Source organism: Sphingomonas sp. PL20 (genome assembly GCF_017875905.1).
Lineage (GTDB): Bacteria > Pseudomonadota > Alphaproteobacteria > Sphingomonadales > Sphingomonadaceae > Sphingomonas > Sphingomonas echinoides.
In genome coordinates, this window is record NZ_JAGINH010000002.1 from 1,625,858 (window position 1) to 1,741,200 (window position 115,343).

General features: G+C 64.0%; 76 protein-coding genes (2 of these 76 running past the window's edge). 45 read left to right on the plus strand and 31 right to left on the minus strand.

What is annotated here, in order from left to right:
• On the plus strand, positions 1 to 2,202 hold the 3' portion of the coding sequence (locus tag H4W01_RS07490; RefSeq protein WP_209610519.1) for a glycoside hydrolase family 3 N-terminal domain-containing protein. The gene continues 93 nt to the left of window position 1, outside the view; the window shows 2,202 of its 2,295 coding nt (coding positions 94-2,295); its start codon lies off the left edge, out of view; the stop codon is at positions 2,200 to 2,202.
• Here H4W01_RS07490 and H4W01_RS07495 read toward each other — a convergent pair.
• From H4W01_RS07495 to H4W01_RS07510, 4 genes are all read right to left on the minus strand, one after another.
• A complete protein-coding gene (locus tag H4W01_RS07495) occupies positions 2,199 to 3,590 on the minus strand; it encodes an MFS transporter (protein ID WP_334685195.1) in 1,392 nt (463 codons plus the stop codon). The two genes, H4W01_RS07490 and H4W01_RS07495, sit on opposite strands and share 4 nt — an antisense overlap.
• A gap of 152 nt (positions 3,591 to 3,742) precedes the next feature.
• Entirely contained in the window at positions 3,743 to 5,176 is a 1,434-nt protein-coding gene (locus tag H4W01_RS07500; protein WP_209610520.1) for an efflux transporter outer membrane subunit, read from the minus strand.
• A 2-nt stretch (positions 5,177 to 5,178) separates the two neighbouring features.
• Positions 5,179 to 8,382: an efflux RND transporter permease subunit gene (locus H4W01_RS07505; RefSeq protein ID WP_209610521.1), complete on the minus strand. Its 3,204-nt coding sequence runs from the start codon at positions 8,380 to 8,382 to the stop codon at positions 5,179 to 5,181.
• A 5-nt stretch (positions 8,383 to 8,387) separates the two neighbouring features.
• Entirely contained in the window at positions 8,388 to 9,542 is a 1,155-nt protein-coding gene (locus H4W01_RS07510) for an efflux RND transporter periplasmic adaptor subunit (protein WP_209610522.1), read from the minus strand.
• Positions 9,543 to 9,643: 101 nt separating this feature from the next.
• On the opposite strand from H4W01_RS07510, the gene H4W01_RS07515 reads away from it, so the two are divergent.
• Positions 9,644 to 10,285, plus strand: coding sequence for a TetR/AcrR family transcriptional regulator (locus H4W01_RS07515; protein WP_010402321.1), 642 nt, complete (start codon positions 9,644 to 9,646; stop codon positions 10,283 to 10,285).
• Positions 10,286 to 10,374: 89 nt separating this feature from the next.
• Here the strand turns inward: H4W01_RS07515 and H4W01_RS07520 are convergent, their stop codons facing one another.
• The 3 genes from H4W01_RS07520 to H4W01_RS07530 all read right to left on the minus strand — a co-directional run bounded on the left by H4W01_RS07520 (position 10,375) and on the right by H4W01_RS07530 (position 19,616).
• Positions 10,375 to 13,419, minus strand: a complete 3,045-nt coding sequence (locus tag H4W01_RS07520) for a glycosyl hydrolase family 28-related protein (RefSeq protein ID WP_209610523.1) — start codon at positions 13,417 to 13,419, stop codon at positions 10,375 to 10,377.
• A gap of 82 nt (positions 13,420 to 13,501) precedes the next feature.
• Entirely contained in the window at positions 13,502 to 16,528 is a 3,027-nt protein-coding gene (locus H4W01_RS07525) for a TonB-dependent receptor plug domain-containing protein (protein ID WP_334685417.1), read from the minus strand.
• A gap of 49 nt (positions 16,529 to 16,577) precedes the next feature.
• Entirely contained in the window at positions 16,578 to 19,616 is a 3,039-nt protein-coding gene (locus H4W01_RS07530) for a glycosyl hydrolase family 28-related protein (protein WP_209610525.1), read from the minus strand.
• A 245-nt stretch (positions 19,617 to 19,861) separates the two neighbouring features.
• Between H4W01_RS07530 and H4W01_RS07535 the strand changes: the two genes are divergently transcribed.
• A complete protein-coding gene (locus tag H4W01_RS07535; RefSeq protein ID WP_334685418.1) occupies positions 19,862 to 20,389 on the plus strand; it encodes a gluconokinase in 528 nt (175 codons plus the stop codon).
• Positions 20,386 to 21,306: an alpha/beta hydrolase gene (locus tag H4W01_RS07540; RefSeq protein WP_209610527.1), complete on the plus strand. Its 921-nt coding sequence runs from the start codon at positions 20,386 to 20,388 to the stop codon at positions 21,304 to 21,306. The genes H4W01_RS07535 and H4W01_RS07540 overlap by 4 nt, the downstream gene beginning before the upstream one ends.
• Here the strand turns inward: H4W01_RS07540 and H4W01_RS07545 are convergent.
• The gene (locus H4W01_RS07545; protein ID WP_010402330.1) at positions 21,303 to 21,980 is read right to left on the minus strand and encodes a FadR/GntR family transcriptional regulator; all 678 of its coding nucleotides are present in this window, start codon (positions 21,978 to 21,980) and stop codon (positions 21,303 to 21,305) included. The two genes, H4W01_RS07540 and H4W01_RS07545, sit on opposite strands and share 4 nt — an antisense overlap.
• 36 nt (positions 21,981 to 22,016) lie before the next feature.
• Positions 22,017 to 23,363, minus strand: a complete 1,347-nt coding sequence (locus H4W01_RS07550; protein ID WP_209610528.1) for a GntP family permease — start codon at positions 23,361 to 23,363, stop codon at positions 22,017 to 22,019.
• A gap of 323 nt (positions 23,364 to 23,686) precedes the next feature.
• Between H4W01_RS07550 and H4W01_RS07555 the strand changes: the two genes are divergently transcribed.
• Positions 23,687 to 23,959, plus strand: a complete 273-nt coding sequence (locus H4W01_RS07555; protein ID WP_209610529.1) for a helix-turn-helix domain-containing protein — start codon at positions 23,687 to 23,689, stop codon at positions 23,957 to 23,959.
• A gap of 128 nt (positions 23,960 to 24,087) precedes the next feature.
• Here the strand turns inward: H4W01_RS07555 and H4W01_RS07560 are convergent, their stop codons facing one another.
• Positions 24,088 to 26,988, minus strand: coding sequence for a TonB-dependent receptor domain-containing protein (locus H4W01_RS07560; RefSeq protein WP_209610530.1), 2,901 nt, complete (start codon positions 26,986 to 26,988; stop codon positions 24,088 to 24,090).
• A gap of 226 nt (positions 26,989 to 27,214) precedes the next feature.
• On the opposite strand from H4W01_RS07560, the gene H4W01_RS07565 reads away from it, so the two are divergent.
• From H4W01_RS07565 to H4W01_RS07575, 3 genes are all read left to right on the plus strand, one after another.
• Positions 27,215 to 28,726, plus strand: coding sequence for a permease (locus H4W01_RS07565; protein WP_209610531.1), 1,512 nt, complete (start codon positions 27,215 to 27,217; stop codon positions 28,724 to 28,726).
• On the plus strand, positions 28,723 to 29,727 hold the full coding sequence (locus tag H4W01_RS07570; RefSeq protein WP_209610532.1) for a serine hydrolase domain-containing protein: 1,005 nt from the start codon (positions 28,723 to 28,725) through the stop codon (positions 29,725 to 29,727). Before H4W01_RS07565 ends, H4W01_RS07570 begins: the two co-directional genes overlap by 4 nt.
• A gap of 132 nt (positions 29,728 to 29,859) precedes the next feature.
• Positions 29,860 to 30,330, plus strand: coding sequence for a hypothetical protein (locus H4W01_RS07575; RefSeq protein ID WP_209610533.1), 471 nt, complete (start codon positions 29,860 to 29,862; stop codon positions 30,328 to 30,330).
• Positions 30,331 to 30,398: 68 nt separating this feature from the next.
• On the opposite strand, the gene H4W01_RS07580 is transcribed toward H4W01_RS07575, so the two are convergent.
• Both H4W01_RS07580 and dacB read right to left on the minus strand, forming a co-directional pair.
• Positions 30,399 to 31,223: a phytanoyl-CoA dioxygenase family protein gene (locus H4W01_RS07580; RefSeq protein WP_209610534.1), complete on the minus strand. Its 825-nt coding sequence runs from the start codon at positions 31,221 to 31,223 to the stop codon at positions 30,399 to 30,401.
• A gap of 10 nt (positions 31,224 to 31,233) precedes the next feature.
• Entirely contained in the window at positions 31,234 to 32,688 is a 1,455-nt protein-coding gene (gene dacB, locus H4W01_RS07585) for a D-alanyl-D-alanine carboxypeptidase/D-alanyl-D-alanine endopeptidase (RefSeq protein ID WP_209610535.1), read from the minus strand.
• Positions 32,689 to 32,884: 196 nt separating this feature from the next.
• Here dacB and H4W01_RS07590 point away from each other — a divergent pair, with 196 nt between their 5' ends.
• Entirely contained in the window at positions 32,885 to 34,861 is a 1,977-nt protein-coding gene (locus H4W01_RS07590; RefSeq protein WP_209610536.1) for a S9 family peptidase, read from the plus strand.
• Positions 34,858 to 36,795 carry an amidohydrolase family protein gene (locus H4W01_RS07595; RefSeq protein WP_209610537.1) on the plus strand — a complete coding sequence of 646 codons (1,938 nt, stop codon included), beginning with the start codon at positions 34,858 to 34,860 and terminating at the stop codon, positions 36,793 to 36,795. The genes H4W01_RS07590 and H4W01_RS07595 overlap by 4 nt, the downstream gene beginning before the upstream one ends.
• 3 nt (positions 36,796 to 36,798) lie before the next feature.
• Here H4W01_RS07595 and H4W01_RS07600 read toward each other — a convergent pair whose 3' ends face one another.
• The 9 genes from H4W01_RS07600 to H4W01_RS07640 form a co-directional block, all read right to left on the minus strand.
• Positions 36,799 to 38,361 carry an N-acyl-D-amino-acid deacylase family protein gene (locus H4W01_RS07600; RefSeq protein WP_209610538.1) on the minus strand — a complete coding sequence of 521 codons (1,563 nt, stop codon included), beginning with the start codon at positions 38,359 to 38,361 and terminating at the stop codon, positions 36,799 to 36,801.
• The gene (gene dgcA / locus H4W01_RS07605; RefSeq protein WP_209610539.1) at positions 38,358 to 39,347 is read right to left on the minus strand and encodes an N-acetyl-D-Glu racemase DgcA; all 990 of its coding nucleotides are present in this window, start codon (positions 39,345 to 39,347) and stop codon (positions 38,358 to 38,360) included. The genes H4W01_RS07600 and dgcA overlap by 4 nt, the downstream gene beginning before the upstream one ends.
• A complete protein-coding gene (dgcN, locus tag H4W01_RS07610) occupies positions 39,331 to 40,338 on the minus strand; it encodes an N-acetyltransferase DgcN (RefSeq protein WP_209610540.1) in 1,008 nt (335 codons plus the stop codon). The genes dgcA and dgcN overlap by 17 nt, the downstream gene beginning before the upstream one ends.
• A gap of 82 nt (positions 40,339 to 40,420) precedes the next feature.
• Positions 40,421 to 41,305 carry a LysR family transcriptional regulator gene (locus H4W01_RS07615; protein ID WP_010402354.1) on the minus strand — a complete coding sequence of 295 codons (885 nt, stop codon included), beginning with the start codon at positions 41,303 to 41,305 and terminating at the stop codon, positions 40,421 to 40,423.
• Positions 41,302 to 42,468: a serine hydrolase domain-containing protein gene (locus H4W01_RS07620; protein WP_209610541.1), complete on the minus strand. Its 1,167-nt coding sequence runs from the start codon at positions 42,466 to 42,468 to the stop codon at positions 41,302 to 41,304. The genes H4W01_RS07615 and H4W01_RS07620 overlap by 4 nt, the downstream gene beginning before the upstream one ends.
• Before the next feature lie 55 nt (positions 42,469 to 42,523).
• Positions 42,524 to 44,563: an amidohydrolase family protein gene (locus tag H4W01_RS07625; RefSeq protein WP_209610542.1), complete on the minus strand. Its 2,040-nt coding sequence runs from the start codon at positions 44,561 to 44,563 to the stop codon at positions 42,524 to 42,526.
• Positions 44,564 to 44,734: 171 nt separating this feature from the next.
• Complete coding sequence (locus tag H4W01_RS07630) at positions 44,735 to 47,692, minus strand: TonB-dependent receptor (protein ID WP_334685196.1); 2,958 nt, start codon at positions 47,690 to 47,692, stop codon at positions 44,735 to 44,737.
• A 117-nt stretch (positions 47,693 to 47,809) separates the two neighbouring features.
• Positions 47,810 to 48,760, minus strand: coding sequence for a FecR family protein (locus tag H4W01_RS07635; RefSeq protein WP_209610544.1), 951 nt, complete (start codon positions 48,758 to 48,760; stop codon positions 47,810 to 47,812).
• Entirely contained in the window at positions 48,757 to 49,293 is a 537-nt protein-coding gene (locus H4W01_RS07640) for an RNA polymerase sigma factor (protein WP_185867720.1), read from the minus strand. The genes H4W01_RS07635 and H4W01_RS07640 overlap by 4 nt, the downstream gene beginning before the upstream one ends.
• A 117-nt stretch (positions 49,294 to 49,410) precedes the next feature.
• Between H4W01_RS07640 and H4W01_RS07645 the strand changes: the two genes are divergently transcribed.
• On the plus strand, positions 49,411 to 50,358 hold the full coding sequence (locus tag H4W01_RS07645; RefSeq protein ID WP_209610545.1) for a metallophosphoesterase: 948 nt from the start codon (positions 49,411 to 49,413) through the stop codon (positions 50,356 to 50,358).
• 46 nt (positions 50,359 to 50,404) lie between these two features.
• On the opposite strand, the gene H4W01_RS07650 is transcribed toward H4W01_RS07645, so the two are convergent.
• The 3 genes from H4W01_RS07650 to H4W01_RS07660 all read right to left on the minus strand — a co-directional run bounded on the left by H4W01_RS07650 (position 50,405) and on the right by H4W01_RS07660 (position 56,120).
• Positions 50,405 to 52,738, minus strand: coding sequence for a TIM-barrel domain-containing protein (locus H4W01_RS07650; protein ID WP_209610546.1), 2,334 nt, complete (start codon positions 52,736 to 52,738; stop codon positions 50,405 to 50,407).
• A 72-nt stretch (positions 52,739 to 52,810) separates the two neighbouring features.
• Positions 52,811 to 54,919 (minus strand): alpha-glucuronidase family glycosyl hydrolase, encoded by a 2,109-nt coding sequence (locus tag H4W01_RS07655; RefSeq protein WP_334685420.1) that lies wholly within the window; start codon positions 54,917 to 54,919, stop codon positions 52,811 to 52,813.
• Between the two features lie 184 nt (positions 54,920 to 55,103).
• Positions 55,104 to 56,120, minus strand: a complete 1,017-nt coding sequence (locus H4W01_RS07660; RefSeq protein ID WP_209610548.1) for a serine hydrolase domain-containing protein — start codon at positions 56,118 to 56,120, stop codon at positions 55,104 to 55,106.
• Here H4W01_RS07660 and H4W01_RS07665 point away from each other — a divergent pair.
• The 5 genes from H4W01_RS07665 to H4W01_RS07685 all read left to right on the plus strand — a co-directional run bounded on the left by H4W01_RS07665 (position 56,119) and on the right by H4W01_RS07685 (position 59,956).
• A complete protein-coding gene (locus H4W01_RS07665; protein WP_209610549.1) occupies positions 56,119 to 56,466 on the plus strand; it encodes a hypothetical protein in 348 nt (115 codons plus the stop codon). The genes H4W01_RS07660 and H4W01_RS07665 overlap by 2 nt on opposite strands.
• Positions 56,467 to 56,674: 208 nt before the next feature.
• Positions 56,675 to 57,355: an energy transducer TonB gene (locus H4W01_RS07670; RefSeq protein WP_209610550.1), complete on the plus strand. Its 681-nt coding sequence runs from the start codon at positions 56,675 to 56,677 to the stop codon at positions 57,353 to 57,355.
• A gap of 78 nt (positions 57,356 to 57,433) precedes the next feature.
• A complete protein-coding gene (locus H4W01_RS07675; protein ID WP_334685197.1) occupies positions 57,434 to 57,961 on the plus strand; it encodes an RNA polymerase sigma factor in 528 nt (175 codons plus the stop codon).
• 63 nt (positions 57,962 to 58,024) lie between these two features.
• Positions 58,025 to 59,017 carry a FecR family protein gene (locus H4W01_RS07680; RefSeq protein ID WP_209610552.1) on the plus strand — a complete coding sequence of 331 codons (993 nt, stop codon included), beginning with the start codon at positions 58,025 to 58,027 and terminating at the stop codon, positions 59,015 to 59,017.
• A gap of 117 nt (positions 59,018 to 59,134) precedes the next feature.
• Complete coding sequence (locus H4W01_RS07685; RefSeq protein ID WP_209610553.1) at positions 59,135 to 59,956, plus strand: helix-turn-helix transcriptional regulator; 822 nt, start codon at positions 59,135 to 59,137, stop codon at positions 59,954 to 59,956.
• Between the two features lie 58 nt (positions 59,957 to 60,014).
• Here H4W01_RS07685 and kdsA read toward each other — a convergent pair whose 3' ends face one another.
• The 4 genes from kdsA to H4W01_RS07705 form a co-directional block, all read right to left on the minus strand.
• On the minus strand, positions 60,015 to 60,869 hold the full coding sequence (gene kdsA / locus H4W01_RS07690; protein WP_209610554.1) for a 3-deoxy-8-phosphooctulonate synthase: 855 nt from the start codon (positions 60,867 to 60,869) through the stop codon (positions 60,015 to 60,017).
• Between the two features lie 15 nt (positions 60,870 to 60,884).
• Positions 60,885 to 61,718, minus strand: a complete 834-nt coding sequence (locus H4W01_RS07695; RefSeq protein WP_209610555.1) for a 3-deoxy-manno-octulosonate cytidylyltransferase — start codon at positions 61,716 to 61,718, stop codon at positions 60,885 to 60,887.
• Positions 61,718 to 62,707 (minus strand): KpsF/GutQ family sugar-phosphate isomerase, encoded by a 990-nt coding sequence (locus tag H4W01_RS07700; protein WP_334685198.1) that lies wholly within the window; start codon positions 62,705 to 62,707, stop codon positions 61,718 to 61,720. The genes H4W01_RS07695 and H4W01_RS07700 overlap by 1 nt, the downstream gene beginning before the upstream one ends.
• A gap of 125 nt (positions 62,708 to 62,832) precedes the next feature.
• On the minus strand, positions 62,833 to 63,534 hold the full coding sequence (locus tag H4W01_RS07705; RefSeq protein ID WP_209610556.1) for a secretin and TonB N-terminal domain-containing protein: 702 nt from the start codon (positions 63,532 to 63,534) through the stop codon (positions 62,833 to 62,835).
• Between the two features lie 437 nt (positions 63,535 to 63,971).
• Between H4W01_RS07705 and H4W01_RS07710 the strand changes: the two genes are divergently transcribed.
• The 10 genes from H4W01_RS07710 (at position 63,972) to H4W01_RS07755 (ending at position 88,471) form a co-directional block, all read left to right on the plus strand.
• A complete protein-coding gene (locus H4W01_RS07710) occupies positions 63,972 to 64,769 on the plus strand; it encodes a helix-turn-helix transcriptional regulator (protein ID WP_209610557.1) in 798 nt (265 codons plus the stop codon).
• A 124-nt stretch (positions 64,770 to 64,893) separates the two neighbouring features.
• A complete protein-coding gene (locus H4W01_RS07715) occupies positions 64,894 to 66,591 on the plus strand; it encodes a ShlB/FhaC/HecB family hemolysin secretion/activation protein (protein ID WP_334685199.1) in 1,698 nt (565 codons plus the stop codon).
• A 26-nt stretch (positions 66,592 to 66,617) separates the two neighbouring features.
• A complete protein-coding gene (locus H4W01_RS07720; RefSeq protein WP_209610558.1) occupies positions 66,618 to 68,426 on the plus strand; it encodes a DUF2341 domain-containing protein in 1,809 nt (602 codons plus the stop codon).
• A gap of 25 nt (positions 68,427 to 68,451) precedes the next feature.
• Positions 68,452 to 68,862 carry an ExbD/TolR family protein gene (locus H4W01_RS07725; RefSeq protein WP_209610559.1) on the plus strand — a complete coding sequence of 137 codons (411 nt, stop codon included), beginning with the start codon at positions 68,452 to 68,454 and terminating at the stop codon, positions 68,860 to 68,862.
• 18 nt (positions 68,863 to 68,880) lie between these two features.
• On the plus strand, positions 68,881 to 69,624 hold the full coding sequence (locus H4W01_RS07730; protein ID WP_209610560.1) for a TonB-dependent receptor: 744 nt from the start codon (positions 68,881 to 68,883) through the stop codon (positions 69,622 to 69,624).
• A 2-nt stretch (positions 69,625 to 69,626) separates the two neighbouring features.
• Positions 69,627 to 69,869: a hypothetical protein gene (locus H4W01_RS07735; RefSeq protein ID WP_209610561.1), complete on the plus strand. Its 243-nt coding sequence runs from the start codon at positions 69,627 to 69,629 to the stop codon at positions 69,867 to 69,869.
• Positions 69,869 to 71,761: a putative porin gene (locus tag H4W01_RS07740; protein ID WP_209610562.1), complete on the plus strand. Its 1,893-nt coding sequence runs from the start codon at positions 69,869 to 69,871 to the stop codon at positions 71,759 to 71,761. Before H4W01_RS07735 ends, H4W01_RS07740 begins: the two co-directional genes overlap by 1 nt.
• Before the next feature lie 181 nt (positions 71,762 to 71,942).
• The gene (locus H4W01_RS07745; protein WP_209610563.1) at positions 71,943 to 85,073 is read left to right on the plus strand and encodes a filamentous haemagglutinin family protein; all 13,131 of its coding nucleotides are present in this window, start codon (positions 71,943 to 71,945) and stop codon (positions 85,071 to 85,073) included.
• Between the two features lie 490 nt (positions 85,074 to 85,563).
• Complete coding sequence (locus tag H4W01_RS07750) at positions 85,564 to 86,571, plus strand: Hint domain-containing protein (protein WP_209610564.1); 1,008 nt, start codon at positions 85,564 to 85,566, stop codon at positions 86,569 to 86,571.
• 76 nt (positions 86,572 to 86,647) lie between these two features.
• Positions 86,648 to 88,471 (plus strand): tetratricopeptide repeat-containing sulfotransferase family protein, encoded by a 1,824-nt coding sequence (locus H4W01_RS07755; protein WP_209610565.1) that lies wholly within the window; start codon positions 86,648 to 86,650, stop codon positions 88,469 to 88,471.
• 252 nt (positions 88,472 to 88,723) lie between these two features.
• On the opposite strand, the gene H4W01_RS07760 is transcribed toward H4W01_RS07755, so the two are convergent.
• Complete coding sequence (locus tag H4W01_RS07760) at positions 88,724 to 90,667, minus strand: substrate-binding domain-containing protein (RefSeq protein WP_209610566.1); 1,944 nt, start codon at positions 90,665 to 90,667, stop codon at positions 88,724 to 88,726.
• 588 nt (positions 90,668 to 91,255) lie between these two features.
• On the opposite strand from H4W01_RS07760, the gene H4W01_RS07765 reads away from it, so the two are divergent.
• From H4W01_RS07765 to H4W01_RS07825, 13 genes are all read left to right on the plus strand, one after another.
• Positions 91,256 to 92,935: a GspE/PulE family protein gene (locus H4W01_RS07765; protein WP_334685200.1), complete on the plus strand. Its 1,680-nt coding sequence runs from the start codon at positions 91,256 to 91,258 to the stop codon at positions 92,933 to 92,935.
• Positions 92,935 to 94,146 (plus strand): type II secretion system F family protein, encoded by a 1,212-nt coding sequence (locus H4W01_RS07770; RefSeq protein ID WP_209610568.1) that lies wholly within the window; start codon positions 92,935 to 92,937, stop codon positions 94,144 to 94,146. Before H4W01_RS07765 ends, H4W01_RS07770 begins: the two co-directional genes overlap by 1 nt.
• Before the next feature lie 8 nt (positions 94,147 to 94,154).
• Positions 94,155 to 94,589, plus strand: a complete 435-nt coding sequence (gene gspG / locus H4W01_RS07775; protein WP_209610569.1) for a type II secretion system major pseudopilin GspG — start codon at positions 94,155 to 94,157, stop codon at positions 94,587 to 94,589.
• Positions 94,573 to 95,010 carry a pilus assembly FimT family protein gene (locus H4W01_RS07780; RefSeq protein ID WP_334685421.1) on the plus strand — a complete coding sequence of 146 codons (438 nt, stop codon included), beginning with the start codon at positions 94,573 to 94,575 and terminating at the stop codon, positions 95,008 to 95,010. Before gspG ends, H4W01_RS07780 begins: the two co-directional genes overlap by 17 nt.
• Positions 95,007 to 95,381 (plus strand): prepilin-type N-terminal cleavage/methylation domain-containing protein, encoded by a 375-nt coding sequence (locus H4W01_RS07785; protein ID WP_209610571.1) that lies wholly within the window; start codon positions 95,007 to 95,009, stop codon positions 95,379 to 95,381. The genes H4W01_RS07780 and H4W01_RS07785 overlap by 4 nt, the downstream gene beginning before the upstream one ends.
• 4 nt (positions 95,382 to 95,385) lie before the next feature.
• Positions 95,386 to 96,075 (plus strand): prepilin-type N-terminal cleavage/methylation domain-containing protein, encoded by a 690-nt coding sequence (locus H4W01_RS07790; RefSeq protein ID WP_209610572.1) that lies wholly within the window; start codon positions 95,386 to 95,388, stop codon positions 96,073 to 96,075.
• Positions 96,072 to 97,100, plus strand: coding sequence for a hypothetical protein (locus H4W01_RS07795; RefSeq protein WP_209610573.1), 1,029 nt, complete (start codon positions 96,072 to 96,074; stop codon positions 97,098 to 97,100). Before H4W01_RS07790 ends, H4W01_RS07795 begins: the two co-directional genes overlap by 4 nt.
• Positions 97,097 to 97,651: a type II secretion system protein GspM gene (gspM, locus tag H4W01_RS07800; protein WP_209610574.1), complete on the plus strand. Its 555-nt coding sequence runs from the start codon at positions 97,097 to 97,099 to the stop codon at positions 97,649 to 97,651. Before H4W01_RS07795 ends, gspM begins: the two co-directional genes overlap by 4 nt.
• 10 nt (positions 97,652 to 97,661) lie before the next feature.
• The gene (locus tag H4W01_RS07805) at positions 97,662 to 98,120 is read left to right on the plus strand and encodes a hypothetical protein (RefSeq protein WP_209610575.1); all 459 of its coding nucleotides are present in this window, start codon (positions 97,662 to 97,664) and stop codon (positions 98,118 to 98,120) included.
• Positions 98,121 to 98,167: 47 nt separating this feature from the next.
• Entirely contained in the window at positions 98,168 to 100,177 is a 2,010-nt protein-coding gene (gene gspD / locus H4W01_RS07810; RefSeq protein WP_209610576.1) for a type II secretion system secretin GspD, read from the plus strand.
• Positions 100,174 to 101,016: a general secretion pathway protein GspK gene (locus H4W01_RS07815; RefSeq protein WP_209610577.1), complete on the plus strand. Its 843-nt coding sequence runs from the start codon at positions 100,174 to 100,176 to the stop codon at positions 101,014 to 101,016. The genes gspD and H4W01_RS07815 overlap by 4 nt, the downstream gene beginning before the upstream one ends.
• A 101-nt stretch (positions 101,017 to 101,117) precedes the next feature.
• Positions 101,118 to 103,529 carry a tetratricopeptide repeat protein gene (locus H4W01_RS07820; RefSeq protein ID WP_209610578.1) on the plus strand — a complete coding sequence of 804 codons (2,412 nt, stop codon included), beginning with the start codon at positions 101,118 to 101,120 and terminating at the stop codon, positions 103,527 to 103,529.
• Between the two features lie 170 nt (positions 103,530 to 103,699).
• Positions 103,700 to 106,117: a tetratricopeptide repeat protein gene (locus H4W01_RS07825; RefSeq protein WP_209610579.1), complete on the plus strand. Its 2,418-nt coding sequence runs from the start codon at positions 103,700 to 103,702 to the stop codon at positions 106,115 to 106,117.
• Between the two features lie 46 nt (positions 106,118 to 106,163).
• Here H4W01_RS07825 and H4W01_RS07830 read toward each other — a convergent pair whose 3' ends face one another.
• A complete protein-coding gene (locus H4W01_RS07830) occupies positions 106,164 to 106,955 on the minus strand; it encodes a cell wall hydrolase (RefSeq protein ID WP_334685201.1) in 792 nt (263 codons plus the stop codon).
• Positions 106,956 to 107,235: 280 nt separating this feature from the next.
• Between H4W01_RS07830 and H4W01_RS07835 the strand changes: the two genes are divergently transcribed.
• The 3 genes from H4W01_RS07835 to H4W01_RS07845 all read left to right on the plus strand — a co-directional run bounded on the left by H4W01_RS07835 (position 107,236) and on the right by H4W01_RS07845 (position 110,682).
• Positions 107,236 to 107,865, plus strand: a complete 630-nt coding sequence (locus H4W01_RS07835; RefSeq protein WP_209610580.1) for a hypothetical protein — start codon at positions 107,236 to 107,238, stop codon at positions 107,863 to 107,865.
• A 414-nt stretch (positions 107,866 to 108,279) separates the two neighbouring features.
• Positions 108,280 to 108,759 (plus strand): helix-turn-helix transcriptional regulator, encoded by a 480-nt coding sequence (locus tag H4W01_RS07840; RefSeq protein WP_209610581.1) that lies wholly within the window; start codon positions 108,280 to 108,282, stop codon positions 108,757 to 108,759.
• A 999-nt stretch (positions 108,760 to 109,758) separates the two neighbouring features.
• Positions 109,759 to 110,682: a glycosyltransferase family 4 protein gene (locus tag H4W01_RS07845; protein WP_209610582.1), complete on the plus strand. Its 924-nt coding sequence runs from the start codon at positions 109,759 to 109,761 to the stop codon at positions 110,680 to 110,682.
• A 17-nt stretch (positions 110,683 to 110,699) separates the two neighbouring features.
• On the opposite strand, the gene H4W01_RS07850 is transcribed toward H4W01_RS07845, so the two are convergent.
• A complete protein-coding gene (locus tag H4W01_RS07850; RefSeq protein ID WP_209610583.1) occupies positions 110,700 to 111,362 on the minus strand; it encodes an ABC transporter ATP-binding protein in 663 nt (220 codons plus the stop codon).
• A gap of 353 nt (positions 111,363 to 111,715) precedes the next feature.
• On the opposite strand from H4W01_RS07850, the gene H4W01_RS07855 reads away from it, so the two are divergent.
• The 3 genes in view from H4W01_RS07855 to H4W01_RS07865 are tightly spaced (at most 41 nt apart) and all read left to right on the plus strand, a layout consistent with a single transcriptional unit that may run on beyond the window.
• Positions 111,716 to 113,074 (plus strand): glycosyltransferase family 4 protein, encoded by a 1,359-nt coding sequence (locus tag H4W01_RS07855; RefSeq protein ID WP_209610584.1) that lies wholly within the window; start codon positions 111,716 to 111,718, stop codon positions 113,072 to 113,074.
• 41 nt (positions 113,075 to 113,115) lie between these two features.
• Entirely contained in the window at positions 113,116 to 114,219 is a 1,104-nt protein-coding gene (locus H4W01_RS07860) for a polysaccharide biosynthesis/export family protein (protein WP_209610585.1), read from the plus strand.
• On the plus strand, positions 114,216 to 115,343 hold the 5' portion of the coding sequence (locus tag H4W01_RS07865) for a class I SAM-dependent methyltransferase (protein WP_209610586.1). The gene runs 1,653 nt beyond the window's last position; 1,128 of the gene's 2,781 nt are visible here — the first part of the coding sequence; the start codon lies at positions 114,216 to 114,218; its stop codon lies beyond the right edge, outside the window. Before H4W01_RS07860 ends, H4W01_RS07865 begins: the two co-directional genes overlap by 4 nt.

The following is a 115,343-nucleotide window of genomic DNA, read 5'->3' on the forward strand; positions in this document are numbered from 1 at the left end:
GCCGCCGATGGCGTTGCCAGCTCACCAATGCTCGAGTCGCTGCTTGCGAAAATGACGGTGGCGGAGAAAGCCGGGCAGCTCACGTTGATGGCGGCCGCCTGGGCGGGGGGCGCGGCCAACGCGCTCAATCCCATCAAGGCCGGCGCGACCTTCGAGTCGCAACTCGCCGACGTGCGGAATGGACGGTTGACCGGCGTGTTTAACGGGAATGGGGCCGAAATGGCGCGCCGGATGCAGACGGTGGCGATGAAGGAGGCGCGGTTGAAAATTCCGCTTCTGTTCGCCGCCGACGTCATCCACGGTTTCCGCACGGTGTTCCCCGTGCCGTTGGCGGAAGCGGGCAGTTTCGAACCCGATTTGGCCGAGCGGACCGCGCGTGTGGCAGCGATCGAAGCGGCGGCTGCGGGGATCGACTGGACCTTCGCGCCGATGGTCGACATTTCCCGCGACCAGCGCTGGGGGCGCGGCGTGGAGGGGGCGGGCGAAGACGTCTTGCTCGGCCGGATGATGGCGGCGGCGCGGGTGCGCGGCTTTCAGGGCACGCGCGGGCTTGCCGCCGATGATGCCGTGCTCGCCTGCGCCAAGCACTTCGTCGCTTATGGCGCGGCGGAAGGCGGGCTCGACTATAATTCGGTCGATATTTCCGAACGTACGCTGCGCAGTGTCTATTTCCCGCCCTTCCAAGCGGCGTTCGATGCGGGCGCGCTGACGACGATGGCGGCGTTCAACGACTTGTCCGGCATTCCCGCCACCGCCAACCCCTGGCTGCTCGACCAGGTGCTGCGCAAGGAATGGGGTTTTGGCGGGCTGGTTGTCTCGGATTATACCGGGGACGAGGAATTGATCGCGCACGGCTATGCTGCGGACGCGCGCGAGGCGACGCGGCTGGCCTTTCTGGCGGGCGTCGACATGAGCATGCAGAGCGGTTTCTATCGCGATCATCTGCCCGATCTGGTGGCCAGTGGCGCGGTGCCGATGGCCCGGCTGGATCAAGCGGTACGGCGCGTGCTGCGCGTCAAACTGGCGCTCGGCCTGTTCGACGATCCGTTCCGCCGGATCGATCCCAAACGCGAGAAGATGCGCGTGCGCACCAAGGCCAATCTGGCGGTGGCGCGCGAATCGGCGCGGCGCTCGATCGTATTGCTCAAGAATGACGGCGAGCTGTTGCCGCTGCCGCGCAGTGGCAAGCGGATCGCGCTGATCGGCCCGTTCGTCCAGGGGCAGCAGGATTTGATCGGCCCTTGGAATGTCTATGGCTCGGATGCCGAATCGGTCGATCTGGTGACCGGCGTGCGCGCGGCCGTAGCCGATCCGTCGCTGGTTACAGCGACGGCGGGATCGGGGATTGAAGAAGCGCTGCCGGGCGGGATTGCGGCGGCGGTGGCTGCCGCAACGGCGGCCGATATCGTCGTTCTCGCAATCGGGGAGGGGCAGCGCATGTCGGGCGAAGCGCAGTCGCGCGACGATATCGTCATTCCTGCCCCGCAATTGGCCCTGGCCGCAGCCGTCGCGGCGACGGGCAAGCCGGTGGTGGTCGCCTTGCGCAATGGGCGCGCGTTGGCGCTGTCGGGCGCGGTGCTCGATGCGCCGGCGATCCTGGTGACGTGGTTCCTGGGATCGCAGTCGGGACCGGCCATCGCCGACATTCTGTTCGGGGTGGAAGGGCCGTCGGCGCGGCTGCCAGTCAGCTTTCCCTTCGCGACCGGGCAGGAGCCCTATTATTATGCGCATAAGAGCACCGGCCGCCCCAATCCACCGGGCGCACCGCTCGAGTATAAGGCCCATTATCGGGAGGCTCCCAATGGCGCGCGGTTCGCATTCGGTCACGGGCTGACCTATGGCCGGATCGGCTATAGCGCTTTGAAAGTCGGCGATGGCCGCCTGGCATGGGATGGCACGCTATCGGTCGCGGCCACCATCACCAACAGCGGTGATCACGTTGCCGAGGAGGTCGTCCAGCTATATGTCCAGGATATTGCGGCAAGCATCACCCAACCGGTGCGCGTGCTGAAGGCCTTCCGCAAAATCCGGCTGGCTCCCGGCGCGCAGCAAGAGGTGACGTTTACCCTACAGCGCACCGATCTGACCTTCCTTGGCGTCGCACTGACGCCGACGGTGGAGCCGGGGCGCTTTCGCGTCTGGGTCGCGCCCTCGGCCGAGGCGGAGGGCGTGGGCGGTACGTTCGAACTGATCGGGGCTTAGTCTGCGCGCGGCGCGGTCATGCCCAGTTCCTGCACCAGCGCGGCATGGACGCCGCGCTTGAGTGGATTGAACAGCATGACCAGCGCCGACATCGCCACTCCGGCGGAGCAGGCATAGAGCATGAGGTTGCGAATGCCAGCGAGGGCGGCGGGGGGCTGGGGGGTGCCTGCGGCATAGCCGATATGGTGATAGAACAGGCCCAGCATCCCCGCCGCCGCCGCCAGCCCGATCTTCTGCAACAACGCGGCCACGCCAAAGGCAAGCGCCTCGACCCGCGTACCGTTACGGACCTCGCCATATTCGACCGTATTGGGCAACATCGCCCAGAAGACGAGGTTAAAGCCGGTAAAACTGCCCTGGAGCATCGCCAGAAGCAGCAAAATCTCGGCTTCCCCGCCATTGCGGGGATTGGCCACGGCAAACAGCCCAAGACAGACGAGCGCCGCCGCCGCCGCCATCAGCCAGACCGCGCGCAACCCAAGCCAGCGGGTCGCCAGCATCCATAGCGGCACCGCGATTGTCCCCGCCACGGCCATCAGCGCCAATGCCTGGGGCCCTTGGGTGGGCGCACCGACGACATGTTTGAAGTAATAAAGTACCGACTGGGTCAGCAAGGCCGCCGCCAACCCGGCGGCCATCGCGGCGAGATTGAGCGTGACAAAGGCGCGGTTGCCGAACAGCAGGCGCAGACATAGCAGCATCGGCACGGCGGCGAGTGCAGTATCGTCGGCCCGTGCTCCGCGTGCGCCAAAGGCCAAAGCCAGCAGCAACGCGGTGCCAACCATCGCATAGACCGCTGCCGCGCCGACATAGCCCGACGCGCTGGTTGGCACCCCGGACAGGCGGGCGGCGATCCACGGGGTTCCCATCGTCACGACCAGCGCGGCGGCGGTGCCGAAGAGCATGCGCACGCCTGCGAGGGTGGTGCGGTCGCGGCTGTCCGGGCTGAAGCGCGCACTCCAGGCGGCGTAAGGCACATTGACCAGCGCATACAGCGTCCGGAACAGGATCTGCGTGGCGCCGATCGCCAGCGCCAACCCCACGCCCGAGAGGGGCGGCGTGCTGTACAGCAGGATGAAGGCACCGCCGAGCGGGATCGCGCCGATCGCAATGAAATGCCGGTAGTGGCTTGGCCTGCGCTGGGCGGCGATGCCCACCAGCAGATCGGCAATGCCGTCCCACAGCGCACCGGCCATGTAGAGCGTCCCGGCGAGTGCTGTGGGGAGCAGCAGGACGTCGGTGTAAAAGAACAGCAGATAGAGCGTGACGCTCTGCCAATACAGATTGCACGCAAAATCGCCTGCGCCGAACAGCGTGAACTGCGCCACGCCCGGGCGGCTGCGTGGGGGCGGTGCAAGGCGGACTGCGCGGCGTATCGAGGGAGCCATGGACGTTCCGCTGTGGCCGATGCGTACGCTTGGCCCGTTAAGATCAAACGGGACTGGATGCGGTCTGCGCATTGGTCAAGGGGGCTCCCTCGCATTACCCGCGAGGACGGCTAGGTGCCTACACTCCTAGCCGTAATTGGGCGGCGTCCGGTTCAGCTCAAGCCTCCGCCCAGAACGCGGTACAAGGTGACGAGGTTGGTGGCGCGCGCAAGCCGGGTCGTGACCAGGTCGCGCCGAGCGCTGTACGCCGTGCGCTGCGCGTCGAGCGAGGTCAGGAAGGAATCGACCCCGGCGCGATACCGCGCCTCCGACAGGCGCGCCGACACGTCCGCAGCGGTTGCGCGCCGCGTCCGGGCCCCGATCTGGGCGTCGATCGTCCCGCGCGTGGCCAGCGCATCGGCAACCTCGCGGAACGCGGTTTGCAGCGTCTTTTCGTAGGTGGCGACCGCGCCTTGCTGCTGTGCTCGGGCCAGATCGAGATTGCCCTTGCGCCGGCCGAAATCGAAGATCGGCAAGGTTGCGCCGGGTGCGACCGACCAGCTCTGGCTGTTCGCCCCGAACAGCCCGCTGAGCGCTGAACTTACCGTGCCGAAGCTGGTGGTCAGCGAAATCGTCGGGAACATCGCCGCCCGCGCTGCGCCGATATTGGCGTTTTGCGCAATCAGTTGATGCTCGGCCTGCAACACGTCGGGACGGCGCAGCAACACCGAGGATTGGAGGTCGCCCGGCAGCGTGTTCAACGTGCGGTCGGTATCCCCCAGGCCGTGCGGCAACAGCGCCTCGGGCGTGGGCGTGCCGACCAACAGATCGAGCGCGTTGCGATCCTGCGCGATTTGCGCCTGCAGCGTGGCGATGTCGTTGGCAGCGGATTCGTAATTGGTCTCGGCCTGGCGTGCGGCCAGTTCGGACTGGGTGCCGATGCGGAACTGCGCGCGCGTGAGTTGCAGCGACTGGTCGTAACTTGCCAGCGTTTCCTGTGCCACGGCGAGCAGATCCTGGTCCGACGCGAGCGTCAGATAGGCCGATGCGATTTCGGAAATCAGGCTGATCCGCGTGGCGCGCTGCGCCTCTTCGGTCGCGAAATAGCTTTGCAATGCGTTTTCGCTGAGATTGCGCAAGCGACCCCAGAGATCGAGCTCGAACGACGAAACGCCGACACTGCCCGAATAGACTTCAACGGTTGAATTGGAGGCCGCGCTCGAGCCGGATCCTCCGGCCGAGGCCGCTGCGGCGGTACCGTTGGAAATCGTCGCCGACGCCCCGAGGTTGACCGTGGGCAATTGGTCCGCGCGTTGGACCCGATATTGCGCCCGGGCTTGCAGGACATTTGCCGCCGCAAGCCGCAAGTCGCGGTTGTTGGCAAGGCCAAGCGCGATGACGTCGCGCAGCTTGGCGTCGGTAAAGAAGGTCTGCCAGCCGATCTTGGAGATATCGGCGGCATCGCTTGGCGCGCCAGGATAGGGCGCTCCGCTCGGCAAGGCGGCGGGCACCGCGCCCTGCGGCCGGACATAGCCCGGTGCAAGATTGCATCCGGCGAGCGCGACACTGGCCAACAGCGCGGCTGCGGTGCGGATCGTGCGGGTCATGTTCAGGCTCCTTGCGGCGCGGTGGGGGCGGATGGATCGGTGGGCGTGGGTGCGGCCTCCGCTGCAATGCCGTGTTGATCGTCACGCGAGCCCGCTTTGCCTCGGGCAAACAGGCTGCGGACCACCACAAAGAACATCGGGATGAAGAAGATACCGAGGACGGTGGCGCTCAACATGCCGCCGACCACCGCACGACCGATGGCGTTCTGCCCACCAGCACCGGCACCGGTCGAGACGGCGAGCGGCATCACCCCGAAGATGAAAGCGAGGCTGGTCATCAGGATTGGACGCAACCGCATCTTCGCTGCCGCAATGGCCGCATCGAACGCCGTCATCCCCTCGCGCATTCGTTCTTCGGCGAATTCAACGATCAGGATCGCATTCTTTGCCGACACGCCGATCGTGGTGATCAAGCCGACCTGCAGATAGATGTCGTTGTTGAGCCCGGTCAGCATCGCCGCCAGCAACGCGCCGACCACGCCCAGCGGCACGACCAGCAGCACCGAGATCGGTACCGACCAGCTTTCGTACAGCGCGGCAAGGCAGAGGAACACGATCAGCAGCGACAAGCCATAGAGCGCCGGTGCCTGACCGCCCGACAGCTTTTCCTCGTAGGACAAGCCGGTCCACTCGAGCGACGTACCCGGCGGCAGCTTGGCATGAAGCTCCTGCATCGCCGCCAGTGCGGCACCGGTGCTGAGCCCGGGGGCCGAGCCGCCTTGCAATTCCATCGCGGGCTGCCCGTTATACCGGGTCAACTGCACGGGTGCCTGGGTCCAGGACAGCGTGGTGAAGGCGCTATAGGGCACCATGTCACCATTGCCGCCACGGATGTAATATTTGTCGAGATCCTCGGGCTTGAGCCGGAAGGGGGCGTCGGCCTGGACAAACACCCGTTTGACGCGCCCGCGATCGATGAAATCGTTGACATAGGCGCTGCCCCAGGCGGTCGAGATCGTGGAATTGACCTGCGAGAGATCCAGCCCCAGGGCACGCGCCTTGTCCTGATCGACATTGATCTTGAGCTGCGGCGCGTCCTCCAGCGACATCGGTCGCACCTGGGCCAGCCGCTTGTCCTGCATCGCCATGCCGAGCAGCATGTTGCGCATTTGCACGAGCTTCTCATGTCCCATGCCGACCTGATCGACCAGTTGCAGATCGAACCCGGTCGCATTGCCCAGTTCCTGCACGGCGGGCGGCACGATCGCAAAAATCATCGCGTCGTGGAATTGCGAGAACGCTCCCATCGCGCGCCCGGCGATCGCCTGCGCCTTGTTGGCGGCACCGGAACGCGCGTCCCAATCCTTCAATTTGACGAAGGCGAGACCGGCATTCTGCCCTTGTCCGGCAAAGCTGAAGCCGCTGATGGTGAAGACGCCCTCGACATCCGCTTTTTCCTTGGTGAGGAAATAGTCGCGGACTTGCTCCAGCGCATCGTTGGTGCGCGCCGTGGTTGCGCCCGACGGGCCTTGCACCAGCGCGATCACCGAGCCTTGATCCTCGTCGGGAAGGAAGCCGGTTGGCAAGCGCACGAACAACAGACACATCCCGACCGCGATCAAGCCGAAAACGATCAGCGACCGGCCCCACCGGCGTGCTGTGCTCCGGGTGCCGCTTTCATAGCGCGCAGCGCCACGGTCGAACGTCGTGTTGAACCAGCGGAAAAAGCGCGAGAGGAGCCCGTTTCCGTCCAATTTGGTCGGATCGTGCGGCTTGAGGATCGTCGCGCACAAAGCGGGGGTCAGGATCAACGCGACCAGGACCGACAGGACCATGGCGGACACGATGGTGATCGAGAACTGGCGGTAAATCACCCCGGTCGATCCGCCAAAGAATGCCATTGGCAGGAACACGGCGGACAGGACCAGCGCGATGCCGACCAGCGCGCTGCTGATTTCGTCCATCGATTTGCGCGCGGCTTCCTTCGGCGACAAATGCTCGGTGGTAATGAGCCGCTCGACATTCTCGACCACGACGATCGCGTCGTCGACCAGCAAACCGATCGCGAGCACCATGCCGAAGAGCGTCAGCGTGTTGATCGAATAGCCCGCAACCGCGAGCACCCCGAAGGTGCCCAGCAAAACCACCGGCACCGCGATCGTCGGGATCAGCGTTGCGCGCCAGTTTTGCAGGAACAGGAACATCACGAAGAAGACGAGGACGACCGCCTCGATCAGCGTATGGATGACCTGTTCGATCGACAGGCGGACGAACGGCGTGGAGTCGTAAGGATAGATAACCTTCACATCGGATGGGAAGGTCTTGGACAGCTCCGCGACGCGGGCCTTGATCGCAGTCACGGTCGCCAGCGCGTTCGCACCCGGAGCGAGCTTGATCCCGATGCCCGAGGCCGGCTCGCCATTGTACCGCGTATTGAAGCCATAATCGGCCGCGCCGAGTTCGACCCGTGCGACATCGCGCAAGCGCACCACTGCGCCTGCCGAATCGGTTTTCAGGCGAATGGCACCGAACTGCTCCGGCGTCTGCAAGCGCGACTGGATCGACACCGTTGCGTTGAGCATCTGGCTGGCGGGGGCGGGCTGGGCACCCAATTGCCCGGCGGAAACCTGCGCGTTCTGGGCCTGCAAGGCGGCGGTGACGTCGGCGACGGTCAGCTGATAGCCGTTGAGCTTGAGCGGATCGATCCAGACGCGCATCGCATATTGCGCGCCGAACAATTGCGTATCCCCGACGCCGTTGACGCGGCTGAGCGGATCCTGGACGCGTGAGGCAAGGATATCGGCAAGATCTGACGCACTATGGCGACCGCCCTCCGAATAGATGCCGAGGATGAGCAGGAAGTTGGAGGTTGCCTTGGCGACCTGAATGCCTTGCTGCTGGACCTCCTGCGGCAGAAGCGGGGTCGCGGCCTGCAGCTTGTTCTGCACCTGCACTTGCGCGATGTCGGGGTCGGTGCCTTGCTCGAAGGTCAGCGTGATCTGGACCGTGCCGGCCGAACTCGACGAGGACGAAAAATAGCGAAGGTGATCGATCCCCTTCATCTGCTGTTCGATGATCTGGGTTGTCGTATTTTCGAGCGTTTGCGCGTCGGCACCCGGATAGGTGGCGCTGATGCTGACCGACGGTGGCGCGATCGAGGGAAATTGCGCGATCGGCAAGCTACGGATGCCGATCAGGCCAGCGACCATCAAAATGATCGCGATGACCCATGCGAAGATGGGTCGATCGATAAAGAAACGTGACATGAGGGTTACTGTCCCTTGCCAGCAGCAGGGGCGTTTGCCGCGGCTTTTGGAGTCCAGCGGACCGGCTTGACCGGCGTTCCCGGCTGCAGGTTTTGCGCCCCTTCGACGATCACCCGATCGCCGCGCGCAAGCCCTGCGGTGACCAGCCAGTTCTCGCCGATGGTGCGCGGGGCAGTCAGCATGCGCGGCTGGATCTTGTCCCCCGCACCGACCACCATCACCACGGCATTGCCCTTTTCATCGCGGGAGACGGCGCGCTGCGGGACAAGCAGCGCATTCGCTTGCGTCCCTTCGACGAACTGCGCCGTGACATACATGCCCGGGAGCAGCAGCCGGTTGGGATTGGCGAATTCGGCGCGGATCGTCTGGCTGCCCGTGGCCGGATCGACCGTGACATCGGCGAATTTCACGACGCCCTCGACCGGATAGGTCGTGCCGTCCTCAAGCTTCAGCCGCAGCCGCGCGGTACCGCGCGTAAGGCTGCCCGCCAGCAATTTCTGGCGCAGCCGGAGTTGATCGGCGCTCGATTGCGTGATGTCGACATAGATCGGGTCGAGCCGCTGGATCGTGCTGAGCGCGGTGGCCTGCGACGCGGTGACGAGGCCGCCGGTGGTGACCGCCGAGCGGCCGATGCGGCCTGCGATCGGGGCCTTTACCGTCGTCCGCGCAAGGTCGATTTCGGCGGTGCGAAGCGCGGCTTCCTGCGCGGCGACATCGGCGCGTGCCTGCTGCGCGCTGGTGACGGCATTGTCGTAATCCTGCTTGGCAATCGCGTTGATCTTGATCAGCTCGCCATAGCGGCGCGCTAGCGCGTCGTTCGAGGCGATCGCCGCGCGCGCCTTTGCCAGCGCCGCGCGCGCACTTGCGACGCTTGCCTGATACGGCTGCGCATCGATCCGATAGAGCGGCTGGCCCGCGCGGACTTCGTCGCCCTCGGTAAACAAGCGCGCGGTGATCAGCCCGTTGACCTGCGGGCGGACGTCCGACGTCTCATAGGCGGCCGTGCGCCCGGCGAGTTCGGTGCTCAGCGTCACCGACTGCGGCTCCACCGTGACAAAGCCGACTTGGGGCGGGCCAGCGGCTGGTGCCTGGGGCTGGCCGCTTGAGCAGCCGGCCAGAAGAGCTACGGTGAGGACCGCGATGGAGCAGGGTTTGCGCACGCTTTCTTCCAATGTATAAGTGTGAGCGATCGATCACTCACATTTCTGCCGAGCCGGTAGCTTTGCGGATTTGAAATGACAAGCCTAATCATAGGAGGATTATGCCGACCCCCCAAAAATCCGCGGATAAATTGATGAAAAAGCGGGATTCTCGCGCGGAAGATCGGCGTGCGCGAATCTTGTCTGCGGCGCGCCAGCTGTTCATTCAATATGGTTTTCATGCCTCTGGCGTGGCGCGCATTGCCGCCGATTCGGGGGTGAAGGTTGGACAGCTCTATCGCGATTTTGCCAGCAAGGAGGATATCGTCGCCGAGCTGGTGCGTGCCGATGTCGTCGAGTTTTTGGATGAGCCGGCGCTGCGCGCGGCGGTCGAGGCGCGTGATTTCGCCTTGGTCCGTGCGTGGATTGCGCGGTTCCTCGAAGAGGATCCGAACGATCCGGGCTCATATGCGCTGTTCGCGGAAATGTTTGCCGAAGCAACGCGCAACGACCGTGTCGGCGACATCCTGCGCGGGATCGACGCGCTTGTCCGCGACAATATTTTGAGCGCCCTCGGTGCTTTGGCACCGGGCGAGGAGCGGGCGGCGCGGCGCAGCGAGTTGGCGGATTTCATCCTCGCCATTGGTCACGGCGTGCTGTTTCGCAGAATTTCTGATCCCGACGTCCATCACGCGGAGCTTTCCCGCTATATCGGGCAGCTGATCGACAGCGAATTGGCCAAAATTATGCAGGATCCCCGGTGAAGCCGACGCGCTGAGCGCGGTCCTTTGGGTTTGAGAGGATCCGTTGCGGTCCACTGCCGGCCAGGTCTGCCAGCCAAGCGTCCTATACGTCAGGGAATGGCGACGCTGTAAACCGCGTGATGCGTCACCACGAAGAGCGTTTTGCGCGCGCGGTTGTCAACAAGCAGTTGGAGCGGCCGCTCGGGGATATCAATCCGGCCGATCTCGGCACCGTCTGCTGCGAAAACGAAGACTTGCCCGTTGGCGATGTACACGCGGCCTTGCGCATCGCTCGCCACGCTTTCCCCGCCGCGATTGGCGAAGGGGGCGAGGTCGGTCAGTGCGCCATGCGCCGCCAGGCGCGCGCGATAGGTCTTGTTTTCCGAAGCGTTGGTGACGAACACCGATCCGCCAATTTCGGCGGTGGTGAACCCATAACTGTCGAGCGCGTCGGAAAACCGCCAGCCGAGAAAGTTCGAAGGCCCCTGCTGGAAGGTCCGATAGGCGGGTAGGACCAGGCTGCCGTCGGGCGACACATATTCCCGCGCCTTGGGCAGGCGCATGTCGCGGTCGAACATGTCGGCCAGCGTTGGATAGGTATAGGTCCTGGGGTCGAGCTGGTCCTTGAATTCGCCATTCACCCAATAATTGACCGGCAGCACGGTTCTTGCGCCCGGATGATCGACGGCGGGCGTCGACGGGATCACGCGAACGTCCGCGTCGTTGGGCGTGAGGCTATAGACCGTGCCGTTTCGACCTTCCGACGACAGCACCAGCAGGTCGCCCGAGCGGTCGACCGCGAGATTGACCGGATCCAGCGGTGCGTAGTTGACCACGCGCAGGCCCTCGGCGCGCGACCAGGCATAGATGCGCTGCTGGTGATGATCGACGAAATACAGGGTTCCGTCAGGGGCGATGGCCGCTCCGGCGGCGGCATAGAAGCCGCTCGCCAGTTTCTCGACCTTGGCGTCGGCGAAGGCCCCAGGCGTCGCCGCGGCAACGGCAGCCGAGGTCAGGTCAAGCGCGGCAAATTCCCGCTCGCGGACTTCGAGGCCGCGCGTGACATCCTGAATGGCGTTTTCGTAGGGGAATTTGCTGGCCCGCAAATAGGTCGCGCAGCCATTCTCGTCGCATGTGCCAAAGCCACTTTCGGCATTGACGTGGACATTGCGGAAATGAAGGTCCCGCGTGTCGGTTAGCCGCACGGCGGTCGGCGCGGGCTTGAGCGAGCGCGTCACGCGATAGGCGTGGTAATTGGCGATCAGAATGTCGTGGCTGTGACGAATGTCAAACGAGACCGCATCCTGGCTCTCGCCCGCTTCCTCCTCGGTCTGCGGTGCCAGAAATTCCCAATGGGCGACATGATCGAGCACAAATTCCGCGCGGACATGGTGCTCGCTCGACATCTGATAGACATGGCCCGGCGTGTCGCTGTCGGAGACCAACATCCCAGCTTGCGCATAGGTATTGGGGCTCCAGAGATTGGCGAAGGTGCCGCCGCCGCCACGCACCCATAGGCTCGGATATTGCGCGTCCCAGCGTTTGGCCGGGTTCGCGTCCCCGGTGTGGTTGGCGTTATACGGGTCAAAGCGACTGCCATCGGCCAGATCGGTGCCGTGGCCGCCCTGGAACTTGACGTCTTCGACCAAAGATTGCGCGCCAGCGTGCCAGAGCAGCGCGGTTGCGCGCGGATTGATGCCGCCGGTGAACAGCCCAAGACCCGAGACGATCGCGTCCCCACCGCGCGCACTCTCGATCAGCGCCTTGGCCGAGCCCACTCCTTGGAAGGCCGGCGTGCCGTCGGGCAGGATGAGTTGCGTCAGGCTCGGGTGCAAGGCGACCAGCACGCTGTCCGGCCTCAGCCGCAGCGTGTCGGTGACGTGATAGCGGCCCGCGGGAAAATAGACGGTACGGTGCGTGTCGATCGCGCGCTGGATGGCGGCGGTGTCATCGGTCTTGTCATCCCCGCGCGCGCCGAGCTGCCGGACATTGGCCCAGGAATCGGTCGCAGGCAGCTGCCGGATCGCGCGCGGGGGCGGGGCGGGCAGCCGGGGGAGCGGCGCGGCGTCCATCACAGTGCGATAGCTGCCGGTCTGACCCAAGGCGGGGACCATCAGACCATAGCCGAACGATGTCACGCGATAGGCGCGGCCCGCACCGGCCACCGTCCGGCCGCTGTCGCGAAAGCGCGCGAAGGTCGGCGTGGCGCTGGCCACGGCGTTCTGAAAGCCGATCTGCGTATAGACATTGTTCTCGTTGCTGATCACGACGGCGGCATTACGGACGTTCTCGAAGCGGACATCCTTGCCCCACAGCCAGTCGCCATAGCCGCGATCGATGTCGATCGCGGTTGGCACGTTGCGAAAGGCGACGTTGACCAGGGTGAGGCTCGCCTCATGTTCGCGGATCGCGGACTCGCGCTGCCCATCGAAAGAGGAATCGAGCAGGGTAAATTGCCACGCCGGGGACGGCTTCTCGGTGAGGATGCCATAGCGCCCGCCGTGAAAATGGAGATCCTGCGCCTGATTGGCGACGTGATAGAGTCCGGCGAGGCCCGAGCCGAGATCGAAGTCGATATGCGCCAGATAGGCATGCTGTGCGGCGTGAAAGCGGATCGCGGTGGCGGCGGCGTTGTCCTTGCCGATCGCGAAATCGATGTTCGAGAGCGCGGGGTAGAAGGTGCCGGGATTGGCATCGGCGATATCGGGATTGAACGGCACGCTGCCCGGTGGCGGAAACGGGGTGCGATAGGCCTTGGCGGTATCGGTGGCTCCGGGCTTGGCCCCGGCGAACATCACCATGGTGGCGAGACCCTGCTGAAAGCCGGGGGTCGCATCGCCGAGCACCAGGACGGGCCGGGTCTTGCCGACGCCAAACACGCGCACGCCGGGCCACACAAACAGCGTGCGGCTGATGCGATAGCGGCCCGAGGGGACAAACACGATACCGCCGCCGCCCTTCGCTGCGGCGGCGTCGATGGCGGTTTGCAGGGCGGTGGTGTCGTCGGCGTGCCCGTCGCGCGCCCCAGCGACGGTGATGGCGCGGGGATCGTCGGGAGCGGTGGCGTAATAAGAGGGGGAGGCGGCAACGGGCATTGCGCTTGCCATCAGCGTGGCGAGAAGCGTTACGCGAAACGGAAGCGGCCAGCCGGGCATCTCATATCCTCAAAAGAAACGTCCCGGCCAGCGGCCGGGACGAGGAGCCCGACCCACCGGGTCGGGGCAGGGGACCGTGGTGCTAGAAATTGTAGCGTACGCCAACCCGGAACAAACGCCCCAGCGTATCGTACAGCGCCTGATTGACGTCGATGCCGGTATTGGTCTGCGGCGACGGTGCCGGATCATGATCGAGCAGATTGTCGATCTTGAAATAAGCGTTCAATTTCTTGGTGATGTTGAACGATCCGCCCACGTCGAGATAGAAAGCGCCGGGCATCGTGTTGTTGTCGATCGTCGGGTGCTGCGTGGTCGAGACCGGGCAGCCGCTGCTGCAAACGACATATTCGTTGCTGTACACACCATCGCTGAACCAACGCTGCTGCACGCTGAGGCTGAACCGATCGGTGGTCCAGCTTTCGGTCGTGAGCAACTTCCACGATGGGGTGTTGCCAGCGTTCACGCCTGCACCCTGTGTCGGGATCGTGCCGGGAACGCCCGGATCGGTGATGAAGTTCTTCACATTGGTGGCGAGCCCGCGCAGCACGACGCGGCCCGGCAGGCCGATCTTGGCGACTTCGAATTGATAGCTCGCCTCAATGTCGAACCCGTCGGTGAAGATCGACGCGAGGTTGAACGCCTGCAGATTGACATAGGGCGCGGTCCCCGCCGGTGGCGTGAGGTTGAACGCGCCACACAGCGTTGTGATGTTATTGAGGTAGCACAGATTGACTTCCTGCTGCGAATTGAGCGTCGAGATCACGCCGTTGATCTTGATCCGGTAATAATCGAACGACGCGCTGAAGCCGGGCAGCCAGTGCGGGCGCGACAGCACGATACCAGCCGTCGTGTTGCGCGCGATTTCGGGCTTGAGCGCGGTGTTGCCGATCGCGTTTTGCAGGATGGTCAACGTCGCCGGGTCGCCCGGTGCGCGGTTGGGATTGGGGTTGCTGAAGTTCGGCACGGTCGTGGTGATCGGGGCGGCGAACAGTTCCGACAGGTTCGGCGCACGCACGTCGCGCGAGGTGACTGCGCGCAACCGCACGCCGTCGATCGGCGTGTCCCAGGTGCCGCCGACCTTCCAGGTATAGATCGTGCCCGACGTGCTGTAGTTGGTGACGCGTCCGGCGACGTTCAGGTTCGCGCTGCCTAGCGCATCCGATTTGAGGAAGGGCAGGTTGAGTTCGAGGAAACCTTCGGCGACGTGATAGCTTCCGCGACCGGCGTGATAATTGCCGGCGTACCAGTTGTTACCCGCGGTATTGAGCACCGGATCGGCGGGATAGGTGCTGGTATAGGGTGTTTCGGCCGAAACGCCGTTGCCGTACGGATCGCCCACGACATGGTAGAATTCATTGCGATATTCGGCACCCGCAGCAAACGACACCGGCCCTGCCCAAAGGCTAAGCGGTGAGCCGCTGAAGCTGAAGGCGAGCGCATCCTGCGTCTGGCGGGTGTGCTGGAACGGGCCGTTGGTGGGTTCGATATAAGCGAGCGCCGCCGCGCTCGGCGGTGTGCCGCCGATGATGTTGATCGGCACGCAGCCATTGGCGCGCGCGACCGGGTCGGCGCAGACGATCTGGCCGTTCAAGCTGATCGCCTGGATCGCCGCATTATAGCGCGGGGTGAGCGTGATGTTCTTGACGTGGATGTCGGTGATGTTCTCGCCATGCTCATACGAGAAGTCGTAATGCCACGTCGTGCCGAACACCGGCACCTTGCCCGTCGCGCCGCCGACGAAGCGATATTGCTTGCGCGTCGGATAGACCGTGATGTTCGCGGGCAACTCGCCATTGCTGCTGCCGAACTGGAAGCTGGTGATGCCTGCGGTCGCGCAGGCCGCCTGGATCGAGGCGGGGACGAACGGGTTCGAGCATTGCAGTGTCAGGCTTGATTTCGTCGCGCCGGGGTTGGGCTGGTTCATCGTGTCGACCTGCGCGACGTTGACGGTCGCATAGATCTCGTTGTTCGCGTCGAGGTCGAAGCCGATGCGGCCATAGCCATTGTAACGATCCAGCCGCGATTGCAGCGTGGTGCCAATGCCGACATTGCCCGACAGGTCGCCGCCCAAACAGAAGCCGCCTTGCGGGTAGCAGCCCGAGACGAGCCCGAACTGTGGCGTGCCCGGTAGGGCCTTGGACGGAACGCCGTTCGAGCCATATTGGAACTGGAACGGAACGCCGTTCACGTCGAACGCCGTGCCCTGCAACGGCCCGCCCGTGATCAGCCCATATTTGGTATATTGATAAGCCTGCGCATGGTCGCGCACGAGATATTGCGGCGATCCGTCATTGGTCACGTTGCGGTTGATGAAGGTCGAGGTACGGTACCAGCTCCGCCCGTTGGCGAGCTGCTCGCCAAAGCCGCCGGCGGGCACGCCATCTTCATGGTCATATTCGCCACTGACTTCGACATGCAGGCGATCGTTGAAGAACGACTTTCCGGCCGCCGCCTGGAACAGATACTGCTTGTTGTCGCCGTAAGTGGTGATGCCGCCCTGGACGTTCGCCTTGAACCCGACAAAGTGCTTCTCGGTGATGAAGTTGACGACGCCGCCGACCGCATCCGAACCATAAGAAGCCGATGCGCCGCCCGTCACCACATCGACGCGCTTGATCAGCAATTGCGGGAACAGGCTGATATCGGGCACGCCCGTCACGTTGGCGCCGACGACGCGCTGGCCGTCGAGCAGCGTCAGCGTGCGGATCGTGCCGAGCCCGCGCAGCGAGAAGGAGCTCAAGCCCTGCTGTCCGCTCGACGTGCTGTTGGTGCCGGTGGTGACACCGGTCGACCCCTGCAGCGAGGGCAATTGCGCGATCGTCGTGAAGACGTTGGGTTCGGCGTTGCGCGCGATATCGACCGCGCCGATCGTCTGGGTCGGGGTCGGCGCGGTGAAGCCGCCGGTGGTGATGCGCGAACCGGTGACGACAATGTCCTGCGCAGTATTATCGGCGGTGTCGGCCGGTAGCGTTGCCGGCGGCGGCGGGGCGGCAGGCGTGGTTTGCGCCTGGGCCGGTGCCGCGATCGCGATTGCCATCAGCGACGCGAGGCTGGCGGTCAGGAGCGCGGTGCGCTTGCCGCTGGAACCGGGAGTACGGTCTGTGATCATGTTGGTCATGGGGATCCTCACCTGTTTTTTGTTGTCGTTTTGATCGGGGTCATCCGCCGCCCATGGCGACGGCGTACAGCGCGTGATGCGTAAGGATGAAGAGCGTCGCGTGATCGGCGCCCCCGAAGATCAACTGGAGGGGGCGTTCGGGCACGTCGATCCGGCCGATCTCGCTGCCATCGGGCGCGTAGGCGAAGACTTGCCCGTTCGCGATGAACACGCGACCCTGGCGGTCGACCGCGACGCTTTCGCCGGCGCGCTCGGCAAAGGGCTTAAGGTCGGAAAGCGTGCCGCCCGCGCCGACACGTGCGCTGTACGTGCGGCCCTCGGATTCGTTGCTGGCATAGATGCGGGTGCCAACGCGCCCGTGGATCAGGCTATAGGCGTCGAGCGTGTCGGAGAAGCGCCAGCCGACATGGTCGGGTGTGCCCTGTTGCCACACGCGAAAGGCGGGGAGCACGAGGCTGCCGTCGGGCGAGACATATTCGCGGGGTTTCGGCGTCCCGGCGTCGCGCGCGAACATTTCCCCGAGCGTGGTGAAATGGTCGGTCCTGGCGTCATAGTGATCGCGGAATTCGCCATTGTTCCACCAATTGCCGGGGAGCAGCGTCTCCGCATCGCGGTGCGCGGCGACCGGCGTCGGCGTGATGACCGTGACGTCGGTTTTCGACGCAGCAGGGTCGAAGGCATAGACGCTGCCTTCCGCGCCGAGGGAGGATAGCACCAGCACCTTGCCCGAACGCTCGATCGCCAGATTGACCGGATCGAGCGCAGCGTCGCGGACGATCTCGAGGCCGGTGGCCGCGCTCCAGCGATAGATCCGCTGGAAGCGATGCTCGACGAAATAGAGCGCGCCCGCAGCATCGACCGCCGCGCCCGAGATCGAGAAGAAGCCGCTTTCGAGTTTGCGTACCGGCCCGGCCCCCGGCACCGGAGAGGGGGCGTCCGCCAGCACGGGCGTGGCGGGAATGTCCAGCGTGGCGAACTCGCGCTCGCGCAGCTCAAGGTGCTGCGTCCTGTCCTGAATCGCATTTTCGAACGGGAATTTGCTGACCCGCAAATAGGTGCCGCAGCCATCGGCCTGGCAAGTGGCAAAGCCACTCTCGGCGTTGATATGGACGTTGCGGAAGCGAATGTCCGACGCATTGGTCAGCTTCACCGCCGACATCGCCGGGTGGAACGTCCGCGTCACCCGGTAGCTGTGATAATTGGCGAACAGCAGGTTGCGCGAGTTGCGGATATCGAGCGAGGTCGCATCCATTCCTTCGCCGACTTCCTGTTCGGTCTGCGGCGCGAGAAATTCCCAATTCTCGACCCCATCGAGCACGATCTCGTTGCGGACATGATGCTCGGCCGAAAGCTGATAGACAAGCCCCGGCGTCTTGGTGTCAGACACGGTGAAACCCGCCTGGGCGAAGGTGTTGGGCGTCCACACATCGGCAAAGGTGCCGCCCCCGCCATCGGTTACCCAGATGCTCGGATATTGCGCGTCCCAGCGATTGTCGGCGACCGGATCGCCGCTATGCGCGGTGCGCGCGCCGAGCGGCAGGCGGTCCGCGGTTGGGGTGCCGCCGCCGCCCATGATCTTGACGTCGTCGACCAGCGAATCCGCTCCCGCTTTCCACAGCAACGCCGAGGCGCGCGGATTGATGCGGCCGGTGAACAGCCCGAGGCCCGACAGGATGTTGCTGCCGCCCTTCGGGCTTTCGAGGATCGGCACCACGCCGCCGACGCCTGCATGAGCGGGGTTATTGTCGGGCAGGACGAGCTGGGTCAGCGCCGGGTGCAGCCCCAGCAGCACCGTATCGGGCCGCAGCTTGAGCGTATTGGTGACGCGGTAAAAACCGACCGGGAAATAGAGCACGCGCTGCGTATCGATCGCACGCTGCAGCGCGGCGGTGTCGTCGGTCATGGCATCGCCGCGCGCGCCGAGATCGCGGACGTTGTGCCACTCCGCCACGGCGGGCAGCGCGCGGATGGCGGTCGGGCGAAGCGGGGGCAGGGCGGCGAGCGCCGTCATCTGCAGGTCGGTTGCGATCCGGCCGGTCGCGCCGAGCATCGGCACCGCGAGGCCGTGCGAAAAGCGCGCCACGCGGTATGCGCGCGTTGGCGAAGCGAGGGTCTTGCCGCTCTCGCGAAAGCGCGCGAACACCGGCGTGTCGGTCGCGACGGCATTGTCGAAGCCGATCTGGGTAAAGGCGCTGCCCTCGCGGCTGATGATCACCCCGGCGCGCGACACGCGCTCGAACCGCACGTCCTTGCCCCACAGCGAGTCGCTATAGCCGGGGTCGATGTCGACCCCCACCGGCGTGTCGCGGATAGCGACGTTTACGAGCGTGAGGTCGACTTCATGCTCGCGGATCGCGGCGTCGCGCTGATGGTCGAAGCTCGAATCGATCAGCGTGAACTGCCAGGCGGGCGAGGTCTTTTCGGTGAGGATGCCATAGCGCCCGCCATGGAAGTGGACGTCTTCCATCACGTTGCCCGCCTGATAGACGCCGGCCAAAGCCGAGCCCAGGCGAAAGTCCATATGGCTGAGAAAGGCGTGCTGCGCGACGCGGAAGCGCACCGCCGTTGCGGCCGGATTACCCGCACCGATCTCGACGTCGATATTGCTCATCGCCGAATAGAAGGTCGCCGAATTGGCGTCGCGAACGTCGTCGCCACCCTTGCCACTGGGCGGCACCACGGTCGGCACGGGCACGGGAACCTTGCCGACGGCATATTGGTCGCCGCCGGTGAACACCACCATCGTTGCGACACCGCTTTGAAAGCCCGGTGTGGCATCGGCCAGCACCAGCACCGGGCGGGTCGGCCCCACGCCCAGAATCCGCACGCCGGGCGGCACCAGGATGCTGTGCGACAGGCGATAGCGGCCGGAGGGCAGGAAGACGATGCCATTGCCGTCGGTGATGCGCGCCGCGTCGATCGCGCGCTGGATCGCTGCGGTCGCATCGACACGTCCGTCCTTCGCGCCGCTAACCGTTACCGCGCGGGGCTCATTTGGGGCCGTTGCAAGCACCGACCGGGCCGGGGCCGCGCACGTCGCGACCGGGGCCAGCAGCGCCACCGCAGTCGTCGCCAGCATGGCTGCTCGTCTCTTCACGGTGCTTTGCCTCTCCCCCAACCGACGCCTGCGCGTCTGGCCGATGCTGTGCATAAGCGACCATCATGCGCGTGCCATCCGCGACGATGGTCGTAGTTCCCAGGCCGATGCGCCCTGCAGTATCAGGGCTTATGAAAGGCCCGGGGCCGACGCGGCGCGTCGGGGCCCAGTCCGGTTTTGGGGACAGCATTTTGCAACGGGCAGTCAGTCACAGCGTGGTCGCGCCGATGGCGGTAATCGTGATGGGCGTCAGCGGCAGTGGCAAGTCCACGCTCGGTGCCCTGCTCGCATCCGCGCTTGGTGCGACGTTCCTTGAGGGCGATTCCTTCCATGACGCCGCCGCCGTGGCCAAGATGCGCAGTGGCCAGCCGCTGAACGACGCCGACCGCTGGCCGTGGCTCGATCGTTTGGGGGGTGCGATCGATGCCGAGGTGCGTGTCAACGGCCTGGTGGTGGCGGCCTGTTCGGCGCTGCGGCGCAGCTATCGCGACCGGCTGGTGGCGGCGATCGCCGCGCCGACCCGGTTCATCCTGCTGGACGGCAGACCGGAGGAACTCCGCCAACGGCTCGCCAATCGCGCTGGGCACTATATGCCGAGCAGCCTGCTGGCGAGCCAGCTCTGCACGCTGGAGCGGGTTGCCCCGGACGAGGCGGCGACCACGCTCGACGCCGCCGCCTCGCCCGATCGGCTCTGTGCGGAAGCGATTGCGTGGTTGGACAGTGGTGGGCACCCTGCGGAGGAGCAGAAACGATGAAATGGCGTGCCGGTTTTGCCGTGCTCTGCTTGGTGGCTGTGCCCGCTATAGCGCAGACCCCGGCGCTCGTGCCTGTTGTCGCGCCGATCGAGCTTCCGCTTTGGCCGAATGGTCCCCCGGGCGTCGATCCGCTGCGCGATACGCCCGAGATCGTCGAAAACACCTATGTCCGCAGTGTGCATCGCCCCTCGCTCACGCTGCTGCGCGCCAACCCGGCGCATGCCAATGGCGCGGCGATCATTATCGCGCCCGGCGGTGGCCACCGCATGCTGGTGTGGGTGAATGAAGGGGTGATGCCCGCCCGTGCGCTCAACCGCTTTGGCGTCACGGTGTTTGTCCTCAAATATCGTCTCGCCCGGGAAACAGGCTCAAACTATCGCATCGAGCGCGACGCGGCGGCCGATGCGCGGCGGGCCGTGCGCTTCGTGCGGGCGCATGCCGCCGACTATGGCGTCGATCCCCGTCGCATCGGTCTGATGGGATTTTCGGCAGGCGGCGAACTTGTGTCGCTTGTCGCCGACAACCCGGCACCGGCCGAGCCTTCGGGCGATGCGATCGACCAAGTCGAGGCGCGGCCAGACTTCCAGATTTTGATCTATCCAGGTCCGCTCGGCGTGCCCGCGCGCGCGGTTGCAGGCGCGCCGCCAGCGTTCCTGGCCGCCGGGACGCTGGACGCCTGTTGCGCTGAGCCGACCCTGACCCTCTACCAGCAACTGCGCGCCGCGCATGTCTCGGCGGAACTGCACTTGTTTGCCGATACCGACCATGGCTTCAACGTCGCGGCTCATGCCGAACGCGTTTCGCTGCAGCATTGGCCTGACCGGCTCGCCGACTGGTTGAGCGATGGCGGCTGGCTTGTGCCCGGCGGCGGCAAGCGCGCAACGCCCAGCAGCACGACCGAACTGTTGCGCAATTAGGGCAGCAGCCGCTTGCGGCCTTCCGACAAATGCCAGCGCATCGCCAGCGCCGCGCCGTCGCCGTCTTGCACCCGGATCGCGTCGACCAGCATCTCATGCTCCCTTAGCATCGCGCCGATCACTTCGGGCGGGCGCGAGCGCGAAATGTCGACACCGGCGCGCATGATACGGTCGACATCGCCGAACAGCGCATCGAACGCGACCAGGAAGGCGGGGTTGGCGGTCGCCAGCACGATTTGCCGGTGCAACGCCATATCCTCGTCATGCGCCGGTGCGCTCGACAGCAAAGCGGTGCGGAGCGCGTGCAACGCCGCCTCGATCGCCGCCATTTCCGCGCTCGAGCGGCGCGTGGCCGCCAGCCGCGCCGCCTCGGCTTCGAGCACGAAGCGCACCTCATAAGTGCCAAAGGTCGCGGACATATGGTCCATCGGCAGAAAGGCGATCAGGCGGTCCGATGGGCGGCCCTTGACGAACGAGCCCGCGCCGCGCCGCGCCTCGGTAATGCCGTCTGCGGCCAGACGGACGAGCGCTTCCCGCACGATCGTGCGCGACATGCCGAACATTTCCGCCAGGCGCGCCTCGGATGGCAGCCGGTCACCCACCGCCAGCCCGTCGCCATTGATGATCTCGACGATCCCGGCATAGGCCCGGTCGGCTAAGCGGCCTTCATTCATCGGTCGTTCCTTGGTCACCGCGTCGGGCGCGTGCCGTCAGAATAGGTGACTGGCGATAAGGATCAACGCCAGTCCGAGCACGGAGACGACGGTCTCCATCACCGACCAGGTGCGAAACGTCGCGGGCGTATCGATGCCGAGATAGCTTTTCACCAGCCAGAATCCGGGATCGTTGACATGGCTGAAGAATAGCGACCCCGCGCCGATTGCCAGCACGATCCATTCGGGCGATGCGCCCGAGGCGGCGACGAACGCGGGCATGATCCCGGCGGTGGTGATCGTCGCGACCGTCGCCGACCCGGTGGCGAGGCGGATGCACACCGCGACCAGCCACGCCAGCACGATCGGTGACAGCGGCCCGCCGGCCGCGACCCGCGCCAGCAAATCGGACAAGCCAGCCGTGACGAGCACTTGCTTCAGCGCGCCGCCCGCACCAATCGCCAGCAGGATCGCGCCCGCCGGCTGCATCGTCTCGGCCCAGATCGCCTCCTGCACCTTGGCATCGCCGATGCGTCGACCGAACAGCAGCGGCAGCGCCGCCAGGCACGCGATCAGCAAGGCGAGCACCGGATTGCTGGCCACCGCGAGCACGCCAAAGCGGGCGGCGACCGGCGGCGGCAGCAACGCGACCGCTTGCCCCGCTGCGATCAGCACCACGGGCATCAGCACGACCAACAGCGCACGCCAGTTCGCGGGCGCAGGCATGTTCAGCACCGTAGGGGCGAGCAGGGGTGGTGCGAGCTTCACGCCGCGTGCGGTGAATTTCGCCAGCACCGGCCCGGCGACGATTGCGGTCGGGATGCCGATGAGCAAGCCATAACCGAGCGTGCGCAGCAAATCGGCATGGAGCGCCTCGACCGCGAGCAACGGGCCCGGATGCGGCGGCACCAGCGCGTGCACCACCGACAGCCCGGCCAATGCCGACAGCATCAGCCGCAGCTTTGCCGAATCCTGGTTTGCACCCGCCGGGAGCGCTGCCGCCGCCGCCGCGACGATCGGCAGCAGCAGCACCAGCCCGGTTTCGAAGAACAGCGGCAAGCCAATAAGGAGGCCCGTCGCCACGCTCGCCCAGGGCGCGCCGCGTACGCCGGCCCATCGCAACGCGGTGCGGGCGAGGCGGGCCGCGGCATCCGACAATTGCAGCATCGCGCCAAGCGCCAGCCCGAGCGCGACCACCAGCCCGGTGCCGCCCAGAATATCGCCCGCGCCTTTCTGAATGGCCTTTGCAGTATCGGCAATCGGCAGGCCGGCGATGATCCCGACGACGAACGCGCCCGACAGCAACGCGACAAACGGATGCAAGCGCCCGCGAACGATCAGGACGATCGACAAGCCGATGCCGAGCATGGCCGCCACGATCAGGCGGTAATCCTCGGGCCTCATCGCGTGTGGGCCGCAACAGGCGCGGTGGCGGGCACGGTGTGGCCATGCGGCAGCGATTGCGAATGGACCATCGGACCCCCTTCTCCGCCGCAATCTCTCGCAATATGCGGGCTGCGTGGGTGTATCTGTACGACAACAATGCGCAATATTCCAAGATTATTCACGTAAAATCAGCAAAAATTGTAATATGCGCTTGAATCTGTCCAACCAATTTGAATAGGATCAAGCCATCGAGACTCGCATCGAGTTTCGTTCGATCGGCAGAAGCCGACAGTCGTAGGTGGCATGTCCCGTTGCGGCGTAAAGGGGGGGAGAGGGCTGAGATGACGAGGCAGCACATAGCGGTGAGCGAGGTCACGCCGGACCGAGATGCCTCGGCTCCGTTCGCTCGCCTGACCCCGACGCAGCGCAAGGTCCTCGACGGCGTCTATTGCGGCCAGCTCAACAAGCAGATCGCCTATGACCTTGGCATAGCCGAGGCCACCGTCAAAGCCCACATGACCGCGCTGATGCGCAAACTCAAGGTCCACAACCGCACGCAGTTGGCGGTGACGGCGCAGGCGCTTGGCTGGAACAAGAGCGCGCTCGCGCATTGAGGGCGCGGCCGGCGCGCCACTGAAATGCGCGATGCGGCATTTGTGACGCGGTGCGCCCGGTTGTAGTCGATGCCGCTATTGCAACCGGGCGCGCTTCATTGGTTTGATGGCCGCTCGTGGCCGTCCGTTTAGAACTTCACCTCCGCCTGCATGGTGAACGAACGCCCGCGTGGATCGGCAACGCGCGGTTCCCATGAGCTGCCGCTGCCGTTGTTGCTGTCATAGGAGATGGCGAAGGGCGGGTTGGTGTTGAACAGGTTGCGCACACCGAAGGTCAGCTTGAACCCTTTGATGCCGTTATAAGAAGCGGAGAGGTTGTAATAGATATAGTCCGCGACATCGGTGATGTCGTTCGCGGGGTTGAAGGTGCCGGCCAGCACGCCTGGCAGCACCTGATTCTTATAGCCTGAGCGGAAGATCTGCGTCAGCGACACGCTGAAATCATCGTTCGAATAGCTCACGAACGCATTGTGCTTCCAGCGCAGGCCAAGATCGGACGCGAGCGAGTAGACGCCAAGCTGCTGGATGGTCGCGGCGCTGGCGTTGACCTTCTCCTCCTTCTTGAGCAGCAGCGTGCCGTCCAGCCCCGCGCCGAAGCTGCCGCCGAGCGCGTCGATGCTGCCGCGCACGGTGAAGTCGACGGCCTGGGTCTTGGTGTTCCCCGCATTGGCATAGGTCTGGTCGATGACGGTCAGCTTGCCCGAGGAGTCGCGGATGAAGCGGTCCTGGAAGATCGAATAATTGGCAAACAGATATTGCAGCGGCAACACCTGGATGGTGTTGTTGCGGTTGATCGACCAGAAATCGGCGGTCGCACTGAAGTGCCGCGACGGCTCAAACACCACGCCGCCGCTGAACATCGTTGCGGTCTCCGGCCCCAGCGCCAAATTACCACCGTTGCGAATATTGACGTTGTTGTTGAGCGACGGACAGCCGTTTGCCGCATTGACGGTGCCGTTCGGGCAGTTTTTGGGGTCTGCGAAATCAGACCCGGTGTAGACCGAATCCGTGTCGGGATTGAAGATCTGGTTGAACGACGGCACGCGGAAGGCGGTATTGTAGGAGCCGCGGAACATGATCGGCTTGAACGGCCGATATTTGAGCGAGATCTTGGGATTGGTCGTCGTCCCGAAGCCCGAATAATCGTCTAGGCGGCCGGCGAGCGTAAGCTCGAAGCCCTTGAAGATCGGAACGAGCAACTCGGCATAGACCGCCTTGATGTCGCGGTGGACGCCGTTGAGCGCGTTGCCATTGTCGAACGGAGCCGCGATGATCGTCCGCTGCACCGCGCGCTGATCGCCGTTAAACTTATATTCCTCCCGCCGGAAATCGACGCCGGTCGCCAGCTTTACCGTGCCGCCCCAGATGTCGAACAAGGACCCTGAGACCGACGCATCGCCCTGTTTGACCGAATATTTGCCGCCATACAGCACGACGCCTTGCGCCGAAGCCGATTGGATCGCCGCCATCCCGGCGGCGCTTTGCGTCTGGCCGGGGAACAGGAACGGATTGACCGCGCCGCTGTTGAGCGCAGCGACCAGCGCGTCCTGATAATAATATCCGGTGCCAAGCGTCGAGGCCGAGATGCTGTCGGCATAGGAAATGCCGGCACTGTAGTCCCAGCCCTTGAACAAGGGCCCGGTCGCATTCAGCGCGGCGCGGAAGGTGGTGGTGGTGGTCGAAATCTCGCGCTCACCGCATTCAACGCAGCGCCAGCGATAGGAGAAGGTCGAGTTGGAGTTCAGCAGCCCCGGAAACACGCTGTTGATGCGGCTGACGAGGTTGTCGAAGGCGACATCGTTGACGCCCGCGATCCGTGCATATTTGTAGTTTTGGGTGGTGGTGTTGGGCGTGATCTGCACCGGAGAGAAGCGCTTGACCGAGTCCGCGCTTGATCCCGTGATTTCGAGCGCGATCTCATGCTCGCCGAACCGCTTCACTGCGCGCCCGAGATAGGTCAGCGTGTTGAGCTGCTGCTGGAGATAGACGTTCTTGCCGGTGTCGTAGGAGCAAGCGAGGCCGTTGCCCGGCGCGCCCCACACGTCGGTATCGTAAATATCCTGGTCCGGCACTGCATTACAGCCCGCCTGGCCGGGCAGACGCAAGGCGTTGATACCGCCGGTGGCCCGCACCGTTGTTCCTGGGATCAGCGGGAATGCGGACGAGGTGGCGAAGCTGGTGCCCGCCAGGTTGACGATCGTCGCAAACGGCGTGCCGCGCGTATCGACGCCAAGCCCGCGGTCATGCTGGAAGGTGTTGACGAAGCTGCGCGAATGCGCTTCGAGCGGGGAAATCCAGCTATAGCTGACCGTCCCCATCACGTTGAAGCCCTGCTTGTCCAGATCGCCAAAACCGGCGATTGCCGACAGGCGGTAGATTGGCGCGTCGCCTTTTTCGGTTACGTCGGTGAAGGCGGTCGCGCCGAAGCCGCGATAATTCTTCTTGGTGATGAAGTTGATGACGCCGCCGACCGCGTCGGTGCCGTAGATTGCCGATGCGCCGTCCTTCAGCACTTCGACGCGGTCGAGCGCGGCAAACGGGATCTGATTGACGTCGACGGCCGAGCCGGTCGTTCCTTGCGCCGCGACCCGGCGCCCGTTGAGCAGGACCAAGGTCGCCGCCGAGCCCTGTCCGCGCAAATTGGCGAAGGACGCGCCGTTATTGCCGCGCCGTTCGGAGGTCACGACGTCGGAGTTGCTGGCGAGGTTGTCGGCCGAGCTGCCATTGTCGGTGAGGAACGCAATCAGCTGTTCGGGGCTGCTGATGCTGTTGCGTTGCAGTTCCTTGACGGTGATGACCTGCAAGGGGAGCGCGCTGTCATTCGGGTTCTGCTTGATGCGCGAACCGGTGACGAGAATATCGGCTGAGTCGGCCTTTGCCGAACTTTCTCCCGCGCCGATCAAGGGCGTGGCCGCCCCGGTCGGGGTTGCTGCTTCCTGCGTCGTCTGGGCGAACCCGGTCCCGGCGAAAAGACACGTCAAGGCGGTGAACGCCGTGCCGGAAATGAGCAAAGTCTTGAGCGACGTCATAGTCTGAACCCCCTTTTTGCGCCCCCGCGCAACCCTGGACATTAGGTAACAGGAATGTTGCATCGCGCCATAGTTTCTCTTGCGAGTGCCATAGCCTATGGGCATCTCTTGCGACGGATTTGACCAAAAGTGTTGCGTGCGCGCACCAGTGCAGCATTGACGCTGGGCCAAGCGCAGACGAGCATGCCCCGGTCGCGGTGGTGCGGCCGCAAAAAGGGGGATTGCGATGTCGGCGGTGATATCCGGCGCGTCACTGCCGGAAACGCCGAGGGTTGCCACGGGGCTCGACTCCGCGCGCAGTCGCTTTGCGTTATACCTGTTGCTCGGCTTCTCTGCCGGGCTGCCGTATTACATGTTTTCGACGATCCTGTCGGCGCGGCTGGCGAAGCACGGCGTGGATCTGGTGCTGATCGGCTTTTTCGGCTGGGTGCAGTTGTTGCCGACGCTCAAGTTCCTGTGGGCTCCGTTGCTGGATCGCTTTTCGGTGCCCGGTTTCGGGCGCTTTTTCGGACCGCGGCTGGGGTGGATCATGCTCTCGCAATTGGGCATCTTCGCCGCGATGGTGGCGATGGCGTTCACCTCGAGCGATGCCAGCCTGCCGCTGACCGCGCTGTTCGCGGTGCTGCTGGCGTTCTGGACGACGACGCTGGAAGTCTCGGCCGACGCCTGGCGGATCGAGCTAGCCCCCACGCCCGAAACGCAGGGGCCGCTGACGGCCGCCAATCTGTGGGGCTATCGCAGTGCGATGGTCGCAGCGGGCAGCGGCGCGCTGATCGTGGCGGACCATGCCAACTGGGCCTGGGCCTATCTGGTAATCGCGGCGGGCGCGTTCGCGCCGCTGCCGATCCTCGCCACGATGCGCCCGCAGGCGGGGGCGGGGCGCGCGCGGGGCGTGGCGCTGGCAACCGGGCTCGGGGCCAGCGCGGTGATCCTGGGCCTGTCGCTGCTCCTCGCGGCGGGGGTGGGGGCGCTGGTGTTGCGCGCGGCGGCGGCGATCGGGATCAGCGCCAAAACCGACGCCACGACCACGGTGTTGGTGCTGTGCCTGCTGCCCTTCGTGATCATGGCGGCGCTGCTGCCGCGCATTGTCGGTCTGTCGGCAGCCGCGTGGGCGCGGCGCTCGACGATGGTTGGGCCCTATGTCGATATTTTCTGGCGCTTTGGCTATAAGGTGCTGCCGCTGCTGGCCTTTGTCAGCTTTTACCGCATGGGCGACGTGCTCACGCTGGCTTTGTCCAAGCCGCTCGAAATCGCGGCGCATTATGACCTGACCACGATGGGGATTGCCGATGGCTTCGTCGCCTTGCCCAGCAGTATGGCAGGCGTTGCCCTGGGGGCGGTGCTGGCGGTGCGGTTGCGGCTGACGCGCGCGCTGGCGCTGGGGGCGATCGGCTCGGCGCTGGGCAATTGGATCTTTGTGTGGCTGTGGTTCCAGCCGCCAAGCCCGCACGTCATCTACATCGCCACCGCGCTCGACCAATTCGCGCATGGCATGGAAGGGGCTGTGTTCGTCGTGTTCCTGTCGATGCTGGTGAACCCGCGTTATCCCGGCGCGCAATATGCGTTCCTGTCGGGCTTTGCCTTTCTGCTGCCACGGCTGCTGGCGGGGGCGGGGGGCAATATCGCGCGGCATATTGGCTTTGACGGATTTTTCTGGCTGTCGGGCGGGCTCAGCCTGGCGGTGGTGCTGTTCCTGCCGCTGATCGCGCGGGTGCAGCCGCGCGAGGAGGCGGCATGATCGACATCGAACGCGCGTTCGCGCCAGCGGCGGCGGCAGTTGCCGAGGGGCGTATCCCCGGGGCAACGCTCGGGATCGTCACCGCCGATGGCAAGCGGGCGGTGCAGGTCGCGGGCCACGCCGCGCTGCTGCCCCAGCCGGAAGCGCTGACCGAGGCGCATTGGTTCGATCTCGCTTCGGTCACCAAGGTGATCGCGACGACGACGATGATCCTGCAGCTGGCCGATCAGGGCCGGCTCGATCTCGATGCGCCGTTGACCGAGGCGATCCCCGACTTGCGGCAATATGACATAGCGGGCGCGCCCGAGCGCCGCCTAACCTTCCGCGATTGCCTGGCGCACCGCACCTTCTTCCCTGCGGTCGAGCCGATCTACACCTATGGCGATGATCCGCAGCGGCTGCGCGCCTTCGTGCTGCAGCGCGAATGGCGGCACGGGCCGCCGGTTTATTCCGACATCAACTTCATCCTGCTCGGTATCGCAGTCGAGCGGCTGACCGGTGCGCCGCTCTCGGCCTGGTCGCTCGGCGCAGGGCTCGCTTATGGCCCGCCGCCCGGCCCGGCGGTGGCGACCGAGCGCTGCGCGTGGCGCGGCCGCGTGCTGAAGGGCGAAGTGCATGACGAGAATGCGGCAGCGCTGGGCGGGGAGACCGGCCATGCCGGACTGTTCGGCACGGTCGGCGGCGTGCTCGATTTCGCCGTGGGGCTGCTGGACGGGAGCGGCGCATCGCCCGCGATGCGCGCCGCAATCCGCACCCCGTTCTACGAGCATCGCACGTGCGGGTGGGAACGCAAGTTTGACGGCTGGTCGGGCGGGGCGGCCTGTTCCGCCGAGACGATCGGCCATACCGGCTTTACCGGCACCGGCCTGTGGATCGATTTCGAGCGCGGATATGCCTGGACGCTGCTGACCAACCGTGTCCACCCGACGCGGCATTTCGACAGCGGGATTTTCGTGCTGCGACCGGCGACTGGCGATGCGGTGGTTGGGGCGGTTGGGTAGGGGGGAGTGATTGGACCGGGCGATAACTTCCGCTCAGTTGCGGGCATTCGCTCCTAGCTGCATAAGGCCGAGATGAAAGAAGCGTGCAACCTCTGCTGTTGCGCAGCCCTACCTGACTTGGCCGCAGTGCCAATGGGCGGCGATGATCTCGACGAGCGAGTGCTTGCCACCATCGAGAATGTCGTCGATCATGGCGGAGACGCTTGGTGGTTATACCTTTCGCAGTGCCGCGCCTGCGGTCAACATTGGATGATTGCTCAGGAAGAACGCATCTTCGATGAGTACTTCCTACGGCGGTTGACCGTCGATGAGGCTAACCGCATCTCCGCGAATGGCGAGTGGCCGGTCGAGCTTCTCAGCTACGCGCGCGTGCTCAAGACAGGGCATGCCTTGCACATTCGACCCTGCATTTTCTTAGAGCGGCTCTCTCCGTCGCTTATGTGGACCGTGGAAGAACTGCGAAAGGAACGGTCCGACATCTCAGTGGAGGAGATCGCGTTTCTGCTTGGTGTCACCGAAAAGCAAGCGAAGCGACTCTTGGCGGCAGCGTCTCCGGGGTACGGTTCGAGGTGGCAGCGGATGCGGCACCGTCTGGGTGTGTAACGTGTCCCTTGCGAAGCAGGGATGTCTCCCTCCCACCAATCCCGGTTGCTCCGCCCCAGCGTTGCCCACTAAACGAAATGCGGCTCCGGCCGTTCGCGCAATTGCTCGTAATGCACCAACGCCTGTTCCGCGCCCAAAGCGACCGGCTGGCCGTCGCGGAAGGTCCATTCGCCGCGGTCGCAGTCTTCGGCGCGGACATAGCCGTTGATGTAGAAACGGCGCAGATGGGGGGCGGTGTTGGTGCCCGAGGCATGGACCAGATACGGGCTCCACAAGGCGATGTCGCCGGGTTCCAGGACCAGGTCGACTTGATCCTCGGGTGACAGGCCCGCCGCGTCGAGCGCGCTGTCTTCGGGCGAGCGGCCGAGCGAGGCGGCGGGGTCGAGCGGCAGGGCTCCGCGCGTGTGGCTGCCGGGGATGAAGCGCATCCCGCCGCTGCCCGGATTGTGCGGATCGATCGCCAGGCCGGTCTGGACATAAGAGCTGCCGAGATTGCGATACGCCTCCGCCGGGCGGCGCGATTTCGCGTCCTGATGCCAGGCGAAATCGCCGCTGCGATCGGGCAGTTTCCAATGCAGTTGGTTGATGATTTGCTTGATGTCGCGCCCGATCAGCGGCTCCAGCAGCGTCGCCCAGCGCGGATCGAGCCGCGTCTGGTTGAGCAGTGCGGCGTGGTAGGACGGCCACTGCACCATCGGCACATGCGGCGCGCCGTCGGGGCCGGGGCGGACGGTGTAGAACAAATTGCCGTGGCGGAAGCTCCGGCCATACGCCACGCCTTCGGCATAGACCTGGTCCATCGCCGCGCCGATCGCGGCGACCTCGGCGGGCGAAAAGAATCCGCGCACGATGGCGTAGCCATGGGCACGAAAGTCGGCGACATAATCGGTCATTACCCGTCTCTCAGTTTTGCGATGCGATCAGGAGCAAGGCGGCGTCCATCGCCCTGGTCGCGCTCGCGCCTTCGGGAACATCGTTGGCGTAGAACGCCATCGTCAGCGTGTGTCCGCTCTTGGCGATCATATAGCCGGACAGCGCATTGGTGGCGTTGAGCGTGCCGGTTTTGGCGAACAATCTGTGGTCGAGCGCGGTGCCGGCAAAGCGTCGCGTGAGCGTGCCTTCGCCCCCCACCGGCAGCGTCGCGCGCCACGCGGTGCCCCAGGGTTGCGCGCTCACCCAGCGCAGGAAGGTGACCGCGCCGCGCGGCGTCACCCGGTTGTAGCTCGACATGCCCGAGCCATCCGCAAAGTCGAACGCCACGCGCGGCACGCCCGCCTCGGCGAGCATCGCACGCACGGCGACCTGGCCATCGGCGATCGATCCGCTGCCGCTCTTCAGGGCGACGCGACGCAGCATCAGTTCGGCGTGGAGGTTCTGGCTGACCTTGTTGATGTGTGTCAGATCCTCGCTTAGCGGCGGCGGCGTCAGCCGGGCGAGCGCGGTGGTGGCGGGGGGCCGTGCTGCGGGGGCACCACGCCGGATTGCCGGATCATCGGCGGGCGTGAGCGGGCGATGGCGCACACTGACGCCGCCCGTCACGCGAACGCCGCGCGCAACCAGCATATTGCGCAGCATCCACGCAGCATAATGCGCCGGATCATCGATGCCGAGGCGCAATGGCTCGTGCTTGCTCCCAACCGCAATCGTGCCGCCAAGCCGCACCACCGTGCCGTTCGGCGCGCGATCGAAGGTGATCGTGGTCGCACCCGTCGCCGTCGTCAGCGCGCCATTTTCGAGCGTGTAATAAGGCGGCAGCGTCACCGTCGGCGGGCGGCCGGGCGTGGTCGGCGCGACGGTGACGGGCAGTTCGTTGTCGTCGAGGGTCAGTGCTGAGGTGGCAGTGCCCGATCTGGTCGGGATGTTGTTCCAGCTCATCCCGGGGCTCCAGCGCTCGTCGGGATAGAGGCTGTCATCGCCGATCACGTCGCGCACCAAGCGCGTTTTGGCGGCGACGGCATCGGCCAGCGTCGCAAGGCAATCGACCGTGCAGGCCGGGGCGCTCGACAGGCGAGCATCGCCATGCCCTTCCAAGATCACGTCGCGCTGCTTGCCGGCCTGGTCGATCCGCACCGCCGCACCGCCCGCTTCATCCGGCTGGTCGAGCGCACCCAGCGACCAGAAGGCGGCGGCAGTGGTGAACATCTTGGTATTGGAGGCCGGGATGAAGCGCTGATCGGGGTTGATCGCGACGACTTCGGTGCCGGTCTCATCCACCACGACCAGGCCAAAGCGCGTGCCGGGGCTGGCGCTGCGCAACACGTCTTCGACCCGGCTCTGCAGCGCGGATTGGGCGTGGAGCGCGGTCGGCAGGGCGGCGACAAGCAGCAGGACGAAGGGCGGGACAAGGGCGCGGTGCATTCCCGCAGCCTAGGACCAATTGCGCGACAAACAATGCAGTGCGGCACATACAGAGCGTTGCCCCCGGTATAACCGTTGCGCATGATGGTACCGATCGGCGGTTGTCGCCACCGCCGTGCGGCTTCACAATGTCGTCATGACACGGCGCATCGCATTGGGGTTGGGGCTTTGCGCCCTGCTATTGGCTCAACCGGCAATGGCCGATGATCTGGCCGCGACCTTGGCTTTGCCGATTTCGAGCGGGTTGGTGGGGGCGGCCGATACGCCGCGCTTTGCCTGGGTCGAAAATGCGGGCGGCGTGCGTAACATCTGGGTCGCGGCGCGGGGTGGGCCTGCGCGCGCGATCACCGCGTTTACTGAGGATGACGGGCAGCAACTGTCCGATCTCGCGCTGACGCGGGATGGCACGAGGCTCGCTTTCGTGCGCGGCGGCGATCCGGAATTTCCCGATGGCAGCATCCCCAATACCGCCGCCAGCGCGACGCCGCCCAAGCAACAGCTTTTCGTCACCACGACCACTGGCGGCGCGGCGGAACGGGTGGGTGAGGGCCACGCCCCCGTCTTCGCGCCCGATGGCGAGCGGCTAGCCTATACCCGCAAGGGCGAAATCTGGCTGTGGAGCCGGGCGACAGGCGGGCAGCGGATCGCCACGGTTGCGGGGGATGCTTCCCGGCTCGAATGGTCCCCGGATGGCCGCGAGCTTCTGTTTGTCGATGAACGCGGGGACCATAGTTTCATTGCCTTGCTCGATGTGGCGGCGCGGGGGGAGGCGCGGCTGCGCTATCTCGATCCTGGCCTGGGCTTTGCGGTCGAGCCGTGCTTTGCGCCCGATGGCAAGAGTATCGCCTATATCCGCTTCGTCGATCCGCCCGCCACCGCCACAAGCGATGCTGGCCGCTATTGGTCGATCCGCAGCGTCGAGCTTGCGACTGGCGCTGCGCGCACCTTGTGGGCGGCCCCGGCGGGCGCGGGCGGAGCCTATGCCGGAACGCGCGCGCGCAATCTGTTCTGGGCGAAGGACGGCACAATCGTCTTCCCGTGGGAGCGCAGCGGTTGGCTGCACGCGTATGCGCTTGATCCTGCGCGAGGCACCGCGCGCGATCTCACGCCGGGCGCGTTTGAGCTGGAGAGCTTCCTGCTGTCATCCGATGGCACGGGGCTGGTCTATGCCGCCAATGCCGGGGATCTCGAACGGCGTCACATCTGGACGGTGCCGCTCACCGGCGGCGCGGCGATGCGGCTGACGCACGGCGCGGGCAGTGAAACGATCCCGACCTTCGCCGGAACGACGCTGGCGGTCCTGGCGACCAGTGCGACGCAACTCGCGCACCCCGCTCTGGTCGGCGACGCTCTCGCCCCGCTACATGACGCGCCCTCGGTTGCCGGGTTTGCAGCGCCGGAAACGGTCACCTTCGCGGCGGAAGACGGCGTGCTAGTCCATGCCCAATTGTTCCGCGCGCATGGGGCCGACAAGCATCCCGCATTGGTCTATGTGCATGGCGGCCCGCGTCGGCAGATGCTGCCCGGCTTCAACACATCCTATTATTACTCAAACGCCTACATCCTGAACCAGCATTTCGCGGCCGAGGGCTATGACGTGCTGTCGATCAACTATCGCAGCGGCACCGGTTACGGTCACGATTTTCGCGAAGCACCCGGCCAGGCGCGGGGTGGTGCCTCGGAATATCGCGATGTGCTGGCCGCAGGCAAATGGCTGGCGGCACGGGCCGATGTTGATCCGGCGCGGATCGGGATTTGGGGTGGGAGCTGGGGCGGTTATCTGACCGCCTTGGCGCTCGCGCGCAACAGCGACCTGTTCGCCGCCGGGGTTGATTTTCACGGCGTCCACGCAATGGTCCGACCGGTCGAAAAGACGTTGTCGCCGGATGCTGAGGCGGCGGCGCATCAGTTGCAATGGCAATCGTCCCCTCTAGGGGCGATCGCGACATGGCGATCGCCCGTGCTGCTGATTCACGGCGATGACGATAAGAGCGTGGACTTCTACCAATCCTTGCTGCTCGCGCGCGAACTCACCGCGCGGCAGGTGCCGTTCGAACAACTGGTCTTTCCCGATGAGCGCCACGATTTTTTCCGCTATGCCGATTGGCTGGCGAGCTATCGGGCGACGGATGATTTTCTGGATCGCACGCTGATGCACAAGGTCACGCGATGAGGTGGGTTGCCGCGTTTCTGGCGATGTCGTCGCTGTCGGCAGTGTGCGCGGCGGCGAGCCCAGACGATACGATCCTCATCCGCGGCGCACGTGTGTTCGATGGCAGCGGCGCGCCCGCTACCGTCGGCGATGTGCTGGTGCGGGGAGACCGTATCGTCGCGGTCGGGCGGCATCTGCGCAAACCACGCGGCGCGCGCAGCGTGAATGCGCGGGGGCTTACGCTGATCCCCGGCCTGCACGATCTGCACACGCATTTGCGCTCGCCGGGTTACGATGCGCCCGATGATCTGGGCAAGGCCTATGCCGGCTATCTGCTGGCAGGCGTGACGTCGGTGAACGACTATTCGGTATCGGGCGAAATGATTGCGCCGATCCGCCAGATGGTCGCTTCCGGGGCAGTGGTGGCCCCGCACCTCGAACTGGCGGTGCGCGTTGGCGTGCCGGGCGGGCATGGCACCGAATATGGTTGGGGGGCCTTCTTCACGTTGCAGGCCGCAACCCCCGCCGCGGCGCATGTCGCGATGGCGACCGCGCTGCCGTACCAGCCCAGCCTCATCAAGGTGTTTGCCGATGGCTGGCGCTATGGGCGCGACAGCGATCTCAACAGCATGAACGTGCCGACGCTTTCCGCGATCGTGGCCGATGCGCACAAGGCCGGTCTGCCGGTCATCACGCACACGGTAACGGTGCAGGGCGACCGCGTGGCCGCTATGGCCGGGGTCGATGCCGTGGGGCATGGGGCCGGGGATGCGGTGATCGACGATGATTTGATCGCGCTGATGAAGGCGCACCACACCGCCTATATCCCGACATTGGTGGTGTATGAGCCGCAGCAGACCCGCCGTTTCGAACCCGACGAGCAACGCGCGCTGACGCCGCCCGAGGCGGCGTTCGAAGCAAGCCATGCGGCGCAATCGTCCAAGCCGGTCGCGGCGTATGATGCGAAACGGTGGGCGATCATGCAGGACAATGTCCGGCGTTTGAAGGCGGCAGGCGTCCGCATCGGCGTCGGCACCGATGCGGGGATTGAGGGGGTGTATCACGGCCCCGGTACGCTGCGCGAAATCTGGTGGCTGACCAAACTTGGGTTCACGCCCGCCGAGGCGCTGGTCGCCGCGACCGCAACGAGTGCCGATATTTTGGGGCAATCGGCGGATAACGGGCGGATCGCGCCGGGCCAGCGCGCCGATCTGGTGCTGATCGCCGGGCGACCCGATGAGCGCATCACCGATTTATGGAAGGTGGCGCGTGTGTTCGTGTCGGGTCGCGAGGTCGCGCTCGCCCCGCTCCGCGCGCTGGTGAACGGGGCCGCGCCAACGCCGCTCCCGCTGCACGTCATGCCGGGCCCAATCGATACCGGCGCGCGCGCCGACGGACGCACCGATCTCGACACCTTGCCGGTCGAGAGCACCGATTCCGGCGTCGACCATAGTCATCTCGATTTCGTCCGGCCGGGGAGCGACGATCCGAAGTCTCCCGATCGGCCCGTCTTCCTGATCGCGCACATGGGGGCCAAGCCGCGCCCGTTCGCGCAACTGGTGCTACCGCTCACCCAAGGTGCGGTGCAACTCGCCGATGCGCGGGGTTTCACCGGCGTCGCCTTCGATGCGCGCGGTAATGGCCGCTACGACTTGTTGTTCGACAGCTATGCGATCAACGATGATGACTGGTTCCGCTCCGGCTTCGAAGCAGGGGAGGTCCGCCGCACCTTCCACATCCCGTTCAGTGCCTTTGCCAGCCGTGACGCGAAGGCTCAGCTCGATCTGGCGAAATTGCGCGCGCTGATCGTGCGGCTTGAGGGCAAGCCCGGCGGCAAAGCGTGGCTGCAACTCGACAATATCCGTTTTTATCGGGAGCGCGCGAGCGATGACCGGGCTGCGCCGCTGCCAGCACCCGGAGCCCGCAATCCGCAGCATTATAGCGAAACCAACTGACGCTTAAGGACAGGTTCCGGCGGGCGGACGATGCGGCAGCGCGCGCCCTGCGGCACGGCCCGTCAGCTTGCCGCCATCGACCGCGAGGACGCCGTTGACCAACACCGTCTGCACCCCGACCGCCAGCTCGGTCGGCTGCTGATAGGTTGCGCGCGGCGCATAGCGGCGGGGATCCAACACCACCACGTCGGCGAACGCACCGGCTTTGAGGTGCCCGCGCCCGGTCAGGCCGAAGGTGTCGGCGGTCAGCGACGAGCTGCGCTCGATCATTTCGCGCAAGGTCAGGACGTGATCGGCCACGACGTATTTGGCGTATTTGCGCGCGAAGCTGCCATAGACGCGCGGGTGGCCGGGCGAGGCGTCGGAATCGGTCATCACCCAGGGTTGCCGCATGAAGGCGGCGATGTCGGCCTCGCTTTGGTTGAACGAGATGACGCCGGGATCGCCGACGCGGATAACGGCAATTGCGGCGGAGATCGGGTCGGTCTTGTTCGCCACCGCGACTTCCGCCAGGGTCCGATTGCGTTCGGCACCTTCGCTGATCAGCAACTTGGTCGGCCCGCCGCGTTTGCGCATGTTTTCGGCCATGTCGGTGCGCAACCGCGTGGCCTGCGTGGGGTCGTCAAAGCGCGCCAGCATCGCTTTGCGGCCGCCATCCTGCGCCCATAATGGAACCAGCGAGGCAACCATGCTCGAGCCGCTGGCCGACCACGGATATTGGCTCGCCGTGATGTTGAGCCCCGCCGCGCGCGCCGCGTTGATCCGCGCGATCACCGCCGGGGCCTGGCCCTGCACATCGACGCCAAGCGCCTTGATGTGCGAGACGTGCGCCGGAATATGTGCGGCGCGCGCTATCTCAATCTCTTCATCGATCGCGGCGAGCAGCCCAACGGTGTAGCTGGACTCGTCGCGGATATGGCTGTCGTAAAAGCCGCCCCGCTTGCCCGCTTCGGCGGCAAGCGCGACCACTTCTTCGGTTTTGGAAAAGCTTTGCGGGGCATAGAACAGCCCGGTCGAAAGGCCGATCGCGCCCTGGCACACCGCGCTTGCGACCAGCGCCTGCATCTGGGCCAGTTCCTGCGGCGTCGGCGCGCGCTTGGCCTCGCCGATCACACGCTGGCGGATCGTGCCGAAGCCCGTATAGGTGGCATAATTGATCCCGACCGGGCGCGTCCGCGCGCTGTCCAGCACGCGGCCAACGTCAATCTCGCCGCCGCCGTCATTGCCGATAAACGCGGTCGTCACGCCCTGCATCAGGAACATCGGGATCAGCCGCTTGGCGGGATCGTCCGACGTCAGATCGTCCCCCATATGCGTATGCGGATCGATGAAGCCGGGCGCGACGATCATGCCATGCGCGTCGATCACGCGCGTGGCGGCGCGCGCCACATGCGGGGAGACCTCGACGATGTGGTCGCCCTTGATCGCCACATCGCCGACGAACGGCGCGTCGGAACCGGTATAGATGGTGCCGCCGCGCAGGATCAGGTCTGCAGAAGGCGGGGCCGAAGCGCTGATTGAGGCGAGCGCGACACCCACCAATAGCCCAATCCGGCCGATGTTCATGGCGTACCCCAGAAGCCGGGGGGCGGTGGCGACAATATGCCGCCTACATCCGTCACCCCACCGACACGATCCTCCGCCAGCCATAACGGCCCGTCAAGATCGACAAAATCGGACAGCATCGCCACGTGCAAAGCGGGCGCGATCGACAGCGAGGAACTGACCATGCAACCGGTCATCACCCCAAGCCCGCGCGCGCGCGCTCCGTGGGCGAGGGCGAGGGCGGCGGTCAGCCCGCCCGCTTTGTCGAGCTTCACGTTGACGCATTGATAGCGCGCGGCCACGCGATCGAGATCGTCGGCGGTATGGATTGATTCATCGGCGCAAATGGGCACTGCCGGGGAAAAATCGGCGAGCCACGCATCCACGCTGGCCGGCACCGGTTGTTCGAGTAGCGCGACGCGGAGCTCGACCAGCAGCGGCTGCATCGCTTCGAGCAGGGTGCGGTCCCAGCTCTCATTGGGATCGACGATCATCGTGGCGTTATGGGCCACGGCGCGCACCGCGCGAAGCTGCGCGGCGGGGTCTGCGTGGTCGACCTTGACCTTGATCAGCGGCGCGGTGGCGATCAGGGCGGCCGCCCGGGCCATTTCCGCTGGTGTGTCGATGACCACCGTCAACGCGCTTGCCATGGAGGTGAGGTCGGGGCCGTCGATCATCGTCGCGACCGCGCGGCCCGAGCGCTTTGCCTCCAAATCCCACAAGGCGCAGTCGATCGCGTTGCGCCCCGCGCCCGGCTGCAGCAGGCCGAGCAGGTCCTCGCGGTCCGCGCCGCCTTCGATCGCATCGCGTACGTGCGCGATCTCGTCGAGCGCACTCGCAACGCTTTCGCCATAACGCGGGTAGGGGACGCCCTCGCCGCGACCGACATGCCCGTCTTGCGCGATGGTTACGGTGACGACATTCGCCGCCGTTTTCGCCCCGCGCGCGATGCGAAACGGCGTGTGCAACGCAAAGCGGTCGTGCCGTGCCTCAAGCGTGCGGAGCATAGAGCGCATCGATGATGGACTCGACGCCAAAGGCGATCGGGTCGGTACAGGGCAGGCCGAGCACATCCTCGGTCCGCGCACACAGCGCGCGCGCCGCCGCTGGGTCGAGTGCAGAGGTGTTGAGGCACACGCCGACCGCCCGCACGCTCGGGCTGGTCAGGCGTGCCACCTGCAGATTCATCGCCAGGCATTCCATCAGCTCGGGCAGGGTGCGTCCCGGCAGACCGCGCATGTGCGCACGCCCCGGTTCGTGGCACAGCACGATCGCCTCGGCCTGCGCGCCGTGCAGCAGGCCGGTCGAGACACCCGCGAAGGAGGGATGGAAGAGCGACCCTTGCCCTTCGATCACGTCCCAACCGTCGTCAGCGCGTGCCGGGGCGAGCTGCTCGATTGCCCCCGAGATGAAATCGGCGACCACGGCATCGACCGGTATGCCGCCGCCTGCGATCAGGATTCCGGTCTGGCCTGTCGCCCGGAAATCGGCGGCGATGCCGCGCGCGCGCAGCGCCGTGGTCAAGGCGAGCGTCGCGTACATCTTGCCGACCGAACAATCGGTGCCGACCGTCAGCAACCGGCGACCGGCGCGCGGATACCCCGTCCCAACCATCAGATCCGCGGGCGGATCGCGCACGTCGAACAAGCTCAGCCCGCGCTCGCGGGCCAGCGCGACAAGCCGTGGCACATCGCGCAAACGCTGGTGGAGTCCGGCCGCGACGTTCATTCCCGCTTCCAGCGCGGCGACGGCATCCGCGATCAGATCCGCCCCCATCGTCCCGCCCGAATTGGCGATGCCCAGCACCAGCGTGCGCGCGCCAGCGCTTGCGCCCTCGGCAATCGTCAGGCGCTTGAGCCCGAGTGTCAGCGGGCAATCGTCGTAACGAAACTCTCCGACGCAGTCGTCCGGGCGGAAGGTGGCGAGGCCGCGCGACGTCTTGATGCCGATAGGGTCGGCGCTATGGCCGAGATAGAGCAGATAGGGTCCGGGTATCATGCGGGCCACCGTATCGGCAGCGGCGACCGCCACAGCATAGCGAGTGGATCACCCGGCATAGCCTGTCGTTATGTCGTCCGCTTCAGGCGGCGTCGATAACCCGCGCCAACGTCTTGAGAAAATCGGTGGCGAGCGCGGTCGGCGGGCGGTTGAGCAGGAACATCGCATGGACATCGAACGCCAGTTGCGGCTTTAGCGGCCGCACCGACAGACCGGGGCTGAGCGAAGCCTGTGCGGTGAAGCTATCGACCACCGTCATCCCCACGCCCTGCCGCACCAGCGCGGTGGCGATATAGAAGGTCCGCGCCGACACCACTTCGTCGAGTTCGAGGTCGAGCCGCTGCAACTCCTGGGTAAACAACTGTCCGATCGGGCCGCTCGCCGCCAGGCTGATGAAGCGCTTGTCGCGCAGGCATTCCAGTTCGAGCCGTGGCGGCGCGTCTGGCATGTCCTGTTCGCGGTAGAGGACGACGAGCTCGCCCTCGCCCAGCCAGCGATGGCCGATCGGGGCGGCTGGCGGCACCGCATATGCGATCGCGATGTCGGTTTCGCGTTCGTAGAGTTTGCGCAGCAAATCGTCGTGATGAACTGTCTGCAGGTCGAATTGGACCGTCGGATGGCTGCGCAAAAAGCTCGCCACCGCCACGGGCAATGCGTCGAGCGCGAGGGACGGCAGCGCCGACACCCGCAGCATCCCGCCGGTCCCGCGCTTCAGGTTCCGGCTCGCCTCGCGCAGCGCATAAACCCGGTCCTGAATTTCGCTGACCTCGGCGAACAGCGTATGCGCGTCCTCGGTCGGCACGAGACGCCCGGTGCCGCGCTCGAACAGCGGAAAACCGAGCAGCGATTCGGCATGGCGCAGCGTCTTGGAGACCGACGGCTGCGAGATATTGAGCGCCCGCGCCGCCGCACTGACCGAGCCATTGACATAGACGGCGTGAAAAATCTCGATGTGACGCAGGTTCATGGTGCCACACCCTGTGCGAGCGTTTCTTCGGTGCGGCTATAGGCCGAGCGCGTGCCGGGATCGGCGGGCGCGTCGGTCGCGAAATACGCGACGCCGTTGCCGTGCTGTGGATCGATCCACAACCCCGACTTGAGCCCATAAGCGTCCCCCAAATGCCCCCAACGCGGCTTCCCGTCGCCAAACGGATCGTCGCGGCAGCCCGTGACCGGCGTCGCCAGGAACGCGACCGCCAGGCCATAGCGGCACATCTGCCCGTGCCAGGTGTCGCCATTGCTCCCCACACCGCTATCGCCGTTCCACGTCCATTGCGGGGTCTCCAGCAGATCGACCGAGCGCCGAGAAAGGATGCGCACGCCGTCGATCCGCCCGTTGTCGAGCAGCATCCGCCCGATCCGGGCAAGACCGCGTGCAGAGATATAAAGCCCGCTTTGCGGCGCAAAGGTCGCGCCGTTCTTGCCCGCACGCCAAAGGGACAGATCACAACTGCCGTCGCGGGTGGGAGCTACGGGGCAAGCCGGGCGCGCGCCGTGATAGTCGTCGCGCGTTACCGACCCCGAACGATATTGCACCACCACCTGGCGGACAGCATCGTCCGAACACGTAACGAGATTGTAGCAGGCATCGAGCTTCATCGGCGTGAAGACGAGCCGCCGCATCACCTGGTCGAACCGCTCGCCAGTGGCCCGTTCCATCACGGCGGCGATTACGGGGAAGTTCAGATTGGTATAGCGGAAATACGCGCCTGGCGCGTGTTCGGTATCCCACACCTTCGGGTCGGCCAGCACGCTGCGCAGATCGGCGTCGAGCGGTAGGACATAGTCGATGCCGTCGGTCAGGCTCGAGCGGTGCGACAGCAACAGGCGCAAGGTGATCGGCCGGTCGGCAAAGGCCGGATTGCGCAGCTTATAGCCGAGCCATGTCGACACATCGGTATCGAGATCGAGCCGGTGCTGTTCGACCAGGCGCAGGACGGCAATGGCCGTGACCAGTTTGGAAATCGACGCAATTCGGACCGGATCGTCCGCGCGCAGTGTTCTGGCGGCGGCGACATCGGCCAGACCCGAAACGTGGACCGTCTGCTCCCCGCGTCGATCAAAGGTCACGCGCGCCGCAGCGACCGGTTGATAGACACTTGCGGCGAGCAAAAGCAACGCAGAGATCATAGCGGCAAGGGTCGGTGGGCGCGCGCCGATGCCGCGTTCACCGCCCTCGCGTGCGTCACTTGGGCATCCCGTTCAGGCCACTCGCCTGGCGCAGTGCCGCGCCGTCGAGCCGATACCCATCCAGAAAGACGGTGTGGACATGGCGCAGGTTGCCGAGCGCCGCCGACACATCGCCATCGACCAGTACGATGTCGGCGGTCTTGCCCACCGCGATCGATCCCGCCCGGTCGTCCATGCCGGTCATCCGCGCGGGGATGATGGTCGCGGTCTGCAGCGCTTCGGCATTGCTCAGGCCCGCTTGCTGATACAGTTCCAGTTCGCGCACCAGCTCCAGCCCATAGCCATCGGTCCCCGCAACGATCGGCACACCAGCCTGATGGAGTTTGCCGACCAGATCGACCATCTTGGCGAAGCTCTTGCGGAAATCGTCGCGCGTCAGGCCCCCGAACAAGGGATAGCCGCCGATCTTCCAGCCACGGACCACGGCGGGCGGCGCGACATCGGAAAACGGCGCATATTCGGGCGAGATCGCGCTGCCGTCCGACGTCATCAACGGTTCCCAGACGGTCAGCGTCGGGTCGATGATGGTGTGGCGTTTGGCAAGCTCGGCATAAAAGGACGTCATTGCCGGGGAATTGAGATCGACGTCCTTGCCATATTTGGCGGGCCCCTCGAGGCGTGCAGCCGTATTGGCCTTGTCGACCACGTCTTGCGGCATCGCCTGCATCAGGATGAAGTTGATGTGGGTCACTTCATCATAACCCGCACGCACCGCGTCGAGCGGACGCATCCCAGCGGGCACGTGGCCGTGGACGTGCAGCCCCAGGCGATGCGCCTCCGCCGCTGCGGGCGCGATCCAGGCGGGATTCATCGAGGTGTAGAATTTGGCACCCCACAGCCCGGCGGCCTTGATCTTGTCGACGGCGGCGACGGCCTCAGCGGCCGAGGAAACCGTCAGCGCCCCCTGCGCGGCGAGCGGGTCCTTGCGATCGATGATCACCGACACCTTGCCGTCAGGGGCGAGCAAATCGCCCGCTGCCCGGCGCTTGTAGATGCTCAGCGCCTCGTCGATCAGCGATCCGGGGCTGCGGTAATTGGTCATGCCGGTGGCGACGTTCTGCAGCAGGTTCCAGTCATCGCCGACATGCTGGTGCGAATCCCACAGACCGGGGGTCAGCGTCTTGCCGTGCCCGTCGATCACGGTCGCGCCCGCAGGCGCGGTGATCGAACCCCCAGCGCCGATCGCCGCGACCTTGCCATCCGCGATCAGCACCGCGCGATCCGGAACGTAGCGCCCCGCGACTGAATCGAACAGCAGCACATGGTCGATCAGCGTCGCGGTGTGGTTGGCCTTGCTCAGGAAACGATGCGCCACCTCGCGCACCATCGCGGCGGTCGCCTTGTCCTGAAGGTCCTTCAGCTTGGGGCCATTCTTCTCATAGCCTTCGGGCAACATCGAAATGACACCGGCGTTGCCGAACAGACGATTGTCGCTGTCGAGCCATACCGGCGATGGCGCGAAGCCATATCCCGTCAGAAAGGCGAGCTTGATCGTCTTGAGGCCGTGCGGGCCTTCGACCTGTGTCGGCTGCCCGATCGCGATGCTGGCATGGCCGGTCGGTAGCAGGTCGATGCCCTTGGCCCCCGCCGCGACTAGCGCATCGATGTCGAATTCACCGGCAAGTGGCGGCCCGCCATAGGTGTTATAATGTTTGTCGGCGAAGGGAGCGGAGCCGGAATCGATCACCGTCTTCCAGTCCGCCACCCCGTTGCTGCCAACCGAGAAGGTCTCCGTCGCATCCCCGGAATCGGTGAAGCCGCGGATGGCGATCGTCGTGGGGCGTCGGGTGGGATCGAGCGTGACCACCTCGTCGGTTTCGGTCACCCAGCCGCGCAGCGACATCGACATGCGATATGCGACGCGCCCGTCGGGCATCGTCCACGACCAGATGTCGCCATGCTTTCCGGCGATCGAGCTGAGGGTAAAGTGCCGTGCGCCGGGCGGCGGCACCAGCAATTGTTCCTTCGGTGTCGGTGCCGCTCCGGCGATCGAAGCGGTCGCGGCGAGCAAAGTCGCAAGGATCAGTCGGCGCATACAGATTCCCCCCCAAGAAGCGGGGAGAGTGCCAACTCGTCGCGGACAGCGCAATGCTCGCCCATCCACAAAGTGGACGAGGACCATCATCACGACTTGGCGACACCACCGGCCAGATCCGCAGCCCGTCCTTGGCAACGCAAAGACGGGCTGCGGCAGCGGAGACCGGGCTTAGAATTCGGCGCTGATGCCGAAGGTGAAGGTGCGGCCGCTGGTCGTATAGACTTCGGTACGCTGGGCGACTGCATCGAGCGACTGCACGATCGGTTCGTTGGTGATGTTGATGCCCTCGGCGATCAACCGGACGCCTCGGCGCAGGTTGATATGGGCCTGGAAATCGACATTGTTGGTCCCGCGAATACCATCGCCGCTATTGTCGATGGCGTTGCCGGCACCGGTCAAATAGCTGCTGCGATAGGCATCGGAAACGCGGACGCCCCACAGCTTGTTCTCGTAATACAGCGTGGCGTTGGCCGCCCATTTCGAAAGATTATACTGCGGGATGATCTTTGGTACATTGTAATACGCGGTCTGATGCCCGTCGAACCACGTTCCGTTGACCACCGCGCCAAGATTTTTGAGCGCGCCGGGTAGAAAGGTGAAGTCGTGCTGGACTGCAACCTCAATGCCCTTGATGTCGGCACCAGCGCCGTTCACCGGCTGGCTGACGTCGAACAAGGTGTTCGCGTCCTCGCCTTGCACCAGCAGCGAGAGCGGCAAGCCGGTCTGGCCATAGGGGATTTGCTTGGTGGACGAACTGATGAAGCTGTCCATGCTCTTGTAGAAGAAGCCGACCGAGGCAAAGCCGCTTCGACCCATATAATATTCGACCGACCCCTCGACCGAGGTCGCCTTGAACGGTTTCAGGAACGGATTGCCGAGGCTCAGGCTGCCGCCATTGGGGCGCGTAGTGATCGACCCGGCCGCCGCCAGATCGCCCAGCGCAGGGCGATTGACATTCCGGCTGGCGCTCAGCCGAACGACCACCGCTTTGGCAACATCGAGCGCCAGGTTGGCCGCAGGCAGGAAGCCGTGGCTGTTGGTGCGGATCGCAACCGGCGTGAAGCCCGCGCCAGTCGCCAGATGCCCCGACGACAGCAGATCGGTCGAGTAATAGCGCACGCCCGCATTGGCCCGCAGCCGCATCCCGGCCACGATCGTGTCGAGATCGAGCTGGGCGAAGCCTGCGCCGGTCTTTTCATCGACGCGGTAATCGCTGCCTGCCTGGAGATTGGCGGCGGTCAGGTTCCGATTGTCCCCGATATAGCTGTAAACCCCGTCGACGTTGCCGACGATGTATTGAATCAAGGTATCCGGCGTGACGGTCTGTTTTAGAGTATTGGGGATGGCGATGTCGGCGGGCACGTTGTGGAACACCTTGTTCACCCACGTATAGCCGCTGTTGATGAAGTGCTTATACTCGCCACCCGCCTTGAAGGTGAGCGCTTCATTCAGCGTGTAGGCCGCTTGGAGCTTCCCATTGGCATATTGGTTGGTGATCTTGTTTTCCTGAACGTCGAGCCGCTGTACCGCCCAATTGTTCGGATCGGTGATATCCTTGCCGTAAGTGTTGACCGGAATGGTCGGGCGATCGTCATAGCTGAACGGGGTGTTCTTCAGCTCCATGAACACCTTGTCGAACACGGGCTGGCCGAAATCCGATTCCTCATAGCCGCCAAGCGCGCTCAGCGTCAGCCGGTCGGTCACCTTCCAGCTGGCATTGGCGACGCCCTGGTAGAAATCGGTGCGGTTCTGGACGACATGATGTTCGGACCGCAGATCGATGCCGGTATAGCTTGCCGCGCGCAGCGTATTGGTGCTGTCGATCACGGCGCTCTGGATCACCTGGGCTCCGGTGATCGAGGTGCCGGTCAGCGCGTTGCTGCCCGCCGTCGCCAGCGCATAATCGTCGCGATGGTCCCACAGCCGACCATAGAGAAAATCGACGTCGAGCTTGAACGCGTCGCCCGGGTGATATTGCACGGACGAGGTAATGCCGAGCCGCTTGCGGTCGGTATACCACGAGGATGGCGACTGCGCGGTCGGCTGGTAGACGCCCGAAAGGAGGTTGGCGCGTGTCGCCGCATCGATGTTCGGACCGATATTGGCGGCACCATATTTGGTGAGGCCCCAGCCCCAGTTGCGATAGCCGAACTCGTTATTCTTGATCTGGCTATAGGCGACCGAGACCAGCGCGGCGAGATCGCCCCAGCGGTGCGAGACGAGGCCAACCACGCGCGGCGTGACGCCGCTGGTGTTGTCATTGGTCTGGCCCTTGGCGGAAACGACCAGCTTATTGCCGGTGTCGAAAGGCTTGGCGCTGGTCAGTTGCACCGTGCCGGCAATGCCGCCTTCATCCTGCTCTGCCGAATAGGATTTCTGGACCGACACGCGGTTGAACAACTCCGACGCGAACAGGCTGTAATCGAACGAGCGCGAACGGGTGACGCCGCCGCGATTGTCCATGCCCGAAGCGGTGTTGCCGAGCACTTCCATGCCATTTAGCTGCGTGCGCGTAAAATCCGCCCCAAGCCCGCGCAGCGCGATCTGGCGGCCTTCGCCGCTGTCGCGGGTGATGGTGATGCCGGGAATGCGCTGCAGCGATTCCGCAAGGTTCAGGTCGGGAAAGGCGGCGATATCGGTGGCGACGATGTCGTCCTCATTGCCAACCGCGCGGCGCTTGAGGTTCTGCGCTTCGGTAAGGCTGTGCCGATAGCCGGTCACGATGATGTCGGTTCCCTCGCCGACCGAGCGATCCGGCAGGGCTGCGCCCGGAAGGACAGCGTCCTGTGCGGCGACCTTGACCAATGCCGGATGGACCGGGGCCGCCGACATCGGTTTCAGAATGGCGACGCCGCCCTGGAAGGTCACGCCAAGGTTGGTGCCGCGCAGCAGATGATCGAGCGCGATGCGCGCGCTATAGGTGCCGCGGACGCCAGCCGTGCGACGGCCGCTGACGGCATCGGGTGCGACCACCACTTGCACGCCGGTCGCTTGCGAAAAGCGGGAAATGGCGGTGCGCAAATCGGACGGCGCTATGTCGAAGCGCTGCTCCTGGCGAAGGACGGTCGTCTCCGCCGGTCGTGCCTGTGCCATAGCAGGTGTCGCAATCGCGATCGCCAGTGCCATGCCTGAAATACCCCGAAAGTGTTGCATGATGTTCCTCCGCTCGGACGCCCCTGCGCCTCGAACGAAAGACGGGTTCCACGCCGGATCAGGACAAAAGAATTTTGTTGCAGTGCAGCGTCATTGTGATGACATTTTGGTGTCACGCGACGCGGCCGGCTTCAGTCGCAATTGTGCGCCCTGATGCACCACAGCGAAGCCATAGGCAGCGCCGATTGCCCCCAGTAACTGTTCGGGATTGTCGAGCTTGAAGCGCCCGGACAGCACCAATTTTTCAAGCTGTGGGGGCGGGGCCTCGATCACCGGCCCGCCATGGCGGTTGAGCGCCTCTACCAGATCGCCCAGCCGCATTTCATCGGTGTCGAGCCAGTTATGCCGCCAATCCTGCTGCGTCGGATCGAACCGGCTTGGCGCGCTCGCCGCAGTGCCGTCGAAGCGGGAGCGCCAGCCTGCGGGAACCAGCACGCCGGTGTCGGCACCGCTTGCCCCGAACCGTACGCGTCCGCGAAACACCGCGAGCTTCACTTCGTGATGCGCCAGATCGATGTCGAACGCGGTGCCAAGCACGCGCGTGCTCGATCCGCGCGCGGTGACGACAAAGGGCCGGTCGGGTTCATGCGCCACATCAAAAAACGCTTCGCCGCGGCGCAGCACGACGGTGCGCTGCCGCGCGTTGATCGTGACGTCGAGGGCGGTCGCACCATTCAGTTCGAGCCGCGATCCGTCCGCCAGTGCGACCACGCGCTCTTCGCCGCGTTTGGTCTCATAATGGGTGGCAAGGGCAGGGGCGGTGCCCAGGCGCGTCGCCTGCCATGCGCCGCCACCCAGCACGAGCAGCACCGCAGCGGTCGCCCCCGCCGTTGTCAGGGTGCGGCGCCGGGTCTCCCGCATCGCCAGAATATCGGCGTCGGACAGGCGACCGAACGCCGCCGCTGTCCCGAGCGCCTCCTCCAGCGCCGGGTCGTCAAGCGTTGCCCGGACGCATTCGGCGGTCGCGGCCTGCGGCCCATCGCCCATCTTGCCCGACAGGGCGAGGCCCGCAGCTTCCTGCAGGGAGGCGCGACGGCTCATCGCGCAGCACCGGGCGGCAGGCCGCGGCGTTCCAGCGCCAAGCGCAAGTCGGCTACTGCGCGCGTACAATGCTTGTCCACCGCCGCAATGCTCAGTTGCAAATCGGCGGCGATGGTCGCGCTCGCGGTGCCGTCGAGCCGGCGGCGCAGAAAGACTTCGCGGCGCAGCGGCGGCATCACTTTCAAGGCACGCACCAAAATCTCCACCCGCTGGCGATAGTCCAGCACCTCCTCGGCGCGCGGTCTGGCGCAGACGATCTCGTCGCTGAGGTCGCTGGTCGGCGGCAAGGCGCTACGCTGGCGAAAATGATCGTGCACCAGATTGCGCGCGACCGTGAAGCAAAATGCGGCGGCATCCGCCACCGGCCGGGTCCGGCGATAGTCGTAGAGCCGTACATAGGTTTCCTGGACGATGTCCTCACCATCGGCGTGATGGTTCAACCGTCCCCCGACAAAGCGCCGGAGCGCCTGGCGCAAATCTGCTTCCTCCTGATCGGCGCGTCGCCGAATCAGGATGGCGGAAATCTCATTCACCGCGCCGCGCCCCTGCAGAGACGCCGACACGCGCGTCGTGGCGCTGTCACTTCGTGCCTCCCTGCCCGGATGTCTTTCCGAGTCTCGGCCGCGTTAGGACAGAAGCATGAAGCGCGCGTGACAATCGCGCGGGCGGCGCTAAAGGGGCCGGCGACCTCTATCGGATCGGACCGGACGATGCGCTTCGCGATGCACTTGGCGGCTTTGGCGGGGCTTGCCAGCGCGACGCCCGCCGCCGTGGCGAATGACCGTCCCGACTTCAGCATCGGCGCGATCGCCGACGCGCAATATGCGGCTGAACCCGATAGCGGTCAGCGGCTTTATCACACGGCACCGGCCAAACTCGCGGCGGCCGTGGCCGATTTCAATCAGCAAAAGCTGGCGTTCGTCGTCCATCTCGGGGATTTCATCGACCGAGACTGGGAGAGTTATGAAGCATTCCTGCCGGTGGCGGCGAAGTTGCGGCATCCGTGGCATTATGTGCTCGGCAATCACGAGTTCGCGATCGACGATGCGCATAAGCCGCTGGTCGTGAAAAAGCTGGGCATGCCAGCGCGATACTATAGCTTCACCAGCCATAACTGGCTTTTCATCGTCACCGACGGGACCGGCCTGAGCAGCTTTGGCTGGCCGGCGGGCAGCCCCGAACACACTCGTAGCATGGCTGCGCATGCGGCGCTTTATCCGGAAAAGCCGCTATGGGATGGCGGCATCGACGACGCGCAACTGCGCTGGATCGACGCGCAACTCGCCGAGGCGGACCGTCGCGGGATGAAAGCGATGCTGTTCAGCCATTTCCCGCTATTTCCCGAAAACCCGCATAACCTGTGGAACGCCCCGGCCGTGATGGCGGTGATCGAACGCCACCGTTCGACCAAGGTGTGGCTCGACGGGCATAACCATGACGGCAATTACGGCGAGCATGCCGGCGTCCATTACCTGAATCTCAAGGCGATGCTCGATACGCCGGAGACCGCTTACGCGCGCCTCGATTTCTTCGCCGACCGGGTGGTCGTACGCGGTGTCGGGCGACAGCCGGATTATGTGCTGCCGCTTCGCCCTTAGCCTTCCTTTGGTGTCGCGCGATTAAATCTGCGGAGTGTTCGTCCGGTCAGTGGCCGATGACCTTGACCAGCGGCGCGACATCTTGCCCGGTCGGCAATTTGCCCGAACTCGACAGACGCTGCGTCGCTTCGTCCCAGTGCAGCGCGGTGCCGCCGCTGCCGGTGCGATAGCGATTGCTGACACCATCATCGTCATACAGCGTGAAGCTGGTCGAGCGGCCGGGATAGACGCGGATGCTTTCCAGCGGTTGCCGCGTCGCGGTGCTGGGTACCTGCGCGCCGATCGGCACGATCGAGCCCGCACGAACGAATAACGGAATCCGGTCGATTGGCGCGGCAGCGGTGATGGTCTGGCCGCCGTGATACCGTTCATTGGTCCAATAATCATACCAGTCCGCACCCGCCGGAAGATAGACCGGGCGGCTGGTCGCGCCTTGCTCGGTCACGGGGGCGACGAGGAAGGCGGGGCCGAACATATATTCGTCGCCCAGGTCCACGACCTTGGGATCGTCCGGGAAATCCATGAACAAAGCGCGCATGAAGGGCGCGCCGCTTTCATAAGTGTGGCGACCGAGCGCATAGAGATACGGTATCAGTGCATAACGGAGCTTGAGATACTGGGCGAGGACGGGTTCGGCGGCCTTGCCATACTCCCAGATCGCGGTGGCCGGGCGCTGTCCGTGGATGCGCAGCGTCGGCGTGAAGCTATTATACTCAAACCAGCGGACGAACAGCTCGGGATAATCGGTATAGCTCGGCACCATGGCGGTGGCACCGGCCGGATCGAGCAGGACGGGACGTTCGGCCTTTGGCCCATTGGGCCACTGCCATCCGCCGGTATCGCTGCTCCAATAGGCGATGCCCGATGCCGTCATGTTGAGGCCCGTCGGCACTTGGCGCTTCAGCGCCTCCCACGTTGCCTGAACGTCCGACGACCAGAACAGACAGCCATTGCGCTGCGTGCCCAGATACGCGGCGCGGCACAGGATCAGGTTGCGCAGATCGGGACGATCCTTCGCTGAACCCTCGGCGACGCTGGCAGTATGCAGCAAGGGGAAGACATTGTGGTACCGGTCGCCCGATCCGATCGCATAGAAATGCCCATCGGGCACGAGGTCCGGCTCGGTCTCGTCGAGCCAGAACCAGTCGAACCCCTGCGAAGCGATATTGTCGCGGATTTTGTCCCAAAACCAGCGCCGCGCCTCCGGATTGGTGCTGTCGAGCAAGGCACCCGCGCGATCGGAGCGAATGGGCAGGCCGTCCACCACGCTGCCATCGGCATCATGCAGCAGCCAGCCCTTGGCGGCGAGCATATTGTAATAGCGCGACTCGCGTTCGAAGCGCGGCCAGACGCTGACGATGCTGCGCAGCCCCATGCTCTTGAGCGTGGCGTTCATCGCCTTGGGATCGGGGAAATAGCTACGGTCGATGTCGAGCTGCCCCATCCGGGTCCAGTAGAACCAGTCGAGCACCATCACGTCGAGCGGATAGCCGCGGCGGTGATATCCATCCGCGATGCCGAGCAACTCGGCCTGCGTCTCGTAGCGTGCCTTGCTCTGGATCAGGCCAAAGGCCGCCTTTGGCGGCAGCGGCGTTTGGCCGGTCAGCGTCGCATACCCCGCGTAGAGCGCGTCCGTCGTGGGACCGGTAATGACGAAAAAGGAGACCCGCTCACCGACCTCCGATTGCCAATGGGTGCTGTTGTACAATCCCGGCGATACGGTGGTCTGCGATGGATTGTCCCAAACGATGCCATAGCCCTTATTGGTGACGAGGAAGGGAACGCAGACCGTTTCGCCCGCTGGCGCATCGTAATTGTGGCGGCAGTCGATCGTGCGGCCGCGCAAGTCCAGCCTGCCTTCCTGGTTCTGGCCGAGGCCGTAATAATGTTCATCGAGCGGCGCGGAAAAACTTGCGCCGACTTTGAAGGTCTTCTCGCCCGCAACCGTATGCGGTGCCATTTCCCACCCGGTCATGTGCAAGATGCTATGGCCGTCGGCATCGTTGATGGTGATCTCGACCGGCGGAAGCGATGGCGCAAAATAGCGTTCCATCTGCGTCGGGGCCTTTGGCCAGGGCTGCGCTGCGACCGTCAGGGACAGTGCGGAGGAGGAAAAGACGTCTCCTGTGGCATCGGCACGATGCGTCCACCCCGTGGGACCGACCGGGGCAGTGGGGCCGGGGCCTGGCGCGGCACTGGCGAGGCGGGAATCAAGCGCGATCGTCACCCGAACGATATTGGGCGCATAGGGTTCGATCGCGACGAAGCTGCCATTGCGATCCACGGTCGCGAGCGGATCGGCATAGGCGGCAGAGCTGGTGATCAAGGCCACGGCTGCGGCACCCATCCAGCGTGCGAGCGTCTGTTTACGATGCGTCATGGGGGGATCCTCTTCCGACACTATTGGGTATTGCAATCCGAGTGGCGCGACCGCCGCAGGCGGCGGGCGTCATCAGGGATTGCCCGGCGCATAAGGGAAGTTTTGCGCCTTATACCAAGCGAGATCGTGTGCGGGCGGCGCGGCACCGGGCGGGAGCGGCAAGCCGTTGACCGACATCCAATAGGCCAGGCTGGCATCGCGCCACCACCGCGCCTCGCGCTGCTGGATGTCGAGGAAGGCTGCGGTCTTGGCGAAGCGCTCGTCATCGATGGCGGGGCGTACGTTCGCCCAAGTCCGGCGCATGTCATCGACATAGGCGACCCCGCGATCATAATCGGCGACCATTTCCGGCCACAGCGTCTTTCCCGACTTCAGGCGATACGTCCATGGCACGTGGTGGAACCACAGTAGCAGGGCGTCTGGCGTGGTCGCGGGATCGGCCAGCGCGCGCGCAAGGGCCGGGGCGTATTGGCTGGTCGCGTTGGTGCCGCCGGGCCCGCGTTCGACGCCAACGCCGTCCTTGTCGGCGCGGTGGTAATAATAGGGATTCCATTCGGGCCGCTTCAGATCTGAGATCCACGGCCCCGGACCATAATGGTGGGCGGTCGCCATGAGATGGGCGAGACCAAGCGGGGTCATATACTCGACCACCGCCTCGCGCGATCCGGCCATCATCTGTGTGATCGGCGTGACGATCGCTGGGTTCGGACCAAAGGTCATCGCCGCCCAGTCGCGCGCGATTCCGGCTGACGACGCCTGCGGATCCCACGCAAACCGCCCGAAGGCGTACCAATTGGCTTGGTTGAAGGTCGATCCCGACCAGTCGCGCGAGCGGCCGATATTCGCGACCCCTGCCATGCCGGTCAGCGTGCCGCCGCTCCCTGCAACGATACGTCCGACGGTGGAGCCCGGTCCATCTGCCAGCGTATCGGCCCGCAACGTCTCTTCGAACAGCGGACCAAGATAGGCGAGGTGGGTCGCCTGCCCGAGATACTCCTTGGTAATCTGAAATTCGATCATCAGCGGCGTGTGGGGCATCGCGCCGAACAGCGGGTGGAAGGGCTCGCGCGGTTGAAAATCGATCGCGCCATTTTTCACCTGGACGATGACATTGGCGGCGAATTTCCCGTCGAGCGGCTTGAAGTCATCATACGCCTGTTTGGCGCGGTCTTCGGCATTCTCCTGCGCGTAGACAAACGCACGCCACATCACCACGCCACCATGCGGGGCGAGCGCCGCCGCCAGCATGTTGGCACCATCGGCATGGCTGCGTTTATAGTCTTGCGGGCCTGGCTGGCCCTCGGAATTGGCCTTCACCAGAAAGCCGCCAAAATCGGGAATCGCACGGTAGATTTCATCAGCTTTCGCGCGCCACCACGCGGCGACCTGCGGATCGAGCGGGTCTGCGGTCTTCAGCCCGCCCAACTCGATCGGCGCAGAGAACCGGGCAGAGAGGTACACTTTGATGCCGTAAGGGCGGAAGATGTCGGCCAAGGCTGCTGCCTTGGCGATATACGGTGCGGTGAGGCTGTCGGCCTTGGCGTTGACGTTGTTGAGCACGGTGCCGTTGATGCCGATCGAAGCATTGGCGCGGGCATAATCGGTGTAGCGCGGGTCGCGGAAATCGGGGAGCGTCCACCAATCCCATAGCGACTGCCCGGCATAGCCGCGTTCGACCGTGCCATCGAGATTGTCCCAATGGTTGAGCAAGCGGAGCTTGGTCGCGGGGCTCGACGAAAGCGTGGCGGTGCGCACCGCATGGCCGGTCTGCACCCAGCGCAGCAGCGCGAAGGCCCCGTACAGCACGCCGCGATCGGTTTTGGCGGTAACAAGCATCACCCGCCGCCCACCGAGCGTCGCCGGACGGATCAGATATCCCTCGTCATTCAGCGCCGCGACCGGCAGGGCAAGCGCCGCCACCTCGGGCACTTGGGCGGTGGCAAGGACGACCGAATCGGCGGTGATGGCGTCCCGCCGTGCCACCGCATGTCCGGACAGGCCCGAAAAACCCCGCTCAAGTTCCTCCGCTGCCACGCGAAGCGTCGGCGATTCGCGCAGCACGGTGATTGCGGAGACGGTTGCCGCCGGCCGCTGCAGTTGCGGTAGCGGGCGATAGCGTAGCCAGAGATCGTATCCGTCCTCGGCCCGCGCCGGGCGCGCACAGGCCAAGCAAACAAGCATGGTGAGCGCGACCGCGAACCGCCCGATGGCACCGACCATATCCCCGTCTCCCCCTCAGCCGACTCTTCCGGCTTTCTTTCTTTCCGCGTTCACCGATGACGCGTGATAGCGCTAACGCAAGACCGGGCAGCAGGGCAATGCCATGCGCGCCCGGCGCGCTGCGACCGCACTGCGCAATGACGGTTCATCCCGCGCGCCGAACGACGCCGAGAGGGCGGGGGGCGGACAGGATCGCCTTCAAGATCGCCTCCGAACGGCGCTGCCCATAGCCGTGGCCATAGGCGCTGGAGGTGATCGCCACCACCAGATGGCGGCTCGGCACGACATAGATCTTGTTGCCGCCATTGCCCGAGGCAAACGACACCGGAATATCCACCCCGCCGATCTGCTGGCGCTTGGCATACCAGAAATAGCCATAGCCATCGGCAAAGGGATCACTCTCGCCGATCGCGACCTTGGGTTCGAGCGCCGCACGCAGCCATGCCGCACTGACGATGCGCCGACCGTGATAGCGTCCGCCGTCGCGCACCATTTCGCCAATCGCGGCGAGGCTGCGCGCCGTCAGCATCAGATTGCCCTGGCCCTTGGTATAGCCCGCGCGATCTGCGCTCCATTGCCAGTGTGCGATGCCAAGCGGGGCGAACAGGTTCGCGTCCGCAAAGGCCGCCAGGGTACCGCCCGTGGCTTTGGCCACCACCACCCCAGCGGTATAAGCGGTGACCGAATTGTAGCGATAGCGCGTGCCAGGGGGATCGGCCTGCGGCACCGACAGGACGAATGCCAGCGGGTCGGCGGCTTCGTCCATCTTGTCTTCATTGCCCGGCGAGGCGGGGTCCTCGTCAAACGCGGCAAGGCCCGAGCGCATCGTCAATACGTCGCGCAGGCGCACGGCCCCGATCGCTTTATCCCGCGCTTCCGGCCAGTAGCGCGCAACCGAATCCTCCACACTGGCGATCCGTCCCCGGTCGATCGCAATGCCGACCAGCAGCGCGGTGATGCTCTTCCCTGCAGATCGGATGTCGTGCAGGGTGTCGGGCGTCTCGCCGTTATAATAGCGCTCACCGACAATCTTCCCATCGCGCAGGACCACCACGCCCTTCAGGTCGGGGTGCTCGTCCGCATCGAAGCGGGCGAGCACCGCGTCGAGCGGCCGGTCTGGTATCGGGGTCTTCACCGGCAGCGGAGCGGCCGACACCAGCATGAGCAAGGTCGGTAAGAGCAAAGGGGTCGCTCTGGTGCGCACGGGCAAGGGCGGTACTCCGGTCAGCGTTGGATGCACCGAAGTGGTGGCGGAGCTTATTAGCAACCGCAAGCGGACGCTGCCGCTTTATCGTTATGGGCCGGCGCATGACATGGCCATTCGGCAGCGCTTGCGGCCGGAGATGCGGGCATCATCGACCTGTTACCACGCCGTGCCGTCGGTGGAGCCCGGTGTGATGCCATTGGCGCGATCCGGGGGCCAAGACGTCGAACAAATGAGTCGGGGCGGCGTTGAATTTGATAGCATAGTTGGCCTTACCACGCGTCCAATCGGCCAGCTCGCTTAGAAGAATCTCGCCGCTCATCGCGATCCCCGATCAGGATTGAATCGCCACCAGACCGCGATATTCTGGCGTTGCGGGCACGGCGCGAGCTCCTCTTTGCTCAGGACTGGGGGTTTCCCTAGCTGGGCGAACATCCGGTTAGGGCATGTCACACTAACGTCTCTGATAATGTGGTCTAAAATGAGCGGGATCCCGACTCACGAGAGAGTTCATGCCTGACCTCAACAGGATCAACTATCTAAGCCTTTTTTGCTCATGTGTCGGCCATGCCGCCATAGTGGGCGGCATTCTGTATGGCCTGTCCGATTTTCGAGAGGAGCGTGTTGGTCTTAAGCGGTCGACTCAGCCGCTCGTCGTGGAGTTGATTCCGATCGACCATATGAGCGACGCTAAGACCGGTGGTGCTGCTCCGAACCATGATGAGGCACCTGCAGTCGTCCCGCGCCAGGGAACAGCGCCGCTTTCAAGGCCGACCAAAACCCTTGCGGAACCCATCAGGCTGGTATCCAAGCCGGGCGATGCGGTCGGCACTATGCTCGCCCCGGAGGGGGCGGGCGAGCACGGATCGACCACTGCCGCGGACTTCAGCGAATATCAGCGCCGCCTCTATGCGTCTCTTGCGCGCGGCAGTCGCTATCCGGCGGAAGCGCGTCGCCTGCATCTGGCGGGCGTCACCCAGCTGGCCTTTAGGATCGATCGCGCCGGCACCGTCCTCGAGAGCTGGATCCAGGAAAGCTCCGGTTCCGAACTGCTCGACAATGCGGCGCTCGAGGCCCTGACCAGAGCGCAACCCCTGCCGCCGATTCCAGCCGGCCTTCCAGCCCGGATGGAGTTCGTGATCGAGATTGATCTATCGGTGATGCAGCAAGTTGCCCTGCAGACGGTCGGTTAGGGGATCTCGCATTCTAAAGTGTCAGCCCCTTGTCGGCCCAATCGGGGCGATTTTGTGAGCGCGTCTCCGCGAGATATATTGATCGGCCTGCTGGTCTCCGACTATTCCGATCTCAGGCGGCGTCTTGCCGGTCGGCTCGGTTCCGCCGATGCGGCGAACGAAGCGTTGCAGGATACCTATGTCCGGCTGCAACGCACCGATATAAAGGACGAGATCCGCAATCCGCGATCCTACCTGCTCAGTATGGCCATTAATATCGCGAGCAATCGGATTCGGTCGGAAGCGCGACATTTGTCCGCCGGGGACATTCAGGATCTTGTTGAGCTTCCCGACGAAACGCCCAACCAGGAACGCGTCGCAGAGGCGCGTTCGGATCTGAAAGCGGTCGAACGCGCCCTCCAGGGCCTGCCAGGACGCCGGCGCGCGATGTTCCGCCGTTTCTGGGTTCACAATGTAGAGTATAAGGAAATTGCTTTGGAATTCAACGTTTCAGAGAGGACGGTGCGACACGAATTGCTGCTCGCGACACGCTATTTGCAAGAGGCGACGGAAGAAATTTTCATCGCCGACTTGCAAAAACGTCTCGCCGAAGTGTCCTCTCAGTAAGGGGGCGTGAGCGATGACCGATTTTGGTACGCTCTCCCTGGGGCGAATGGGCAGCAATTCAGGATGACGCAGAGGAGCGGCCGGACAGATTCTGACCTCTCGCGCTTGCGCCTGGAGGGTCTGGATCACCTCAATCGCCTCCATTCCGGAGAGGCGACCGATCGTGACGCGGCTGCATTCGTCGCGTGGCGCAGCCAGAGCCGTGCGCATGAAGAAGCTTTCCGCGCCGCACTGCGGCTGCGAGAGCTCGTGAGGATCGTCGAAACCGAGGCCGAAGCGAACGAGGCGGCAGCAGCCAATGTGGTCCCGTTCAAGGCACCGGCGCGCGCGCCGCGCATTTCGCGCAGGCAGATGCTTGGCGGCGCGCTTGCAGCATCCGTCGCGGGCACCATCGCGATAGGACGGGCGTTAGACTTTGTGCCGAGCCCGGCAGAGGCCATTGCTGACTATCGCACGGGACCGGGCGAGCGTCGAGTGATCCAACTCGCCGACGGTGCCAGTGTCGATCTGAATACGCGTACCAGCATCGATATGCGTGCGGGGCTCGCTATGCCCGCCGTTGAGTTGATCACGGGGGAAGCGGTGCTGACCAGTGGGCGCACGCAATCGGCTGCGCTCGTTGCGGGTGCGGGCACCAGCGTCGTCCGTAGCGGGCGTTTCAATGCGCGTCGTGATGGAGATGATGTCTGCATCACGTGCCTGGCCGGGGGCGTCGAGGTTGCCTGGGGCAATGCGAAACGCGTTCTGAAACCGGCCGACGAGGTTCGTTACAACAGCGCGACGATCGGCGCGGTGCATCCGGGAGTCGATCCCGCGGTCTTGACAGCCTGGCAAACGGGCACACTCATTTTCCGAGATATGCCGTTGCGCGACGTGGTGAATGAAATAAATCGCTATCGTTCCGGCAAAGTGTTGCTTTCAAACTCACGACTAGCGTCAAGGACGCTGAGTGGAACGTACTACGTATCACGATTAGATGATTTTTTTAGTCAGGCGGAATTGGCTCTAGGCGTGAAGATTTTCCGACTTCCCGGAAATGTGATTGTTTTAAGTTAGCGGTGACGTTCCCTATACCATATCCGCCAAATCTGTCACTAAAATGTAACAAAAATATCCTGCCAAATATCGTTCCTCTACGTGTCTCCTCTTTGGGATAACTTCGGGGGAATGCAAATGCTTGTCGGCCAGGCGGTGCGCGACGATTGCGTGCAGAACTATACCGAGACAGGATTCGGGCCCGTAGCGCATGCATCCAAACCCGTGGGGCCCAACACGAATCTGCCCGGGCTCAGCGACTGCAGCTCGGCACTGGATCTTCGAAACTGGCTGCTCAAATTCTCGCGCAGTCTCGGCTTCTACGGTGGGCGCTACATCCAGCTTGCCAGGCCCTGCTGGGGTCTGGACGAGCGCGAGCCCGGCTTCCCTATCCGGCATATCACCACGTCGAGCCAGGCTGAACGCGAAGACGAGCATTGGATCGCCAGTGATCCCTCGCTCGCGCTGATCCGCGGTGCCTATACGCCATTTTCTTGGTCGACACGCCATAGCATGCCAACGACGCACAAGCAGCGTGCCTGGCTCGACGGCGAGCGCGGCCGCGGAATCGACGCGGGCCTTGCTATTCCGGTCCAGGACAGCGCTGGCTGCCCCGGCTATCTTAGCCTGTTCGGCCATGACGAACCATCGATCAAGCGGCTCATCGAGACACGCGCGCCCGAACTGGCCTTCCTCGCCGGGCAATTCCACGCGCTCGCCAAGACCCTCGTGCCGCTCGCCGAATGGGTCGGCCGGGGGCCCCGCTTGTCGAACCGGGAACTCGAGTGTCTAAAGCTCGCCGCGTTGGGCCAGACAGTCGATGAAAGCGGGCAAACGTTGGGAATCTCCGGTCGGACCGTTGAGTTTCATCTGCGCAATGCGCTGGAAAAGCTCGGCGCGCCAACGAAGCTCCGTGCGGTGGTTCTTGCTTTCGGCGCTGGAGCGGCAGCGGGGCTCTAGAGTCGGTCTCGCTATTGCGCGCGCCATTCCCGATTTGGACGTTCGCTTGATCGAAGAATTAGATGAAATAGGGATCATCCGCCCGGTTGGTCTTAACCGCGTCATCGAGTATCTGCAGCCGCTCGATGAGCGCCGATAGCCCACCCAAGGGGAAGGCGTTGGGCCCGTCGGACAGCGCGTGATCCGGTTCCGGGTGCGTTTCCAGGAAGAGGCCGGCGATCCCGACCGCCACCGCGGCGCGACTGAGGAGTGGAACGAACCTTCGATCCCCGCCCGAGCGGTTGCCTTCACCGCCAGGCAACTGCACCGAATGCGTCGCGTCGAACACGATGGGCGCGCCGGTCTCGGCCATCACGGCGAGGCCGCGCATGTCGTTGACGAGGTTCTGATAGCCGAAGCTGGTGCCCCGCTCACACAGCAGGAAGCGATCGGTCGCCTGGCCCGCACCTTCCGCCGCCCGGACGGCCTTGTCGAGCACCTGTGCCATATCGGCAGGTGCCATAAACTGCGCCTTCTTGATGTTCACCGGGCACCGGGTTCGCGCAACCGCTTCGATGAGATCGGTCTGGCGCGCGAGGAATGCGGGCGTCTGCAGCATGTCGACCACCTCCGCGACAGGTTGGACCTGGGCAATCTCGTGAACGTCGGTGATTACCGGCAGCCCAGTCTCTGCGCGAACCTTGGCCAGGATCGACAGGCCGACATCAAGGCCGGGCCCGCGAAACGACGCGGCGGACGTGCGATTGGCCTTGTCGAAGGACGCCTTGAAGATGACCAGGAGGTCAAGCCGCCTGGCAATTGCTGCCAGCTCGTGCGCGATCTGCAGCGCGAGCGCTTCGGATTCGAGCACACACGGCCCGGCAATAAGGAACAGGGGGCGGCTGTTGCCGACCTCTTGACCAAAGAGCTGCATTGGGACCTTGCTCCGCTAAACCAGATGACGCGCGGCGAGCGCAGCCTCGACGATGACGATATCCGAAGGATTGTTGACTTCCCACATCCCACCGGGCGGATCCGGAATCTCGATCATCCGGATGGACACGCCTTCGTTGAGGAATCTGAGCTGTTCCAGCCCCTCGACCAGTTCGAGCGGCGAGGGGGGCGCCTCCGCATAGAGTGCAAGCGCCTCGCGCCGATACGCATAGGCACCCAGATGGAAATAAACCGGCACATCATAGGTGCGTTCGGGCAAATAAGGGAGGATGCGTTTCGAGAAGTAGAGGGCATTTGCCGCGCGGTCGACCACCACCGTCGTCCCCCCGACCCGCCCGGTGCGGGCATCGGCCGTCAGCCGATCGATCTGTAACGGGGTGCAACGGATCATCGGCGTGACGACGGGCACAGGAGGCTCCGACCGCAACGTTTCGATCATCAGCTCGATCGCGAGCGGCGGGGTGAGGGGGGAATCTCCCTGAAGGTTGACGATGATGTCGGCGTCAATGCCCGCCTCGCGCACGGCGGCCCAGCAGCGCTCGGTGCCGTTGCGGCAATCGAAAGGCGTCTCCACAACCGACGCCCCGAAGCTCCTGGCTTGCTCTGCGATCCGGATGTCGTCTGTCGCGATCCAGATTTCCGCGACGCCGCCCACCAGGCGTGCAGCGTCCCAACTGCGATGGAGCAGAGCCTTGAGCGTCCCGTCGGCCCCTCGCAAGGGCACCAATGGCTTGCCGGGGAATCGCGACGAGCTATACCGCGCGGGGATAATGATCGCGACGCGTTCAGCCGGGACATCGACGCTCGTTCCGCCGACAATTTTGAGCATCAGCCAATCCCGAGCCGCAGAAGGTCGTGGATATGGACAACGCCACGCACGTGCCCGCCTAGGCCGCCTTGGAGAACGAAAACGGCGGTAATGCGAGCCTCCGACATGATGGTCAGGGCATCGCGCGCCATCGCACCGATTTCGAGAATTCGTGGCCGCGCCGTCATCACGTGTTTGGCACACAAGGTTCCGAGCGAGATGCCGCTTCTGCGGATGTCGCCATCTGTGATCACACCGTCCAGCCGCCGATGGCCATCGATCACGCCGGCAATGCCAAAGCCCTTCTCGCTGATGACCTTCAGCACTTCTTCCATGGGCGTCTCGCCGCGCACGAGGGGCAGGGCCTCACCGCCATGCATGAAGCTCTCCACCCTCACGAGATCGAGCCCCAGGCGACCGCCGGGATGCAGCTCCAGCAGATCGGCCGCCTGGATTCCGCGCATCTGCATCAGAGCGATCGCCAATGCGTCGCCGAGCGCAAGCATCATCGTGGTCGAGGTGGTCGGCGAGCTGCCGAATGGACAGGCTTCGGCTTTCACTGGGAGCAGGAGGTTCACCGTGGCACCGTTCGCGACGGGCGCCCCCGGACTCGAGGTGATGGCGATGATCGGGACGCCGAGACTGTGGGCCCGGCGCATAATGACGCCGAACTCGCGTGTGTCACCGGAATTCGAGAGGATGATCAGCGTGTCGCCCCGCATCAGGCTTCCGAGTTCGCCATGAACTGCATCGCCGGCGTGCATAAAAGCTGCCGGCGTGCCGGTAGAAGCCAGCGTCGATGCGATTTTCTGCCCGATCTGACCGGATTTTCCGAGGCCGCAGGTAACGACCCGACCCGACGTCCTCCACAGGATCGTGATCGCGTCCACGAAACCCTCGCCAACGTCATGGGCGAGCGCCCATAAGGCCTCCGCCTCGGATGCAATGGCGCGCCGACCCATCGCGACGATAGCCGCTCTTTGCAATGCTCCGTCAACGAGCGCGTCCATGGTGCCGAGTCCGGCTCCTTTCAGGGAAGGGCAATGACGTGACGCTAGATGAGCGTGCGGCCCGGTCGGCTGGGGAAAACCACAGGCAGGGGCCGGTTCACGGAAAATCTCTGCGCCGCACAGGCTCAATCGCCATTCGGGTGTCGACCCTTTAAGGAAATCAGCAGGGGCTGGACGATGCCACCGGGTGGCGCGGACACGGTTCGACCGATCAGGACTTCGGTCAGCAGACGGTCCTTCCTGGGATCCCCGCTTCCTCGATCGATTTGGATGTCGGTTACCGCGCCGGTCTCGGCGATCCGGACCGAGACCAGCGCGGCGAATGCCAGGTGCTGGGTTCGGCGGTCGGTCCGAAGATAGGCGTGGAGTTCGCTCTCGAGACGACCGTAAAAGGCCATGCGTTCAAATGTGCTCGGTCGGGTTACGGCGATTTTCTCGCGCACGACGACGCGACCGAGCGGTACGAGCGGCGTTATTTCGTCATTTTCTGGCGTGGTGATGATTGCTGCGCTCGCGCGGCTGTAGCGCGCGATCAGTCCTGTTCCGCGCAGCAACAGCAGCAGCGCCTCGCGTGGGGTATAGTTGCCCTGCACCGCGTTCGATCGCCGGCCTGTGGTCAGCTTGCTGTCGTAAAGAAGCTGGACACCCGTCACCCGGAAATATTGGGTCAATGCGACATCGAGTTTCTGCGCTGGGATGTCGAAGGCAATGCGCTGGTCTGTCCTGGCATCCTGGGCGGGTGCCACGGCGGGCGCGAGCACCGTCGCGCCGATCGCGGCCAGCACCAGGCAGTCCCGAACAGAGCGGAAGAGAGTCAGCGTTGTCATCTGGGCATAGGATAGAGCGACCAGTCTCCGGTGGCGAGTTGCGCAGGATGGTGCATCGCACCCTGTCGGCGGAAAGAGGCAAAAGGGGTGAGTACGAAAACCGGCAAGTCGATCCGGCTTCTCATAACCCTATGTGGAAATGTGAAGCTGGCCGCGCCTCGATATTCCGGCCGAAAATGGCAAATTGTGAACCGATATTCAAAATACTGTAGAAACAGGATGTGATACTCAAAAATATATATACTAATACTATACTCCAATATGGATCGATCAGATCGCCCTAAAGCTGTCGCCAATATAGAATGTCTCCATTATCTCGCTGAATATCGTTCACATCAAGAATCTGTCACGATTTTGTAACAAAAAACTTTTGCCAAAATATCGGGTTTGCCGTGTCCACTTACCGAGGAACAAGTTCCGACGGGGGGTAAGGTTAGATGTTCGCGAGCGGTGCATTCGTGCACCACGACAGTCGTATCGTTCTCGATGCGCTCACGCCTGCCGAACGGGCTGGGCTGGGCGAGGCTGTATCGTGGACGTCGTTGATCGGTGATCTGCCGCAGTGCCGAACCCAGGATGCATTGCGTGGCTGGCTGCTCGCCTTTGCCAATCGCCATGGATTTGGAGGCGCGCGCTATCTGCATCTTGGCCACTTCTATCCCGGGCAACGCTCGACGCATTGGAAATTATTACGGTTTCTTTCGACGCACGACGACCGTGCCGATCTTTGGCTGATCGCCGATTCAGACCCGGGCGCGGTGCTTATCACCTTTCTGCCCTTCGCCTGGGACGATGCCAGTCGAACCGAAGCCCCGCAACGCGACTGGTACGCGGTCCATGGGCTCGAGCCGCTTTTCGCGGGCATCACCGTCCCGGTCCAGGATCATGCGGCGGGGCCGGCCTGCCTGATCCTCTATGGCGGCACCTATGACGACGCCGTGCGTCTGGTCGATGCTGAGACGCCCCTGCTGACGCTGACCGCGCTCTCCTTTCATCTCATTGCCAAAACAATCCTGGCACCGACCAACGCGCTGGGACCGGCGCTATCCGATCGCGAAATTGCCTGTCTGCGGCTTGCGGCGCTTGGCGACACGCTTGCCGATACCGCCGCCAAGCTCGGCGTGTCGACCCGAACCGTCGAGTTTCATCTCGGCCGGGTGAGCAAGAAATTGAATGCGTCGAACAAAGTCCAGGCGGCGGCGATCGCAGTCAGCGCCGGCCTGATCCAGATTTGATATGCGAAAGCCCTTCGCCCCTATGATATCCGTCCTTTCCCGCCGCGAGGCCGTTTCCCCGCGTGTCATTGGCCATCAGCCCCGTGCCCCCCATTGGCGCGGCCTTCGGGCGACGTCGTTTGCCGTGGCGCTCGCCGCCGACGCGGCCTGGGCACCCATGGCGGTGGCGCAAGAGACACCGGGAGGGGCTTCGCAACAGCCCGCCGCGCAGCCCCAGGCTGCCCCCGCTGCGCCGCGCGAGGCCCCATCGCGGTTCATGATCGCGGCGATCGATGTTCTGGGGGTGACGAAGCTCAGCAACGCGGAAATCGAGAAACTGGTATATCCGCATCTGGGTCCGGAGCGGGGCAACGATGATGTGATTGCAGCGCAAAAGGCGTTGCAGGCAGCCTATTCGGCCAAGGGCTATGAGGCGGTCGAGGTCGAAATTCCGATCCAGCCCAATGATACGTTCGCGCAAGGGATCGTGCAGTTGGTGGTGCATGAGACGCCGCTGGGCAAGGTCTCGGTGGTGGACGCGAAGCACCATTCGGCGGAGACGGCGCGCGCGCAGGTGCCGTCGCTGGTCGAAGGACAGCCGATCAACATCGCCTCGCTGCAGAGCGACATCACCGAAGCAAACCGCTTTCCGGACCGGCAGATCAGCCCGAAGTTCAAGCCAGGGGCCACGCCTGGCACGGTCGATGTCGACCTGAAGGTCGAGGACAGCTCGCCGATCCATGCACAGATCGAACTCAACAACGACAACAGCCCCAACACCAACCCGCTGCGACTGAGTGGGACGGTGCGCTACAGCAATCTGTGGGGGCTGGGACACACCTTGTCGGTGACGGGTTCGCTGGCACCGCAGAACAGGCGCGAGAGCGCGGTGGGGTCGGCATCATACACGGCCCCCCTGATTGGCACGCCCTGGTCATTCCTGATCTATGGCTACAAGTCGAACAGCAATGTGGCGGCGCTGGGTGGCACCAACGTATTGGGCAATGGCTATCAGATCGGGTTGCGCGCGACCTATCGCCTGCCGGGCGACAAGCTGTTCCAGCAGCTGAGTTTCGGTCCCGACTTCAAGTCGTTCAAGGAGAGTATCTCACTCGACGGACGGCCGCTGCAGCCGACCGCGATCCGATATGTGCCGATCGTCGCGGAATATGCGCTGAGCGGCGCGGATGACGTCTCGAGTTTCGGAGCGACCCTGGGGGTGACCGGGGGGCTGCGCGTGGTCAAGCGCGACGCGTGTTTCCAGAATCCGTATGATGGCACACCGCCGCCGGGCGTGCTGACGTGCAAGCTGGGCAATGACGTTGGCGTGGTGGCGGACCAGTTCACCGGCCGAGCGATCAATGTGAGCGAGAACTTTGTTCACCTGAACCTCGACCTCACTTACACGCGCAACCTCGCCAACGACTTCCAGGTAGCGCTGCGCCTCTCGGGGCAGCTCGCCGATTCGAGTCTCGTGACCAACGAGCAATTCTCGGTCGGCGGCGTGTCGAACGTGCGCGGCTATTATGTGTCGGAGGCGGTCGGCGATGACGGGTTCAACTCGTCGGTGGAGCTGCGCTCGCCCGACTGGGGGGCCTCGCTCGGCTCGATCGTCGATTCCTTCCGCGTCTTCACCTTCCTCGACACCGGCTACGCGCGCGTTCTCGCCCCAGCGACCGGCCAGGAGGACACATTCCGACTGGCAGGCGCGGGCGGGGGCCTGCGGCTGCGGGTGTTCAAGCTGATCAGCGGCGAGTTCCTCGTCGGGGTGCCGCTGCGGCGCGGCCCGGTCAGCGACAAGGGCGATCCACGATACAGTTTTACGCTGAAGGGCGAGTTTTGACGATGGACAGAAATGGGGGGTCTCGCGTGGGCCGAATAATCATTGCTTGGCTGATCGCGCTGGCCGCGATCGCGTCTCCAGCCATTGCCCAGACGAGCGCTGGCCAAAGTGCTGGCCAAAGTGCTGGATGGTGGAACAAGGACTGGCCATATCGCTGCGCGATCACGGTCGACACGTCGCCAACCGGGGCGAACCTGTCGGGCGCGATCGGGCGCACGGTGTTGCTGGTGCGGCTGCACAACGGCAATTTCACGTTCAGCGACGCGCTCGAAAATGGCGCGGACCTGCGGGTGGTCGATACCGACGGCAAGACGCCCTTGCCGTTCCATATCGAGCGCTATGACGCGACCAACGGCATTGCGAGCCTGTGGGTGTCGGTCCCCAATGTGAGCGGTGGCGAGAAGCGCCGGATCTGGGTCTATTTCGGCAACAAGAATGCGTCGGCAGGAAGCAATGTCGCGGGTACCTATGATCCCGACACAGTCGCTGCCTGGCACTTCAGCGAAGCGGCGGGCAAGCCCACTGCTGACCTGACCGCCAACGCCAACAACGCGCAAAACGCGGTGCCGGGGATTGACGAGAATGGCGTGATCGCGCGCGCTGCGAAGTTTGCCGGCTCGGGCGAGCTGATCATTCCGGCCAGCCCGTCGCTGACCTCGCCTGCGGGCGCGCCGCTGACGCTGGAGGGTTGGGTCAAGTCCGGTCAGGCGGCCGGCGAGCAAGCGCTGTTCACGCGCGGACCCTTGGTGATCGGTCTCGCAGGTGGCGTGCCGTTCGCCCTTGTCGGCGATCAGCGCCTCCAGGCGGCCGCGGCGGTCAAGCCGGGCGAGTGGACCCATATCGGGTTCGTCGCCGACGGCCAGTCTTACCGACTCTATGTGAATGGCGTCGAGGCGGCGGCGGGCAGTGGCGCACTTCCGGCGCTTGACGGTCCGATCACGCTTGGTGGCGGCGCGGGGCGTCCTTTCTCGGGCGAACTCGACGAGGTGCGGCTGTCGAAGACCGCGCGACCGGCGGCGATGATCCTCGCGCAGGCGCGGGCCGAAGGGCCGAGCAACAAGATCGTCGCGGTCGCCGACCAGGCCGAGCGGCAAAGCGCAGGCGGCGGCAACTTCGCCTATGTGCTGGGCAAGGTCGAAATGATCGACGCGTTCATCATCGGGCTGTGCATGGTGATCCTGGTGCTGGCGCTCGGGGTGATGGCGACAAAATATCGCTACATCACGCGCTCCGCGCGGGCGAACAGGGTGTTCGTGAAGCGGTTCCGCAGCCTGCACGAGCAGCTCGTCAGCATGAAGCGGGTCGAGGGGATTGGTCCACGCGAGCTGGCAGTGATCGAACAGGCACCGCTCGCGCGTCTTTACGAGACCGGGATTGAGGAGCTCGAGGTCCGGCGCGGCGCGACGGGGGCCCGACATACGCTGTCAGGCGAAGCGGTCGAGGCAATGCGCGCCGCAGTTGATGCCGAGGTGGTCGCGGAGAACCAGAAATACGACAGCTGGCTGGTGCTGCTGACGATCGCGATCTCGGGCGGGCCGTTCATCGGGCTGCTCGGCACGGTGATGGGCGTGATGAACACCTTTGCGGGCGTTGCGCAGGCAGGCGATGTCAACGTCAACGCAATCGCGCCGGGGATCGCGGCGGCGCTGATGGCGACGATCGCGGGGTTGGCCTGCGCGATCCCGTCGCTGTTTGCCTACAACTATCTCAACAGCCGGATCTCCGCGCTCTCGGACGAGATGCGCGTGTTTGTCGACCGGCTGATCACGCGTCTTGCCGAGATGCAGTCCGAGGGTCGGCCGACGCCGTCTGCGGCGCTGCAGGCGGCCGAATAAGCGCGCGAGGGGGAGGGACGAGCCCATGCAGATCAACAAGGGCCGCAAGGCGTATGACGACATCAACATCACGCCGATGCTCGATCTGGCATATGTGCTGCTGGTGATCTTCATCCTGATGGCGACGGCAAGTGTGCAGGGGATCAAGGTTGATCTGCCCAAGGCGAGCGCGGCGCAGAGTCTGGTACAGCCGAAGACGATCGCGATCACGGTCACCACGGACGGGCAGATCTTCATGGATGCCTTCCCGGTGACTCTGTCCGACTTGGAGACACGGTTGCGCAACGCCAAGGCGTCGAACCCGGACGTCCCGATCGTCCTGAAGGGCGACCAGACCGCGCAGTACGGCAAGGTCGCCGCAGTGCTCGACCTGTGCCGCCAGCTCGACCTCAACAAGGTCGGCCTGGTCACCGGCAAACCGACAAGCGCGTCCTGAGCGCGGGCGGGGGGACGAGTGACCACCATGCAGCCAGAGCCGTCGCCCAAGACGTTCGACGCGTTCGAGGACCGCTCCGCCATTCGCGAGGCGCTGCCCTATGCGATTGGGCTGCTGGTGCTGATCGCGCTGGCATGGTTCGTCTATAGCCAGCTTACCGCGGTGAGCGGCCGACGCATCGCCAACGAGCCCAAGTCGATCGTTGATGTTGTCCCGATGGAGACGCCGCCCCCGCCGCCACCGCCACCGCCGCCCAAGGAAAAGCCGCCCGAGCCGACCGAACAGCCGCAGCCCAGCCCGTCCGAGGCGCAGAAATCGCCGCAGCCCCAGGCGGCACCGGTCTCTATCGCTGCCCCCGCACAAGCGGGTACCAACAGCTTCGGCGTGACCGCCGGCAGCGGGCAGGGCAATGGCGCGCCCTCCAGCACAGGCACTTGCCTTGGCAACAATTGTGGATCGAAACCGTCCGGCACCGGAATGACGGAAGGGATCTATCGTCGCTATCTCAGTTCCGCACTCGAAGAACGTGTGCGCGGTGACGAGAAGTTGAGTCGGCTCGTCTTCTCGGCGGACCTGGCGCTGACGGTGACCGACGATGGCCGCATTACCGGCGTCCGGCTGCTTGGCGCACGCGGTCGCAACGATGATGAGACCATGCGCAAGCTGACGGCGTTGCTCGGCACCGTACGCGGACTGAATGCGCCGCCGTCGGCCATGGTGTTTCCACAGCGCGTTACCGTGCGCGGTCGACGGGGGATTTGACGATGTCCGCCCAAACTGTTCTCGCGATGCCACCTTTGGTTCCCGGCGGAGCGGTCATCGATGTGTGCTTGCGCGCGGTGCGCGGCAGCGCGCGGCGCGAGCACCGACTGATCGCGCTTATCGAGCGTTTGGACCATCTCGATCGCCCGCTGCCCTGGCGGACGAACGTGCCATTCATGATTTCCGTGCGCGCGCTGTCCCAAGCGGACCTGCCCCGCGTGCGTTTCAAACAAGGGGTTCAATAATGTCTTCTCACTTCAAACACCGGTTGTCGGGTCGCGCTCTGGCCAGCGGCACCGCTGTGATCGCTTTGCTCGGGGCGGTGCCGTCGCTTGCGCAGGCGCAGGATGTCGGGGCCGCGTCTGACGGCCGGGCTAATGCCGGCCTGTCACCTTCCGCCGCGACCGGCGCGCCGTCTGACAGTGCGATGGTGAACCTGGTGCGGATGCTGGTCGAGCAGAAGGTACTGACGCCCGAGAAGGGCAAAGTGCTGATGGACCAGGCGCTGGCCGAGGCGGCGCGCGCCCGCGCGTCGCAGGTGGCGTCGACAGCGCCCGCTCCCAACCCGCAGGTGGCGTCGGGCGAGTTGACCCCGCCGCCCGCAGGCGCGGTGCGGGTGCCCTATGTGCCCGAAACGGTGCGCGCGCAGATCCGCGACGAAATCCGCAACGACGTGCTGGCGCAGGCGAAGGCGGAGGGCTGGGCGTCGCCCGGCAAAGCCGCGCCGGACTGGATCAGCAATATCCAGATTCATGGCGACTTCCGGTACCGCTCCGCCTCGACCTTTTACGGGCGCGACAATGCAACCGGCTTCTATACCGACGTGCCAGCGTTCAACACGACTGGCCCTTACGACGTGAGTGGCGGCGGCAGCCAATTGCTGCCGTTCCTCAACACCACGCGCGACAAGCGGAACAACATGCAGGTGCGGGCGCGCATCGGCATCGAGGCCAAGGTTGCCAACTTCGTCGAGCTCGGCTTCCAATTTGCGACCGGTGACGATGCGGGGCCGATCTCGACCAACGCTAACCTGACGGGCGGCTTCGCCAAGCGCAACCTCTGGATCCAGAACGCCTATGCCAAGGCCGAGTTCGTGCCGGGTCTGGTCGGGATGGTCGGCCGGTTCGATAACCCGTTTCGTACCACCGACCTGATGTTCGATCCGGACCTGGCGCTCGACGGCGTCTATGGCGAAGCGAACCTGACCAGGCTGTTCGGCGTCGAGAATTTAACGGTCGCGGTCAGGGGCGGAGCCTTCCCGATCCAGTTCGAAGACAGCAACTTCCCGCTGACTTCGCCCAACAAGCGCAACTGGCGCGACCGCTACATGTTCTCGGGACAGGTCGAGCTGGCCAAGGAGTTCGCCGGCGGCATCAAGGTGGATGCATCGGCCGCCTATCATGACTTCACCTATCTGCGCGGTCATTTGTCCGAGCCGTGCGACGTGTTCTCGGCCTCCAACGTCGAGTGCTCGACCGACGCGCTGCGGCCGCTTTGGGCGAGCAAGGGCAATACGCTCATGTTCCTGCGCCAGATCGACTACAGCTTCGCACCCAATCCGGCCAATGCGATCCAGCCCCAATATCTCGGGCTTAAGTTCGCCTACCGCGTGCTCGACGTGAACGGCTCGGTCAGCGTGCCGATCGGCGAGCGCGTTCAGGCCAAGCTCACTGGCGCGTACCTCTATAATTTCGGGTTCGACCCGAAAAACATTTGCAAGGAGGGCGCGCAGGCGGCCCCCATCACCAACGTGCTGGTGACCGACCCGACCAACAAGAACCAGGGGGCGTGTGACGCCACCAATCCGGCCAAGTTCACTGGTGGCAACAAAGGTTATGGTGCCTATTTCTCAATCGGTGATCCTGCTTTGTTCGGCATCAACCCCAGGCGCGCGAAGCGCGGGGCCTGGGCGGTCAATCTCGCTTATAAATATCTAGAGAGCGATGCGGTCCCTGATAGCTTCACGGACTCAGACTTCCACTTGGGCGGCACCAACGCCAAGGGTTATATCTTGGGCGGTGCCTTTGCCCCGTTCAATGGCATCACCATCGGCGGCCGCTGGCTCAGCGCCAACAATATCGATGACGCAGCGCTCAAGATCGACGTCCTCCAGCTCGACCTCGGCGTGGCGTTCTGATGCCGCTCGCACGCTCTCCCGGATGTTCGTCCCCTCCGCTTGTTCTTCCTGACGACGGTCCGGACTGGGAGAGCGCTGTAGTCGGCATTTTCACGCTTGCGGACGGTGCCGCCCATTCTCACGCAATCGCATCGCCCCGCGACTGCTTTTCACGTGATTGCTGCCAGTTCGGAGCATTCCAATGACCTCGCGCACCTCGTCCCGACTCAAGCTGCCCCGCTGTGGGCTCCAGTTCGGCGCAAGCCTTGCCGCGCTCGCTATGGGGATGATCGCGGCACCGTCCGCCGCCCAGACGCTGGGCGCGACGCTGGGAGGGCAGGCGGCGCAGCCGCGACCGCCGGTGCAGCAGCCCTCCGCCACGCCGCAGCGCTCCTCGACCATGCAGGCAGCCCTGGCGCGCCAGCAGTCCACGCAGAGCCGGATCGCCCAGATTCGCGCCTATGCCTCGTCGCTGCGCCAGGCGGTCGACCGCGGTGCCGTCGCCGACGGCCTCGCCGCCAACGGCCTCGACCCGACCCAGGCGATCAGCGACGCCATCGCCGCGCTCAAGGCCGGCGACACCGTGCGCGCCAACCAACTTCTGGTAAGCGCCGGCGCGGCCAGCGACGCCACGGGGCTCAAGACGTGGGAAGGTGCCGGCTTGCCCAGCCAGTCCGTCGGCGCTGACGGCAAGATCACGGTCACCATCAACCAGACGCAGGAACGCGCGCTGCTTTCGTGGAACCGGTTCAACATCGGTGCCAACACCACGCTTCAGTTCAACCAACAGTCTGGCGGCACCGCACAGCCCGGATGGGTCGCGGTCAACCGGGTTACCAACGCCACCGATCCAAGCCTCATTCTCGGCAATCTCAAGGCCGATGGCACTGTGGTGGTTCTCAATTCTGCGGGCATTATCTTCGGCAAATCGTCCCAGGTGAACACCCACTCGCTGCTCGCCTCCACGCTTGAGCTGGGCAATGCGGTGACGAAAGACCCGGTGACCAATCTCTTTGGGCCTTCAACGATTGCACAGCGCAACGCATATTATTTCGAAAACGGCCTCTTTGCGCCGTCCAGCAAGGCCGGGACCAATGCCGCGCTGCTGGTAACGGCGAACACAGTGCCGACGACAAATTCGTACAGATATGTCGACCAGGTCGAGGGCAGCGTCATTGTCGACAATGGGGCGCAGATCAGCGCCGGTGCTGGCGGCTTCCTGATCCTCGCCGCGCCTTCGATCAGCAGCAGCGGCACGCTGCGAGCGGTCGATGGCCAAGTCAGCCTGCAGGCGGGCCGGGGGGTGAGCTTCGTTCAATCCACCGGTGCCAGCAGCGATACCGACCCTTATGTGCGCGGGTACAAGCTCAACAGCTTTGACTATGCGGTGACCGACGGCAATCAAGTGTCACGCGCTTCGCTGCCGAGCGACGGTCGCATCTTTGTCGATGGGTTGATCGAGTCCGACCGTGGCTATCTGTCGCTGGGCACCAATCTCTGGGGCTCGATCGAGAATCATGGCCTGTTGTCCGCGACGACCAGCGTTTCGCGCAACGGCAAGATCTCGATCACCGGCGGCAACATCCTGCTCGGGGGAAGCAGCGATCCCGGCCGAGCGAGCGGGATCGAACTTGTCGCCGACACCAACGGTGAGACCATCCCGCAAGGCACGGCGAACCAGCCTGCAAATTTCAAGACGTCGCAACTTGAGATCGGTGCACAGATTCAATTGCTGTCGCAGCCTGTCGGTGCTTTGCTGCCGACCAATCTGACGATGGCGCAGAACGCGCTCATCTATGCGCCCGGTGCGAACGTGTCGGTCGGCGCAACCCTACTGCCCACCGGCTTTACCGCATTTGCGGTGGCCCCCGGTCATATCGACATTGCCAGCGGCGCGACCATCGATGTCAGCGGCTACAAGGATGTCCAACTCGACGCCTCGCGCAACTCGATCGAAATCGATCCGGTCAAGCGCAACGAATTGCGGGACACGCCAAACTATCGCGAGGTGGCGCTCGATGGGAACTTCACGCTCAACGGGGCGACGCTCCATGTCGACCCGCGCCTGTCGGGCGTGCGCGACGACGGCGTCGCTTGGGTGGGATCCCCGCTCATCGAGGCTGGCAGTCTCGCCAGCCAGATCCCGGTCACTGCCAAGGAGTTTATGACCAAGGGTGGCACCGTCTCGCTCCTGACATCACAGTCGCTAGCCGCCAATCAGACCGATCCCACCAAGGCCCCGAACATCCATATCGCGGCGGGCGCGACGATCGACGTTTCCGGCGGCTGGGTCAATTATGCCGCCGGCGCGGTCAAGACCAGCAAGCTGATCACTGCCGACGGCCGCATCGTCGACATTGGCAAGGCCGATCCCAACGACGTCTATGTCGGCGTGGTCGAGGGGTATACCGATGTCCAGCCCCGCTTCGGGGTGCTCACCACCCATCTCAACGCCACCGGCCAGGGCACGCGTTCCGAGGCATCCTATGACGAAGGGCGCGACGCCGGGTCGCTGACCATCAATGCACCGGCGGTTGCGATCGACGGGACCTTCTACGGTAATGCCTTCGCCGGGTCGCGCCAAGTCGTCGCGGGCGTCCGTCCGAGCCTGGCCAGCACGATTACCGGCGACAGCCGTCTGCTTCAACGCACGCAATATGAATTGCCTTCGGGCGGTGCCGTTTCGATCACCGCGTTTGGCGACGTGCTTGTCTATCATGGCGAGCGCGGGGCGGTTGAGTCCAATTGGGCTGAGTTGCTGCTCAACGATGCGATGCTGAGCAATGCCGGGCTGTCGGCGCTGTCTTTGTCAGCACATGGTGCCGTGACGTTCGCGGGCACGACCCCGTTCACACTGCAGACGCCGGATGCCTTGCGGATCACGGGCGTGTCGGATGTGGAACTGGCTCCCGGCGGATCGCTTTCCGTATCTGCCGGCCGGACGATCCGGTTCGACGGCAATGTTACGGCCAGTTCCGGCGTGATCAGCGCCACCACGGCCACTCAACCGCCGGGCAGCCTGGCGATTTCGCCTGGCTCGGCGTTCCGAACCGGGCTTTACGGCAATGGCAATGGCGACGACGTCACCTTCCTCTACGCGTCCGATCCAGGTGCCCTGAACCCGTTCGACATCGTCGTGACCGGCACACTTTCGACCGCGGGTTTGTGGATCAACGATTATACCGAGCGGGGTGTGTATCGCGGCGGTGCGTTTCGGGATGGCGGCAGCATCAGCCTCAAGGTTGCGCCCAATTATTTCGCGGCGATCGGTTCGAGCCTTAGCACGGCGACGCGGGCGGTCGATCTCAGCGGCAGCATTCGGGTCAGCGGCACACTCGACGTCACCGCTGGCGGTTATGTGACGCCGACGGGCAGTCTGGTCCTCGACGGCAAGGGTGGCAATCTCTCGCTCGTCAATCAGACAACCTACGCATCGACGTCGCTGACCGACAGCAGCCGTTTGAATCCGGGGGCACCGGTTACGTCGAATATCCCGGTCGGCGGCACGTCTCAATCGGTCGATTTCACGCCAGTTCCCGCAGATTCAGCAGGCGGCCTCGTTTTGCCGCAACTTGTCCCTGATGCCCGCTCGACCGTGGACATCGCCAGCGCTACGATCAGGGGCTACGGCTTCGCTGGCGGCGGCACCTTCACTTTGGTTGCACCCGACATCAGCTTCGGCTCCGACAACCACGCGGGATCGACGCATGTCGGGCTGGACTTCTTCAAGACGACCGGGTTCGGCACGCTTGATGTCAGCACCTATCGATCGAGAACCGTCGATGACCTGTTCGCGAATGGTAGCGTGCGCAAGTCCGCGTTTCTTGACACGACGCGGTTTACGGTTGGTGCAGGCGAGACGTTCGACCTCACGCAGTGGCTGCTGCCCTCGCTCCTGACCACCGATCAGTCGCGCACGCTCCGCTCTCTCGGGAGCGGTGCCAACCTGGCCAACCAGGCATTTCTGACGCCCAGCAAGATGGATGCGACCTGGGACCAGAAGGCTGCCAATCTGGTATTGGGCGGGCTGACAGAACTCGATGTGCTCGCCGGTGGAAAGATCGTCGGGGCCCCCCAAGCCAAGCTGACGGTTGCCAAGCTCTACAATGCGGGCAGCATCGTCCTGCATGGCGGTATCATCGCGCAGAGCAACGATCTGTCCGACGCCTTGGTCGCTGGCGGCTTGGGTGTGCGCGACAAGAATCTGGGTGGAAACGGCCTGGCCGGCGCATTTGGCGGTGCAACCGACGCGCAGGGCCGGTTTGACGAGACCGCGACCAACAGCGCCGGCGTTCGCGCACCCGGCACCGGCGGGGCGCTGCTTACCAACCGCGAACTCGTCTCCAAGGACGGTGCCGATCGGTTGATTTACTTCCTTGGGAAGCTCGATGCTTCGCAGGGTATCCTGCTCGACAATGGCAGTGTCACCGACCTGTCAGGCGTAGCCGTGCTCAATCCCCGGGCGCCGATATTATCGGGTGGATCGCAACTGCGCACCGGCTATGTGGTCGATGGCGGCGATATTCGGTTGCGGTCGGGGGTCGTTGCCTCTCGTGTCACCGGGCCTGGGACTTCGGACACCGTCCTGGATTCGAGCACCCTCATCCGCCGCGATGGTGCGGTTGTCGACATCAGCGGTGTCAGCACCTACCTCGATCGGGCCAATGTGTTCGGGGCCTATGCGCCCTATCTCGAATGGAGTGCGGCCGGCACGATCTCGGCGCTGGGCGGCGGTTCGCTCGGGACGACCGTGATCAATGCGCATGGTGGTGCCCCACAGGCGGAGGGTGGTACGCTTGAATGGCTCAACCCGACGGTCGGCACCACTTTGAATGGCGGCGCTGACTATCTTGTTGCTGGCGCAATCACCGGCAGCGGCTTCGACACGCTGATCGCGCGCGCCTCACTGACGCTCGACGGCAGCTTTGCTCTCACGTTGCGCAAAGCGCTGATGGTCATTTCGCGCGATTCGACACTTCCGAATAGTCCGCTCTCGGACAGCCCGGTGTCGATCCTGGCGACCTCGGGAACCAATGCCGCGATCGGAGCCGGGTACGTCCGTTTCGCGAGCCGGGGCGGCACCGCCTTGGTCTCTGGTCCCGCAGGCGATGCGCGGGTCACCTTCTTCGCGGGAAGTCAGGGAATGGATCTCGCAGGGGGCATTGCCTTCGGTCGCTCGATCAGTTCGCTGGCGCTTAGCACGGCGGGCGACCTCCGCTTGATCGGCGTGAACGACACCGGCAATGCGACGCAGGTCGCCTATAATGGCCAGTTGATCGCGGGCGGCGACTTGCTGATCGACGCGCGCCGGACCTATGCCACCACGGGCACAGGCAATCTACAGGCGCTCCTGGAAGGCCAGGCGGCGACGCTTTCGAAACCCTATGTGATTGCCGCACTGGGCGATCACAGCATCACGTTCGGCAACAGCTACTTTGATGCCAACGCCACGGCACCGCTTTCCGCGGGCACGCACCTGCAAATCCTGGCACCGCGGATCATCCAGAACGGCTATCTGGCGGCACCACTCGGGTTGCTTGAAATCGGATCGAACGCGATCGCGCAGCCGAATCCCGGCCAAACCGTGTCGGCGACGCAGTCCATCACCTTTGGTGCAGGCAGCGTGACGACCGTGTCGGGCGCAGGGTTGAACATTCCCTATGGCAGCACGACCGACGGGATCGAATATTATTTCCCGACGATCTCGACCCCGATTACAAAGGTCCCGACCGGGCAGCTCACTTTGTCGGCGAACTCCATCGTCGAGAATGCGGGCGCGCTGATCGACGGGCGCGGCGGCGGCGATGTGTTCGCCTATGAATTCCAGTCGGGCGTGGGCGGGTCGCGCGACGTGCTCGACCGGATCAACCGCGATCCGTTCAGCGCCAACGGGTTCGATCCTGTGACTGGCCAAGGCTATCAATATGGTGACAAGCGGCAGGTCTTCGCCTTGGTGCCGGTTAGCCAAGCGAACAAGATCGCGCCTTTTGATCCGAGCTATTCGGCGGATTACGGCAGCGCGGGGCCGGTCGATCTGTACGGCGCGCAAGCCGGCCTGACCGTCACGCTGGACGCTGCGCCGGGCGTGCCGGGGGGCGAGTATCTGCTGGTGCCGGCGAAGTATGCGATGGCAATCCCAGGCGCGCTCAGGCTGGTGGAGAATACCGGCACATCGGCGCCAGTGCCGGGCCAGTTCAACACTATGCTCGACGGCAGCATCGTGGTGGGCGGCACATTCGGCTATACGGGTACGGGCATCTCGCAATCGGTCCGACGCTCGTTCACGATTGAGTCCAAGGACGTCTTCACCAAATATTCCACCATCAAAACCACCAGCGGGTCAGGGTACCTGACCGGGATCGCCGACAAGAATGGCACCGCGCGCCCGCGGTTGCCGCTCGACGCGGCCAGGGTTATCCTAGCACCGCTCGCGACGCTCAAGATGGCGGGCACGTTCGACACGCGCGCAGGCGACGGAGGGCAGGGCGGCCAGTTCGACCTGCTCGGCTCCAACATCATCATCGCTGGTGACGACAGCGTGCAGACCAGCGGCGCGCTGACGGTCAGTGCGGCGACGCTCGCCGGGCTCAATGCGACCAGCCTGCTGATCGGTGGCCAGCGCGCCGACAATACTGATGGCACCACTGCGATCAACCCGACCGCGCGCTCGATCACGGTCAAGGGCGGTGCCTCGCTCGACACGCCGGAGCTCCTGCTCGCGGTCGGCGGTACGGGTTCGACCCTCACCATCGAAGACGGTGCGACGCTCAAGGCGACCGGTACGGTCGGTACATTGCTCGCGACCGATTATACCGCCTCGACTGCGGGGTCGATCCTGCGGCTGTCGAGCGGCGGCGAGCGCATGGTCAATCGCAGCGGCACAGGCACCTCGACCATCAAGATCGGCGCGGCCAATATCAGTGGCGGCTCGCTCGGACTTGACACCTCGGGCACGTTCGCGGTGTCCGACAGTGCCAGTCTACGAGCGCAGAAGGTGGCGATCAGCAGCGGCTCGATCCTGTTCGACGGTAGCGCGGATCTCGCCGGAAGCGTCGGCGTGATCGGCACCAATCTCGAGGCGAAGCTTGCTGCTGCCCAGCAACTGACCGTGCGGTCGCCCGGCGCGATCCGGTTCTCCGCAGGCGAGCATCGGTTTAACGATCTCATCCTCGACACGGCCAGCCTGGCAGCGAGCGCGCGCAACGGCGCGAGCGATTCGGTCACGATCGATGCCGCCAATGTCCGGCTCACCAACGCCACCAAGGCGGCGGACGGTTGCGCGGTCGCTGGATTCTGCGGGCAGGGGAGCGCGCTCACGCTCAACACCGCGACCTTGAGTTTCGGTGCCAATGACGTGCGCGCCTCGGGCTTCTCCAAGGCGGTTACGCTGGCCGCCAGCGGCGGCATGTATGTCGAGGGCAAGGGCAGCTTCTCGAGCGGCACCACCGCGCTGACCCTGAACACGCCGTTCCTCGCCGATCGCTCGGTGCTGGCCGATCCGCGCGACCAGAAGGTTCGCCCCGAATACAGCTTCCTGACCACCGCCGGTTTCACCATCAGCGCAGCGGGCACGGACCCCGCCGCCAAGCCGAGCGGCAATGCTGCGCCGGGCGCGCGGATCAACATCGGATCGACCGCTGCACCGGTCCTGTCCGCGACGATCCTGGGCAGTCTGATCCAGGCGACTGCGGGCATCATCGATATCGAGTCCAGCGGCGACATCACACTCAATCGCGCGACGCTTTCGGTGCCTGGCTACAGCCAGACGTTCGGCGACAGCGTCGATCCGGTCACTGTCTCGGCCGGGGGCGGCACCATCAACCTGTTGACCAAATCGGGCAATATCGGTGCCGATGCGGCGAGCACGCTGATCACGGACACGGGCAAGGGCTCGGCGGGGACACTCAATTTGCTCGCGGGCAACGGCCGCATCACGCTGGACGCTGCGATTAACCCGGGTGTGACCGGCAACCGTCAAGGCAGCCTCGCATTCGACAGCGGCCTTTCCAGCTTCGACTTTGCGAGCTTCGTTTCACGCTACGGCACCCGGTTCGGCGGTACCGTAACCGTGCGCAGCGGGGTGGGGGATCTCGAGCTCGGTGCCGGGCAGACCTTCAAGGCGAAAAGCGTGAGCCTGACCGCCGATGGCGGCCGGATCACGATCGGCGGCACGATCGATACCTCCGGCGTAGACGTTACCGGCATGAGCGCGGACGATGCGCGCAACGCGGATGTGAACGGCGGCGATATCGCGTTGTGGGGCCGAAACGGCGTGACGCTGGCGTCGACCGCGAAGCTCGATACCCATACCACCGGTTATGCGAATACCGACAGCCGCGTTGCATCGGCCGGTGACGTCACCATCGGCATCGCTGACCAGAGTGCGGCGATCACGATCGCCAGCGGCGCGGTGATCGACGCTGGTGCAAGGCGGACCCAGGCGGCAGTGGCGGTTGGTGAAACCGGTGCCCGGCTGGTGCCAAAGGTCATTACCGATGCGGTCACCGGTAGCCAGCAGACTGTTTACACCTATGCCGCGCCAGACACGGGTGGAACGGTCTCATTGCGCGCGCCGGTGCTCGGCACCAAGGAAGACAAGGTCAATGTCAGCCTGCACGGCTCGATCCTGGGCGCGGACAGTGTCCAGCTTGAGGCATATAAGCGCTACGATCTCGATGCGCTGGCGAGCGCGGGTCTCTATTCCGGGGTCAGCCGCGATGCCGACGGTACGCTGCTTCTCAACTTTGCCGACAGCAGTGCGAAGGGTGGCAAATACAACCCGTTCACCGAAAGCTTCCAGCTTGCCGATGGCGGCGCGTCGGTGGTCAAGTTTATCCAGAATTTTGACGTAACCACGGTCGACGGCTCTAGCCTGTCGGGGCTGCGGCTGCGCCCAGGGGTAGAGCTTGCCTCGGGCGGCGGCATCAAGACGACCACCGAGTGGAATCTCGCTGCCGCCAGCTTCTCGCCGCAGCAGCTGCAGGCTGCGGTCAATGCAGGCGTGCTTCAGGTCATCCCTGAGCTGTCGGCTGGTGGTCAGACCCAATATCGTGTCGTGCCCGGTCAGGAAGGCGCGCTGCTCGATCGGTTCGCGACGTTCCTTTACCGCACGGACGGCGGCTCGGCGCGGGGCGAAGCGCCGGTGGTCACGTTGCGCGCGGGCGGCAGTCTCACCGTCAACCGCTCGATCTCCGACGGGTTCTTCACGTTCCGCGATAAATCCGATCCGTCTTACATCAGCTGGCAGCTCGGCGGCGGCAACCGCAGCTACTCGCCGGCGATCCAGTTCACCTGCGGTTCTGCCACCGGTTCGTGCAGCAACATCGCAAGCTATGGCACCGGTGCCAATCCCGGGACCGCCCGCACGCTGGTGATCGGGCTCGGAACGCAAGCCGCGACCGGCGATCTCGCCAACGCGAATCCGTATGTAAACTCGCCGCTGGCGCTTGCCGGCAATGGTGCCGCGGGCGGCGGCGAAGGTCAGGACTCGCTCGGGTTCGCCGAGCTGTTCCCGTTGCTCGACGGCACTGTCGCGATGCACGCGTCCGATCTCAGGCTGGTCGCAGGCGCTGACGCGAAACTCTCGGCCAACCCGCTCCACGTCGACCGCGCAGCCAATGCCGACATGATCGTCGCTGGAGAGTATAATAACCAGCTCACCGCCTCCGGAACCGCCAGCTATAACGGCCCGCTGGAGTTTCGGCTTGTGCGCGGCAATGGCAGCCCGACGCTCACTTTTGGTATTGGTGATACGCTCGATCTCACCAGCACCCTCGCGGGGCTCGATCAGCTCAAGGACGATGCCTATACGCAGCTCAATTGGGGCAGCACCGCCGGGCTCGGTGCGGACGCGCGCGCCGCCGCGCAGGCCTATTTTGCGGGTAAGGGCTACACTTTTGTCGGCTCCGGCTCGGCCACGACCGGCATCATCGCGCCGCTCAACCAGGTCATCGCATTCCTGCAATCGTTCCAGACGACCTACCAAGCTGGCCTGGCGAGCAACCGCACCGGCTATTCGATCAGCAAGACATCGTCGATCATCGGCTACGGCACCGCAAACAAGGCCTATGTCCGATCGTATATCCGCACCGGCGACGGTTCGATCGATGTCGCCGCATCGCGCGACATCGACATCCGCGGCGGAACCCAGACGTATCGCCAGGAGAACGGCACCGCGACGGCGACCGCCAACTATGTCAACGGTGCCGCCGGGTCTGCCGATTTTTCGGCGGCGGCGATTTACACCGCCGGCGTCCGTGTCGCGCAGGCCGCCGTCAGCGCACGGATTATCGGTGGCGGGATCGTTACGCTTACCCCCGACAGTCCGTATTTCACGCCGTCTGCGGAGCAGGTCACCTTCATTCCATCGCCCAAGGCGCTGACGGATACGTCGCCGGTTCTTGCCGATGGCGGCGGCGATATTTCCCTCGATGCCGGGCGCGACGTGTTGGGCAGTCGCGATGTCTGGAGCGAGCGCTACCTCGGCCGGGGCGTCAGCTACACCGGTGCCAGTTCTGGCACCAGCACCTCTATTACGGGCACAGTCGGGCAACCGAGCCAGCTTTGGAGAGTCGGCAGCATCACCTCGGCTGGCGTCGAAATCGGGATTGCGCCCCGCGATTTCACCTCGGGGGTCGGCGCGTTGGCCGGCGGCGATGTGTCGATCCGCGCCGGCCGGGACGTCTCCAATCTGACCGTCGCGCTCGACACTTCGATCTCGACCGCTTCCACCGCCACGGGCCCGGCGATGCTCTCCTTCGGGAACGGCAACCTCAGCCTTGCGGCGGGCCGGGACATACTCGGCGGGCGGTTCGACATCGCGTCCGGCGCTGCCTCGATCGCGGCGGGCCGCGACATTGCGGGGATCGGAACCGAGCCCTACAATCCGCCGTTCAACCAAACGGAGCCGCCGCAATTCGCGCGCATCCGCCTGGCCGATGCGGTCGTTAATGTCTCGGCCGGAGGGGCGGTGACGCTGGCGAGCGTATCGGCGCTTGGCGTGGATGCGAGCCAGCCGCAATCCGTCAACTCGGCCGGGTTCTTCAGCCCTGCCGCCGGCCTCACCGTGTCGGCGATCGAAGGCGTCACGTTTGCGTCTCCGCTATTGGGGAATACGCCGGTCGTTGGCAGCTGGGACTATGGTCTGCAACCGCGAGACGGCACTGGAGCCGCGGATACGAACAGTTATATCCAAGTCCTTCCGCCGACCTTTGCAGTCGCGTCGCTCACCGGCAAGATAACGCTTCCGACCAATGTCCAGCAGCTGCTCTATCCGTCCGCGATCGGCCAACTTCGCCTTTTCAGCGACGGTGACTTGAGTGGCTTGTCGATCGCGATGAGCGATGCCGACCCCGGCTTGATCGGGGGAGCTTTTGCGCGGCCGATCCCCTTCGCGCCTTACCAATTCCCGTTCGTCTTATCGACGACGACCGACGCGGATCTGCGCGACCAGCACAACCGGGTGCCGACCCACACCGGCGACCAGGACCCGGTCTATATCTTCAGCAACGGAAACATCACGAACTCCGCGATCTTCCTGCCCAAGCAAGCCCGGATCGCGGCTGGCGGTGACATCACCGACATGTTCTTCCAGGGGCAGAATCTGGCCTCCACCGACATCACGCGCATCCGCGCCGATGGCAACATCACCGGGACGATCGCATCGAGCGGAAGCCTTCCGTTTGTCCGGTCGAACGATTTCGTGCTGGGCGGGTCCGGCACCTTCATCCTTGAGGCCGGCGGCAATATCGGCCCGTTCGTGACCTCGGCGAACCTCAAGGATGGAAATAGCGGCTTTATCTATTCCTTCGGCGGCGGCGTCCGCACGATCGGCAATGATTATAATCCGTGGCTGCCGGACCAGGGTGCCGATCTTCAGGTGCGCTTCGGTATGGCGGCGGGTGCCGACTATACCGCGCTGAGCGAGACCTATCTCGACCCCGCCAACGCCGGTATGCTCGACGGCGCGCTGTTCGTGCAGGTGACCGACAGCTTCGGCAATAGGAAGCCGGATCGGACGAAGCCGATTTACGCGCCGATCCTCGCAAAGTGGTTGCGCGACAGCTATCCCGCGTCGTTCGCGCAGGTGTTCGGCAACCAAAGCTTCCCCAACACCGATGCCGGCAACGCCGCGCTGGCAAGCGCGGCTTATGGCAAGATGACGGACCTGTATGCGGCGTTCGGCAAGCTCGACCTGCTGCACCAGCAGGATTTCCTGATCAACCAACTCTATTTCAACGAGCTCGCCTCGATCGGCGACAAGAACGGGCCATCGTTCAACCAGTATATCCGCGGGTATCGCGCGGTGAACACGCTGTTCCCGGCGAAGCTCGGCTATACCGACAACCTCGCGCCTTACACGCTCGACCCCTCGACGATCACGCCCGATCATCCGCTGGGCGTGCCGACCCGCAACATCGTGAACGGCCAACCGCAAGTGGCCACGCGAGTCCAGACCGGCAATCTCGACCTGCGCCTCGCCACCATCGAGACCGGGCGCGGCGGCAATGTCACCATTCTCGGCCCCGGCGGCGACCTGATCGCCGGCTCGGTGGTGCGGACCGCCGACCAGAAGAACAAGCGATGGACCGCGTTCAACATTCCCATTCCGGGCTCTACGCCGCCGCCGCTGGAATCGGGCAGTCTCGGTTTCACCAACCGGGGATACGCGATACAGTCCATTCCGCTCGGCTATGAAGGTCTGCTGACGTTGCGCGGCGGCGAGATCCGCGGCTTCACCGACGGCGATTTCGTGCTCAACCAGAGCCGCACCTTCACGCAAGCGGGCGGCGACATCGTCTTGTGGTCGTCCAACGGCGATCTTGCTGCCGGGCAGGGGCCGAAGAGCGCCTCCACCTTCCCGCCAGTGACCGTGCGGTTCGATGAAAACGGGCTCGCCGAGGTCAACAGCGTGGGCAGCGTCGCCGGCGCGGGGATCGGCACGTTCAAGCAATCGCCCGACGATCCGGCGTCCGATGTGTTGCTGATCGCCCCGGTCGGCACGGTCGACGCCGGCGACGCGGGTGTGCGCGCCTCGGGCAATGTCGTGGTTGCCGCAGCGCGCGTGGCCAATGCCGACAATTTCAAGGCGAGCGGCACGATCACCGGCGTGCCCACCCAGGCGGCGACCAACGTCAGCGTCACACCGGCGGGTGCGCGCGAAGCGCAGGCACAGTTGAAGGACGCCAGCCGCGCGGCACAGCCGCCGGCCGACCGCCGCTCGATCATCAGCGTCGAAGTGCTTGGCCCGGCCAGCGATGGTCGCTGTGACGAGCGCAACGAAGCCGACGATCCCGATTGCCGACGCGCCTCCACTGCCCCCGCAGGCGGCTGAGGCGAGCCGACAAGCCATCGGTCCTCACGCTGACGTGATCATCAAAATTTACAAATGTATACTATGAGGGAGATTTTATATGGCGACCAATCCGTTCAGTACCGTTCTGTCCCAGCTCAATGGGGCCACCTTCTCCTCTGGCGGGCTTTTGAAAATAGACCCAAACAATTCGCTGATTGTCGGCGATCAAGCGGAAGTGGATGCAGTCGGTTCCAATTCTATAGCAAGCATTGGGACCATTACTGTTACTGATACAAGTTTTGTTCCCGGGGGACGTTCCGGCTATCATGGCAGTGCGTATGAACCACCTCACTTTGGAGCTTTGAAATTTTCAGGGCTCCCTGGAAAACTATTCGTCATAGAAGGGTTTTCGGACAAGGGAATATTACTTATTCCCCCTAGCTATACTACTCAAATTAACTATGCTGTGACAGGATATGGTTATATTCTTAGTCTTAACGGGTTTTCCCCGACGAATTTCGATTTTCCGGTGACGTTCGGCTATGACGCATCGGTCTATCAAGTGGCGGTGTGCTTTGCGGAAGGCACAAGCATCGCGACTGCGACAGGGCAGGTGACGGTCGAAGCGTTGACGATCGGCGACAAAGTGTTGACGGCCTCGGGCGCGGTTCGGCCGGTGAAGTGGATCGGCCAGATGCTCGCGCGTCCGTGGCGCCACGTCCGCCCGGGCGAGGTCAATCCCGTGCGCATCACGGCCCATGCCTTCGGCCCCAACCAGCCCGAGCGTGATCTGCGCGTGTCGCCCGGCCACGCGATCCTCGTCGACGGCGTGCTCGTGCCCGCCGGCCATCTCGTCAATGGCGCGACGATCGTGCAGGAAGAGGTCGAACTGGTCCGCTATTTCCATGTCGAACTCGACAGCCATGATGTGCTGCTGGCCGAGGGGCTGCCGTGCGAATCCTATCTTGACGACGGCAATCGCGCGAGCTTCGCCAACGCCGATGACTTCACGCAGATGCACGGTCGGCTGGACCCCAAGAGCTGGGACGATGCCTGCGCGCCGATGGTGGCGGCGGGGCCGCAATTGCTCGAAATCCAGCAGCGGCTGCACGACCGCGCCGAGCAGCTCGGCTGGACCCGTACCGAGGATGCCGAGCTGACCATCCTCGCCGACGGCACCAGCTTCGCGCCCGTCTATCGCGCGGGCAATCGCTATCAGTTCGCCGTGCCTGCGGCCTCCGAGCTGCGGCTGCGCTCGAACAATGGCGTGCTGTCGCAGGTCGTGCCGGGGCTCGGGGACGGTCGCCGGCTGGGCGTCGCCGTGTCGCGGCTGCTGATCGATGGCGAATCCGTCGCGCTCGAGTCCGACAGCTTCGGTGCGGGCTTCTATCCGGCGGAGCGGCATGACGACCATGGCTGGCGCTGGACCAATGGCGACGCGGCACTGCCGGGCGTAGACGCGCCGACGATGATCGAGGTCGAGCTGGCGATGGTCGTCCCGTCCTGGACCCGACCGCAACTGCGCATAGCGGCCTGACCTGTCTGGCCCGGGCGATCTGCCCGGGCCACTCCTTTGCGAGAAATGGTGTGATTGGGTGATGAAAGCGCAGGAAATGCCGGGGCTCCTGGCCGAGGCTTGCGTGTGTGGCTCGGGCCTCGGTCGTATGTCCTGCTGTGGGCTGGATCTTGCACGGGTCGAGGCAGTTCCACCGGAACACCATGCCGAAGCGCTCACCGCGCTGACGCATGCTTACCATGCCGGGGATCGCGACGCCGCGCATCGGTTGGCGATCGCGGTGCTGGAAGAATCGCCGGGGCAGCGCGACGCGCTCGGTGCCCTGTTCAATATCCTGCGCGATGCCGAGAAGTGGCAGGCTGCCGCATCGGTGGTGCATCGCATGGCCCACATCCACCAGAACGATGCGGTGGTGCGATCGGTCGCGACGACCTATTTTTTGCAGCATGGCGATCTTGCCCATGCCCAATTGCATGGCAGGATGCTGGTCCGCCTGGCCCCCGAAGAGCCGGTGGCGCACGCGCTGATGGGACGCATCTTCCTCGCGATCGATAATGCCTCGGCGGCCGAATATCACTTGCGCCTGGCGGTGCAGCTGTCCGCACCGGAAAAAGCGAATGCGCCCGACCTGCAGGTGGCCATGGCGCAGGCGTTGCGTGACCAGGGGAAATTCGACGAAGCGCGGGCAATCTTCGAAAGCCTGCGGTCCAGAAAGGCGCTCACGTGCGCGATGTTGCTGGAATGGGCCGGGCTGGAAGAGCGGGTGCGGGATTTTTCCACCGCATTCGCTTTGGTCGACGAAGCGAGCGCGCTGGAACCGCGCAACCCCGCAGTGGCCGCAACACGCGCTGGCCTGTATCGTCGCGTCGATCAGCCCGAGCGGGCGCTGGAAGCGCTGGCGTCACCCGCCCGGACGAGTGCGGACGAGTCGGGCGCGCTGTTGCGCAAAGGGCAGATTCTGGATTCGCTTGGTCGCTTCGACGAAGCGTTCGAGTGTTTTTCGATGTACAAGGCGTGGTTGCGCGAGACGAGTGGGCAAAGCTATCAACGCGACGAAGCGAGCACGCTGGTGGCGTCGCTCCGCGATTTCTTCACCGAAGGACGAACGCGGCTGTTGCCGCGCGCCGCCGTTCGGGAAGACAGCCCGCAACCGATCTTCATCATCGGCTTTCCCCGGTCCGGCACGACGCTGGTCGAGCAGACGCTCAGTTCGCACCCCAACATCGCCGCTGGCGACGAACTGCCGATCATCAACGCCATCACGGCACGCGCGCAAATGCTGCTGGGCAGCCCCGCTGCCTATCCGACCGCACTCAGCGAGTTGTGGCTGGGCGACCGTCGGCGCCATGTTGACACCTTGCGCGATCTCTATCTCAACGAGGCGATGCAATTTGGTGCCATCGACCCAAAGCGCCGCTGGTTCACCGACAAGATGCCGCTCAACGAGACGCATCTCGGGCTGATCCATCTTCTCTTTCCGCAATCGCCGATCATCCACCTCGTCCGCCACCCGCTCGACGTGGTGCTCTCGGTGTTCTCCAATGGTCTCACGCACGGCTTTTTCTGCGCCTATGCGCTTGAGACCGCCGCCCAGCATTATGCGCTGATCGCCGATCTGGTCGCCCAGTATCGCGCGGTGATGCCGCTCCGCTATCACGCCGTGCGCTATGAGGATCTCGTGACCGGCCAGGTGCAGGAGGTGCGGTCGATGCTCGACTTTATTGGCGAGCCGTTCGATGCGCAAACGCTGGCATTTCACGAAAATGCGCGCCACGCGCGGACGGCAAGCTATGCGCAGGTGACGGAGAAGCTCTATACGCGATCCCGCTATCGCTATCGCAATTATCGCAAGCAGCTCGAGCCGGTAGTGCCGCTCCTCGAATCGGCGATCAAGCGGCTCGGCTATTTGGTCGACTCTTAACACCTCGACCCTGGCGGCGGATGAGGTCTCCCGAAACCATCCCTTGCGTTGGTTTCGAGCGCGGTCGTAACGTCTGGCACAGCGATGTTGCGGTTTCTCGACCCACGCTCGAAACGAACGGGGCAACGTTAATCATGCCGCTCTGGCGAACGCTGTGCCATACGCTCCGCTGCCTCGGGGCGTGCGCTTTCCAAAGACGATAAAAAGTACGGCCCCGGACATACGTCCGGGGCCGCATAGGAAGTGGACCGGTTAAATGCCGGCTGCCGCCGAACATTTGCCGCTGGCACCGCCTGCCTGGATATTCAAGCCGAGCCCCGAGCCGTTCCCGAGGAACGTTTGGTTGATCGCCGTCCGCCAGTTCGAGGGCAGCGCGCCGATGTTCGACCGGGCGAGCAACCCGTTCGTGCTATCGGTGAAGATGCCCGTGCGGTCAGCGCTGCTCGAATCGAACGTTCTAAAACCGGTGTTCCAGCCGAGCATGTTGAGGATCGCATCGCGGTTGGAGCCGTTGGCATCGGCCTTGTAGCAGCTATAGCCAAGGAACTGCGTCGTCCCCGTGATCGGATAGCCGACACTCGGATCGGCCAGCCCCGTGCCGACATAGAGCACCCCGTACCAGGCGAGCGGGTTGTTGCGCTTTGCCGCACCCGTCGTATCCGTTCCGCCGTTCAGATAGCCCGGGATCGACACGACGCGCGTGTCGGCAGGGCTGGTCGTGTAGTTGCCGGAGGCATTGGATTGCGGCGGCGCAATCGTGCCGAACGCCGTTGTTGCGTCTGCGGCGCTTGGCAGCACCCACGCACCGGAGGTATTATTCTTGAGGGCAGCGGCAAAGAGCCCGGCACCCGTCGGCGATCCGTTCAGGAAGTCAGCACCGATATAGCCGATCTTGCCGTTGAGATCGACGTTGTTCGTGGAGGATGCGGCCGAGAACCACGACGCCGAACGCCAGTCGGGTGCCTTGTTGATCGCCGCCGCAAGCGCGCCGCTGCCATTGGCGACCAGGAAAACCCCGGTGCCGTTGACGACCGGCGTCGAATTGGGGTTGGGATAGGCCGCCGTACCCGCCGCCGCACCCGACGCATCGTTCACCGTTACATAGGTGTTGGTGCTGCGGTTATAATATTGGTTCGAGACGAGATTGACGGTGTTGTTGCTGGCATTGGTGTCGCTGCCCAGGAACCGCAGGCCCGTGTCGGGACGTGCGCTCGTGAAGTCCGGTTGGCCGGACGAAGCCTTGATGTAAGGCAGCGTTTCGGCGTGCTGGGTATAGGCACCGCCGCACTGTGCGGCGACCGCACGCGTGAAGATATCGGTCGTGCCCGAACGATCGAGGCGACCGACCAGACGCACCGGCACGCCGTCGTTGGTCCAGCGCGACGAATCGTCGTTCGGATCGCGCAGGCTCGTGCTGTTATTGTCGGTGGTGAAGTTCGTGTCGTTATAGTTCGTGATGGTCCCGGCGAAGATGCCGCAGAACGTCGTGCGGCTCAAACGCAGGCCACCGACGGCATTGCCATTGATCGTCGTTGGCGAACCGCCGGTCGTGTTGATGTTGAAGGCATAGTCCTGGTTGGTCGAGTTGTTGTGGCCATAGACCGGCGCATAAGCGACGGCGACTGGAAGCACGAACTTCGGGAACACGACCGGCGCACCGCCAGCCGCTGCCGACGGGCCGGTCAGGCCTGCCGTATTGCCGGTGAAGGTCGCGATTTCGGTGAGGGTCGGGGCGTTATCGGCGAAAGCGAACTGGACCGTGCTCCAGTCGCCGAACGGATTTGGGTTCGCCTGCGTTCCGGTGTGCGTGAAGGCCGGAGTCGCACTGACCGCGCCTACTGCGTCCCAGGCGGAACGGCCCTGGCCCGAACCCGAAGCGACATAGCGCGCGGCGAAGCCGGTATTGAGATCCTGCGTCGAGCAGTCGAAAGTGCCGGCGGGGGTGCTGAGGTTGGTTGGTTCGGCAACCGTGGTCGTGGTGCCGGCAGCTGTGGTGGAGCCGATCACGCCGAGCGGCTCAGAGCCACCAACGCAGTTCAGTTCCTGCACGAGCACGTTCTGGATCGACGTGGCACCCGTTCCGTGCAGCTTGAGTTCGCCATCATTCGACGCGGTGATTTGCGCCTGCGCGCCTGACGAGATGATTGCGCAGCTGGCGACGGTCGCCAGGAACAGCGCGGTCTTGAAACGCTTCATGATCGTTCTCCTGTTTGCTTCGTTTGCCGTTCAAGTGCCGGTTGTGATCAGATCGCAGACCGCCCGCCCCCAAAGCGAAGTGCCGGGAGTGGTATCGTTCTGAATCTAAAGATCACGAAGAGCTGCGTCGGTCCTTATGCAAGGACCGGCGGTTCCCGTTCTCAATATATCGGCACGCCTATAGGTCCGGCGATAACCGGAATTTCTGACGTGCCTTCTCAATCCGATGGTGGAGGATTGAGGATGATCGGCCTCGACTCGATCTTTAACCGACCATGAATAGATAGGGTGCTATCGTTACATAATTATTATATAATGAAATTTTCCAAAACATGCACTCAAATATCGCAAAGTATAGAGTAACCAAATCTATGCCAAAGTGGCATAAATGAACTTATACAAATGCAATTATATTGTAGCATTATCTGGGTAATAGCTATCTATAGACCGCCGATCCAGAATTTATCCCAGTAATGGGAGTAATGCACGACCAGAAGGTGGTACATGTCGAGTGATAGCACGGCCCAACCAGAAAATATTGGAAGTTCCTGTGACAAAGTACCGTCAGGTCCGTTGCCGGAGGAGCGGGTGAGCGCGTCGAGGTCGGTGCGAACCTTTGCCGACATGCTCACCGAAAGGTCGCTGCTGCCAGAGGAGGCTCTTCAGCGCGCGCTCATGATCGAGCGCGAGTCGGGCGAGCGCCTGGAAGCGGTCGTCACGCGGTTGGGCATGATCTCGGAGGACCGGCTGGTCTTGGCGATGGCGGACTATCTGGGACTGGCGTCGATCAGCGGTGCCGAGATTCCCGAGCGCGCGGTCAACGGACCCGACCTCTCTTTGGCCTTTCTTCGCGACATGCGCGCGCTGCCGATCGCTGCGGACGACGCGGTTGTCCGCATTGCCGTCGCCAATCCGTTCGACCCGTTCGTGGACCAGGCCTTCGGGTTCATGTTTCACCGGAACGTCGTCCGCGTGGTTGCGCGGGCGAGCGATATCGATGCGGCGATCGAGCGGCTCTATCAGGGACAAGCCATCGCCGGTGACGAGGTGGACGATGTCGTTGACGACGAAGACCTTGAGCGTCTGAAGGACCTGGTCAGCGACGCGCCGGTGATTCGCGCGGTTAATCGCCTGATCGCAACGGCGGTCGACCAGCGCGCCTCCGACATCCATATCGAACCCAGCGACGACGGTCTGTCGATCCGCTTCCGCGTCGACGGCATGCTGCGCAACGCCGGGCGTCTGCCGGTAGCCATGCGCGCCCCCTTGGTGTCGCGAATCAAGGTCGCCGCCCGGCTCAATATTGCCGAGCGGCGCTTGCCCCAAGACGGTCGGATGCGCCTTTCCGTGCGCGGTCACGAAATCGATCTGCGCGTCGCGACGGCACCGTCGATCCACGGCGAAAGCGTGGTCATGCGCATCCTCGATCGATCGAAACTCGCGCTGGATTTCGTAACGCTCGGCTTCGACCCGGCGCTCATCGCGCGGATGCGCGACGCGATTTCGCGGCCCCATGGAATCGTGCTGGTCACCGGCCCCACTGGCAGCGGAAAGACGACCACGCTCTACGCCGCGCTGTCCGAACTCAATGCCGAGTCGCGCAAGCTCCTGACCGTCGAAGACCCGATTGAATACCGCTTGCCGGGCGTGGTCCAGACCCAAGTCAACCCGGCCATCGGCTTCACCTTTGGATCAGCGCTGCGATCGTTCCTGCGCCAGGATCCGGATGTGATGATGGTCGGCGAAATCCGGGATATCGAGACCGCGCAGATCGCGGTTCAGGCGGCGCTCACTGGCCATATGATCCTGTCCACCTTGCATACCAACACCGCAGTGGGTGCGGTGTCACGGCTCCTCGATATGGAGGTCGAGCCGTTCCTGCTGGGCTCGGTGTTGGCGGGGGTACTCGCGCAGCGGCTCGTGCGCCGCCTTTGCCCCGATTGCCGCGAACCCTATGGGCTGGAGGGGGGCATACCCGAAGCCCTTGCGCACCACATCGAAAGCCAGAATATCGTCCGGCTTTTCCATGCCGTGGGCTGCAGCCGATGCGCCGGTAGCGGATATTCGGGCCGGGTCGCGATCCTCGAATTCCTGCGCGTCGATGCCGCGATCTCACGCTTAATCGTCCGCCGGGCGGATACACGCGACATTCTGTCCGCCGCCGAACAGGACGGAATGCGAAGCCTTGCCGCCGATGGCGTTGCGAAGGCTGCCCAAGGCCTGACCACGATCGAAGAGGTTCTGCGCGTGGCGAGCGGGGAAGGGTGATGGCGACCTTTCGCTACCGCGCGCTCCGACCGGACGGCTCCGCGCTGTCAGGCGAGATGGACGCCCCCGATCGCAGCGTTGCTGTGGCAAACCTGCGCCGGACCGGCGCGACGCCGCTCGAACTGGTGATCCTCCCGCCGCGCGCGCCGGGGCGAACCCGGCGGGTTGGCGGCAAGGCACGGGCGGCGGCGGCGACCTGTGTGAGCGAGCTCGCGGTTCTGATCGATGCCGGGTTGCAGCTCGATCGCGCGCTCGCGCTGGCGATTGAAAACGTCGAGGACAAAAGCGTCGCGATCTATTTGGCGGAGATCCTGCGCGATGTGCGCGAAGGCGCGCCTCTTTCACGCGCGATGGCGCAGAAGCCCGACCTTTTCTCCCCCACGGCGATCGCAATGACCGAAGCAGGCGAGGCGAACGGGCGGTTGGGCGAGGCGCTGGCGCGTCTTGCCGCCACGCTCGAACAGGATGCCGCGCTGCGCCGCCTCGTCGGTTCATCGATGATCTATCCCGTCGCGCTACTGGTGATCGCGGTCGGCGTCGTGCTGCTCATGCTGCTCTTCGTGGTGCCGCAGTTCGAAGGCATGTTCGCGAGCACGACCCAGAAACTACCGACCGCCACCGTCGTCGTCATGTCCGCCAGCCGATTGCTGCGCCATTATGGGCTTGCGCTGCTCCTGGCCGTGGGGCTGCTCGGCACTGGTGCCGCCATGGCAATGCGTCAGCCGGTCGTGCGCCTGGCTCGCGATCGCCTCATTCTGTCGCTTCCTTTGCTCGGCGAGCTCGTTCGGCGCATCGATACGGCGCGTTTCGCCCGCACGCTCGGGGCGCTGATCGATGGCGAGGTGGCGTTGCCGGCCGCGCTGATTCTTTCGCGCCGCACGATCTCGAACCAGGTGCTCAGGGCCGCTGTCAGTCGGGTCGCGGACGGGGTTAAGGAAGGGGGCGGCCTCACTGCGCCGCTCGCCGCCTCCGGTGCCCTGCCGCGGCTGGCCATCGGCTTTCTGCGCACGGGCGAGGAGACGTCCCAGCTCGGGATGATGCTTACCCGTCTCGCCGACGTGCTCGATCGCGACATCCGTACCCGCATCGAGACCCTGATCGGCATCCTCACGCCGCTGATCACGGTCGTTCTTGGTGCGACGGTTGCGGGCATCATCGCCTCGATCATGTCGGCGATTCTGGGCTTCAACGACCTCGCACTGACCTCATGAGAAAGGGTATGACCGTCATGGAGAGAAGAAAGCACGAGCGGGAAGCGGGTTTCACGCTCCTCGAGCTGCTGGTGGTGCTCGCCATCCTTGGGTTGCTCGCGGCAATCGTCGGGCCGCAGGTGATCAAGTATCTGGACAACTCCCGATCGCAATCCGCTCGGATCCAGGCGAAGAATGTCGCTGCGGCGATCAACCTCTTCAAGCTCGACGCCGGGCGCTTTCCCACCCAGGAGGAAGGCGTTCAATCGCTGATCAAGCAGCCACCGAACCTGCCGAGTTGGAATGGGCCCTATCTGCCCGAGCAAACCGCCGTCATCGATCCGTGGGGACGCCCCTATCTGCTGCGCATTCCCGGCGAGCATGGCGATGTCGACGTATATTCGTTGGGCTCCGACGGCCAGCCGGGCGGAACGGGCGAGGCCAAGGATGTCGGCAACTATTAAGCCGATCGGGTGCCGCGCCAGCGGAACCTGTGGATTCACGCTGGTCGAGGTGCTCGTGATTGTCGCTATCCTTGCCCTTATGGCAGGCATCGTTTTTCCATCGGTCGAACGGGCGCTGCAGCGACAATCCTTCGTTGATTCCGCGCGTCAGGTTGAGCTCGGCCTGCGCGCGGCGCGGGCGCGCGCCATCGAGAACGGCGCAACGATACGCTTTCTGATCTCAAAAGGCGGCCATCGCTTTGCGTATGACGATCGGCGCGAGCAACTGCCGGATTCCACCACAATCGTGCTTCCCAATGGCGGCATCACGTTCTTCGCCGACGGTAGCGCAGCCGGCGGCGACATCACGGTGACGGACGGGACGTATAGCCAACGGCTCGTCATTCAAAGCGCCGTCGGGCTGATCGAGCGGGTGCGATGAAGCCGGACAGTTCCGAAGCGGGCTTCAGCCTGGTCGAAACGCTGGTCGCGTTCGCGGTGATTGCCGCGATGTCGGGCGTGTATTTCGAGACGGTCATCGCCAACGCGCGCTTTGCCGAGAATGTCACGCGCCGCAGGGAAGCGGTCCTGCTGGCGCAGTCGTTGCTCGCTGCCGCCGCTGCGCCGAATGATTCAAACCGAATGGCCGACAAAGGCGCGACCCAGGGCCTGACCTGGGATGTGATGCGACGGGCCCATGGCGACGGAGCGCGCGACACCGCCGTTCCGCTTGAGGAGGTGCAAATCGTCATCGCGGATCGCGCGACCGGTCGACGATTGACGAGCGTTCGTACCCTGCGTCTGGCGCGCTGATCCGATGTTCCGTCAGTCCCCCCGCACGACCGAGCGATGTGACGCGGGCTTCACGCTGATCGAGATGCTGGTTGGCCTCGCCCTTATGGGTATGGCCGCAGCCTTGCTGCTGTCGGGTTTGCGGATGGCGGGATTTGTCTCGCTTCGAGAACGTGCGAGCGCCACCGGCCTCGACGAGGTCATCGCCGCCCAGCGATTGCTGCGAACGGGACTGGAGCGCCTTCGCCCGATCGCGCGGATCGATCGGGCCGAACCGGTCGTCGAGTTCGGCGGAAACGATGTCCGGCTGACCTATATTGCGCCGCCGGCCGACCGTGAGGCACCCAATGCGTTGCAGCGCTTTCTGCTGATGCGGAACGCAAATGGCGATCTGGTTCTCTACAATACGAGCACCAGGAGGCTCCAGGTCGATCCCAGCGGGCACGATCTGGTCGGTTGGTCGCCGACCACCGTACTGCGCGGAATCTCCCGCCTTTCGATCAGCTATCGCGGTGTTCCAATCACAGGCGGCGACCGAACCTGGCTCACCTTCTGGTGGGACAGGGGTCGACCTCCCGAGCTGATCCGAATCCGCGTTGACTTTCCCGTGGGCGACACTCGGCAGTGGCCCGATTTGCTGATCCGGCCGCGCGCAACGACGACGACGACCTGCCTCATCGATGGATCGACCGGACGCTGCGGAGAGGGGCGTTGAACGCGCGCGTCCTTCTCGATGCCGACATGCAGACGATCGGCCGCTGGCTGGTGCAGGGGTGGCGTTGGTGGCTGCAGGAGCTGCGTTCCTTTGTGCCGGTCCGGCTCCAGCGCTCGCATAAGGGCAATGGCCCCCATCTCCGCTACCAGGCCGGAAAGCTCGTTCCCGTCGCCCGACCGGGCGCGAGCCGCATCCCGGCAGCCCCAAAAGCGGGCGCGCGCGTGATCGTTGTGGTTCCAAACGGGCTTTGCCTTTCGCGCGTGATTACGCGTCCGCCACTCGGCAACCACGACTTGCAGCGGATGATCGCGCTTGAGGCGGACACCCTCTTGCCAATTCCCGCAGGCTCGGCGGTTCTCGCGGGGCGTGCCGCGGGCCCCGCCGCCGTTCCGGGCAAAATCCTGGTCGAGGTCGCAGGGCTTCCGATCGACGAGGCTCGCGCGATCGTGGCGGCGATCGCGGCGGCCGGCATCGTTCCGCTCGCGATCGTCAGCGACCAGACCGCCGGTGATCCGACACCGCTTGATTTCGTTTCCGGCATGCAGGAGCATGGACTTCTTGCGCCGCGGCGAAGCGCCACACCGTTCGTCTGGGCCGCGGTTGCCCTTTTGCTGCTGCTCAACATCGCCGTGTGGATCTGGCGCGATACTGCTCAGGTCGCGCGCTTCGAGCACATCGTCGCGGAGCAGCAGCCTGCGATCACGATCGCGCAGACGATCATGCGTCGCACGGACCAGGACCGGCGTATCATCGGGCAATCGCGATCTTTGCGCCGTTCTCACGATCCTTTGCGCATCATGATCGATGTCGGTGCCGCCTTGCCGACGGGGGCGTGGCTGCAGCGCTACGTTTGGGATGGCGCGACGATCCGTCTCGTTGGGTACCGTCCGGCGAAGATGGACGTGGCCACGGCGCTGCGTCGATCGGCGCGGTTTGTCGAGGTTCGCGCCACTTCGGACGAAACCCAGGCCGCGCTGCCGATCGGCGAGCCGTTCGACATCAGCGCAAAGGTGGCACCGCGATGATGCGGCCGACCTCACCCCGCGAACAGCGGTTGATCGCCCTCCTGATCCTGTTCGCGATCCTGGCTGGCGTCTATTATCTGGCGATCGCTCCCATCGTCGCCGGATTCAGCGCGCGCGAAGACAGGCGCGATCAACTGGCTTTGACCTACCTCCACAACCTTCGCACCGTCTCGGCGATCCCGAGCTTGCGCCGCGAGGCCGAACGCCAGCGCTCGGCGGCGGGCTCGTTCGTCCTCAGCGCGCCGAATGTCGAGGGCGGGCGCGAGTGGCTCAAGGATCGGTTGCAACGAACAATCGAAGGGAGCGGCGGCGAATTTCGCGAAGACAAGGACGCAGAGGGGCGCGCGGGTTGGGCACGCGCCCGAGCCTCGGCCCGCGTGACCTTACCCCAGCTTACCGCCGCGCTGTCGGACCTGCAGAGCCAGCCGCCCTGGGTCATCATCGAGTCGGTGACGGTCACCGCGACCGACGCAGTGGTGACTGGCCAGTCCTCAACCATGGATGTTGAAATTGAAGCTTCGGTTCCCCTTCGCACTTCCGCCGCTCGATAGGTCGTCCGGCGTGCCGCTCCTGCTGGCGGTGCCGCTGTGCGCGGCGCTCGTTTTCCAGGCGGTCGCCGGCAACGAACTCGTGCTGCCGCAGGCGGGTCCCGTCCGCGGGAAGCCGTTTGCCAATCCGGCCGAGGTTCAACCCGATCCCGTGACCTCCGTCAGGCCGATCCTCGCGCGCAATATGTTCGCCCCGGCGGCAGCGCCGACCAAGGCCGGCGATGCGGGACAGGGGCCGCTCGGTGCCTACTCGGTTGTCGGTTCGATCGAAATCGGACGGACGCCGTTCGCGATCGTTCAGGCCCCCGGCCTCCGCACTCTGCAGGTGAGGACGGGCGCGAGGTTCGGCGGCTGGAGAATTCGTTCGATCGCGCGCGACGAAGTGCAGCTCGCGCGCGGTGCCGAGCGGCTGAGCGTGCGGTTCGGGCCGACAGGACCCGTTGCCATTTCAGCACCCCAGGAGAGAGAATAGTGACCAGAGCAAGACAACAACTCCTGGCGGGGGCGGCGGTTTTGGCCATGGCCACATCCGGTTGTGCCGATCGCGTGCCGCCTCAGCCGATCGCGGTGCCACAGCCCCCGGCGATCGTGGCAGACGCGGAGCGGGCCGAACCGCAAGTCCGCTCGACCATCATCGCTGGGGACGTGCCGCCCCCGACGCTCGCGGCCCCCAAGCCGCAATCGCGCAAGCCGGGCAATATCAGTGTCAACCTTCCAAAGGCGGACATTCGGACGGTGGCAGCGTCGGTTCGGGAAGTGACCGGGGTTCCCATCGAGGTTGATCCCGCCGTCAACGGCCAGGTCTCTTTGGTGACCCCTGGCGATGTCGCGCGTTCGGACATCATCCCCCTGTTCGAGACGGCGTTGCGCGCAGCCAACCTGGCGCTGGTACCGGCCGGCAATGGCTATCTGGTGCGCACCGTTGCGGCTGCTCAATCCCCGGTCGAGCCCGAGGCGGTTGGCTTCGGCACCGAGGTGATCACCCTCCAGTTCATCAATGCCGATGAGGTGAAGAAGGTGCTCGACGGTGCCCTGCCTGGCGTCGTCACCGCCGTCGACGCCCCGGGCCACCGCGTGACGATCGCGGGTACTACCGGTCAACGCAGCAGTGCGCGCGACCTCCTGAAACAGTTCGACGTCAATTGGCTGCGTCGCATGAGCTTCGCGCTGTTCGTACCCGAACGTACCGACGCGCGCCTCATTGTCCCCGACCTCGAAAAGCTCATCAACGCCGACAATGCCCCGACTCGCGGCCTTGTTCGGCTGATCACGATGGAGCGGCTCAATGGCATCCTCGCGGTGAGTGCTCAGGGCCAGTATCTTGAAGATGTCCGTCGCTGGATCGAGGTTCTGGACCGCGAAGGAGAAAGCTCGCAGCGCCGCATCTACGTCTATCGCGTTCAGAACGGGCGCGCGCGCGACCTCGCGCACACGTTAAATCAGACCTTTGGCAATAGCGACGGTCGCGATGGCACGGAAAATGGCGACCCGTTCGCCACCTCGGAACAGACCGGCGGAGGAGCACAATCAACCAAGTCGCAGGTCCCGGCAAACGGGCAACCGGCGCGAAACGCCCCCGGTGCGCCAACCCCGGCGACCTCCGAACGGACGCAGGAGACCTCCGGCGGCAAAATCACCGCCGATGAAGTCAATAACGCGATTGTCGTTCGCGCGACCCCGCGCGATTATGCCGAGATTGAGGACGCCCTGCGAAAATTGGACATTCCTCCGTACCAGGTGATGATCGAAGCCGCGATCACCGAGGTTACGCTCACCGATACGCTGCGTTACGGCGTGCAATGGAACTGGCTGACCGGGCAAAGCAATTTCCGCATCACCGATGGCACGACGATGCCCACCGGACCGACAAAGGAGGGCTTCTCCTATTTCCTTGCCGGGAACAGCATTTCGGCCGCATTGAACGCGCTCGAGCAACGAACCAATGTGAAGGTCGTGTCGGCGCCCAAGCTGATCACGCTCAACAATCAGACCGCAGCCCTTCAGGTCGGCGACCAGGTGCCGATCGCGTCGGGGAGCGCCGTCAGCATTCAGAACCCCAATGCGCCGATCGTCAACTCGATCGAGTATCGCGACACTGGTGTGATCCTAAAGGTCACCCCGCGTGTCAACGCTGGCGGGTTGGTGCTGCTCGACATCTCGCAGGAGGTGAGCGACGTCAACCCGAACGGACCCACCGGTGGCGGCACGGCGACACCTTCGTCCCCGACGATCTCGACGCGAAAAATCTCGACATCGGTAGCCGTCCAGGATGGTCAGGTGATCGCGCTCGGAGGCCTGTTCCGGGACTCCAAAACCTTCGGGAAAAATGGCCTGCCGTTGCTGTCGCGTATCCCGGTCGTCGGCGCACTGTTCGGCAATCACAACAATACCCAAAACCGCACGGAGCTGATCGTGCTTCTGAAGCCGCATGTCATTCGCACGCCCGATGACGGCCGAGCCGTCACCGAGGAATTGCGTTCGAAGCTGCGGACGCTCGAGCCGTTTCGAACTGCGGGAAAAATACCGTGAAGCCGCGGGAAGAGGGATATGCCCTGGTCGCCGCGGTCGCCAGCATTGCGGTCTTCTCGACCATGGCGCTCATCGTTCTTTCGGCGGTCCGGATGAGCCTTGCCGATGTCGGTGCCGAGCAGGCGCAAATGCGGGCGGTGGCGGCAGCCGATGCCGGAATCGCCTTCAGCCTCAGCAGGCTGCTGGCGAATGACGCGACGGAGCGCTGGTCTCCGGATGGCCGCACGCGCACGATGCGGTTCGCCGATGCGGATTTGCGGATCGCGATCGAAGACGAACGGGGCAAGGTTCCGCTGGGCCGCCTGAATGAGCAGCAGGCATCGAAGTTGCTCGAACAGGCCGGATTGAGCGGTGACCGTCTTCTGATCGCCCGAGACTCGCTGCTTGACTGGATTGATGACGATTCCGAAAAGCGCCCATTCGGCGCGGAGGCACCGTATTACAGAGCCGTCGGCATCTTCCCGGCGGGGGGGCGCATCGCATCGGTCGAGGAACTGGCGCTCGTTCGCGGTTTCGATGCGACCACGATCGAACGCATTCGCCCCTATGTGACGACCTATACCCTCCAGGCCGGCTTCGACCGGGAATATGCAGATCCCCGCGCGCTTACGGTCATGGACCAAGGTGCCGAGGGCGGCACCGCTGCGATCAACCGCGCACGGGATCTCTCCGGCCAGCGAACCCAGATCGCCTTTGCAAACACGTCCAAGCGCGTTGACCGCCCCATCACGATCAGGGTGGATGCCGTGCAGCCCGGCGGCGGCCGCGCCACCCGGGCCATGGTCGTCGAACTCACGAACGCAAAGGACCGACCGTATATTGTGAGGGCCTATGAATAATGCGGTTCACGAAGAAGTTCTCGCATCAGCCGCTTGCTCGGGTCGGCACCGTCACGCTCCCGCTGCCTCACCGTATTGTGGCACCCTGAGGAGTTGATGCGATGGGCGACGCGACGTCGATCATGGGAACTCGACACGGTGTGGTCCGCGCCTTGCTGGAACGCGGTAACAAATTCATTGAAAAGGGCAAACCGGCGAATGCTTTGCGCGCCTTTGAGGAAGCGGTAAAACTTGATCCAGCGAGCGCTGAGGCTTTTTGCCATCGTGGCAATGCGCTTTGCGATCTTGGACAGGTTTTCCCAGCGATCGCCAGCTACGATCGGGCCATCGCGCTGAAGCCGCAATTGGTCGAAGCCCATGATTTCAGAGGCGTGGCGCTGTCGCTGGCCGGGCAATTGGACGAGGCCTTGGCCAGTGTTGATCGAGCGCTCGCAATCGCCCCGAACACATTCAACGCGCTCAATAATCGCGCCAATATCCTCAAGGACTTAGGTCGACTGGAAGAAGCTTTGATGGCGTTCGACGTCGTCGTCCAGCGGGCACCCACATTCTCCGCTGGGCACAAGATGCGCGCGAATGTGCTGGCGCGGCTTGGCCGCCACGAAGAGGCGCTCAACGCCTTTGATCACGTGTGTGCGCTTGACCCGAGCGATGCCGATAGCCGTTGTAACGCAGGGATCGCGCTACTCCTGCTTGGCCGGAAGGACGAAGCCATTGCGGCGTTTCAAGCGGCTCTGGCGATCAATGCGAACCATCCGGACAGCCTTGTCAACTTGGGCAACGCGCTTGCGGCCGATAAGCGCTCCGAGGCGGCCGAGGCGGCCTTTCGGCGTTGTCTCGCGCGTTACCCCAAGAATATCGATGCCGGTCTCGGCCTCGGCGCGTTGCTTTCGCGTCAGCGGCGGTTCGACGAGGCGGGCCGTTGCTACCAAAATGTTCTGAAGGTGGATCTCAACAATAGGGTCGCGCTGGGTGGCCTGGGTCAGGCCCTGGAAGAGCTTGGCGAATATGAGAGCGCGCTGACGTGTTACGATCATATTCTGACATTCTTGCCCGAGGACGTGCGCGCGCATCGCAAGCGCGGTGGGCTTCTCGTTTTTCTTTCGCGCCACGCGGAAGCGATCGAGGCGCTAGACCATGCGGCGACACTTGCCCCTGATCCGTCGCTCGCGACGACCCGACTGTACGCGGCACTGCATTTGTCGCGATGGGCCGACTTCGATCAGTCGGTGGAACAGGTTCGGGCGGCCGTAGATCAGCGGCGAAGGGACATTTTGCCCTTTCCAATCCTCGCATTTGTGGACGATCCGGGCCTTCATTTGAACTGTTCGAAGCTGGCGGCCGCGATCCACGACACACCGACCGCTCGCGTTGCTGCCCGGCACGTTCGACACGACAAGATCCGATTGGCGTACTTTTCGGCGGACTTCCACAACCACGCGACCATGCACCTGTTTGTCGAAACGCTGGAAGCCCATGACCGGGATCGCTTCGAGCTTTCCGCCTTCTGGTTCGGCAAGGAGTGGAATGACGGTTGGCGCGAACGCGCGAAGGCGGCGGTCGACTCCTTTGTGGACGTGCGTCTGGTCGAAGATCAGGCCGTCGCCAAACTGGCGCGCGATAGGGAGATCGACATTGCCGTCGACCTGAAGGGCTACACGCAAAACGGGCGCTTCGGAATTTTTGCGGAACGCGCCGCGCCAATACAGGTCAGCTACCTTGGCTATCCAGGCACATCTGGGGCGAACTGCATCGACTATCTGCTTGCCGACAATACCGTGATTTGTCCGGAGACCCGGCCATATTATTCGGAAAGCATCGTTTATCTTCCCGGCAGCTATCAACCAAACGCTGCCCTTCGTCCCTTACTTGGGCAGGAGACGCGAGAAAGCGTCGGGCTGCCAGTGGGCGCGATCGTCTTTTGTTGCTTCAATCAAAACTACAAGATCACGCCCACGGTCTTCTCGGTCTGGATGGATATCCTGCGCCATGCCGGGCACAGTGTCCTCTGGCTCTGGGTTGAACGCGATTCGTCGCGGGAGAATTTGGCGCGAGAAGCTGAAGCCCGCGGCATTGATCCGGCGAGGATCATTTTCGCGCGCGCGAAGCCTCTGGAAGAGCATCTGGATCGCTTGCGCCTGGCCGACCTGTTTCTCGATACACTTCCCTATAATGCGCATACGAGCGGGAGCGACGCGCTCAGGGCCGGAGTTCCCATCGTAACCTGCGTCGGCAAAAGCTTTGCCGCTCGGGTCGCGGCCAGCTTGCTGAATGCCGTAAACTTGCCCGAGCTGATCACCGAGAGCATGGAAGATTATAAAGCGCTCGCCATATCGCTCGCCAACGACCGGTCGAGACTGGCGAACCTTCGCGAGCGGCTAAGAACAACTCTCGCCACCTCGTCGCTCTTCGATCCGCGAGCCGCAGCGCGAAAACTCGAGGCCGCCTATGTCGGCATGTATGAACGCTATCAGTCTGGAAAGGAGCCCGAGGACTTTCGGGTCGCCGTATGAGGCGGAGAGCGGTCGGCGGTCTTCGCTCGCGGGAGGGAAAAAGCGAGCGGATCGTTGCCGGGACCAGGGGCCCAGCGTGTCTAAAAGATGAGACCGTATTTTTCGCGACCTATTGAAGTGCGGCACAGCGGCGGAACAGCGCTTTTTCATAGTCGAACAGAGGATTTGTCATGATGGCCACCGCAATCCGCCCTTCGGGCAGCAGCGCTGCCCAGCTCCGGGAACTGTTGACACGCGGTGTCAAATTCCTCGTCAAAGGGAAGCCATCGAACGCACTGCGCGCCTTTGAAGAGGCTTTGGCGATTGATCCTGGCAATGCCGACCTTCACCACCACCGCGCCAATGCGCTGGCCGACCTCGGCCAAAATATGGCGGCGATTGACGGCTATGACCGCGCGATTGTCCTGAGCCCTCGCTTGGCCGAAGCCCATGATTTCCGGGGGGCGGCCCTGGCCAGGATCGGCCAATTTGACCAGGCATTGATCAGTGTGGAACGCGCGTTGGCGATCGCACCCGACAACCTCAGCGCGCTCAACAATCGCGCGAACCTCCTGCGCGACCTCGGGCACCTCGAAGAAGCCGTGAAGGCGTTTGACACCGTCATCCAGCGAGAACCGCGCAATCCCCTCGCTTACAAAATGAAGGCGCATACCTTGATCGCGCTGCGACGGTATGAGGAAGCGATTGTCGCATTCGAACGGGTTGTCGACCTCGACCCGAGCGATGCTGAGGCGCGATGCAATATCGGCACCGCGCTGCTCCATCTCGGTCGCGTCGATGCGGGAGTGGGTGCGTTTCGCGCTACGCTCGCCGTCGACCCCGCGCACGTTGAATGCCTCGCAAACCTTGCCACCGTGCTTGCCGGACAGAAACAGGTCGAAGAGGCGGAGGCGCTGTTTCGTCGATGCCTCGCGCTGCACCCTGGTTACATCGAGGCCGAGCTCGGTCTTGGTCTATTGCTGACGCTTCAGCGCCGCTCCGACGAGGGCGGACGCTGTTTGCAAAATGTCCTTAAGAAGGACTTGAACAATGTTCCGGCACTCCACGGTCTCGCCGACGCAATGGCCGAGTTTGCGCTATATGACAGCGTGATCGCGTGTCTGGATCATCTGCTTTCCTTCGCACCCAACGATGCCCTTGCGCACCGAAAGCGCGGTCAAACCCTGATGTCCATGCGACGGCATGCCGAAGCCGTTGCCGCTTTCGATCAGGCCGCCGCGCTGAGTCCGAACATGGAACTCGCATCCAATCGACTGTTTGCCGGGATGCAGCTTGGCCAATGGCACGACTTCGCGGACCGGCTGGAGGGGGTCCGCCGGGCGGTCGAGGCGCGCAATCCCAACGCGACGCCCTTTCCCATCCTGTCTTTCGTGGATGATCCCGAGCTCCACGCCCGCGCCGCGCGCAACCTGGGAGATTTGGTAACGGGATCGACCAAGCCCGCCGCCATCCTTCGCCGTCCCGCACGCGACAAGATCCGGGTCGGCTATTTTTCCGCAGACTTCTTCAATCATGCAACCATGCACCTCCTGGTCGAGACGTTGGAACAGCATGATCGCGATCGGTTTGAGTTTACGGCTTTCAGCTTCGGCAGCAGCCGCCAGGACGCTTGGGTCGCCCGCGCACGGGCGAGCTTCGACGCATTCGAGAACGTTCAGTTGGGTGAAGACCGGGCGGTGGCAAAACGGGCGCGCGATCTGGAGATCGACATTGCCGTCGACCTTAAGGGGTATACGCAAAACGGCCGTATCGGCATCTTTGCCGAGCGCGCGGCACCGATCCAAGTCGGCTATCTTGGGTATCCGGGTACATCGGGGGCGGACTTTATCGATTATTTCGTCGCCGATGAGATCGTCATTCCCCCAGAGAGCAGAGACAGCTTTTCCGAGAAAATCGTGTATGTGCCGGGGAGCTATCAACCCAACCGGTCATTACATCCGTTGCTGATGCGAGCAACGCGGCAGAGCCAAGGTCTGCCGGAAGACAGATTTGTGTTTTGCTGTTTCAACCAGAGCTACAAAATAACCCCAAGCGTCTTTGACGTTTGGATGAAGGTTCTCCGTGCGGTTGGAGATAGCGTGCTTTGGCTTTGGGTCGACCACGAAGAGGCCCGGAGCAATTTCTCCCGGGAAGCGGAAGCGCGCGGGGTCGACAGGTCTCGGCTTATCTTCGCGTCGGGCACGCCGCTCGACGAGCATCTTGATCGCATGCGATTGGCCGACCTGTTCCTGGATACGTTTCCTTATAATGCCCATACCAGCGGAAGCGACGCGCTCCGCGCCGGTGTTCCGATCCTGACCTGTGCAGGGCGGAGCTTCGCGTCGCGTGTTGGCGCGAGCCTGCTGACGGCCTTGAACGTGTGCGACCTTATCGTCGAAGATTTCGACGCCTATCAGGCGCTCGCAATCGCTTTAGCGACCGACACGGCGCGCTTGGCAAATATTCGGGCACAGTTGGACGTCAACCGCACGCACTCGACTCTGTTCGACCCGCACCATGCGGCGCGAAAGCTCGAAGCGGCATATGCCGAAATGTACCGCCGCTACCACGCTGGGGATCCGCCCGAGGATATTCACATCGCTTTTTGAAAGGGCGTGTGAAATTGCGCTCGCAGACCAGAGCGCGCGGTCCGTCTCACGGGGCGGTGCGCGTCGGCGTGACCGGTCCAAGACCCCAGGGCGCGAAGGGGCCGGCCTGCGAACCCTCTGACGATGCTGCCGCTGAGGCCCTGGCGGTCGGGGCGACCAGCGGATCACCCGCTCCGCCGACGCCGGGGCGCTTATAGAAAATGTGGAGCCCGATCTTGACCACGCGGACCAGGGTCGGTGCCCAATACGGGGAGACATAATCGGCATGATAGTTGGTCGCGTCGCCAATCAAGGGGGGGAGCTGGCCGTCGATCGCTTGTTCTGCAACCGCGCGCGCGCGCGCAAGCACGGCGTCCGGCAGGCGACGACGCATCGAACCATCGCAGGTGAAGGTGAACTGGCAGCCCGTCTTTCGCGTCGAGCCGGCAAACACCACGTCGCAGACCGACTTTGGAAAGGCCGGATGCCGCACGCGATTCAGGACGACCTCCGCAACGGCTTGTTGTCCCTCCACCGGTTCGAAGCCCGCCTCATACGCTACGGCCAGCGTTAGGCATTCCACCGCTTGCGCACGGTCTTCGAGGGGGAGGGGCGGTCGATCCTGCGCCTGAACCGCCGTGGCGATGACCGCGTTTGCATAAGCGACCGAGACGATTGCGGCGACCGCCTTAGAGACGATTGTTCGTGTGCGATCGGGGTGCCCGCCGGTTTGGCGCGACCGACGTCGCGCTTCACCGGCAACGTCCAATCCCGCTTTTCCAAGCCCATCGCCGCAAAGTCGCGCGTCGTCGGGATCGAAGATGACAGTACGACAACGGGCCATATTCTTGAAGCTCATCTATAATGATCGCAATATAACTCGTGAAACGATAATAATAAGCCAAGATATAAAATATAGATTTAATAAACATAAGCAATGATCGCATTTTAGTTGATTGTATCAATAATAGTAATAGTTTTGTAACAACAAAATGCGACATTTGCTCTCGTACCTATCGGTTTTTATGCTTGCGACGTCGACTCTTCCGCGTTGAAATTTTGTCGAATCCTGGCACAAATTTCACGGATGGGAGTGCTCTCGTCGTGGCCTGTTAGTATCGTCAACGATGGAGTGGACCATGATCGCGAAAGTTTGGGCCTATGGTGCGGCCTGGGTGCTTGGCTTAGTGGCGTGTAGCTCGGCCGTGTCGGGTGGAATGGCGACCAGCCAGGCACAGGTCCGGGCGCGGCAAGCAACGACAGCCGCAGCCGCCGGTAGCAAGTCTGCGGGTGGCAGCACGATGTTGCCGGCGCGTGTGCTCGATTGCCACCTCGCACGGATCACGAATTTCGATCCCGAGAAGGAGCAGTTGCCGAAGGAATATACCTATGAGGGCGATCATGCCTTCAGGCTGTTCCTGCCCTCCATCCCTCAAAGGACCAAGGAGCCGCCGCGCTCGACACAGCGTGCCGAGCCGGTCGATCCAAGGACTCGCATTCTTTCCGATCCCGACGGCATATCGGTTGGCGCGATCAAGCACGCCTTTGACCGGGTGGTCGACTATTGGCCCGAACGTGTCGAGATGACGACATCGGTAAGCGAGCGGCAGGTCAATCTGATCGTCTTGCAAAGATCCGAGCAACAGCCGGGTCTGACCGATATCTTCATGACCAAGGCAAAGGATGCCATCACCTTCGATACCAAGAGAATGTACTCGGGCCATTGCAAAGCAACGATTGGCGCAGCGGCCCTGGCGCTTGTCGGCTGAAGGTTGGCGCGGGTGGGATTTTTGCCGACTGAAGTCCCACCCGGCCTCTTTGAGGGGAGAGATGCAGGTGGCTAATGTGGGGCCGATAGCGTCAAGGAATTGTCGGGTGATCTCGTTTGGACGGCATTGACCCAACGTCTGCAAGAATCAGCACAGTAAATGTGGAAGTTCTGTCATCAATCTGTAATGTATGTGCGCCGCACAATTTGATAAATGATTCTTTGATGTAAGAGGCTGTGGGACGATTGGTAGACCCTGCCAAGTCGGCAGTAACATTCTTTTATTTTCTCTGCCAAATTGCTCTCGTCAATGTGTCTATCCTTTGAGGGCAGGTACCGCATGCGCTTTCCGGGCGACGATGTCTTTGGTGCCACGGAACGCGTGACGCGTTGAGCCTGCCTCAGGGAGAGCCCGATGGAAGACTTTATCCAAATCGTGGGCCCGTCGGCGGTGGGTTCCGAGCATTCTTCCGATTGGTTTGAACAGCAATTGATCATTGCCGGTACGCCGGGTGTGGCACGGGCCTCCCGCAACAAGCGGACGCGTGCCCATTTGGCCCCCTGGCAGCTCAAGATCGCGCGCGACATGATGATGTGCCAAGTGGGCGACGGGCTGGCGCTGGCGGATATCGCTGGCCGGCTCAACATGTCGGTGAACCATTTCATCAAAGCATTTGGCGAAACGGAAGGGGTGTCGCCGTACCACTGGTATATGCAACGGCGCATCGCACAAGCGATGGCGCTCCTCCGGGGAGAGACATTGCTCCCGCTTTCGAAAGTCGCCGACGAGTGCGGCTTTGCCGACCAGAGCCACTTCACCAAGACGTTCACGCGCCTTCTCGGGATTCCTCCCGGCCGGTGGCGGCGGAACCAGAGAGCAGCCAAGGAAATCTGAGGTTGAAAACCCTAGCGCGAAGCGATCCCGTTTTCCGGGAGCAGCGCATTGGCCACATACACCGCCGTTGCAAGTCCATGACAGGCTCCATTCAACGATCTTGTATCGGCTGAGGACTTTCGTGTTGTCCATCCCCAAAAGGATGACGAAGCACGACGGTCGCATTGTCAATAATCGCGCTTCCCCTGTGGAATCGACTAGGGTGCCTTCTTCGATCCCCGGATAGGACAGCCGACGGGGCGACGAAGCGATTGGCGCTGCGGCGATCTCAGACAACGGCCGTATGACGGTCTCAGCCCAGTTCGAGAGAATGCGCCCGACCATTCCAAACGAGAACAGCCGCTCTACGCCGCCGCCAAGCGCCTGCCAGTCATCGTCGCATCTCCCGGAGACGCGACGATCGCGAGTGGCCGAAGCGAAGGGCCGTTTCGGTGAGCATGACGCTGACGGGCTGAGGTGGTGGAGCGCCCCGATTAAGATGCGTCGAGCGAGCCGATCCGCAATTGTCATCGGCGCGTCGAGCATTCACGCGCTTTCGGGTACGGTATCGCCGCTGCCTCGGTGTCGCTTGTCGATCGTGCGCAGCGCTGCACCACGCCATGAAATGAGAATTTGGACCGGGCCGATCCGTCGTCGGTGCGGAAGGGCCGCGCCGCGATGAGCGGGATCCTTTCCAATGTCGAGCGCCTCAAGGCGCTGTACGACCCCAATTATGTTCGCCGGGTCGACGCGCTTGATGGTGCCCCGGTTCAGGTGTGCCTCGAAAGCCGAATGTTGAACGAGGCTGCGGGAACGGGGGTCGCGACCTATGCGCGAATGTTGGCGGCGTGCCTCCCTGCGGCCGGTGCATCACCGCTGTTGCTCGATGATGGCCCAAATGGCGCAAGGTCGCGGGCAAGACTTGGCCGATGGTTTTCGGCCGCCCGAAGTAACGCTCGGGTTGCTGCTGCGGGGCGCAGCTCCGTCGAGGAAATCCCGGCTCAGTGGGTCGTCAGGGACGTGTTCCGGGAAGCCCAGGTTTTTTTCAACCTGCACGGTCGATCCCTGCCGGTCGAGATCGCGCGCCCGCCTCAGGTCATGCATTGGACGTATCCGCTCCCGCTTTATGTCGTCGGAACAAAAAATCTATATACAATTCATGATCTTATTCCCCTGACGCAGCCTCAGCTCACCACCATCAACGCGACCCGTCACACGAACATTCTCAACGATATCGTCTCGCACGCCCACGGTCTTGTCACCGTATCCGAAACCGTCCGAGCTGAGGTGATCGCGCGCTTTTCGCTGCCCGCGTCGCGCGTGACCAACACCTTTCAGAGTGTCGATGCCCCCTTGCAGGTCGATCCAAGCCTTCCGTCGGGGCTGAGAGCGGGGCGATATTTCTTCTTCTGCGGACGGATCGAGGCTCGAAAGAACCTCGAGCAAGTCGCACGCGCGCATGCCGAAAGCGGCGCGAGCATGCCGCTCGTGATCGTCGGGCCCGAAGTGGCGGGCGAGGAGAGGCTCGAAGCGTTTCTGAGAGCACAAACGGGTGTCGTGCGCTTGCCATGGGTGCCGCGCCCCGAACTGCTGAGCATGATGCGCCGCGCCAGGGCATTGCTGTTTCTTTCTCTTGCCGAGGGCTTCGGGCTACCGGTGGCGGAAGCAATGACGCTGGGTTGCCCCGTCCTGTGTTCGAACCGCGGCGCGGTCGCAGAGGTGGCCGGCGAGGCCGCAATTCTGGTCGACCCGGAACAGCGCCACGAAATTGCCGCAGCCATCGCTCGATTGGAGAAAGACGATCGGCTTTGCGGACGGTTGCGGGCGGCTGGCTTTGCCCGCGGCCGGATGTTCACGCAGGACGTATATGCCCGCCGACTGCGCGCCCTCTACGCCAATGCGCTCGTAGGCGAGTCGCTTACGGGCGAACGGGTGTACCAATGATCGGGGCCGTTCGCATCTCAGGCAGACAAGCGCTGATACGTCTTGTGCCGCTCGATCGCTTCATCGATCGTATCGAAGAACTCCAATTTGCCGTCACGCAGCACCGCGCCCGTTTCGCAATAATCCCTCAGCAGCGCGGATGCGTGGGACACCATGACGATCGCCGCATGGTCGCGCCGACGCTCGATCTCGGCATGGCAGCGCTGCTGAAACCGATCATCACCCGCGCCCGCGACCTCGTCGACGAGATAGCATTCAAAGTCGATCGCCAAGCTAAGCCCAAACGCGAGCCGGGCGTGCATGCCGGACGAATAGGCTTTGATTGGCTGATGAAGGTACACGCCAAGCTGCGCAAAATCCTCGACAAAATCGATGAGCTCCCGCTCGGGGCGGCGATAGATGCGGGCAATGAAGCGGACATTGTCGGCCCCTGTCAGACTGGCTTGGAACGCGCTCGCATAGCCGATCGGCCAGGACACGCTCATGTCGCGCGTGACCGCCCCGCCAGTCGGGAATTCCACGCCTGCCATGAGGCGCAGCAAGGTCGATTTGCCGACGCCGTTTGCTCCGCAAATGCCGAGGGCCGAGCGCCGCGGGACCACGAAGGTGATGTTGCGCAACACGTCCTTATGGAAGCGCCGGATGTGATAGGTCATCGAGACATTCTTGAAGGTTATCACTGTTCAAAGTCCGATAAGTTGGATTTTATCAATCATATGTCATTCGTTAAATCCAATATCAATATAAATGATTGGGCGAAAATATATTATTTATTTAATAATTCGCGGATAATTATTGAGATTGATTGTCGACAATATTGCTTTTGGATATCGATATTAAATAATATTCGCAAATATCGTGTTTTCCATCTGATCGAGATCGTTTCTATTTCGTTTTTGCGCTCGCTAATAATGAAGCGATTTTGCGACGGGGCAGACTTGCGCTCCGTGCGACCGCAACTGCGCGGCTTCAGGTGTTCGATCGAGCCTTCGCGGCACCGTGCTTTTAAGGGCTGGGCACCGGGGAGCGCGGCATGACGCCACCTTTCAAAGTGGGCATAGATGGGCTCAACCTTGCGCTCAATCGCGGCACCGGGGTTGCCACCTATGCGCGGACCCTGGCTCGGGCGATCGCCGGGATGGGGCGCGCGCCCGACCTCATTTTTGGTCTGCCGGTTCCCAAAAGTTCGCCGCGGGATCTGCGCGAGACGCTTTTCTTCGCGGAACTTGGACGCGACGATCCCGCCGACGTCGTGGCGGACGCTGGCCCCCCCAAGCGCGGGCGGTTGCTCGTATCACCCTGGTCGCGGCGCTTGATCGAAGTCCCCGTCGAGGGGCGGGTCAGTGCCGAGGCTTTCGCAGATCGGATACCGTCGTTTTCGAGACTTCACAGCTTTGGCTCGCTTTGGTCCGTCGCGGGGCGCCACTTCAAGCGGTATAACCGTTTCCTGACGGTCACCATGCCAGACCCGCCGGCGATCATGCACTGGTCGTACCCGGTTCCGATCCGTCTCGCGGGCGCGGTCAATATCTATACGATTCACGATCTGGTGCCGCTTCGACTTCCGCACACGAGCCTTGAGAACAAGCGCCTGCATGATCGGATGCTGCGCGATTGCGTACGGTACGGTGCCCGCATCTGTACGGTGTCGGAAGCATCGCGCCGCGACATCATCCAGTTTCTCGGTGCAAGGGACGACCATGTCGTCAACTGCTATCAGGCGATCGACCCGGTCCCGATCCTCTCCGACCGCGATATTGCGGGCCGGTTGCGCGCGCTGTTCGACCTCGCGCCGCAGGGCTATTTTCTCTATTTCGGCGCGATCGAGCCAAAGAAAAATGTTGGACGATTGATCGAGGCCTATCTCGCGAGCGAAGTCACTACGCCGCTCATCATCGTCGGCGGGCGCAGTTGGCGTTCGGAGAACGAGCTGCGTCTGCTGGGAACGCCGGGTTCCCAGATATTGTCGGGAGCGGCTCGCATTCGCAAGCTCGACTACCTGCCACGGCGGATGCTGGATGTCCTGGTGGCCGGCGCACGCGGCGTGCTCTTCCCATCGCTTTACGAAGGTTTCGGTTTACCCGTTGTCGAGGCGCTCGCGCGCGGCGTTCCGACGATGACGTCGACCGCCGGATCCTTGCCTGAAGTCGCTGGCGGCGCAGCCTTGCTCGTCGATCCCTACGACATCGCGGCAATCGCGGCCGCCATACGGGCGCTCGATACCGACACGGACTTGCGCGCCACGCTTTGCGCGGCCGGGCCGACGCAGGCGGCCCGTTTCTCGATGGAAACGTTCAGCGACAGCCTTTCCGGCCTCTATCAATCCCTGCTCAGCGCAGCGCCGAGCACGGGTGCTGCCCCCCACACCCCACCGAAAGCGGCAATGGCATGATCTCGTTTTATTCCGCCTTGAGGGCCTGTCCGCGCCACCGAATGGCGATGCTCGTTCTGCCGCTTGCGGCGAGCGGCTGTGCGACGTTGCCGTCAAGCGGCCCGACCCGCGTTGAAGTGATGCAAGCCTCGCGAGACTCCACGAAGCTGCCGGTCACCTTGATCGAGTTAAGCGCCGAAACGATCGCTGCGGCGAACAGCGGGGCGGTTCCAACCGGCTCCCTCGTTGCCCTGGCGGGGACCGGGGACATTGATCGGATCGGCCCAGGCGATGTCCTGCAAATTTCGATCTTCGAGATTGGGACCGCCCTGTTTTCGGGCGCGAGCCCGGCCGCTGCGGCGACCGGGCAACCGTCCGCTGCCGGAACGGCGCTTCCGCCGATCACGGTCGCCAGCGATGGCAGCATCATCGTGCCCTATGCGGGACGCATCAGGGCGGAAGGGCAGACCACCGAGTCGCTGGCGCAATCGATCCTCAATGGCCTTCGCGGGCTGTCGGAACATGCGCAGGTCAGCGTTGCGATGCGGGAAAACAGGACGAACAGCGTGTTCGTCCTGGGTGGCGTCAAGACGCCCGGGCGCGTTCCTTTGTCCTTCGCGCGCGAGCATCTTCTGGACATGATAGCGCTGGCCGGGGGCGCGATCGGTATGCCGCCGGACACTACGGTTCGCGTTACGCGTGGCGGGCGTAGCGCTCAGATCGGGCTCGACGAACTGCTCGCCGGGTCGCCAGACGACCTTCTGCTTCTGCCCGGCGATCGGATCGAGCTTCTGACGCGGCTCCAAAGCTTCACCGTGTTCGGTGCCAGCGACAAGGTCTCGGAAATCCCGTTCCAGATGCGCAACCTGACGCTGGCGCAGGCGGTCGCGCGGGCAGGGGGGCCGGCCGACAGGCAGGCCGACCCCACGGCGATATTCGTATTCCGCTGGGCACCGTCCGAGGCGCCGGGTGCCGCGCCGAAACCGGTTATCTACAGGCTCAACATGTTGCAGCCGGAAAGCTATTTTGTCTTCCAGCATTTCGCGATGCGTAATGGCGACGTGATCTACATGGCAAATGCCCGGTCGAACCAGGCGACCAAGCTTGTACAGATCATCAATCAGCTGTTCTCGCCGCTTTTCACCGTGCGTGAGTTGGCGCGATGATCGACACCGAACCGACTCCGGAATTGGCCGCCATGCTCGCCATGAGCGGCCGGGTGACATCCGCGCTCAAGGTCTATGAGCAATTGCTTGGGCGTGACGCGGACGACGCCGAGAGTTGGCTTCAGAAGGGCTTGCTGCATCAAGACCGTTCGGATTTCGTGCTCGCACAGCAGGCGCTGGAACGGGCGCGGGTGATTGCCCCAGGCAATGCGTGGAGCCATTTTCATCTCGGACTTATCGCGGCTTCGCTCGGCAGGGACCTGGCGGCCGTGGAGCATTTTCGCGCGGCACACACGCTGGAACCGGACAATGGCGAGTTCAAGATCAACTTGGCCAACGGGCTTTTTGTGCTCGGCCGCTGGGAGGCGGCTGCGGCCATTGTCGAGCCCATGGGGGACGCGCTGCCAGGTTGGTGGGGAAGTCTGCGGGACAGCGCGATCCGCGCGCTCGCAAACGGGCGCGCCCGCGTCCACGAATTGGTAGCTTTGCGCAATAGCACTGGAGTGCCTCTTGAGCGGTCGCTTGCGCTCGAACTTGCCGAACTTTCGATCAATGTTGGGCTGGTCCCGCTGGCGTTGCGGATCTGTGAGCGGCTGCTTGGAGAAGACGGGGCGGATTTTGAGGCCGTTCGTCTCCAGGCGAAGGCCGTTGCGCAGTCCGACGGGATCGCGGCGGCGCTCGGCACGCTGGACGCGGCGAAGGCGCAGTTCGAGGGGCGGCCGGACTATGAAATGGCCGTCGCGCAGGTCTGCTTCGAGGCGGAGGATCTGGAGCGTGCGGTGCGCCACGCGGCGATGGGTAAGGACGCGGACCGGCAGGCCTATGGAAGGATGCTGCTGGCCGCGCGGCAGTGTCGGGATCTCTTCGATTTTTCTCTGAGCTGGATGGCCCAAACCGATGACACCGGCCCGTTCGTGCTGTTCTTGCGCGCTCTGGCTGGCCTTGGCCGTCTCCGCGTGTTTCGCGACGACATGCGGGGGCAGGCGCGTGCGGGCACGATTCCCCCGGTCATCGTGCAGTTCTGGGATAGAGAGACGGTGCCGACCGATGTCGCCGCAGCGATCGCCACCTGGCGCGAACAGAATCGCGGATTTGAGCATCGCCTCTTCAATGAAGCGACGGCG

What these genes read in the sequence shown, in the direction of transcription:
- H4W01_RS07525 (WP_334685417.1), bottom strand. Translation starts at nt 16,528, where the DNA reads ATGATCACAGACCGTACTCCCGGTTCCAGCGGCAAGCGCACCGCGCTC.
- H4W01_RS07580 (WP_209610534.1), bottom strand. Translation starts at nt 31,223, where the DNA reads ATGACCGATTATGTCGCCGACTTTCGTGCCCATGGCTACGCCATCGTG.
- H4W01_RS07495 (WP_334685195.1), bottom strand. Translation starts at nt 3,590, where the DNA reads ATGGCTCCCTCGATACGCCGCGCAGTCCGCCTTGCACCGCCCCCACGC.
- H4W01_RS07590 (WP_209610536.1), top strand. Translation starts at nt 32,885, where the DNA reads ATGGCCGATGATCTGGCCGCGACCTTGGCTTTGCCGATTTCGAGCGGG.
- H4W01_RS07600 (WP_209610538.1), bottom strand. Translation starts at nt 38,361, where the DNA reads ATGAACATCGGCCGGATTGGGCTATTGGTGGGTGTCGCGCTCGCCTCA.
- H4W01_RS07820 (WP_209610578.1), top strand. Translation starts at nt 101,118, where the DNA reads ATGGGCGACGCGACGTCGATCATGGGAACTCGACACGGTGTGGTCCGC.
- H4W01_RS07785 (WP_209610571.1), top strand. Translation starts at nt 95,007, where the DNA reads ATGAAGCCGGACAGTTCCGAAGCGGGCTTCAGCCTGGTCGAAACGCTG.
- H4W01_RS07735 (WP_209610561.1), top strand. Translation starts at nt 69,627, where the DNA reads ATGTCCGCCCAAACTGTTCTCGCGATGCCACCTTTGGTTCCCGGCGGA.
- H4W01_RS07770 (WP_209610568.1), top strand. Translation starts at nt 92,935, where the DNA reads ATGGCGACCTTTCGCTACCGCGCGCTCCGACCGGACGGCTCCGCGCTG.
- gspD (WP_209610576.1), top strand. Translation starts at nt 98,168, where the DNA reads ATGGCCACATCCGGTTGTGCCGATCGCGTGCCGCCTCAGCCGATCGCG.
- H4W01_RS07540 (WP_209610527.1), top strand. Translation starts at nt 20,386, where the DNA reads ATGAAATGGCGTGCCGGTTTTGCCGTGCTCTGCTTGGTGGCTGTGCCC.
- H4W01_RS07830 (WP_334685201.1), bottom strand. Translation starts at nt 106,955, where the DNA reads ATGAGCTTCAAGAATATGGCCCGTTGTCGTACTGTCATCTTCGATCCC.
- gspM (WP_209610574.1), top strand. Translation starts at nt 97,097, where the DNA reads ATGATGCGGCCGACCTCACCCCGCGAACAGCGGTTGATCGCCCTCCTG.
- dacB (WP_209610535.1), bottom strand. Translation starts at nt 32,688, where the DNA reads ATGCACCGCGCCCTTGTCCCGCCCTTCGTCCTGCTGCTTGTCGCCGCC.
- H4W01_RS07635 (WP_209610544.1), bottom strand. Translation starts at nt 48,760, where the DNA reads ATGAGCCGTCGCGCCTCCCTGCAGGAAGCTGCGGGCCTCGCCCTGTCG.
- H4W01_RS07630 (WP_334685196.1), bottom strand. Translation starts at nt 47,692, where the DNA reads ATGGCACTGGCGATCGCGATTGCGACACCTGCTATGGCACAGGCACGA.
- H4W01_RS07520 (WP_209610523.1), bottom strand. Translation starts at nt 13,419, where the DNA reads ATGCCCGGCTGGCCGCTTCCGTTTCGCGTAACGCTTCTCGCCACGCTG.
- H4W01_RS07575 (WP_209610533.1), top strand. Translation starts at nt 29,860, where the DNA reads ATGGGCGGCGATGATCTCGACGAGCGAGTGCTTGCCACCATCGAGAAT.
- H4W01_RS07745 (WP_209610563.1), top strand. Translation starts at nt 71,943, where the DNA reads ATGACCTCGCGCACCTCGTCCCGACTCAAGCTGCCCCGCTGTGGGCTC.
- H4W01_RS07855 (WP_209610584.1), top strand. Translation starts at nt 111,716, where the DNA reads ATGACGCCACCTTTCAAAGTGGGCATAGATGGGCTCAACCTTGCGCTC.
- H4W01_RS07670 (WP_209610550.1), top strand. Translation starts at nt 56,675, where the DNA reads ATGCCTGACCTCAACAGGATCAACTATCTAAGCCTTTTTTGCTCATGT.
- kdsA (WP_209610554.1), bottom strand. Translation starts at nt 60,869, where the DNA reads ATGCAGCTCTTTGGTCAAGAGGTCGGCAACAGCCGCCCCCTGTTCCTT.
- H4W01_RS07530 (WP_209610525.1), bottom strand. Translation starts at nt 19,616, where the DNA reads ATGCTGGCGACGACTGCGGTGGCGCTGCTGGCCCCGGTCGCGACGTGC.
- H4W01_RS07780 (WP_334685421.1), top strand. Translation starts at nt 94,573, where the DNA reads ATGTCGGCAACTATTAAGCCGATCGGGTGCCGCGCCAGCGGAACCTGT.
- H4W01_RS07695 (WP_209610555.1), bottom strand. Translation starts at nt 61,718, where the DNA reads ATGCTCAAAATTGTCGGCGGAACGAGCGTCGATGTCCCGGCTGAACGC.
- H4W01_RS07555 (WP_209610529.1), top strand. Translation starts at nt 23,687, where the DNA reads ATGACGAGGCAGCACATAGCGGTGAGCGAGGTCACGCCGGACCGAGAT.
- H4W01_RS07790 (WP_209610572.1), top strand. Translation starts at nt 95,386, where the DNA reads ATGTTCCGTCAGTCCCCCCGCACGACCGAGCGATGTGACGCGGGCTTC.
- dgcN (WP_209610540.1), bottom strand. Translation starts at nt 40,338, where the DNA reads ATGATACCCGGACCCTATCTGCTCTATCTCGGCCATAGCGCCGACCCT.
- H4W01_RS07755 (WP_209610565.1), top strand. Translation starts at nt 86,648, where the DNA reads ATGCCGGGGCTCCTGGCCGAGGCTTGCGTGTGTGGCTCGGGCCTCGGT.
- H4W01_RS07660 (WP_209610548.1), bottom strand. Translation starts at nt 56,120, where the DNA reads ATGCTGGTGTCGGCCGCTCCGCTGCCGGTGAAGACCCCGATACCAGAC.
- H4W01_RS07860 (WP_209610585.1), top strand. Translation starts at nt 113,116, where the DNA reads ATGGCGATGCTCGTTCTGCCGCTTGCGGCGAGCGGCTGTGCGACGTTG.
- H4W01_RS07835 (WP_209610580.1), top strand. Translation starts at nt 107,236, where the DNA reads ATGATCGCGAAAGTTTGGGCCTATGGTGCGGCCTGGGTGCTTGGCTTA.
- dgcA (WP_209610539.1), bottom strand. Translation starts at nt 39,347, where the DNA reads ATGCTCCGCACGCTTGAGGCACGGCACGACCGCTTTGCGTTGCACACG.
- H4W01_RS07680 (WP_209610552.1), top strand. Translation starts at nt 58,025, where the DNA reads ATGACGCAGAGGAGCGGCCGGACAGATTCTGACCTCTCGCGCTTGCGC.
- H4W01_RS07515 (WP_010402321.1), top strand. Translation starts at nt 9,644, where the DNA reads ATGCCGACCCCCCAAAAATCCGCGGATAAATTGATGAAAAAGCGGGAT.
- H4W01_RS07700 (WP_334685198.1), bottom strand. Translation starts at nt 62,707, where the DNA reads ATGGACGCGCTCGTTGACGGAGCATTGCAAAGAGCGGCTATCGTCGCG.
- H4W01_RS07710 (WP_209610557.1), top strand. Translation starts at nt 63,972, where the DNA reads ATGTTCGCGAGCGGTGCATTCGTGCACCACGACAGTCGTATCGTTCTC.
- H4W01_RS07825 (WP_209610579.1), top strand. Translation starts at nt 103,700, where the DNA reads ATGATGGCCACCGCAATCCGCCCTTCGGGCAGCAGCGCTGCCCAGCTC.
- H4W01_RS07625 (WP_209610542.1), bottom strand. Translation starts at nt 44,563, where the DNA reads ATGCGCCGACTGATCCTTGCGACTTTGCTCGCCGCGACCGCTTCGATC.
- H4W01_RS07655 (WP_334685420.1), bottom strand. Translation starts at nt 54,919, where the DNA reads ATGCTTGTTTGCTTGGCCTGTGCGCGCCCGGCGCGGGCCGAGGACGGA.
- H4W01_RS07570 (WP_209610532.1), top strand. Translation starts at nt 28,723, where the DNA reads ATGATCGACATCGAACGCGCGTTCGCGCCAGCGGCGGCGGCAGTTGCC.
- H4W01_RS07550 (WP_209610528.1), bottom strand. Translation starts at nt 23,363, where the DNA reads ATGAGGCCCGAGGATTACCGCCTGATCGTGGCGGCCATGCTCGGCATC.
- H4W01_RS07565 (WP_209610531.1), top strand. Translation starts at nt 27,215, where the DNA reads ATGTCGGCGGTGATATCCGGCGCGTCACTGCCGGAAACGCCGAGGGTT.
- H4W01_RS07740 (WP_209610562.1), top strand. Translation starts at nt 69,869, where the DNA reads ATGTCTTCTCACTTCAAACACCGGTTGTCGGGTCGCGCTCTGGCCAGC.
- H4W01_RS07615 (WP_010402354.1), bottom strand. Translation starts at nt 41,305, where the DNA reads ATGAACCTGCGTCACATCGAGATTTTTCACGCCGTCTATGTCAATGGC.
- H4W01_RS07560 (WP_209610530.1), bottom strand. Translation starts at nt 26,988, where the DNA reads ATGACGTCGCTCAAGACTTTGCTCATTTCCGGCACGGCGTTCACCGCC.
- H4W01_RS07705 (WP_209610556.1), bottom strand. Translation starts at nt 63,534, where the DNA reads ATGACAACGCTGACTCTCTTCCGCTCTGTTCGGGACTGCCTGGTGCTG.
- H4W01_RS07760 (WP_209610566.1), bottom strand. Translation starts at nt 90,667, where the DNA reads ATGAAGCGTTTCAAGACCGCGCTGTTCCTGGCGACCGTCGCCAGCTGC.
- H4W01_RS07685 (WP_209610553.1), top strand. Translation starts at nt 59,135, where the DNA reads ATGCTTGTCGGCCAGGCGGTGCGCGACGATTGCGTGCAGAACTATACC.
- H4W01_RS07545 (WP_010402330.1), bottom strand. Translation starts at nt 21,980, where the DNA reads ATGAATGAAGGCCGCTTAGCCGACCGGGCCTATGCCGGGATCGTCGAG.
- H4W01_RS07535 (WP_334685418.1), top strand. Translation starts at nt 19,862, where the DNA reads ATGGCGGTAATCGTGATGGGCGTCAGCGGCAGTGGCAAGTCCACGCTC.
- H4W01_RS07650 (WP_209610546.1), bottom strand. Translation starts at nt 52,738, where the DNA reads ATGACGCATCGTAAACAGACGCTCGCACGCTGGATGGGTGCCGCAGCC.
- H4W01_RS07840 (WP_209610581.1), top strand. Translation starts at nt 108,280, where the DNA reads ATGGAAGACTTTATCCAAATCGTGGGCCCGTCGGCGGTGGGTTCCGAG.
- H4W01_RS07500 (WP_209610520.1), bottom strand. Translation starts at nt 5,176, where the DNA reads ATGACCCGCACGATCCGCACCGCAGCCGCGCTGTTGGCCAGTGTCGCG.
- H4W01_RS07665 (WP_209610549.1), top strand. Translation starts at nt 56,119, where the DNA reads ATGAGCAAGGTCGGTAAGAGCAAAGGGGTCGCTCTGGTGCGCACGGGC.
- H4W01_RS07725 (WP_209610559.1), top strand. Translation starts at nt 68,452, where the DNA reads ATGCAGATCAACAAGGGCCGCAAGGCGTATGACGACATCAACATCACG.
- H4W01_RS07595 (WP_209610537.1), top strand. Translation starts at nt 34,858, where the DNA reads ATGAGGTGGGTTGCCGCGTTTCTGGCGATGTCGTCGCTGTCGGCAGTG.
- gspG (WP_209610569.1), top strand. Translation starts at nt 94,155, where the DNA reads ATGACCGTCATGGAGAGAAGAAAGCACGAGCGGGAAGCGGGTTTCACG.
- H4W01_RS07620 (WP_209610541.1), bottom strand. Translation starts at nt 42,468, where the DNA reads ATGATCTCTGCGTTGCTTTTGCTCGCCGCAAGTGTCTATCAACCGGTC.
- H4W01_RS07505 (WP_209610521.1), bottom strand. Translation starts at nt 8,382, where the DNA reads ATGTCACGTTTCTTTATCGATCGACCCATCTTCGCATGGGTCATCGCG.